This is a genomic window from Psychrobacillus sp. OK032 (assembly GCF_900111345.1).
In the GTDB taxonomy this organism is placed as follows: Bacteria; Bacillota; Bacilli; order Bacillales_A; family Planococcaceae; genus Psychrobacillus.
Genome location: NZ_FOGY01000003.1, coordinates 288,357 through 382,408, shown reverse-complemented (window position 1 = coordinate 382,408; position 94,052 = coordinate 288,357). Strand labels below are relative to the sequence as shown.

General features: G+C 39.1%; 84 protein-coding genes (1 of these 84 only partly in view). 8 read left to right on the top strand and 76 right to left on the bottom strand.

The window, feature by feature from the left end:
- Positions 1-428 precede the first annotated feature (428 nt).
- Entirely contained in the window at positions 429-4,610 is a 4,182-nt protein-coding gene (locus BMZ04_RS08750) for an FIVAR domain-containing protein (protein ID WP_093268038.1), read from the bottom strand.
- Between the two features lie 326 nt (positions 4,611-4,936).
- Here BMZ04_RS08750 and BMZ04_RS08745 point away from each other — a divergent pair, with 326 nt between their 5' ends.
- Complete coding sequence (locus BMZ04_RS08745) at positions 4,937-5,758, top strand: SLAP domain-containing protein (RefSeq protein ID WP_093268035.1); 822 nt, start codon at positions 4,937-4,939, stop codon at positions 5,756-5,758.
- A gap of 70 nt (positions 5,759-5,828) precedes the next feature.
- On the opposite strand, the gene BMZ04_RS08740 is transcribed toward BMZ04_RS08745, so the two are convergent.
- Entirely contained in the window at positions 5,829-6,227 is a 399-nt protein-coding gene (locus BMZ04_RS08740; RefSeq protein WP_093268032.1) for a hypothetical protein, read from the bottom strand.
- A 146-nt stretch (positions 6,228-6,373) separates the two neighbouring features.
- Between BMZ04_RS08740 and BMZ04_RS08735 the strand changes: the two genes are divergently transcribed.
- Complete coding sequence (locus BMZ04_RS08735; RefSeq protein WP_093268029.1) at positions 6,374-8,068, top strand: glucosaminidase domain-containing protein; 1,695 nt, start codon at positions 6,374-6,376, stop codon at positions 8,066-8,068.
- 330 nt (positions 8,069-8,398) lie between these two features.
- Here BMZ04_RS08735 and BMZ04_RS08730 read toward each other — a convergent pair whose 3' ends face one another.
- The 6 genes from BMZ04_RS08730 to BMZ04_RS08705 form a co-directional block, all read right to left on the bottom strand.
- Positions 8,399-10,639, bottom strand: a complete 2,241-nt coding sequence (locus BMZ04_RS08730; RefSeq protein WP_093268025.1) for a hypothetical protein — start codon at positions 10,637-10,639, stop codon at positions 8,399-8,401.
- A 248-nt stretch (positions 10,640-10,887) separates the two neighbouring features.
- Complete coding sequence (locus BMZ04_RS08725) at positions 10,888-13,128, bottom strand: hypothetical protein (RefSeq protein ID WP_093268022.1); 2,241 nt, start codon at positions 13,126-13,128, stop codon at positions 10,888-10,890.
- A gap of 433 nt (positions 13,129-13,561) precedes the next feature.
- Positions 13,562-15,787: a hypothetical protein gene (locus tag BMZ04_RS08720; RefSeq protein ID WP_093268019.1), complete on the bottom strand. Its 2,226-nt coding sequence runs from the start codon at positions 15,785-15,787 to the stop codon at positions 13,562-13,564.
- A gap of 1,165 nt (positions 15,788-16,952) precedes the next feature.
- A complete protein-coding gene (locus tag BMZ04_RS08715) occupies positions 16,953-17,681 on the bottom strand; it encodes an amino acid ABC transporter ATP-binding protein (protein ID WP_093268015.1) in 729 nt (242 codons plus the stop codon).
- A gap of 21 nt (positions 17,682-17,702) precedes the next feature.
- A complete protein-coding gene (locus BMZ04_RS08710; protein ID WP_093268012.1) occupies positions 17,703-18,359 on the bottom strand; it encodes an amino acid ABC transporter permease in 657 nt (218 codons plus the stop codon).
- 31 nt (positions 18,360-18,390) lie between these two features.
- Positions 18,391-19,212, bottom strand: coding sequence for a transporter substrate-binding domain-containing protein (locus BMZ04_RS08705; protein ID WP_093268009.1), 822 nt, complete (start codon positions 19,210-19,212; stop codon positions 18,391-18,393).
- Positions 19,213-19,462: 250 nt separating this feature from the next.
- On the opposite strand from BMZ04_RS08705, the gene BMZ04_RS08700 reads away from it, so the two are divergent.
- Positions 19,463-20,017 (top strand): helix-turn-helix domain-containing protein, encoded by a 555-nt coding sequence (locus tag BMZ04_RS08700; RefSeq protein WP_093268005.1) that lies wholly within the window; start codon positions 19,463-19,465, stop codon positions 20,015-20,017.
- Between the two features lie 339 nt (positions 20,018-20,356).
- On the opposite strand, the gene BMZ04_RS08690 is transcribed toward BMZ04_RS08700, so the two are convergent.
- The 17 genes from BMZ04_RS08690 to BMZ04_RS08610 all read right to left on the bottom strand — a co-directional run bounded on the left by BMZ04_RS08690 (position 20,357) and on the right by BMZ04_RS08610 (position 37,032).
- Positions 20,357-21,202: a nuclease-related domain-containing protein gene (locus tag BMZ04_RS08690; protein WP_177184383.1), complete on the bottom strand. Its 846-nt coding sequence runs from the start codon at positions 21,200-21,202 to the stop codon at positions 20,357-20,359.
- Between the two features lie 179 nt (positions 21,203-21,381).
- Complete coding sequence (locus BMZ04_RS08685; protein ID WP_093267993.1) at positions 21,382-21,762, bottom strand: DUF1761 domain-containing protein; 381 nt, start codon at positions 21,760-21,762, stop codon at positions 21,382-21,384.
- Between the two features lie 2 nt (positions 21,763-21,764).
- On the bottom strand, positions 21,765-22,232 hold the full coding sequence (locus tag BMZ04_RS08680; RefSeq protein WP_093267989.1) for an SRPBCC family protein: 468 nt from the start codon (positions 22,230-22,232) through the stop codon (positions 21,765-21,767).
- Positions 22,233-23,029: 797 nt separating this feature from the next.
- On the bottom strand, positions 23,030-24,154 hold the full coding sequence (locus tag BMZ04_RS08675) for an acetylornithine transaminase (RefSeq protein ID WP_093267985.1): 1,125 nt from the start codon (positions 24,152-24,154) through the stop codon (positions 23,030-23,032).
- Positions 24,151-24,921, bottom strand: a complete 771-nt coding sequence (gene argB / locus BMZ04_RS08670) for an acetylglutamate kinase (RefSeq protein ID WP_369802642.1) — start codon at positions 24,919-24,921, stop codon at positions 24,151-24,153. The genes BMZ04_RS08675 and argB overlap by 4 nt, the downstream gene beginning before the upstream one ends.
- Positions 24,890-26,095, bottom strand: coding sequence for a bifunctional glutamate N-acetyltransferase/amino-acid acetyltransferase ArgJ (gene argJ, locus BMZ04_RS08665; RefSeq protein ID WP_177184388.1), 1,206 nt, complete (start codon positions 26,093-26,095; stop codon positions 24,890-24,892). Before argJ ends, argB begins: the two co-directional genes overlap by 32 nt.
- Positions 26,096-26,130: 35 nt before the next feature.
- Positions 26,131-27,165 (bottom strand): N-acetyl-gamma-glutamyl-phosphate reductase, encoded by a 1,035-nt coding sequence (gene argC, locus BMZ04_RS08660; RefSeq protein ID WP_093267970.1) that lies wholly within the window; start codon positions 27,163-27,165, stop codon positions 26,131-26,133.
- Between the two features lie 255 nt (positions 27,166-27,420).
- Positions 27,421-28,332: an anti-sigma factor domain-containing protein gene (locus tag BMZ04_RS08655; protein WP_177184382.1), complete on the bottom strand. Its 912-nt coding sequence runs from the start codon at positions 28,330-28,332 to the stop codon at positions 27,421-27,423.
- Complete coding sequence (gene sigI, locus BMZ04_RS08650; protein WP_093267963.1) at positions 28,332-29,087, bottom strand: RNA polymerase sigma-I factor; 756 nt, start codon at positions 29,085-29,087, stop codon at positions 28,332-28,334. The genes BMZ04_RS08655 and sigI overlap by 1 nt, the downstream gene beginning before the upstream one ends.
- A gap of 86 nt (positions 29,088-29,173) precedes the next feature.
- Positions 29,174-29,878, bottom strand: coding sequence for a hypothetical protein (locus BMZ04_RS08645; RefSeq protein ID WP_093267960.1), 705 nt, complete (start codon positions 29,876-29,878; stop codon positions 29,174-29,176).
- 329 nt (positions 29,879-30,207) lie between these two features.
- Positions 30,208-30,411, bottom strand: coding sequence for a hypothetical protein (locus BMZ04_RS08640; protein ID WP_093267956.1), 204 nt, complete (start codon positions 30,409-30,411; stop codon positions 30,208-30,210).
- A 41-nt stretch (positions 30,412-30,452) separates the two neighbouring features.
- A complete protein-coding gene (locus BMZ04_RS08635) occupies positions 30,453-31,370 on the bottom strand; it encodes a DMT family transporter (protein WP_093267951.1) in 918 nt (305 codons plus the stop codon).
- 463 nt (positions 31,371-31,833) lie between these two features.
- Complete coding sequence (locus BMZ04_RS08630; RefSeq protein WP_093267948.1) at positions 31,834-33,078, bottom strand: efflux RND transporter periplasmic adaptor subunit; 1,245 nt, start codon at positions 33,076-33,078, stop codon at positions 31,834-31,836.
- Positions 33,075-33,752 (bottom strand): hypothetical protein, encoded by a 678-nt coding sequence (locus BMZ04_RS08625; protein ID WP_093267946.1) that lies wholly within the window; start codon positions 33,750-33,752, stop codon positions 33,075-33,077. The genes BMZ04_RS08630 and BMZ04_RS08625 overlap by 4 nt, the downstream gene beginning before the upstream one ends.
- Before the next feature lie 16 nt (positions 33,753-33,768).
- Complete coding sequence (locus BMZ04_RS08620; RefSeq protein ID WP_093267943.1) at positions 33,769-35,148, bottom strand: S41 family peptidase; 1,380 nt, start codon at positions 35,146-35,148, stop codon at positions 33,769-33,771.
- A 406-nt stretch (positions 35,149-35,554) separates the two neighbouring features.
- Positions 35,555-36,016: a transcriptional regulator gene (locus BMZ04_RS08615; protein ID WP_093267940.1), complete on the bottom strand. Its 462-nt coding sequence runs from the start codon at positions 36,014-36,016 to the stop codon at positions 35,555-35,557.
- 704 nt (positions 36,017-36,720) lie between these two features.
- Entirely contained in the window at positions 36,721-37,032 is a 312-nt protein-coding gene (locus BMZ04_RS08610; RefSeq protein WP_218145519.1) for a hypothetical protein, read from the bottom strand.
- 236 nt (positions 37,033-37,268) lie between these two features.
- Between BMZ04_RS08610 and BMZ04_RS08605 the strand changes: the two genes are divergently transcribed.
- The 3 genes from BMZ04_RS08605 to BMZ04_RS08595 all read left to right on the top strand — a co-directional run bounded on the left by BMZ04_RS08605 (position 37,269) and on the right by BMZ04_RS08595 (position 42,207).
- A complete protein-coding gene (locus BMZ04_RS08605) occupies positions 37,269-37,664 on the top strand; it encodes a helix-turn-helix domain-containing protein (RefSeq protein WP_093267936.1) in 396 nt (131 codons plus the stop codon).
- Between the two features lie 254 nt (positions 37,665-37,918).
- Positions 37,919-39,499 carry a hypothetical protein gene (locus BMZ04_RS08600; RefSeq protein WP_093267934.1) on the top strand — a complete coding sequence of 527 codons (1,581 nt, stop codon included), beginning with the start codon at positions 37,919-37,921 and terminating at the stop codon, positions 39,497-39,499.
- Positions 39,496-42,207: a DEAD/DEAH box helicase gene (locus tag BMZ04_RS08595; protein ID WP_093267932.1), complete on the top strand. Its 2,712-nt coding sequence runs from the start codon at positions 39,496-39,498 to the stop codon at positions 42,205-42,207. The genes BMZ04_RS08600 and BMZ04_RS08595 overlap by 4 nt, the downstream gene beginning before the upstream one ends.
- 396 nt (positions 42,208-42,603) lie before the next feature.
- Here the strand turns inward: BMZ04_RS08595 and BMZ04_RS08590 are convergent, their stop codons facing one another.
- The gene (locus BMZ04_RS08590) at positions 42,604-43,026 is read right to left on the bottom strand and encodes a single-stranded DNA-binding protein (protein ID WP_369802641.1); all 423 of its coding nucleotides are present in this window, start codon (positions 43,024-43,026) and stop codon (positions 42,604-42,606) included.
- Positions 43,027-43,277: 251 nt separating this feature from the next.
- Between BMZ04_RS08590 and BMZ04_RS08585 the strand changes: the two genes are divergently transcribed.
- Entirely contained in the window at positions 43,278-43,706 is a 429-nt protein-coding gene (locus tag BMZ04_RS08585) for a YwpF family protein (protein WP_093267928.1), read from the top strand.
- Positions 43,707-44,009: 303 nt separating this feature from the next.
- Here BMZ04_RS08585 and BMZ04_RS08580 read toward each other — a convergent pair whose 3' ends face one another.
- The 40 genes from BMZ04_RS08580 to BMZ04_RS08385 all read right to left on the bottom strand — a co-directional run bounded on the left by BMZ04_RS08580 (position 44,010) and on the right by BMZ04_RS08385 (position 78,914).
- On the bottom strand, positions 44,010-44,390 hold the full coding sequence (locus BMZ04_RS08580) for a hypothetical protein (protein ID WP_093267926.1): 381 nt from the start codon (positions 44,388-44,390) through the stop codon (positions 44,010-44,012).
- Positions 44,391-44,539: 149 nt separating this feature from the next.
- Positions 44,540-44,980: a 3-hydroxyacyl-ACP dehydratase FabZ gene (gene fabZ, locus BMZ04_RS08575; RefSeq protein WP_093267924.1), complete on the bottom strand. Its 441-nt coding sequence runs from the start codon at positions 44,978-44,980 to the stop codon at positions 44,540-44,542.
- 12 nt (positions 44,981-44,992) lie between these two features.
- Entirely contained in the window at positions 44,993-45,259 is a 267-nt protein-coding gene (locus BMZ04_RS08570) for a DNA-directed RNA polymerase subunit beta (protein ID WP_093267922.1), read from the bottom strand.
- Positions 45,260-45,283: 24 nt separating this feature from the next.
- Positions 45,284-46,123, bottom strand: a complete 840-nt coding sequence (locus BMZ04_RS08565; RefSeq protein WP_093267920.1) for a flagellar hook-basal body protein — start codon at positions 46,121-46,123, stop codon at positions 45,284-45,286.
- Positions 46,124-46,390: 267 nt separating this feature from the next.
- A complete protein-coding gene (locus tag BMZ04_RS08560) occupies positions 46,391-47,230 on the bottom strand; it encodes a flagellar hook-basal body protein (protein ID WP_093267918.1) in 840 nt (279 codons plus the stop codon).
- A 180-nt stretch (positions 47,231-47,410) separates the two neighbouring features.
- Positions 47,411-48,403 (bottom strand): rod shape-determining protein, encoded by a 993-nt coding sequence (locus BMZ04_RS08555; RefSeq protein ID WP_093267916.1) that lies wholly within the window; start codon positions 48,401-48,403, stop codon positions 47,411-47,413.
- Positions 48,404-48,697: 294 nt separating this feature from the next.
- Positions 48,698-48,973 carry a sporulation transcriptional regulator SpoIIID gene (locus tag BMZ04_RS08550; protein WP_093267914.1) on the bottom strand — a complete coding sequence of 92 codons (276 nt, stop codon included), beginning with the start codon at positions 48,971-48,973 and terminating at the stop codon, positions 48,698-48,700.
- 68 nt (positions 48,974-49,041) lie between these two features.
- Positions 49,042-49,707: a M23 family metallopeptidase gene (locus BMZ04_RS08545; RefSeq protein WP_093267912.1), complete on the bottom strand. Its 666-nt coding sequence runs from the start codon at positions 49,705-49,707 to the stop codon at positions 49,042-49,044.
- Between the two features lie 30 nt (positions 49,708-49,737).
- Positions 49,738-50,679: a stage II sporulation protein D gene (gene spoIID, locus BMZ04_RS08540; RefSeq protein WP_093267910.1), complete on the bottom strand. Its 942-nt coding sequence runs from the start codon at positions 50,677-50,679 to the stop codon at positions 49,738-49,740.
- 466 nt (positions 50,680-51,145) lie between these two features.
- Positions 51,146-52,441, bottom strand: a complete 1,296-nt coding sequence (murA, locus tag BMZ04_RS08535) for a UDP-N-acetylglucosamine 1-carboxyvinyltransferase (protein WP_093267908.1) — start codon at positions 52,439-52,441, stop codon at positions 51,146-51,148.
- Between the two features lie 326 nt (positions 52,442-52,767).
- Complete coding sequence (locus BMZ04_RS08530; RefSeq protein ID WP_093267906.1) at positions 52,768-53,004, bottom strand: DUF1146 family protein; 237 nt, start codon at positions 53,002-53,004, stop codon at positions 52,768-52,770.
- Positions 53,005-53,153: 149 nt separating this feature from the next.
- Positions 53,154-53,558: a F0F1 ATP synthase subunit epsilon gene (locus BMZ04_RS08525; protein ID WP_093267901.1), complete on the bottom strand. Its 405-nt coding sequence runs from the start codon at positions 53,556-53,558 to the stop codon at positions 53,154-53,156.
- A gap of 24 nt (positions 53,559-53,582) precedes the next feature.
- Entirely contained in the window at positions 53,583-54,998 is a 1,416-nt protein-coding gene (gene atpD / locus BMZ04_RS08520; RefSeq protein WP_093267898.1) for a F0F1 ATP synthase subunit beta, read from the bottom strand.
- A 35-nt stretch (positions 54,999-55,033) separates the two neighbouring features.
- Positions 55,034-55,894 carry an ATP synthase F1 subunit gamma gene (atpG, locus tag BMZ04_RS08515; RefSeq protein ID WP_093267895.1) on the bottom strand — a complete coding sequence of 287 codons (861 nt, stop codon included), beginning with the start codon at positions 55,892-55,894 and terminating at the stop codon, positions 55,034-55,036.
- Positions 55,895-55,939: 45 nt separating this feature from the next.
- Entirely contained in the window at positions 55,940-57,448 is a 1,509-nt protein-coding gene (gene atpA, locus BMZ04_RS08510; RefSeq protein ID WP_093267892.1) for a F0F1 ATP synthase subunit alpha, read from the bottom strand.
- Between the two features lie 27 nt (positions 57,449-57,475).
- A complete protein-coding gene (locus BMZ04_RS08505) occupies positions 57,476-58,012 on the bottom strand; it encodes a F0F1 ATP synthase subunit delta (RefSeq protein WP_093267890.1) in 537 nt (178 codons plus the stop codon).
- Positions 58,009-58,530, bottom strand: coding sequence for a F0F1 ATP synthase subunit B (atpF, locus tag BMZ04_RS08500; RefSeq protein WP_093267887.1), 522 nt, complete (start codon positions 58,528-58,530; stop codon positions 58,009-58,011). The genes BMZ04_RS08505 and atpF overlap by 4 nt, the downstream gene beginning before the upstream one ends.
- A gap of 129 nt (positions 58,531-58,659) precedes the next feature.
- Entirely contained in the window at positions 58,660-58,884 is a 225-nt protein-coding gene (gene atpE / locus BMZ04_RS08495) for a F0F1 ATP synthase subunit C (RefSeq protein ID WP_053590520.1), read from the bottom strand.
- A gap of 67 nt (positions 58,885-58,951) precedes the next feature.
- Positions 58,952-59,662 carry a F0F1 ATP synthase subunit A gene (gene atpB / locus BMZ04_RS08490; protein ID WP_093267884.1) on the bottom strand — a complete coding sequence of 237 codons (711 nt, stop codon included), beginning with the start codon at positions 59,660-59,662 and terminating at the stop codon, positions 58,952-58,954.
- Positions 59,663-59,691: 29 nt separating this feature from the next.
- A complete protein-coding gene (locus tag BMZ04_RS08485) occupies positions 59,692-60,063 on the bottom strand; it encodes an ATP synthase subunit I (protein WP_093267882.1) in 372 nt (123 codons plus the stop codon).
- A 6-nt stretch (positions 60,064-60,069) separates the two neighbouring features.
- A complete protein-coding gene (locus tag BMZ04_RS08480) occupies positions 60,070-60,288 on the bottom strand; it encodes an AtpZ/AtpI family protein (protein ID WP_093267879.1) in 219 nt (72 codons plus the stop codon).
- A gap of 270 nt (positions 60,289-60,558) precedes the next feature.
- Positions 60,559-61,188, bottom strand: a complete 630-nt coding sequence (upp, locus tag BMZ04_RS08475) for a uracil phosphoribosyltransferase (RefSeq protein WP_093267876.1) — start codon at positions 61,186-61,188, stop codon at positions 60,559-60,561.
- A gap of 484 nt (positions 61,189-61,672) precedes the next feature.
- Positions 61,673-62,911, bottom strand: a complete 1,239-nt coding sequence (glyA, locus tag BMZ04_RS08470) for a serine hydroxymethyltransferase (RefSeq protein ID WP_093267874.1) — start codon at positions 62,909-62,911, stop codon at positions 61,673-61,675.
- A gap of 21 nt (positions 62,912-62,932) precedes the next feature.
- The gene (locus BMZ04_RS08465) at positions 62,933-63,478 is read right to left on the bottom strand and encodes a TIGR01440 family protein (protein ID WP_093267871.1); all 546 of its coding nucleotides are present in this window, start codon (positions 63,476-63,478) and stop codon (positions 62,933-62,935) included.
- Between the two features lie 18 nt (positions 63,479-63,496).
- Positions 63,497-63,934 (bottom strand): ribose 5-phosphate isomerase B, encoded by a 438-nt coding sequence (gene rpiB, locus BMZ04_RS08460; protein ID WP_093267868.1) that lies wholly within the window; start codon positions 63,932-63,934, stop codon positions 63,497-63,499.
- Between the two features lie 97 nt (positions 63,935-64,031).
- A complete protein-coding gene (locus tag BMZ04_RS08455) occupies positions 64,032-65,339 on the bottom strand; it encodes a methyl-accepting chemotaxis protein (protein WP_093267865.1) in 1,308 nt (435 codons plus the stop codon).
- Between the two features lies 1 nt (position 65,340).
- Positions 65,341-65,781 carry a low molecular weight protein arginine phosphatase gene (locus BMZ04_RS08450; RefSeq protein ID WP_093267862.1) on the bottom strand — a complete coding sequence of 147 codons (441 nt, stop codon included), beginning with the start codon at positions 65,779-65,781 and terminating at the stop codon, positions 65,341-65,343.
- 59 nt (positions 65,782-65,840) lie between these two features.
- Positions 65,841-66,344: a manganese efflux pump gene (locus tag BMZ04_RS08445; RefSeq protein WP_093267858.1), complete on the bottom strand. Its 504-nt coding sequence runs from the start codon at positions 66,342-66,344 to the stop codon at positions 65,841-65,843.
- Between the two features lie 183 nt (positions 66,345-66,527).
- Positions 66,528-67,556 (bottom strand): L-threonylcarbamoyladenylate synthase, encoded by a 1,029-nt coding sequence (locus BMZ04_RS08440; RefSeq protein WP_093267855.1) that lies wholly within the window; start codon positions 67,554-67,556, stop codon positions 66,528-66,530.
- Between the two features lie 68 nt (positions 67,557-67,624).
- Positions 67,625-68,158, bottom strand: a complete 534-nt coding sequence (locus BMZ04_RS08435) for a stage II sporulation protein R (RefSeq protein WP_177184381.1) — start codon at positions 68,156-68,158, stop codon at positions 67,625-67,627.
- 45 nt (positions 68,159-68,203) lie between these two features.
- Positions 68,204-69,061: a peptide chain release factor N(5)-glutamine methyltransferase gene (gene prmC / locus BMZ04_RS08430; protein ID WP_255367855.1), complete on the bottom strand. Its 858-nt coding sequence runs from the start codon at positions 69,059-69,061 to the stop codon at positions 68,204-68,206.
- Positions 69,054-70,133: a peptide chain release factor 1 gene (gene prfA / locus BMZ04_RS08425; protein WP_093267847.1), complete on the bottom strand. Its 1,080-nt coding sequence runs from the start codon at positions 70,131-70,133 to the stop codon at positions 69,054-69,056. Before prfA ends, prmC begins: the two co-directional genes overlap by 8 nt.
- 674 nt (positions 70,134-70,807) lie before the next feature.
- Positions 70,808-71,380: a thymidine kinase gene (locus tag BMZ04_RS08420; protein WP_093267844.1), complete on the bottom strand. Its 573-nt coding sequence runs from the start codon at positions 71,378-71,380 to the stop codon at positions 70,808-70,810.
- A gap of 371 nt (positions 71,381-71,751) precedes the next feature.
- Positions 71,752-71,967: a 50S ribosomal protein L31 gene (rpmE, locus tag BMZ04_RS08415; protein WP_093267841.1), complete on the bottom strand. Its 216-nt coding sequence runs from the start codon at positions 71,965-71,967 to the stop codon at positions 71,752-71,754.
- A 264-nt stretch (positions 71,968-72,231) separates the two neighbouring features.
- On the bottom strand, positions 72,232-73,515 hold the full coding sequence (gene rho / locus BMZ04_RS08410; RefSeq protein WP_093267838.1) for a transcription termination factor Rho: 1,284 nt from the start codon (positions 73,513-73,515) through the stop codon (positions 72,232-72,234).
- 276 nt (positions 73,516-73,791) lie between these two features.
- Entirely contained in the window at positions 73,792-74,754 is a 963-nt protein-coding gene (gene glpX / locus BMZ04_RS08405; protein WP_093267835.1) for a class II fructose-bisphosphatase, read from the bottom strand.
- 116 nt (positions 74,755-74,870) lie between these two features.
- Positions 74,871-76,148 (bottom strand): UDP-N-acetylglucosamine 1-carboxyvinyltransferase, encoded by a 1,278-nt coding sequence (locus tag BMZ04_RS08400; protein ID WP_093267832.1) that lies wholly within the window; start codon positions 76,146-76,148, stop codon positions 74,871-74,873.
- Between the two features lie 19 nt (positions 76,149-76,167).
- Positions 76,168-76,815 (bottom strand): fructose-6-phosphate aldolase, encoded by a 648-nt coding sequence (fsa, locus tag BMZ04_RS08395; RefSeq protein WP_093267829.1) that lies wholly within the window; start codon positions 76,813-76,815, stop codon positions 76,168-76,170.
- 652 nt (positions 76,816-77,467) lie between these two features.
- The gene (locus BMZ04_RS08390; RefSeq protein ID WP_093267827.1) at positions 77,468-78,325 is read right to left on the bottom strand and encodes a class II fructose-bisphosphate aldolase; all 858 of its coding nucleotides are present in this window, start codon (positions 78,323-78,325) and stop codon (positions 77,468-77,470) included.
- A gap of 232 nt (positions 78,326-78,557) precedes the next feature.
- Positions 78,558-78,914 carry a response regulator gene (locus BMZ04_RS08385; protein WP_093267824.1) on the bottom strand — a complete coding sequence of 119 codons (357 nt, stop codon included), beginning with the start codon at positions 78,912-78,914 and terminating at the stop codon, positions 78,558-78,560.
- Positions 78,915-79,076: 162 nt separating this feature from the next.
- Between BMZ04_RS08385 and BMZ04_RS08380 the strand changes: the two genes are divergently transcribed.
- On the top strand, positions 79,077-79,592 hold the full coding sequence (locus BMZ04_RS08380) for a DUF2529 family protein (protein WP_093267821.1): 516 nt from the start codon (positions 79,077-79,079) through the stop codon (positions 79,590-79,592).
- Positions 79,593-79,873: 281 nt separating this feature from the next.
- On the opposite strand, the gene BMZ04_RS08375 is transcribed toward BMZ04_RS08380, so the two are convergent.
- The 10 genes from BMZ04_RS08375 to BMZ04_RS08330 form a co-directional block, all read right to left on the bottom strand.
- Positions 79,874-81,469 carry a CTP synthase gene (locus tag BMZ04_RS08375; RefSeq protein ID WP_093267819.1) on the bottom strand — a complete coding sequence of 532 codons (1,596 nt, stop codon included), beginning with the start codon at positions 81,467-81,469 and terminating at the stop codon, positions 79,874-79,876.
- A 153-nt stretch (positions 81,470-81,622) separates the two neighbouring features.
- On the bottom strand, positions 81,623-82,156 hold the full coding sequence (gene rpoE / locus BMZ04_RS08370; protein WP_177184380.1) for a DNA-directed RNA polymerase subunit delta: 534 nt from the start codon (positions 82,154-82,156) through the stop codon (positions 81,623-81,625).
- 529 nt (positions 82,157-82,685) lie between these two features.
- A complete protein-coding gene (gene icmF, locus BMZ04_RS08365) occupies positions 82,686-85,943 on the bottom strand; it encodes a fused isobutyryl-CoA mutase/GTPase IcmF (RefSeq protein WP_177184386.1) in 3,258 nt (1,085 codons plus the stop codon).
- Positions 85,944-85,970: 27 nt separating this feature from the next.
- Positions 85,971-86,591: a TetR/AcrR family transcriptional regulator gene (locus tag BMZ04_RS08360; RefSeq protein ID WP_093267811.1), complete on the bottom strand. Its 621-nt coding sequence runs from the start codon at positions 86,589-86,591 to the stop codon at positions 85,971-85,973.
- 9 nt (positions 86,592-86,600) lie between these two features.
- Positions 86,601-87,740 carry an acyl-CoA dehydrogenase gene (locus tag BMZ04_RS08355; protein WP_093267808.1) on the bottom strand — a complete coding sequence of 380 codons (1,140 nt, stop codon included), beginning with the start codon at positions 87,738-87,740 and terminating at the stop codon, positions 86,601-86,603.
- Between the two features lie 132 nt (positions 87,741-87,872).
- Positions 87,873-89,009 carry an acyl-CoA dehydrogenase gene (locus BMZ04_RS08350; RefSeq protein ID WP_093267805.1) on the bottom strand — a complete coding sequence of 379 codons (1,137 nt, stop codon included), beginning with the start codon at positions 89,007-89,009 and terminating at the stop codon, positions 87,873-87,875.
- A gap of 13 nt (positions 89,010-89,022) precedes the next feature.
- Positions 89,023-89,874, bottom strand: a complete 852-nt coding sequence (locus BMZ04_RS08345) for a 3-hydroxybutyryl-CoA dehydrogenase (RefSeq protein WP_093267802.1) — start codon at positions 89,872-89,874, stop codon at positions 89,023-89,025.
- Entirely contained in the window at positions 89,871-91,079 is a 1,209-nt protein-coding gene (locus BMZ04_RS08340) for an acetyl-CoA C-acetyltransferase (protein WP_093267799.1), read from the bottom strand. Before BMZ04_RS08340 ends, BMZ04_RS08345 begins: the two co-directional genes overlap by 4 nt.
- Positions 91,080-91,249: 170 nt before the next feature.
- The gene (locus BMZ04_RS08335) at positions 91,250-93,403 is read right to left on the bottom strand and encodes a (Fe-S)-binding protein (protein WP_093267796.1); all 2,154 of its coding nucleotides are present in this window, start codon (positions 93,401-93,403) and stop codon (positions 91,250-91,252) included.
- Positions 93,404-93,718: 315 nt separating this feature from the next.
- Positions 93,719-94,052, bottom strand: the 3' portion of a protein-coding gene (locus BMZ04_RS08330; protein WP_093267793.1) for a hypothetical protein. The gene runs 329 nt beyond the window's last position; the window shows 334 of its 663 coding nt (coding positions 330-663); the start codon falls outside the window, past its right edge — the gene reads right to left on this strand; it ends in the stop codon at positions 93,719-93,721.

Below are 94,052 nucleotides of genomic sequence, written 5' to 3'. Positions count from 1 at the left end.
AAACTTTGTTTCCTGAAGTAAGTGCTCAAACTTAATTGTGGAAAATTGATTAAACTTATTTTGTGAAAACTGCTCAATTCTACTTGACGGTTACACTTCCGCCCCCAAAATAAATTATGTCTGCTAACATGTTGAAAGATTAGCGAATCCCTTTAACGTTAAAAAAGGAAATTTAATAGTAGTATTTACAGTACGTTAATATTTATTACTTATATACACAAATACACTAAAAAGCTTCCCTGTAAATCGCTAAACGAGAAAAATTCAAACATGAACTAGCCGTCTTTCGTTATATCTGTTATAACAAGAAATGGCTAGAATTGTTCTTTTTATACTTTCCAATATAAATAAATTCCTCTCAAGTTTAAACCACTCGAGAGGAATTATTAAAGGGTCACAATGTTTGATAAACACTTATATAAACACTATTATTTTAAGCTTAATAGATACTCAGCAAAATTTACATCATTTATTAGCCTGTTTTTCTCTAGAAACTCTTCATCCATAGCCTCAATCGCTACTCTTGCCTCAGCTATTGCCTGTTCAGTTACATTTTCTCCTAGTTGGTTATACCATCTGTATTGATGTCTATCTTCTTTAAATAAGTTATTGACCTTTTCACGGGCTTTTTTATACTTATCTACTCTATCTTTTAAGCTTACATTTACATTATTCACCATTTGCGTTATCGCTTCTGCAGTTTTTAATGATTCTTTATCATTCACAAGCTCTTTTCTATATTGAGCTGCACTAACTGAATCACTTTCAGCAATCGACTCATGAGTGGTATATTTCTCTCCATTGGGAAATACTTTTTCTACTTCTTTATAAGCTACCCAACCAAGAACATAACTAAATTCATTAGTTCTTAGGTTCGGATTAGTGTCATTGACTAGATCGTGTAAAATAAATATATCCATTTCTTTATTCATAATATTTATATTACCTATATGTGAACCCAATATTCCAAACCTTTCTGTCCTAACAAACAATCTCACTGGTTTTTCTAAATCAACCTTATTTTTAAGTTCTAGATTGATTGCAGTTATATCGCCTACTTTATCCCAAGTTACCGATTTGAAGTCTACTATTTTTTCAACACTAGCACCATTATATAGATAAACATATTCCATTAAATCTGATACAGAATAACTATCTGGTTTTAAAGTCATTTTCATAGTGAACGTTTTTTCAGATTTAAAACTTCCCTCAATAGGATATATACTGTCGATTACTTCTATTTTATCTAAAATCTTCCCCGTTGTATCAACTTGGTACACAACAAGAGCATGACCAGCCCAGTATACAAAACTATCACCTTGTTTATAACTGAGAGCATCATTAGGTACTTGTTCCCACACGCCAGGAGTTTCTATATCCCCTTCATGCAAGTCGATTAATTGGTATCTCACTTCATACTCACCTTGGTTAACCAAATCAAGTGTAACGTAACCAAACTTACCTTTAACTTCATTTATGCCTGCTGCAAAATATGTTTCTTCACTTTTATTCAAAAGATCTTCATTAAAACCCTCATTTGTAATACCTGATATTTTTTGAAATTTCTCTTTAACTTCAATGGTATCAAAGCCATCTACTAAATCTTTTACTTCTTTCCCTTCAGGAACAATTATATTCCCAACCATAGAATCACCAGTTATTGCAATTTTAGATGATTTATTTTGCATTTCTAGATTTAAAATCGTTCCTGTTGTATCTAAAGTGACTTTTTTAGTGGAATTTACGAATACATTATCAAAATGACCTTTTCCTGAAATTGTAACCTGATCATTTGATTCAATAACTACATTAGCAATAGTTGCATTTAGCTCAACTAAAGTTGCACCTTTACTAATTTGAACATTTGGTAGAATGGTTCCTTTACTTGCATAAATATTAGCATTTGCTTGAATTCGTAGGGTTGTCACTTCTGTACTTCCTGTCGCTGAGAAGTTAACATCCTCTTTTGCAATTTCAATAACAGCCATTGTTGAATCCTTGAAGATTACGGTAATTTTTGTTTTAGGTTGTTCAGCTAATGGTATAGCAAAAAGCGATGCAACAGTTGCAATTTTTTGAGTCTCATCAATCTTAGCTGTGCCTTTTACAGTTAAGTTATCTGATTTAAAACTATTTTCCACATTGCTAGAAATTGTAAAATCTTTATTTACAATTAAATTATTCACAGAATTATAGTCACCTTCTATTACAACGGATCCATCTATCACAGCACCACCACCATCAAGTATTATATTCGAGGCTGATGAACCATTGTTTGTTAAGGTAAGTGCTACTACGTTTACAATTACATTATTAGTAACTTCAACAGTAATTTCTCCATTGTTTAAAGCCAAATTATTTGGGATTTGGAAGAAAGCCTTTAATTTATTGTCCACAGAATAAGTTTTACCATCAATTGTTACTCCATTACTTGTTAATTCATCAATTTTTCCTTTTACTTCCCCATTTACCATCTCAACTTTTCCAGATTTGAATGCTTTGATTGCTTCATTCAAAGTGGTTTCCGCTATATCCACAGTCGCTTGTGTTGCTTGATTACTGGAAACAACTAGTTCTGCCTCATTAATTGCTTCTTGAAGTGTTTTGATGGATCCTTCTGCATATTGTCCTTCTTCGCTTCCTTCTTCTGCACCCCCAAGAGCAGCTTCTGCTTCCGCAATCTTAGTTTCTAGTGCAGTCTTTACAACCGGCGACTCTTCCGTTTCATCAGCTACTTTTGCTTCTTCGAAAGAGGATATTGCTTCTTCCAATTCTGATATAGCTATATTTACCTCTGCTTGTGTCGCTAGTTCATCTGAAGTTACTACTTTCGCTTTTTTAATCGCTTCTTGTAGTTTTTCAATAGAACCTTTCGCATATTGGCCTGCTTCGCTTCCTTCTACTGCACCCTCAAGAGTAGCTTCTGCTTCCGCAATCATAGTTTCTAATGCCGTTTTTACAACAGGCGACTCTTCCGTTTCGTCAGCTACTTTTGCTTCTTCGAATGAGGATATGGCTTCTTCCAATTCTGATATAGCTATGTTTACCTCTGCTTGTGTCGCTAGTTCATCTGAAGTTACTACTTCCGCTTTTTTAATCGCTTCTTGTAGTTTTTCAATAGAACCTTTCGCATACTGGCCTGCTTCGCTTCCTTCTACTGCAACCTCAAGAGCAGCTTCTGCTTCCGCAATCTTAGTTTCTAATGCCGTCTTTACAACCGGCGACTCTTCCGTTTCGTCGGCTACTTTTGCTTCTTCGAATGTGGATATTGCTTCTTCCAATTCTGATATAGCTATTTCTACCACTGCTTGTTCATCTGAAGTTACTGCTTCCGCTTTTTTAATCGCTTCTTGTAGTTTTTCAATAGAACCTTCCGCGTATTGGCCTGCTTTGCTTCCTTCTACTGCACCCTCAAGAGCTGCTTCTGCTTCCGCAATCTTAGTTTCTAATGCCGTCTTTTCAACCGGCGGCTCTTCCGTTTCGTCGGCTACTTTTGCTTCTTCGAATGTGGATATTGCTTCTTCCAATTCTGATATAGCTTTATCTACCGCTGCTTGTGTCGCTTCTTCATCTGAAGTTACTACTTCTGCTTTTTTAATCGCTTCTTGTAGTTTCTTAATAGAACCTTCCGCATATTGGCCTGCTAAGCTTCCTTCTACTGCACCCTCAAGAGCAGCTTTTGCTTCCGCAATCTTAGTTTCCAGTGCAGTCTTCACTACTGCTGACTCTCCATCACTGCCACTATTATTTCCACTATCATTACCACTTGATGGTGGTGTATAACCGGAATCCGTATCGTTACTATTTGAGTTACTTCCTCCGCTTGTTGACGGTGGAGCTGCTGGTGTTTCAACTGTTCCCTGTACTTTCTCTACCTCTTGTATAAGAGCAGTAATGAAAGAACTCTTTTCAGGGTTTGTAAGTAATTTTATTAAGGAGCTAACACTTTCAAGTACTTTTTGAGCTTCTTCTTTTTTCCCTTCGCTCATTAACTTATCCGCTTCCGTGACTTTCATATAAATAGTAACTGGAACCATGAGTTCATCACGTTTGGTATCCGCTGGTTCTTTATAGTTCTCTAACAATAGGTCACGAGATGCTTTACCGGAAAATCTATACAATATGGATGTTCTTGATTTTAACTGAACAGATAACTTATGGTATGCTTTTTCAACCGCTGCTAAATCATTTTTCTCTTCTGCTTCTTTTATTTCTACTAACAATGGATCTAAGTATTTCGTTGCGTAGTTGTATGCGTCAATATATGGAATAAGACCTTTTATAATATTTTCATTATAAATAGTATCAATTTCTTTTAGTTTTGCTTGTTTCTCTTTTTCAGGGAGTTTAGAGTTAATTATTTCTTTCTTAATACCCTGATAATTATCTTTAACATTATTCAGTATTGAGTATAAAGAACTACTCGGTGTAAGTTTACCTTCTATGGCAGAATTCACATAGGAAGCCCTTGCTTTTTTCATCTCTAATTTAATCGAATCAATCGATTGTTCTATGGAAGTCGTATTTCCATAAGCGGGTGGTGTAAGAGATAAAAATGATGAAGATAATAAAACTGCTGCTGCTGTCTGTTTTAATAATTTCTTTTTCAATAAAATATCCTCCTAGTGGCGAAAGCACCTATTATGTGCATGAAAATATACACATGTCTATTTTACTATTTATAATAGAAATTCTAAATAGTATTAAATGAATAGACATTTTTTTTGATTTAGAGCGAAAACCCATAATTCATAAACGTGGATTATTAATCTACACTTATAATGATAGATAGAATTCAATTGAGTTGTACTAATTTTTGTTACAAAAAACAAACTACTCAACCTAAAACCACACCATCTATTGTGCAAGAAGATGGTTAAACGGTTCATTATGTTATAATGAAATTAAATTATCCAAACTAGAAAGGAACTAACTTATGACAAATACACCTAAAACATATAAAACTGAAATCGACTTTTCGGCAGACTGGGAAATACCAGCACAGGAGAAGTATATTTTTCAATATTTCCATCAACAGCTAGCAGATTTAGAAGCCAACCAGCTTCATGTTCACGGCGTAAAATTATATACAGTAGATGATGGAATAGTTGTAACGGCAATTATAAGACACTCTTTACCGAAAAAACTTCGCCTAGAACAAGTAGTTTTAGTAGTGAAAGATAAAGAAGGAAAAGAGCTTGCGAAAAAGCAATTCGATATGGAGTTGTTTGGAGAACTAGAAGCATGTACAGCTAGACCATGGAATTTCTTATTTGAAATGAACGATTTGCTAGTCCCTTATGAAGAGATTACAAATGAGATGGATTTTGAAATGGCATTTGAGTATTACGAAAAAGTAGTAAAAGATTTCGAACTATATTTAGATGAAAATTGGTCGAATGGTCTTACAGACGATCAAAAAGGATATGTGCAAAACTTAGTTTCTTCACTAGAACCTATTAAAGAAAATGAAATATCGGTTGTAGGATTCCATTTCCATGAAACAGAGGAAGCAGTTCAAATTTATATCATCATTCGTAATGCATTCTCTGAAACATTAACAATCGAGAACCTACCGATTCAATTGTTTGATGCTGCTGGTGATATGGTATGTAAGCTCGGATTCCCAATTGGCGAATTCGAAATTGCTTCCAAACAAGCGCGTCCGCTTAGCTTGTCTTTCTCAAAAGAAGTGTTCATGAAAGAAAACCCTGATTTCAGCTCTTGGAAAATTGAAATGATTCCACAAACTTTGTAATACATGAGTAAAGCCGTTAAAGAGTCCCCCTCTTTAACGGCTTTTATTTTTTTTCGTACAAAGATGCGATCTAGCGTATATCCAATACCTCTAGCGTGGTTGGAGCAGTTGTTCCTGCAACAAGGGCTAATTTCGCTTTCGAAGGTGTTTCATACTTTACTTTAGCAGTATTTTTTTGAACGAAACTACTTCCACCTACACCATATAACCCGTTATTTTGTCCCTTATAACTATATACACGATACTCCTCACCTTTTTTCAACATACGAACAGGTGTCAAAGAACCATTACTTTCGATTTTTACGAGTGGTGTGTCCTGTAAAATCGTTACCTTTCCAATTTGCCCAATCTTTAATTCGGTTTTACCCCACATTACTTTAGTTGCTGCATTTGTATTTATTGGAACCGTTATTAAAAGTCCTAAAAGTAATAGGGTCGGCACAATCATTTTAGCTATTTTCGTTAACATTACTTTCTCCTCCTTTTTTATTATGAATCAAACTAACATTACTACTATTGTAATAGATATTAGATGTTATTAGTAGGTAGTTGAACTTTATAACATAAACTTATAGTATAATAGTGGAAAATGAGGTTTAAAGGAGGAAAAAACAATTGTTTGCAAAACTGTATAAGAAAAGAAATGTAATGCTCTCCTTTTTCGCAGTTATTCTGCTCTTTGCTTTACCATTAATGGCAAGTGCGGAAGAATTCGAGAGCAATCTGGATGATGCATTGAATGTGAAGCCCGATAAGGTCTGGACAATTACATTCAATAAACCAATCGATCCTGCTAGTGCCCATTCTAACTCTATTTTTGTGGTAAATTCCCTTGGTGAAAAAAAGAACGGAGCCATCACTGTTTCTGCAAATCGAAAAAGTGTCATAGTCGCACCTCCACTTGAAGATTATAAGAATGCAGAGACATATACTCTACATATTACGCGAGACATTAAAGATGATAAGGGAGAATCACTATCCTCTTACACTTTTAAGAAATTTACAATCGGGTCGTCAGGTACATATGACATTGTCTCCATACTCGCAAATGGAACTACTAATCTTGTTAAATCCTATGCTAAGTTCGAAGAGGCTGTTACTAATTTGAAAGCGGATCAGGCAATACAATATAATGGGTCACTTATTAAAATGCCTAGTGGTTTGGTAGTTACAAAAGCCACCGCATCGAGTGTGCTAACGAATATTTATTCGGACAAACAGCTTAAGAAAGCTGCGACATATGTACCCTCTAATACAGAATTACTTTATATTGACTCAACCGATACATATGTTGAAGTGAATGTAGCTGGGAAAAACTTATATATAAAACATGAGAATAGTAATCTTATCCCTTGGAATGCGTTAAAAGGAAGATCCTATTATTCTGTTTCAAATGGTCAACTTATACATTCGATTTACTCTCCTAACACTGGCTCATATGCATCCTATCAAGTTGGAAATGCACCTAATTTCATGACCTCAGGCCAAACATATTACAGTGTGGACGGAGCACATTTTACAAATGCCACTGGACATGAAGTCGGGACAAGCTATCCTTACTTTCAATATTTGTCCGCTAGAAGCAAAACGAATTATACAGCTACAGAAATCGATGCCTATATAATGTCCATGCTTCAAAAGTTAGAAAGAGACCATCCAAACATCCCTATGTACCAACAAGCAACACAAAAAAGTAAACTAATTGGACTTGGCTCTTATTTAAAACAAGTGGAAGAAACATATCATATCAATGCTCTACATATCCTTGCCTTAGCGCAACATGAAAGTGCCTATGGATTAAGTGATAGAGCCCAGCAGTACAATAACTTGTTTGGTTTATACGTAACGGACAATAATCCACTTGCCAAACATTTCGACACAGTCGAGCAGAATATTAATGAACTCATAAATGCGTTTTTGAATAAAAACTATCTACCTCCTAATGCAGGTTATGCAAATGGTAGCGTCTTTGGAAATAAAGCAATCGGACTAAATGTAAGATACGCATCCGATCCATACTGGGGTGCAAAAGCAGCTGGACATATGTATCGAATCGATCAAATGATGGGTGGTAAAGATTCCGCAAGCCCATATAAGCTTGGCATTACAACTTCTACTGGTCTAAACGTTCGCACTGGTCCTGGAACTAATTATACTGCTGCGTACAAATATACTAATTCTGGAATGCCGATTACTATTCTAGATGATAACTTACCAGAATCCGATTGGATCAAAGTACTTTCTGACTCTGCTTCATACGAAGAACTTTATATTCATCGTTCTTATGTTCAAGAGCTTCCGGTGAAATAACAGAAATGATCCACTCAAGTATAAATGCTTGAGTGGATTTTTTAATTAATTTGTATACGCATGAATGGGTCAAATAAATGCTTCTACTGCATTCAAAAAGTTCATTTTAGCGCAGCATAAAAGCAACAAGTTAAAAACCAAACTCTTTAAAGGAATATGTAAAGGGACCTCTTCTTGATTTAGGAAGTCAGATATCACTGAGTGAATTGAATTAATGACTTAGGTAGTTGGGATGAATAATGCTCTTAACTTCCTTTTATTTTTACTTAAGCACATAATAAAAAAGTTCTCCAGAGATTTCTCTCTGAAGAATTTTTTTAAATTTCTATTTTATTTAATAGTGCCTATTATAACCGGTCCATTAGAATTTGATTTAGTTGCGTTATATGCAAGTTGGTCTTGGTTTACTATTCCAGAAGTAGCTATAATAATAAGCGTAGACGAATGATGAGTAAATTCAGGTTCTACTGAAACAAACTCAACAACTTCAAGTGTATCACCATCTATATACTCCACTTTAACTACAGCATTTCTACCAAAACCGTCATTTATGGTTACCGTACCTGTTAAGGCTTTCTTAAATTCATTTCCATATGAAGGATTAATGAATGTAAAATCTAAAGTATCGAAAATGGATAAACCATTATCATTGTTATCATTTAGAGTAATCTCAGTTGAAGCGAAAGCACCTTCGTTGATTGTCGCTGTAGCTGGATTAGTTGGATTTTCTGATCCTACCCCATTATTTCCGTCTTTACCAGGGGCATATTGATATGCTTCAAATTTATTCGCTTCGTTTTGCAATATGCTAATCGAACCAACAGTCCATTCTCCATTTTCATCTACCTTAGCTGTACCAATGAATACACCGTTACGGTATACATGTACAGTATAACCTGCTTGAGCAGTACCACTTATAATATAGCTAGAACCATCGTATGTCACAGGTGTATGCGCCGGATTCGTAATCTCCAATTTAGCAGCTTTTGTTACTTCACTTGTTATATTCCAAGTAGAAATGTTTTCTGGTTTTATTTCATAGCCAGCTGTCACAGAGTCACCATTAGATAGTGCTGTTTCGAATACTTCTTGTGATACACGTTGTCCATGAATGAAAAATAGGTCATTGGCATCCCATTTGTATTTGAAACCACCGGTAAATATATAGTTATCCTCAGTGTATATATATGGATCCACGATACTTAACTCATAAAAATCACTACTATTTTGCAACTGGAAAAAATGAGTCATTGGTGCTTTTTTACTCTTTTGATTTCCATCAAGCTTTTGGATAGTCGGTTGTACAAAGGTAGCTGAAGTTGCGTCAGCTGTTGCAATGATAAAAGTTAAGTTTCCGTTTTGATCTGTGTAAACGGTCAATTCTTGCCCTGCATTTCCTATATGACCATTTGCAGAAGTGATCACTGCAGTTGTAGAAGTAGTTTCAGTAGTAGTGTTTGCTTCTGATAAGTTTATCCGTACACGGCCAACATATGGAGATCCATCCAAGTTAGTTAAATTTGCTCGGTATATATGATTATTGGAGGTTTCCAAATAAGAATCATTTGTATCAAATAATATAATACCTGTAGTATCAACAACCGCTTCTGTTGCAAATTTCATCTTATGGTCTTTCCAAGTGACCATGTAATTGGTAGACGAATTAAGATCAGAAGTTGTCAGAATTACTAACTTTTTGTCTTCTGATAATTTAGCGTCTTGTACAGTTTCTCCTGAAATTTTAAACTGTCCAGCTTCTAAACCAGCTAGTGGTATAGAATATTCTTTTGAAAAATGAACAATCACCATGTTTTGTCCGTCAGAAGATACCGCAAGTGGTTGTAATGGTAAAGAAGCTTCTATGTCCGTATAACTTTTCTCTAATTGAGTTCTGAAAGTGAATTTCGCAGCATTAAAAGTTAAGTAATAATTAGCTTTCTCTAATTCAGCGGCTCCTTCTGCTAGATTGTTCTCTTTAATAAATTGAGAAGCTTTCTCTAGATACATTTTCACCGTTACATCATATTTAACTTGCTCTATTAACTTTTCCATAGCAGGTTTTACCGCATTACGAATTCCATTTCTAGTAGATTGTCCATAGACTCGGTCCAGTAGTATTACTTGCTTACGATATTCAGCAGTTGCTGTGTGATAAGTGACTTCCACTTTATCAAGATCCGTAGAATCTATTGCTTCTCGAAGATTGTTTGTTAAATTGATAATTTTTTCACTTGATGTAATGGCATCGATATATGCCTGTGCACGTTTTACATGTGTTTTAGGTTCTACTAGTCTAGCTTGAATACTTAATTTTTCAGAATGTGAAAGCTTTGTAGCTGCCATCTCTGCTACTTTAATAGCTTTCTTCGCAGTATTATATTGATTATATGGGCGAGTTTTATAATCAGCAGATCCTTCTACTGAAATTGCCCATTTTAATATGGTGCCGGCATTTTGTGCATCTGTTACTAATTGATTTGTATTCGTTGCCGCTTTAGCTTGTTGCGCAGGTGATTTAATAAATGCGGCTATGGCAATTGAACATGCTATTTTTAAGACTTTATTTCTCATAATTTGAGTTCTTCCTTTACTAATATGTATCCAGGTTTTAATCCAGTGGAGTCTTTCTATAAATAAGTCTATCATGAATAGCTTTCTTCAATTTTTCCAAGTAATGATTATCTCGCCAAATTCATCCTCTTTCTTCTCTTTCCTAAATTAGCATATCTCCCTCTAATGTAGCATTCGATAAAGATTGCGGAATTCAGAATTAAAGCCGTTAAAGGGTACCCTTTAACGGCTTTGTTAGTTCTGTTTAGTTAGTATCCCTTGATTTGGAATCCTTTGTTCACTTTTAAGATAAAACCATACTCATTAGAAACACCGTCAATTGCAAGGACATCTAGTGGACCATCTAATGTTTTATTATCATCTTTTCCTTTTTTAATAACGGTGCCGGCAAGCTTATTGTCGACAGTCGGTCCAAACTTGATTTTAAAGCCTTTTGTTGTTGTAGTGAAGAGTGTACCGTTTTCATTGTTTGTAAATTGAACTTGGGTTCCATCTGCATCTGCTACTGTAATAGAGGCTTTTTTAGAAAGAATAGCTTGGTCTTGAGCAACTGTTGTTCCATTTGCACGTGTTATTGGAGCGATTGTGAATGTTACTTCTTTATTTGATATATCTTCTTCTTTACCATTTCCCACAGTTACAGAAGCGAGATCAAATGGACCTTCTACTACTCTTAGTGTTGTTCCGTTCCAATCACTAGTTGAAGGAGTAGCTTTTCCAGCTGGTTGTTGGATCATGGTAAAATCCGTTATATCATTTTGCTTAACGGTTGTTTTGTATTTCCATGTACCAGTAGAGCTCATTTTTACTTTTGCAAGATAAGCACCATTTTTGAAAAAGAACACTTCATAGTTCGGTTGACCTGTTCCCACCAATTCTATTTCTTTCCCAATCATGCGATATCCAGCAGTTCCTGATTTACGTGCAAATTTCGAGTCGATAGATAAACCAACAGAATAATGGTTTTGTGTGATATTGAAAGAAGAAGCATTTGTAGGGTGATATGTTCCACTAACGGTATCTTCAATATCTAAAGCGGATTTGAAACTATCATAAGAAACTACAATTCCTTCATTTCGGTATGTGTCACTAGAACCCTTTAGTTTATATTTAAGTCCATCAGATGTAACAAAGTAGTTGTTATTGATATCTACATAATGTATTTTTTTATTTGTCATTGATCCTGCTTTTGCAGGTGCATAAAAATTTATTTTAGCTGAAGTTAGCGTATCTACTACTTTTTTATTTACTATTTCGTTGAAAGAAATTGTCTTATCAATGGCAGTGGTATTCACATCTTTCGCAGTAAATGTAATCGTAACCTTGCCATTTTTATCCGGTACAACATTTACATTTTTTGCCCCAGAGATTATGTTCTCGATGCCATTTATTGTTAATAACTTCACACCAGCGGGAATGTCAACTCGTACTGTATTAGAACCTGCAAAAGTAGCGGAAATTGCAAGAACTTCAGATGTTTCTCTATGTTGAGTCGTAGTGTCTCCTATTTGAATTGGTACAACACTTCCTGGAACAGTAAAGCTAGAGGAGCTACCTTTATATTTCACTGTATATTTAATACCAGGTGTTTGAGCCGAAGTAGTTAACGTCGCCGTTAATCCATCTTTACTTAATGTTGTATTTGTTACAGATAAAGCATTATCAATTGTAAAGTCAGTAGCTCGAATAGATGAAACAGCCCTATTCAATTTAACGGATACAGTCGTATTATCTATTCGCGAAATCGACGCAATTTGAATCGGTAAAGAATTTGCAACAGTATTCACATTTTTTTGGAGAGTACTTTCCCACTTCAACACGTTTGCATTGAGAATTGCTTGTGCTTCGTTAATTTTCCAAGCTGCTTCCGTATGTTTCGATACACGAATATCTTCAATCGCAGCCTTTGTTAACATATGCACTGTCACATCATTTTTTATTTCATTTATTAATTTCTCAGCAGGACCTTTAACTGCATTACGAATTTTATCACGAGTCGATTGGCCATATACACGATCTAACAAAATTGTTTGTTTACGGAATTCCGCGGTCATTTCGTGATATGCTTTTTCCACTTTGTCTAAGTTATTTTCATTTACTGCAGCAGAAAGTGTACTCGTTTTTCCATTAATCTTTGCACTTGCTGTAATTGCATCGAGATACCCTTGGGCTCGTTTCATTTGTGTCTTAGGATCTGTCAATCGAGCCTCATACGTTAATTGATCCGAAAAGCTTAATTTCTTTATCTCCACTTCCGCTTCTGCAATCGCAGTTTTTGCTTTATTGTATTGAGTCCATGGCTGTGTTACTCCATCCGCTGAACCTTCCACAGAAATTGCCCATTTTAATACAGTACTTGCATTTTGAACATTGGTCATTAATTGGTCAATATTTGTTGCTGCATCCACTTGTTGATTTGGTGATGTTACCACAATTGCAGATGCCGCAACTGCTGTAGAAACTACTAATTTAATGGCATTCTTCTTCATATTTATTCTCCCCTTCTACAAAACTCACATTGTTTATTATATGTTTATACAAAACTACTATGTGTAAATTACACTATTTCTCCCATATCTATTTATTCCACATATAATATCGATATTCCTTTTATCAGGATTATTCCTTTAATCTTATGCACGTCCTATCACCAAAAAGCCAGGACACTATACTATGATGAATCATTGAAAATAGAAAAGAAGTAACCAAAGTTTTCACTCTTGCCACTTCTTACTTAATTGAAATGTATATTTCACTCTTCTAATTGAATTGTAGTTAATTGTCAGAATTATATAGAATTGTTTTCAACACATGGACGCTACATTCAGGACACAACGAAAAAAAGATTCCTTAGGTTAAATAAACCAAGGAATCTTTTTCTATTTTTAACTTAGGTCTTGATAATAGTGGTATTAATAGATATTAATATCCAGCGATATTTGATAAACCTTTTGTTTTTAATTTTAGACCGTAATCATTTGTTACACCTTGAATATCAGTAATACTTAATCCACCTTGTAATCCACCTGTTGTACCACCAACAGCTGCTGCATAACCAAATGTAATATCTAGTTTTCCAGTAGAAGAATTGTAAGCGATTTTCGTATTTTCTTGACCATTCACAAGAGTAACTACTGATCCATCTCCATCACGTAATGTGATAGAAGCATTGCTAGCAACTTTAAATTTATCTCCTGCAACAGTAGCTACAGATAATTTAAGTGTGTCGCCATTTAGAGATTGATCTGCTGAACCTCCAGCAGCTGCAAATGAACCTGTATTGTTAGATGCAGTAAATTCACCTGGAGTAACTGCTCTTAATGTAGTTGCAGTTGCTGGCTTTGTAGCAGGAACTGGTTGAGCTGCTTCTGTATGGTGATAGAAAGCAAATGTTGAAGCTGCCGCAACAGGAACTTCAACAGTCCATGTTCCATTTGAACCAACAGTTGTCTCTCCAACTTTAGCGTTTGTTGCATTATTATATACTACAACTTTTTTACCAACTTCACCTTTACCAGTGAATCTAGCATAATCGTTATCAACACGGATAGCTGTTGTATCTGTTAATACTTTTTCGTTTACTTCTAAATCAAAACCTGCTGGTTTATCATAGTATAGGTTTAATACTGAAGAAGCAGTACCTGCTTTATAATCACCAGTTACAATATCACCTTTAGATAATTTAGATTTAAATGCATCTAAATTAGTTGGTGAACCCTCAAGTTGTAAAGTATCAATAGCTTTTAATTTAAATTTATTATTTCCTGCAACAAAGAAATTGTTTGCTGCATCAACATAACTAACTACACCAGTAGTAGTATTTGGTTGAGCATCTGTAACAGTGTAGAAGTTTAATTTTTGAGAAGATTCTTTTTCACCGTTTTGATCAAAATCAATTACTTTTTCAACTACTGCTGTAGCTGAAGCTGCATTAGTTACCACTAAAATAAGTTGACCAGATTCGTTTGGAGTAAAGTTTTGTACTCCTGTAGCTGGTGTAGGTGTTCCTGCTACTTCTAAAAGTTGACCATTTACAGATGTAACAACAACACCAGTTGGAATAGTAACTTTTACTGGTAAACGGTTAGGAGTACCATCATCTTTTTTAAATGTAGCTACAACTACTTCAGTTCTTCCAAGTTCTGAATGGATATCATCAGAAGAGATTGCAATATTACCAGGTGTTGCCGCTGCTGTTGAGAATGAAGCAGAGCTACCTTTGAAAGATACATTATAAGTTTTGCCTTCAGCTTGTTTAGTAGTAGTTACAGTAACAGTTTTGTTATCTGTACCAAGTTTTGCACTAGTTGCTACTAAACCATTATCAAAAGTGAAATCTGAAGCATAAACAGCAGATACTGGTTTACTTAAATAAGCAACAACAGTAGTGTCATTTACACGAGCAACAGAACTTACAGTTAATGGTAATGCTGTAACTACATCATCAACTGATTTTTGTAAAGATGTTTCCCATGTAAGAACATTAGCATCAAGGATTGCTTGAGCTTCTGCAACTTTTTTAGAAGCATCTGCAGTTTTACCTGCTTTAACGTCAGCTGCTGCTGCTTTAGCAAGCATGTTAACAGTTACTTCGTTTTTAACTGAAGCTACTAATTTTTCGATAGCTGGTTTAACTTCGTTACGGATTCCGTCACGAGTTGATTGACCATATACGCGGTCTAAAAGAGCCGCTTGTTTACGATACTCAGCAGTTGCTTTGTGGTAAGCAGCTTCTACTTTTTCGATATCGTTTGTTTTGATAGCTGCATCTAATCCAGAAGTTAAATCTTGGATTTTTTCACTTGAAGTAATAGCATCGATGTAAGCTTGAGCGCGTTTTACTTGTAATTTTGGTTCAACAAGTTTAGCGTCAATGTTTAATTTTTCAGAAGTTGAAAGTTTAGCAGCTGCTGCTTCTGCTGCAGCAATTGCTTTTTTCGCAGCATTGTATTGAGCGTGTGGTGCAGTTTTATAATCAGCAGAACCTTCTACTGAGATAGCCCATTTTAATACTGTACCTGCATTTTGTGCGTCTGTTGCTAATTGGTTTACGTTTGTTGCTGCGTCAGCTTGGTTTGCTGGTGCTGCTGCAACGAATGCTGAAGCTGCTACTGCAGTTGAAGCTGCAATTTTGATAACTTTTTTCATAAACTTGTGATCTCCCTTCGCTTGTGTGTTGCAATTTTGTAGTGTGTAACGCCGGTCGCTTGATAGCGTCCAATATCATCACCCTAACTAATATATGAGTATACAAAACTCTTATGCTAAAATCAACTAGAAACCTCAAAGATTACCAGTTTATTTTTGAGGATGATGTTTTGAAAGCACCAAGGACTCTATTACATGTTCCATATTACAGCAATATTACCAATTGTGCCACCTTTTTTTCTGAACAATTATGACTATTTTTAGAATGATAGGTTTTGCATATTTATTTTTCCGATTAATTAGAATTTCTTTGTTTCTCTTTTCTTTATGATTATAGTAGATTCTAGTTACTCCAATATTTTTTTAAAATTTCTTTGTGTAAATGCGTGCATTTTTTATTATTTGTGTTATGATGTACAGTATAGAAGGTTACTTATAGATGTGTAACGCCGTAAACTTGTTTGTACATTCATTAGTGTGCAGCCTTCTACTTCCTTCGTTTTATCGCTCAAGAAAAGAAGCATCTGAACATCGGATGCTTCTTTTCTTATTTTTACGCCTTTTGCTGATGCAGAGGGCGTTTTTTATTTGTGTCGCAAATACAAGACCTCCGATTAGGCCAGCATTGCCTTCTAGAGTTAGGAAGACATTTGTTTCTTTTAGGTTGGGAAGTGTTGGGTAGCGGGTTTAGCCGTTCAATTAAGCTTTTACGCTTTATTTTTGGTAGTAGTTGGGGCTGTTTCATGACGTCGCCGTCCGATGATGCGACCAAGCTCGTGGGTTGTCGTCATTTCGTAGAATCCTTGTGCACAGTTCATCTTTGTGTCTCCACGCTTCGTTGGATCCTAGGAATTTAAGGTCTCCTTTTATAGAGTAGAAAAGTAGTATACGCTAGTTAATTTGACTTATCGTTTATCTTTTCAAATATTTCTGTCGCATTAAGCTTTGATTACTATAGTAAACAAATTGTAATATCATATGCTTCAATAAGGAAGCTTTCGATGTCGGCGGAGTTGCTTGAGTACGTAGGGTTCTCTTTATATAATTATGGTTTCGTGTGAAGAGTTCCTTCTATTAGAATATATTCGATTAAGAGCGAAAGCGAATTACGTAATGTTATTTATTTGTAAAGAAGTTGATAGAAAGAAAAAACCACTAGAAAAATCTAGTGGTTTAATACTTTAGATAGGAAGTCTTGCGCACGTTGCGTGTCTGGATTGGTGAAGAATTTGTCTGGTGCTGCGCGTTCGACTATTTTGCCTTCTGCCATGAAGACGATTTCGTCGCAGATTTCTTTAGCGAAGCCCATTTCGTGAGTTACTACAACCATGGTCATGCCGTCTTTTGCTAGTTTGCGAATGGCATCGAGCACTTCAGTTACCATTTCTGGGTCAAGTGCGGATGTTGGTTCGTCAAATAGCATGACTTGCGGGTCCATTGCTAGTGCTCTTGCAATAGCTACGCGTTGCTGTTGACCACCTGAAAGTCTGCTTGGGTAGGCGTCGAATTTGTCTCCTAGCCCAAGTGAGATAAGTAGTTCTTTCCCTCTCTTTTCAGCAGCTTCTTTTGATAGTCCTTTTACTTTCATTGGTGAAATTGTTACGTTTTCTAATGCTGTTAAAAACGGAAATAGGTTGAAACTTTGGAATACGAAGCCGATGTTTAGTCGGGCTTTGTTTATATCCGTTTTTTTGTCGTGGATGGATATCCCATCGACGGTGATTTCTCCGTTGTCGATTGGTTCTAGTGCATTGATCGTTCGAATGAGCGTGGATTTCCCTGCTCCACTTGGTCCGATTAGTGCGACTACATTCGATTTTGGTACTTCGAGCGAAACGTCGGTTAGGACGTGGTGGGCACCGAAGCTTTTATTGACATTTTTGATTGAGATCATTTGGGTACACCCTCCTTGCCGTTATGCTTCGCTTTTCAGTAATCGTTTTTCGAAGTATCGAATGATTAATGATAGGCTGAATGTCATGATGAAATAGATTAATGCAACGAACGTCCATACTTCGATCGAGCGGAATGATGTCGCTACTAAGTTTTTTGCGTTTAATGTTAAGTCGGTTGCCGCAATTACGGATACAAGGGACGAATCTTTTATGAGCATAATAAATTGAGATGCAAGCGGTGGCAATACTCTTCTAAATGCTTGCGGCAAAATAATATGAGTCATTGCTTTTGTATGAGACATACCTAGAGATCTGGCAGCCTCCATTTGACCTTTTGGTACTGCTTGAATTCCAGTTCGAACAATTTCTGCGATGAATGCACCCGCAAATATCGCTAGCGCATTGATCGCTCCCCAATAGGAGCCAAGTTTGAAATATTGTCCGAGTACGAAGTAAATCCACATAAGTAAAACAAGTAGCGGAACACCGCGAATAACTTCTACATAAATCGAAGCTATTAATCTAATAATCTTGTTCTTCGAAACACGTCCCAATCCAAATATAACACCTATCGGTATAGCAATAAGAATTGCCAGTAAAGAAATTTCTAGTGTTTTTATGGCACCGTCAATAAAGACGTCCATATTACGCGGTATAACACTCCAGTCGTAAATCATTGTTGTTCCTCCTCTATGTTGCTAGAGTGTCTTATTCTTCTACTACTTCACTTAACCAGTCAGAAGTTTCGAACCATTTTTCACGAGATGCAAGCTCTGCAGGGCTTCCTAGGTAGCTATTTAAGAATGAGTTTACCCATTGGATTGTTTCGAAGTCATTTTTCTTCAGTGCAATTCCAAGGTTTTCAGTAGAGATTAGGCCTTCTAGTTGTCTTACTTTGTCTCCATTTTGTAATTTCCAAACAGCAATTGCCGGCTCGTCATATACGATTCCATCCGCTTTACCTGATGCTAAAGCTGCTGCTGCATCTGGGAAGTTCTCAAAGTCTAGTATTTCTGCATTTTTAAATACATCTTTTGCAAGTAACGCACCAGTCGTTCCGATACCTACTGCAATTTTCTTCCCTTTTACATCAAGATCTTGCCATTTTTGTGTCGTTGTATCTTTTCCAGGTAACATAACTGCTTGACCTGTTTGGAAGTATGGATTGGCAAAGCTTACTGCAAGTGCACGGTCCCCACGAATAGTCATACCAGCGAAAACCATGTCTACTTCCCCTGCTTGTAACGCAGGAATTAGTCCGTCAAAAGTAAACTGTTTATATTCAATTTCCACTCCAAGTGCCTTTGCAAGTGCTTCTGCAGTATCTGCATCATAACCAATGAAGTCGCCCTTTGGATCTTTCATATCAAATGGGAAATATCCTGTTGACATCCCGATAACTAATTTTTTCTCTTTCAGTGCTTTTTGAATGGTTGAGTTTTCTGTGGAAACTCCCCCACCTGAATCATTGCTACACCCCGCAATGATTAACATGGCAATCATTAATACTGCTGCTAACCATTTTTTCATGTTTATGTACCCCCGTTTTTTTATAATTAATTCAGTTCCCCTTATGAAACTAGTGAATTATTAGTAGTATAAATTATTATTATTCACATGTCTACATAAAAAATTAATAGTTATAATATTTTTATTATTGATTCTATTCGAAAAAAGGTGCAAAATAGAATGAATAATAGATTATATGTATACCACTTAAACATTATTATATGTTTTATTATTCTGGTTATTGTATATTTATTCGAAAAGGGGTTTTATTATGGAGTTTCCAAAAGGAGAGATTGGTAAGCGAATACGCTATTTGCGTAGGTTTCAAGGATTGACGTCAGAAGAGCTTGCTAGACTAGCAGGAGTGAGTCAAAGTATGATTTCCCAAATAGAGAGAGGACTGGTATCTCCTTCTCTGGAGACGCTATGGAAGTTGAGTCATAGTTTGAAAGTGCCGATCTTTTCGTTTTTCGAAACGGAAGTAACGACTGCCGTTTCCATTACACGAGCTGGCGAGGCAAAAGTGGTGAAGCGGGTGCGCCCGACTGTGAGTTATGAGTTGTTGTCGCCAACCACCGGTAAGCAGATGAGTTTTTTCAAGATGATCGTTGTGCCTGGGGAGGATTTGGACACGCCTTTTTTGTTTCATGGTGGCGAGGAATGCGGGATGATTCTTTCTGGTTGCTTGCGTGTGGAGCTAGAGGGTGAGTGCCATACGCTTTGTCAGGGTGATAGTATTTACTTTGATAGTTCGCAGCCGCATCGTTTTTTTAATGATGGAGATGAGGATGCGGTGGCGGTTTGGACGATGACTTCTAGTTTTTAGGTGGGGATGGGGCTTTTCGCTGTGGCGAGGGGCTTTTTTTTGTTGGTTTTGTCGTGTTGGGCGGGTGGTTTGTCGTGTTCGGGGGGTGGTTTTGTCGCGTTCACGTTGTGGTTTGTCTCGCTTAGCCACATATTGGAAATAGATCACTCGGAAATTGCTCTTTGCCTCGGCAAAGAGCTTCCTTTTTTGGATCTGTCGTGTTGGGCGGGTGGTTTGTAGTGTTCGGGGGTTGTTTTGTCGCGTTCGAATTGTGGTCTGTCGCGTTCACGGTGTGGCTTGTCTCGCTTAGGCATATTTTGGCTTAAAGAAAGCTCTTTGCTGCGGCAAAGAGCTTTGGTTTTATTTTTGTAGGGTCATTGTGTATTTGGTGCTTCTAGCGATTCCTGTTTTTATTAATTTGGGATTTTTTAAGATTCTAGTGGCTTCATGTTTGTCTTGTAGATGGAAGAAACGGCGGCATTCTTCATTGTTTATTGTATTTTTGTAAATTAGGAAATAATCTTTTAGTGTTTGTTCGTGTGCATATTTACTAAAGTTTCTACATCTTGGGCAAGCCCAGTTGCGTATTACCTTTTTCATTCCTAAGTATCCGCAGAAAGGACATTCTACGCCAGTTACAATGTCTTGTGGATTTATTGCAAAATGGTTACTTAATGGCAATGAATTATATTCATTATTTTTTTGGAGTAGCCAATTTTTTAGTTTGTCCAACTCGTTATCTGCAAGGATTCGTTTATCTGTTTTTATTTCGCGTATGAATTTCCGCACTTCATTTGTTAGAAGAAAGACGGAATTAGACGGAGCTTTTTTCACATAGGAGCTTGCGAAAGCAAATGTGATGGCGCCGTAAATTGGGATATTTAGTTTGTTAGATCTAAAGAGTTGGGATAGTTGATAGATGTATTCTTCCAGTTGGGGGACCGGGCTATTGAAGCTGTTCTTTTCTCCATTGGGTTTTGTACGGACGAGTTCGGCGGGATTTGTGGAAATTTCAATCTCTCCGGATATATTTTTCACTTCTAGGATGAGTGCGTAAAATGGTGTGATTATAAGGATGTCCATTTGAAAGTTGACCTCGGAGTATAAGCTGATATTGTGAAAAACATAAAATTTGTGGGGTAATTTAAGTTTTTCGATTTCACGCATGACTACTTCTTCGCCTAGATCGCCTGCATTTTTCTGCATCATGTCATCTCGAATTTGTGTGTATTTGGGATGAGTTTTACGTAGTCTCTTCGTAAGTGCTGTTAGTGCTTCTGCATGGATTGTTTTTGCAAATGGTTTAGCTATCAATAATGATCACCTCTTTTCTAGGTTAGCATAGTAAGTAGGTTGCAACTATAGAAAAACTGAATTTTTAGTATTCATTGGAAACAGCAGTGCAAAACACCGAGTAACGTGAAAATGATTAAGTGATCGCCAATTGCGATAAGTAATGATTTTTTGGAAATGAGACCAAATAATGCGTTTTTTACGTAAACCATCGTAATGATGATTCCGATGATGAAGCCGATTGCTGCTCCTTGTAGTAAGCTATCCGCTGCCGTTACTTGAATGAGGATTGCTACTAAGAATGAATTGATAAATGCGATTATAACGGAATAAATATATTTGAACGGTCGATTACTTTGAATTTCTTTTTTTCCTGATAGAAGAACTGAATAATAGATTCCTCCGTACACCATGTACAATAGCCCTCCAGCAATAATGGCCATGTAGTTTAGATTACTCCAATCGATGGACATAGTTATACCACCTTAGTTGCGTCTTTTAATGCTTCCGTGCGAACTAGCTCTACAAAGTCATTTACTACTTTTTCGTTTTGTTTTTGGCTACCTAGTTTAGCAAAAATGCGTCCCATTAAACTGACGCCTTCATTTTGACCAGTGTAGATAAATCTAGTTGTATGCTCATCGACTTTGATTAAGGTGAAGCCAGCTTGGATTTTAAATAGTTTTGCTAAAGTAAACTCGATTTTGTTGTGCTTTTTATGCGTTGTGTTTTCGTACTCGATGTCCGTTACGATATACGTTTGGGTTCTTTTTCCTTCTTTGTAGGTTTGCTGATAGGTAGAGCCGACGACGCCTTCTTTTATTTCTAGTGGTTTGTGTTCTACTATGTTGGGCATGATTCTTTGGATGTGGTCGAGGTCAAATAGGTTCCAAATTGTTTCGATTGGTGCTGGGATTGTGATTTCTTTGTGCCAAGTTAGCATGTGTGCGCTCCTTTTCATATACGGAATAGTTGGTGAATTTTTCTAAAGTGTACCATATTATTGGGTGATTGCAATGGTTGTTTTTTTGTGCTTTGCACCGGCGAAGGGCTTCCTTTTTGGGTTTGTCGCTTTGGGCTGGGGGTTTGTCGTGTTCGGAGGGGGTTATGTCACGTTCGATGTCTGGTTTGTCGCGTTCGCGGTGGGTTATGTCTCGCTTAGGCTTATTTTTCCGGATTTGGTTAAATGATTTTGCCCTTTGCACTGGCAAAGGGCTTCCTTTTTGGGTTTGTCGCTTTGGGCTGGGGGCTTGTCGTGTTCGGAGGGGGTTTTGTCGCGTTCGATGTTTGGTATGTCGCGTTCGCGGTGTGTTTTGTCTCGCTTAGGCATATTTTGCTAGATTTGGTTAAATGATTTTGCCCTTTGCACTGGCAAAGGGCTTCCTTTTTGAGTTTGTCGCTTTGGGCTGGGGGCTTGTCGTGTTCGGAGGGGGTTTTGTCGCGTTCGATGTTTGGTATGTCGCGTTCGCGGTGTGTTTTGTCTCGCTTAAGCATATTTTGCTAGATTTGGTTAAATGATTTTGCCCTTTGCACCTGCAAAGGGCTTCCTTTTTGAGTTTGTCGCTTTGGGCTGGGGGTTTGTCGTGTTCGGAGGGGGTTTTGTCGCGTTCGATGTGTAGCTTGTCGCGTTCAGGGTGGGTTATGTCTCGCTTAGGCTTATTTTGGAAATTCAAATAAGACCGGCCTATTTGATAGGGCGGTCCTATTTGTGAATAGCGCTTTAATTCAAGTTGTAGCTTCTTATTTTAATATAGAAGAAAGTATGTTGATTGCTTGGTCGATTTCTTCGGTTGTGACCGTTAGTGGTGGCAGGAGTCGGATGACGTTTGGACCTGCTCCTACTAGTAAGAGACCTGCTTGTTCTGCTTTTTCGATGTATGGTGCTACTTCTTCTTCGCATGCGATACCGAGCAGTAAGCCGGAGCCGACGATTTGATGATTCGGTAGTGCTGTTCTTAATTTATCTAAAAGGTAGGCAGATTTTTCATTGACAGCATCTAAAAATTCAGTAGTGAACACATTGTCGAGCACGGTTTGCGCGACGGCTACTGCTAGTGGGTTACCGCCGAATGTCGTGCCGTGCGTGCCGGGACTGAATGTGTCGTATAGTGCACTTGTGCCGAGCATAGACCCAATAGGGAAGCCGCCGCCGAGACCTTTTGCGAGTGTCATGATGTCCGGTTTTAGGACGGTTTGCTCGTATGCGTAGCGAGTTCCGGTGCGTGCGATGCCTGTTTGCACTTCGTCGATGATCAGTAAAATGCCTTTTGATTCGCAAATGTCTGCAATTGCTTGTGCGAATTCAGACGATACTTTGTTTACTCCTCCTTCTCCTTGAATAACTTCGAGCATGATTGCTGCTACTTCACTGTCGATTGCAGCCTCTAACGCCTGTATGTCATTGAAAGGGATGGTGCGAAATGTTTCGAGTAAAGGACCGAAGCCTTGGCGTATTTTTTCTTGCCCGGTTGCGGACATTGCGCCGAATGTTCGACCATGGAATGATTTTTCGAATGTGATGATGACGTTCTTTCCTGTATGTTTACGCGCCATTTTAATCGCAGCTTCGTTCGCTTCTGCTCCGCTGTTACAGAAAAATGCATGCGAAAGATGAGTATCTTTTACAAGCGTTGCTGCTAGTTTTTCTTGTTCTGGGCTTTCGAATAGATTCGAAGTGTGCCATAGTTTTTCGCTTTGTTGTTGAATGGCTTGCACGATTGCAGGGTGCGCATGGCCGAGACTTAGTACCGCGATGCCGCTTGTGAAATCGAGATATTCTTTTCCTGTGTCATCTGTTACGATTGTGCCCTTCCCTTGCACTATATGAACAGGGCGGCGTGCGTAGTTTTGAAATAATGCACTCATGCATAAACCTCCTGCTGTAAAATGGTTGTTCCTTCTAATGTTTCGCCGACAATTTTGACGGACGGGATGCCTTCAGCGAGACAATCTAGTGCTGCAGTTACTTTTGGAATCATTCCTCCATAAATGTCTGAGGATTCAATCCAGTCGTTTATTGCTTTTGCAGTTACTACTTGTTGCACTTCCCCGTTGATTTTAATACCTGGTGTGTCGGTCACTAGTAGCAGGCTTTCTGCTTTTATTGCCCCTGCGATTTTGCTCGCTACTGTGTCGCCGTTTATGTTGAGCGGCGTGCCGTCATTTGTGCAACCGAAGCAGGAAATGACTGGCATGATGCCATTTGTGAGCAAGGTTTCGAGTAGTTGGCTGTTTACTTCTTTTATTTCTCCGACGAAGCCATATGTTTCTTTGTCTAGAAATGCGCAGGTTAGTAAGTTGTCGTAGCCACTTAATCCGATTGCGGTAATTCCGCCTTTATTGAGTTGGTGAACTAGTGGTGGGTTCACTTGACCGATCAAGGTGGACTGGACGATGCTTACTGCTTCTTCGGATGTTACGCGGATTCCGCCCACTGTTGTGGATGTGACGCCGTTTTTTTCTAGTTGTTTGTTGATGGCAGGACCTCCGCCGTGAACGATGATGAGGTCGATACCTTGTTGTTGCAAGCTTTTGAAGTTTGCGATATGGGTTTCATTTAACCGTTCGAGCATACTTCCGCCGAGCTTGATGACGATGCGTTTAAGAGCGGTAGGTTGCGTTGATTTGGACATAGTCATACGTTAAATCGCACCCCCACGCTATTCCTTGGCCGTTGCCATTGTTTAGTTCGACGGTAATTTTCACTTCATGCTGTTTTAAATAATTAAATAAATCGTCCTCTGAGAACGGAACTGGTTCGCCTTTTTCCACTACATCGGCGTCTCCGATTTTAATTTTAACGTTATTTGGGTCTATTTGTGCACCGCTACGACCTACAGCAGCGATGATTCTTCCCCAGTTTGCGTCACTTCCAAAAATAGCCGTTTTAACAAGTGGTGAGCCTACTACTGTTTTCGCAACTTTGCGTGCTTCCTCATCGGTTGCTGCTCCTTGCACTTCCACTTCGATTAGTTTTGTCGCGCCTTCCCCATCTTTTGCAATCATTTTCGCTAAATCTTGAGAGACCGCATGAAGTGCTTGGATGAAGTTTTCCCAGTCTGGGTGGTCTGGTGTAAGCGTGTTGTTTTCTGCTAGACCATTTGCCATAACAATCACCATGTCGTTTGTGGATGTGTCGCCGTCCACTGTAATGGAGTTGAATGTTACGTCAGTAATAGATTTTAGCGCCGCTTGCAAATGATTCGATTCGATATTCGCATCGGTTGTGATAAATCCAAGCATCGTCGCCATGTTTGGCTCAATCATTCCAGAGCCTTTTGCGGTTCCGGCAAAGATTACTTCTTTCCCGTCGATCGTTGTTTTGTAAGATGTATTTTTCGTTACTGTGTCTGTTGTCATGATTGCTAATGCAAAGTCCATTGCCCCTTCAAGCTCGTCGATCGGATGAAGTTTTTGAATGCCTTCAAGTAATGGCTCCATTTTCATGATTTCGCCGATTACACCTGTGGATGCAACACCTACTAAGTTTGGTTCGATGCCTAGTTTTTCCGCTGCTTTTTGTTGCATCGTGTAAGCATCGATCATACCTTGTTTGCCTGTGCATGAATTGGCGTTTCCTGAATTAACGATGATTGCTTGCATTTTGCCCGTGTTTTGCACGACTTCTTTTGAGACAAGTAGTGGTGCAGCTTGGAATACGTTTGTTGTGAATACACCGGCAACACTTGCCGGAACGTCGCTCACTAGTAGTGCTAAATCTTTTTTCTTGTGTTTAAGCCCGCAATGGATACCCGTTGCTTTAAAGCCTTTTGGTGATGCGATATTTTTATATGAAATTGATTTCATCGTAGTTACTGTTGTCAAATTAATTCCTCCTAGTTTTAAATGAAAAGTGGGACTTGCTGGAGGCCTGTCGTTTGATCCAAACCGAACTGAACGTTCATGTTTTGAATCGCTTGCCCGGCTGCTCCTTTCACCAAGTTATCGATAACCGAAACGATAGTCGCTCGGTTCGTTCTGGGGTCTAGTCTCACATGTATGTCACAGAAGTTCGAGCCATACACTTGGTTTGTGCCGAATTTGTTTGATGCTTTAATGATTCGGACAAACGGGTGGTTGGCATATGTCTCTTCTAGTGCGTTTGTGAGCTGTTCTTCCGTTACCCCTGAGGTTACTGGTGCATAACTAGTTGTAATAATCCCTCTTGTCATCGGCACTAGATGGGTAGTGAATGTGACTGGCGCTGTTTGGCCTGCAAAGTTGCTGATTGCTTGCTCGATTTCTGGTATATGTTGGTGTTCATGAATTTTGTAAATAGCTGTGTTTTCATTCGTTTCACTGAAATGCGTCATTTGGTTCGGCTTGTTGCCCGCTCCGGAAATTCCACTTTTCGCATCAATTACGAGTCCCGATGCGTCAATTAGGTTTTCTTTAATAAGTGGCAGGACAGAAAGTAAGACAGCCGTCGGGTAACAACCTGGGTTTGCGATTAATTGCGCTTGTTTGATATCTTGTTCGTTCCATTCGGTTAGCCCGTATACACTTTGTGCCACCGCTTCAGGTGGTGCTGGTGTTTTTTTATACCATTGTTCGTACTCGGATGCATCTTTTAGACGGAAGTCACCTGACAGATCGATGAGTTTCGGTCCTGCTCCGATTAATGGAGGCAAAAGTTCTGTGGAAACTCCTGATGGCGTGCTCGTGAAGATGACGTCGTAGTTTGCTAGTTTATCATTTTCGATTTTTAGTAATGGTTGATCGTGAATATTCATTAAATGTGTATATTTATGCGAAAATTGTATTCCCTCTTCCGAAGAAGTGAACAAATCAATGTTTTCAACTTCTTGGTGGTTATGAAGAAGCCGAATCAGTTCTAGCCCACCGTATCCTGTTGCCCCAATTATACCTACCTTCATTATCGTTCACCTCTACGTATATATTAGAAATAAGTATAATACTGCATAAATATAAAGTCAATTGTATTATTGTATATTTCGAGATTCGTAGTGTTTGGGTTTGTCGTGTTGGAGGGGTGGTATGTCGCGTTCGAGCAGTAGTTTGTCGCGTTGGAGGGTCTGTTTGTCGCGTTCGGGCTATGGTTTGTCTCGGTAAGCCAGGTATTCCCAGAAAAGAGGACGAATCTCTGGTGAGACGCCTCTTTTTAGGATATTCTATTCATCGTCATTATTTTCTTCTTCTTCCTGTTCATCATCGTTGTCTTTATTCTTTCTTTCATTCTTCTCTAATTGTTTCTTTGCCTTTTCTTCTTCTTTCTCTTGCTTGGCTTGTGCTTTTTCTTCTTCTTTTTCTTTTTTCTTTTCCAACTTTTCTTGCTCTTTTTGTTGTTTTTCATGCTGTTTGTCTAGTTGCTTTTGTTGTTTCTCTTGGTGTTTTATTTCTCGTTGTTTTTCTTTGTTTTGATTTATATTTGGGTCATTGTCGGGTTTCGGTTGTTCTTTATGTGTATTAATAACTGGTTCTTTTTCTTTAGGTTTATGTTCCACAGCTGGCGGTGTTTCTTTTTGGATTGGTTTTGTGTTTTCGGTATTATTTTTCGGTTGTTTTTGGACTTCGTTTACTGCTTGGTCGATGCGTTTTTTTAATTCTTCCTGGTCTTCCTTTTCATACACGGTGGTGATATCGATGTCTTCATTCGTAGATTGCAATTGATTCATCGCTTCTGCTAACACGATATTCAGTGGGAGTCCTTCCCATTCATCCAGTTCAAAGAGAGTCGATTCATCTAAAGAGCGAAGCGAGACAACGTTGCCTTCTTCATCCACTCCTAGTTCTACGGTTGTTTCACCTTCTAGCTGAACGTAAGCGTAGGCGTTACTCGTTTGAGGAATCAAAGATGCTACTACAAATAGCAGAAGCACTGCTGCGACTATAGCCGGTCCTACGAAGAGGGGTTTCATTCGCTTTCGAAGAAGCTTGGGTACCGCTACTAGATGAAATTCCACTTCCTCTCCCACTTCTGGAGTAGGTCCTATTGGAGTCCCGCGCAGAAACTCACCTTCCTTCGTCAGAAAAACCATATATTCATTTTTCTTCTCGCAAACAATGCCCTTGTATGTGCGCATCATATGATTTCTCCTTTTACATACTCTTTTATATAAACGAAGTCACTATTTAATAGTAAGACAACGGCAATCATATATTTACGATGCCGTTCCAATGTTTTTCGGGATACCTCGACGATTGCTTCGATTTCTTTCAATGGTAGTTGTTTGGTTTTCATTAAGTGGTCATAGAACTCTTCGGTTTCGGCAATAATTTGTGCTATTTGAAATGCCGTTTTTCTTGCATCCGCATGCTTTGGTGCTACTTTTGTAAGTTCTTCAAATGATAAATTAAACCTCTCTAATAATTCACGGTAACGGTTTAGTTCTTCTCGTCTTGTAGCGGTTTGCTGTTCTTCTATGTATGTACTGACTGATTGTTTATCCAATAAAAAATGTTGTTCTGATGAAGCCGCTTCTTCTCCAGTTGCTTGCATTAATAGTACTTTTTCATTTCTAACGGTCTCTTTTCGGATAAAATCGATCATTCGTCTTTTTATTATTAAATGCGCAAACGTTTGTAACGAGGCATTTTCTTTGGAATCAAAAGCCATCACCGCTTCGTGAAATCCATTCATCGCCACGCTAAACTCCTCATCATGCTCATCAATCTGTCTTTTACAAATAAAGGATGCCGTTTTTTTCATAAAAGGGGTAAAGGCCAAAAGGAGGTCACTAAGAACCTCCTCATCACCAACTTTCGCCTTTTGAGCAAGTTCGCTCGTTGTTTGTTTTGTTTTTGTTTTGAATAATCCCTGTAATATGGACAAAAGCATACATACCCTCCGTTCTCACTTCATCCGGTCGTCCTTTATTGTAATAGGCTGAACGGAAAATGAAAAGCGGTTATTCTGCAAAATGATTAGTCTTTGTTTTTATCATCTTTTTTGTGCTTTTTATTTGCGTGTTTCTCTGCTTTTTGTTTTTCTTTTAAAGCTTTTTTTGCTTGTTTTTGTTGTTCTTTTATTTCTTTATGATCATGATCATCATTATCATCATCGTCATCTTCTTTTAAAGCCTTACGCTCTTCTTTTTGTTTTTCCTTAAGCGCTTTGTGTTCTGCTTTATGCTTTTCTTGAAGGGCTTTACGTTCTTCTTTGTTAGCAGCTTTTTCTTTTTCAGTAGTCTCTACTATTGGTGCTTTCACTACTGGTAGTTCTGTCGTTTCCACTTTTTGAGAAGCTTCAAACTTTGCAATTGCATGTTCAATGTTGCGTTTGATTTCTGCTTTTGCAGTTGGACTTCCTGCATTTTCATATGCTTTAATAAGTGCTTCTAAGTTTCCTGCCGTGTAGCCTTCAGGAATTTTAGGAAGATCACTTGCTTTTTCAGTGGTTTCAACCCTTTTTACAGCTGATTGATCTGGTGCAGACTTTACCGGATTTTCTGGAATTGTTACAACCGCTCGCACAGAATTTCCTGTTGTTTTTTCAGCATTATTAGAATTCAGTTTGCTTAAGTCCACTGTGTCAAACAAGTTCTCATTGGCCCATGCATAAGTAGCACCTGTTAATGTCATACCAGCTACTAATAATGCGGCTCCAGTTTTCTTCCATTTCATTTGCATTGTGTTATCACCTCAAATATAGTTTCGCCCTTGTTCTTTTACTCGGACATTCTATTATTCGTGGAAGCACTTTGGTTTATGGGGGTCATGCTGCAAAATAATATATTACAGTTATATTACAGGTGACTGGCATAGTGACATGAAGGCTTTATCGTGTTCGCGGAGTGGTTTGTCGCTTTGATTAGTGGTTTTGTCGCGTTCAATAGGTAGTTTGTCGTTTTCGTGAGGTGTTTTGTCTCGCTAAGCCACATCTTTCCAAAAACAAATAATTGTTACGAGTGCCTGGCACCAGTAACAATTATTTTTTACTGCTTTATCCTGATGATCCTTTATGGCGTGTTGAGTACATCATAAAAAGTGCCATTTAAAAGTAAGGTTAGGTCACCTATTACTCCTATACAAAAAAAGACAAAGTAATAAGTTGCTTTTGTAACTTCTTTTTTGAAAAGCTCTTTAATTGCTTGGATAAATAGTTGATCAAACTTAAACCAACTTAAAATCCAAGCAATTATTAGAAAGGATACAATCGTCATTAGTAATATACCTCCACTTCCACTAAACAACGATTTCGCTTCTAGTGAGTAGCACTTTTTTGTTTTTGTTTTTTCCACATGTCTTCTGCTGCTCCGGATCCGAGCATAACTCCTATGACGATTAGGAATAAGCCGATAAAATGGCGTCCTGTTAGTATCTCGCCTAAGAAAATGGCAGAGAGAATGAGCGAGAATAGTGGATTTAAGTTCATGAATATCGCTGATTTGGTTGCCCCAGCTTTACCTACTGCGTAGTTATACATCATGTGACCGACGGCAGTGCAGATGATTGCCGATGTTAGGAATAGTGTCCAAAACGTCGGATTCGTTTCTGTAAACGAGGTGAACGCGCCTGGTTCTTGTATAAAGCTTACAATGACTAATACTACCGCACCGATTAACATCATATATGCAGTGAGCAGTCTTGGGTCAAGTGTTGCCGCCGCTTTACTCACAACCATATAGCTGAGTACTTGCGCTAAAATAGCGAGAAAGACGTAAAAGTCTCCAATATTCGCTCCATTTGATGCGCCTCCTCCAACTAAAATAGAGACGCTCACTCCTGCTAGTCCGAATACTAGACCAAGCCATTGAATTTTCGTTGGAAAGTATTTTAATATAATGGCTGCGGAAATGGCTGTTAGCATTGGTCCAGTCCCTAAAATGAGTCCTCCGTGGGTTCCACTTGTGATGGATAAGCCAATATTGAGGAAATAGTGATGCAAGACGACATTTGTTAAGGAGCCTAGTAATATATATTTCCACTCTTGCTTCGTTGGTTTACGGAGAAGTTTCATTTTCCATAAAATGATAAACACCACTAAACTAGCACTTAATATGCGAAATGCAGTTAAAGTGACAGGTGGTACTACAGTAATTAAGTATTTCAATATAGGAAGGTTGGCTCCCCAAACGAACATGACGAACACGAGCATGGCATAAATTTTCCATTCTTTCACTTGAGGGCCTCCTTTATCAATTACGCCGAGGCATCACTTGCTGATGCAAGTTAGAATTGATATTTAGTTTTTTGATGAATAACTAAATGCGACATAGGCAATTAGCGATAGAATGACAGGCTACGACAGTATGAATGCCGAATAGATAGCCGTACGCTTCGTTATAAAAGTGTAACGCAATATAGGAGATAATTCCAGTTACCATTGATGCAACGGCTCCGTTCTCCAAACAAAGTGAATAACCGTAAATCCCATCCATATCTATCTCTTGCGTGTATGTTATTACACTAGTATAGCGAAGTTTTTTTGAGTTGTTAAGGGTAGATTTTGTTCTGGGCGTGGGGGTTGATCGAATGTCTAGAGAGATTGATCGATTGTCCAAGAGATGTTACTGGTGCCAAGCACAAGCAACATTCCGCCAATAAAGAAACCAGCTGTTGCTTAGTGCAACAGCTGGTTTCTACTATTTATACGTTAAATATCTGAGATAGTCTTTCCATCCGATTGCTTTGATGCTGTTCCAGGATGGGAGTTCACGTGGAAATGGCAGGAAAGCTGGTGCTTCGTCGGTTTTAGGATCTGCGTTTAGTACGATGCTATCGGTTTGTAGGCCTTCTGATAGGATCGCATGTTTATCCAAATCGAATGGTACGGTTACTTGTGTTCGCATGATTTTTCCGTCTTCTGAAAGTGTGTATACTTCGGCTGTTTCTTCTGACCGGTTTAGGAGCCAGTTTGCTTTCACGCGGATGGCGTTTTCGACTTCATTTGTGATGAATACGGAGTTGACGTTGGCTGAAAACGGTAATGTTTCTAGTTGTTCGTCTAGTTGAATTTGTACTTCGTATAGAGGTTCTTCCGTATTCTCACCAAATTGTTCGTATGCTTTTAGCCACTTGGATTCGTTTGCTGGCACTTGCGTTTTAGTAGAAACGATTCCCTCTACTACACCCTCTCGGTGGGCCGAGTAGTTATTCACACGTTGGCCTTCGTTTATTTGATGCCATTCTGCTTCTTTTGCGTAGGTGATGACTGATTTTTCATCCGCATAAATAGTTATAAAATAGGTTCCATTTCGTTCTTCAATTGCAGCAATATTCCCGTTTATTGGGCTTAGTAGTGCCGTTTCTCCCGATTCTTGACTTAGTTGGGTGCTGACAATCTGTAACTTGCGGTCTATTTCGGCAATTTTTTGTTCTGTTTCTGCAATCGCTTGGGCGAAGTTTCCTTCAGGTGAAACGTTCACGTCGACTTGAACATTTACAGTAGTTTCCCCTTCAGCTGATTGGTTGCTAGTTGAATTTGTATCTGCTCCGTAGCGCTCCGATTCTAGATTATCCAAAATTTCATAGAGTCGAGATTGTTCTTCCATATATGCCTGTTGCTCGGATTCCCAGTGCGCTCGCTGTACATCGGCAGACTGTGTATTTAATAGCGCAAGCTCCATTCCCTGTTGTACTATATCTCCTTCTAACACAACAATATCGGAAATAGCTTCCACATCAATGGTGACGATCATTTCATTTGCCGGCACGACGACTGATTCTTTTTCCAGCTCTTTTGTATATGTACTTTCGTGGACACGGTCATATTCATGGACGTAATAAGATCTCGCTATTTCGCTTTTATCCGAGAACAAAAGAATAGCGTTTGTAGCAATGAATGTAGATACTACAATGGCAATACCAACTGTTAATACTTTATTCATGCGGCTTGCCCCCCTTCGAACCACGCTTCTAGTGGAAGCACTTGGATTCCCGCTACGAATAAAGCAAGAATCAGTTGGATCACTAGTAATATGATAAATAGATTACGAGCGGACATTTCGGTGAATGCTCGTAAAAAGTGAAACTGGATGGCAATGATTAGTCCGGTAATTAAAGTTAATTCATTAAAAAAGTAAGTAAAAAATTCACTATCTAAAAATGTTGCAGCAAGCGGACCGAATGATAAAAGTGAAAAGTCCGTTGTGTACCCTACGATTGCATATAAGAAAAAAGTAAATGCTTTTTCCATTAAAAGTAATGCTACGACAAATAACTGTATTATTGCCACTTTCGACAATTCAATTTTCGTTATCTTATGTAAGATAAAGGCGATTCCAAAGAAATGGAAGGCCATATAAAGAAAGGACCAAATAATTGCTCCTATTAAAGAAGTCGCTCTTGCAATGACGAATGTATCTTCAAAGCCACCTACAAATAGTGCTGTAAGTCCTTCTGTTTGCATGCCCCATATATCCCGTAGTGCAAAAAGGAGAACCCCAAGTAGGGCTACTAGCCAGACACGCTTTTCAAAGCCGCGCATCTTTGTATCTTCTAGTGACCCAATTAACTCATTTCGGTTAAAAAGGTATTTCCAAAATCGAAATTCAAAAAACATTCCATTGTTCCCCCTCTTATGGCTGAACAGTTACTTCCACATAAGCACCGGTTTTCATCATTTCTCCCGTTTTCGTTTGGAATGTTGGATGAATGAGTAGTAAGTAGGCTGCTCCTTTTTCAAGTGGTGCTGTTGGTGTTAAAACGAACTGATTATGCGATTTTTGCTTGATGTTTACTTGCACACTGCTCGCTGTACCCAGTTTGACTAACTCCATTTTTTGTTGTTTGTTTGGTGCTATAGTCTTTGTGAATGTAACGGTAAATTCTTTTGTTGTTGGCACATTTTGTAGTGCCTGCATTTTTTTGTAGGTTTTATTTGCTTCAAGAATGGCATCTAGATGTGCTTTTTCTAGTTCTTGCCCAACTGTTGTCGTAATTTGTGGCTTGACTCCAGTTTTGTGTATTACCGTTCCTTTTGGTCCTGTAAAGTTTGCCACCGTCAGTTTTAGATAGGAACCATCAGACAAAGTGTAAAACGATTGCATCGAGCCTTTGCCATAAGTTGTTTGACCGTATAGTGTTGCTGATTTTTGATCAAGTAGTGCTCCAGCAACCATTTCTGATGCACTGGCACTATAACCATTTACAAGTACTTTTGTGTTCGCTGGGAACAGGGAGGTTTGCTGCACGGATTTCACTAATCCATTTTGCTTTTTCATTTGAAGTCCATATGCATAAGGACTATTTGGAAATAAACCAACCAGTTCCTCCGCTGTATGTACAAAGCCACCACCATTATTTCGTAAATCCACGATATATGAAGTTGCTCCTTGTTTTTGAAGTGCCTCTTTTGCTTGCTGTACTAGTGTTGCACCATCATCTGAAAATGTATTAAGTCCGATATACCCGATATTTCCATATAAAAGTTGCTTCGTCGCGGAGGGAACAGTGAATTTGCTACGGGTTATCTTGTACGTTTTTGTTAGATTAGTAGTTTTCAACACTTCTAGTTGCACCGTTGTTCCTTCTTTACCGGTGATAAGAGAAGATGCTTGTTGAATCGACATACCTTTCGTCGTCGCACTGTCAACCGACAAAATAATATCTCCGGGCTCTATCCCAGCTAGTGCGGCAGCCGCTCCTTCAAACGTACTTACTATTTGGATACCTTTTTCATGTTCTTCAATTATGACTCCAATACCAGTCGTCGAATTATTAATAGAGCCTGTATACGCCTCAAATTCTTCTTTTGAAAAATAAGTAGAATATGGATCCAGTTTCAAAATAATGTCATCAATCGAAGACATGCTTTGCAAATTGGAAGGAAGCTCCCCAAAATAATGTTCATTAACTAGTTGCTTCACCTCATCAATTGGCGCTGCCGCCGCTTCAATTGGAGCCAACAACAAACCAATTGTCATCATAATTGCTGCAAACGCGGAAACCCTCTTCATTCCAATTCCCCCTTTCGAACTCTATAAACCTATATTACCTCAAAATTCCTCTATCTGCAGTAATTTCTCCCATCCCTATCAAAACTATCCTTATTACAGAGTGATTACTCGTCTGGGCATTTCTAACGACTTTGTAGTATTGCGCTAGTAGGTTTGTATAATTTGTTAGGTTTTAGGGGATGGTGGTTGTAACTTTACAATAAATCGAGATATTTCCCGGGAAATTTACGTAGAAAGGAGTCGAATGCGTATGAAAATCGACAAATGGACCGGTTTCAGTTGGGGGGATATCTTGTTTGGTGTGCTTGGATCAAGTGGCTTCGTTTTATTCTTATACTTTTTTACTTCGTTTTAGAATCATAAAAACACCTATCAGTTTTTTGTTAGGTGTTTCTATGTGTTCATATTATTCAATTGCGAAACCTCCGTTAGATTCTTTAAATTGTTGTAATTTGTTGAATAGGCTAACGTCCTTATGCAGTAATGCATAGTCAATCATGCGTTCATAGTTTTGTTCTTCTAGTTCCTGTATAACTGTGGCAGCGTTTTCTAAAGATGAAGAACTCAAATTCATATGCACATTTGTTTCAATGATTGCTTGTAAATGTTTATGGATATCTGAAACAACTAATAGTTGATAGAGTGGTAGACGGATATATCGATTTCCTTTTTGGAAAACAAAAATTTCTGCTAGGTTTTCCACTTGCAATGTTTCTGCATGAACAATGATCTCCTTCCCTTCGACCGGTATGAAATGGAACAATTCGTCATCTTTACGGATGGAGAAGTATTGGTACGCAAAAACTAATTTTATTCTATTTCCTTCTTGCTTTGTGTAAAATGGCTTCATCAATTGTACGAGTAGCATGTCATCCTCTCCCTATGTTAGAATTTTCTGATTACTATTAGTTTATCATATTTTTCATTTTTCGTGTAGTGCATCTGGCAGGTTTCGGATGCTTAGGACGATAAAATAAACACTTATTAATTATATTTTGGCAATGTAGAAATAATGCGCATTAAAAAGCTCAATGGGTAACTGCTATGATTTTCGCTGCAATCAATGGAACTTGCTGACGATCAATAGCTAAATTGAATAGAGCTCCAGTTTTATCAACATCCTTCTAGCAGTTACAGTGACTCCAGCGAGAATAGCAGATGTTTTTTGCACCGAAAGCGAAGCGTTAGGTGCATGAGCTGAAGCCCCGGACTGTTATAGGAACAAAGGCTAAGTACGCCACATCGAACGGAAGGCAATCTAAATTCGCCGCGTCCTGCGGCAACGATTGCATGACCCACGTCCTGTGGGCCTCAACGCCTTTGTGACCAACACCCTGTTGGTCGAAGGCATGCCCGCGAAAAGTGTCCGCCCTGGAGCGCTAAATCCATGCGGAAACTTATTAGTGCGCATTATTCCTTGAACTTTCTAGCTGATCAAAGCCTCTGCACTTTCCTATAAAGTGTATATATGCCTTATATTTTTCCGAAAAAGTTATCCACTAGCCTTAAATTTCATAGTTTCCTAAGCTAAAAAAAAAGCAAATGCGAAATGCATTTGCTTTTTTATTGAATTTATCGTTTTACCAATAAGGCAGTTGGTTCGCTTCTTCCTTTAGCGTAATGGAAAAAGCCAACCTTTCTAGGGCCATATCTGATTGCAAACGTTTGAAATACTTTTGGTAAGATTTCCGATTCGGATAATTTGCCATTGCTTTCTAAATAGAACGAAAACGTCTCCGTTTCAAAATCTAACTCCAAATCATACACCGTGAAATCTTCCGCTACAATTTGTTTAATACTCTTTTCTAATTTTGCGGGATTACTTATCAAATACTTTAGATTGCTTGCTTTTGCACCAACCAGTTTTATTTCCTCCGTTTCCATCATCGGTTGGTGATTGAGAATACACAATAAATCAGGTATGTGTAACTGTATCCTTTCTATTTTCCACACTTCCTTCCTATCAATTTAATCCCTTATTTTCACATCATTCTAGTTACATACTATTATCTGTATACTACAAAAGCTAAATTGATACGTTAAAATCTCCATTTTGGCGATTTTTACTGTTATTCCCTCTTATTTCGATATTCTTGTCTCATTGTATAGGAGGGAATTGTATGGCTTTTTTTGAGCGCATTCGTGAATATCGTGAACAACTGGAAATTACACAAATGGAAGCCTCTAGACGCTTAGGCATTGACCATTCTGTCTTGTCGAAATATGAGCGAGGCGATCTTTCCGTACCAATTGAGTTATTAAGTAAATTTCTTGAAGTGTATCGCATACCAGAAAAAGAGTTTTTGGAAATGATAATTGGTACAAGATTAAAAAGTAAAAACCCAGGACTGGAAGCTAGGGAAAGTAGAGAACGATATCTTGAGTCCTTTTTGGAAGAATACGTCTCACCACTTATTCCACTAAAGGAATTTCGAGAGCTAGTGATTGATGTAGCCACTGTTTCTGATGAAAAGGAACGTAGACGTCTCCTCCAAAATAAACGTAAAAATAACTAAGCTTTTGCTTGTACTTTGCTATGACAGATTTCATAGTTCTAGATCAAGTGAAAGCTTTTTTATAATGTGTAAAACTTTTCTACAAGAGCTTCTACATTGTTGCGCAGGCGCACCACGGCGTCCTGAACTTAGACTGGACTCATCTAAGACAGGCGCTTTTTACTTTTGTTCATTAAAATAATAGGTGCGGCTTTTATTCTGGTTCGATTATACGTATAATGGAAGGAAAGCCTTTTTTCTTAGGAGAGATTCCGTTGAACCTTACTTCTTACCAAAAACTTGCCACACATTATAAAAAATATATTGACCAATCGATGGATACAATTGAAAAGAAGCTACATCCTGCTATTTTAGAGGACGAGGAGCTTGTTCGACGTGCCGCTTTTTTTGTGCGTAATGGCGCGGTTTCCATTTCAAATTATTATCCGCAGGAGCACAAAATTGATTTTACGGTTCGTGATGTAAGCAATATTGATGTATCTTATACACCTTTAAATGATCGTTTTATCTGCCCTTGCCCGATGCAGAAACCTTGTCGGCATATTGTGGCAGCTGTTTTTTATTTGTATCAGCAAAACGATTCGTTGTCGACATGGATTTCGGAGTGGAAATCCAATGATGATATGACACAGTTGACTTTGTTAAAAGATGAACGTAGTCCTAGAAGTTGGGAGCTAATTGTAGAAAACTTTTTCCGGAAGTTTATTTCCCAATATCCGCCTACTAGTTTTTATTTGTTAGAGTTTGCCGTACATGATTTGAAAGCGCAAATTAGAAAGTCGCGTCCTTTTGAAAGGGAATGGCAGCCAATCTATGATGTTTATGTAAATCTTTCTATTCTTGTTAAAATCTGGCCTTATTTAGAGCCGTTTGCGGATTCTAATATGCGCAATCGTGTTTTTCATTTTCTACATGAGTATGTAGAGGAAATGGATGACTATTTGGCACAACTAGCTTCAAAGCCGAGGATGTTTGCGGCGGATCCCTTCTACGACGATATGATGAAAACTGTGCGCTCTTTTTATTTTGAAACTGAGTCACTTTTTCGTTTTCGAAAGCATGTATATTTAGCATTTTGGGATGCTCTTGTGACGGACAAAGCGACGCGTATAGAAGAAGTACAGTATTTAGAGCAACTTGATAAAACAGATGAAGATATCCCTTTAAATATCGTGTTACCTTATTTTTATCTTACGTTATCGATGACTAGTGAGTTGCTTGCAGCAGCAGAGATGATGGAAACAGAGCAACTATTGGAATGGTTAGAAGTGTGCGAAAAAGCACTTCACACGACCAACAAAGATATGGTGAACAATCTTGCAAGGAAGTTATTGCCGCATGTTTCCTACTATTTAAACGAAGTGATTACCAACCCATCACGTGTCATGCTCATTCGCCGGTTAGAATTATTATTCGCTTCGATCCAGTTAGAATCAGAAGAACTTGAAAAGCTATATCAATCATTTGGGCTGTATGGTATACAGTCTTATTCGACTTTGTTGTTAAAAGAGAAGCGTTATCGTGATTGGATGGCGCTACATCAGTCAGCAAATTCATCGCTCGAATATGCTGAGGCTTGCGGTCTACCTATAGTAAAAGAAGAAGCTCCAGAAGTATTGCTTCCGCTTTATCATCAATATGCGATGCGTTTTATCCAAGAAAAAAATCGATATAGCTACAAACAGGCAGTTCGAATTTGGAAAAAGATGAAACAAGTAGCCAAGAAATCCAATGAAACCGATTACTGGAATGCATATGTAGAGAACGTCCGTGAAAAATACAAACGACTTCGTGCATTACAACAAGAAATAGAGAAAGGAAACTTGCCATTATGACCCAACCTTTATCTATTACAAAAGGCTTTTCACTCAATATTAATGCAACTGAAAATGGGAACTTCCATTTAACAACGTCAAGTACCCCGGCTGAACAATGGGTTCCCTACTTATATTTAGACCATCGGGAAAGTTATTTTGGACTTACTGCACAATTAGAAGACAATGCATTGATCGCTTCACCAGTTGAATTGGTTGAACTTTTTTCTGGAAAACCACATCCGTTTATCACTTTTTCCGGCATAAATGAGGATTCTAACAAATGGTTGCAAACGTTTAAAGAAGCAGCAAACGTTTGGGCGAGTTCAGATTTATGGGAACTACTACAATTAAAAGACAATACGTTTGAAGTGAATGCGCCAATTGATGATAAAGCGAAAGTGCTTATTTCAAATGCTGTAACACAGAAGCTTTATCAAGCTGGTCTTGCGATGGAAGATATACCTGCACTTATTCCGTTTTTCCAACAAGGCGGATGGCCGATTAAATCGCAAACGATGCACCCAAATGTACTCGTCGCATTACGATTATCCGAACCGGAAGCACTTGATGACACATGGCTACTCGAAACAGTCGTTCGCGGGAAGAAAAGCAGTGTATACTGGACGCCAGCATTTCGTAAAAAGTCACTACCTATTAAAAGCGCATTACCTGACAAATGGAATGAATTTAGCAGTTTTATAGAAGAAGTACAAACGAAAATGTTTTCCCTTATTTCTTCGATTGATAGCCTAAATCCGGAAATATTTTTCTCTTCCACTTTATCTGATGAAGAAGTTCGCATATTCTTGAGAGATGATTTAGTAAAATTACAAGCGCTCGGATTTGAAATCGTGCTTCCAGCATGGCTAAAAGCGGTCAAAGATACGAAAATGCGCGTCAAAACAATTGCAAAAACGGCGAATACGTATAAAACAACTGCCGGTCTCAATGAAATTTTGCAATTTAACTGGAGCTTCTCTTTAAACGGTCAAGAAATTTCAGCGGATGATTTTCAGCAGCTTGTGAATGAAAACCGTTCTTATATTCAAGCAGGAAATGAATGGTTCCGCATAGATGCCGCTTGGATGCACGAGATACGTGAGCTAATGAAGAAGTCTGAGGATGAAAATTGGACCGTGAAAGAGCTATTATTCCGAGAGATTCCGGAAGAAATGGCATTAATGTTAGATGATGACGAAGAATCTAATGAGGATCCATTATTCCAATTTGAATTACAAAAATCACTTCAAACACTGATGGAACAACTTTCAGAGAAAAAAGGGTTTCCCGCAGTCGAAGTTTCTCCTAATTTATTGACAACGCTTCGCCCTTATCAACAGCTTGGTCTGGAATGGCTTGTGTTCATGCGAAACGAACAATTTGGGGCTTGTTTAGCGGATGATATGGGACTTGGGAAAACGGTTCAATTAATTTCTTATTTATTGCATGTGCATGAAAAGGAAGAGCGAGAAACTCCTTCCCTAATCATTTGTCCAACTTCCGTTTTAGGAAACTGGCAAAAAGAGTTGGCAAAGTTTGCGCCTTCTTTGAAAGTTCAAACGCATTATGGTTCCGCTCGTACGAAAGAAATAGATTTGACTGCGGATATCGTGATCACAACATTCGGGACTGCCATGCAAGATGCAGAATCACTTGAAGAAATTGTCTGGTCTAGCATTACGCTAGATGAGGCACAAAATATTAAAAACATGCATACAAAGCAATCTCGTGCGATTCGTAAACTAACTGGTGCACATCATATTGCATTAACTGGTACGCCTGTCGAAAATAGATTATCTGAGTTATGGTCGATTTTCGATTTTATTCATAAAGGTTATTTAGGTTCATTCGGTAAGTTTCAGGAAAACTATATTGTGCCGATTGAACGAGATAATTCAGATGCAACGAAGCATAAGTTACGGATAAAAATTCAGCCTTTCTTATTAAGAAGAACAAAACAGGATCCGGAGTTGCTGCTGAACTTACCGGAAAAACTAGAGCAACGTGAATATTGTGCTCTAACTACCGAGCAGGCTGCTCTATATGAATCGCTTATTCAAGAAACGGTGAGCAAGCTTGACGCGCTTTCTGGTTTTGAGAAAAAGGGACTCATCTTAAAAATGCTAAGTAAATTAAAACAGCTTTGTAACCATCCCGCACTTTATTTAAAAGAGCCGTTCGATGACGCGGCAGACATGCTTGAACGTTCTGAAAAGCTTGCGCAAATCGTTACACTTGCAGGTGAAATTGCCGCTCGCGGCGAGCAATGTCTGATTTTCACTCAATATATTGGCATGGGTCATTTATTGCAACATTGCCTAACCGAAATATATGAGGTGGATGCACCATTTTTAACTGGAAGTATGCCGAAAAACCAGCGTGATCATTTAGTAGAGGCTTTTCAGGCGAAGGAATTTCCTGTTTTCCTTTTATCGTTAAAAGCTGGTGGAACTGGTTTAAATTTAACTGCTGCAAGCCATGTGCTGCATGCAGACCGGTGGTGGAATCCTGCTGTCGAAAATCAGGCAACGGACCGGGCATATCGGATTGGTCAGACGAATTTTGTGCATGTGCATAAATTCATTACGATTGGGACGATTGAAGAAAAAATCGATAAATTACTAGTTGAAAAACAGGCATTATCCGAAGAGTTGATCCATTCGAGTCAGTGGATTACGGAAATGTCTGACGCGGATATAAAAGATTTATTAACACTGTCTATTTGATTTTAATCAAATACGCCTCGGCGTATTTGCTCCTGCGCAAGCTCGTCGCAGAAAACAGTGCGCCCAGATTTTATCGAGCCCGCTCGATAAATTCCTCTAAAAATCTGTGGCATCCGCCGGAGGCTTTGGGCCAACAGGATGTTGGTTACTCAGGCGTTGCTGCAGGAAGCAGCGTTCTTAGCCAGAGTTCCTCGGATTTTCAGCAGGGGTTTGTGGATCCTCACTGAATTGTATGCATCCTTTACATTCTTCTCACTACTTATAGAAGTGGGAGACTACTGCTCCTGCGCAGGCTCGTTGCAAAAAAAAACTTGCTGAATGAAGTTAAAACCTGACCGAGCTTCACCGGTCAGGTTTTCCTCTTTTGTATCAGCAAAGTTTTGCGGTCTTCGCTTTCTATACTGGAAGTTGATTGGATTGTGTTGCTGGAAATTCGAAATCTGTTTCTTCATTTTTTGGTTGCTCGTGTGCAGCACTTGCTTGTGTATTATGTTGCTCTTCTTCGTCTCGTTTTTTAGTCACTAGAAATCGGATGTCCTCCACAACTACTTCTGTCACAAATACTCTCGTACCATCGCCTTTTTCATAAGATCTCGTATTAAGCCTACCTGATATCCCAACAAGTGAGCCTTTCCCACAATACTTGACCGTTGTTTCTGCGAGCTTCCCCCAAATCGTGCATAGCACAAAGTGTGCATCATCGTTTTTATATCCTTTGTTTACGGCAAGGATAAAACTTGTTTGCTTTCTCCCTTCCGTTAAATATTTGAGCTGTGGGGCTTTTGTCATTCGTCCGATTATCGAAACTGTGTTCACCATGTCACCTCCTTCTTTCCCATTGGTATTATCATAATGGCTCTATAAATTGTTAGCAAAAGCCAACAATTTCATTTACCCCCGTTTTTATTTGTGAAAAAGGTGTTTATATTTCCTCATTTTTCTTAGGTTCCAATAAACCCAGTAATTTGAAAAATCAAAAATACAAATTTAGCATTTTCGTAAGTTTTTTTATAGGGGCAGATTGCTATGCTATAATGGGTAATAATTAATCCTGTAAAGGTGGATTGTACATGAAAACATTCAAAATGATTTCCGTTGATATTATTAGAGATAACAATGAAATGCCGATTACGCTGGAAGATGGAATTGTCATCAATCAGGAGAATACAAGCCGGTCATGGATTTTAGAATTATTTATCGATCAAAAGTATGAAGATTTTTTTAACCAATTGAAAACTTCTGGGGAATTATTTAATGCTAAGGTTGTTATTTCTTATCCAGAAAATGAACCTGCACATTTTGAAGTAGTAACTTATTCCGTGAAACAAATTGGTGATTATTTATCGGTGTTACTACGTGGTACATTGAAACGTGCTAGACGAAAATATGCAGAGTCGCTGCTTTCTGATTTAATCGAGGAAGGATTAACTGGCGAAGCGCTTTTAACTAAATTTGAACATGATATGAGAACAAGACCTACTTTGAAAAAGGATCAATAAGAACAAAAGCGCAAGCGCCTATGTTAGAAGGGGGAGGTCTGCAAAGTGTTTTTCACATTTGATCCCGAGGGGCAACGTTCTTTTGCGACAAGCTGTGCGTAGGAGCACATGGTTTTAACTGCGACGAGCTTGCGCAGGAGCACATGGTTTTAACTGCGACGAGCTTGCGCAGGAGCAAGGCGCTGAAGTCTGGACGGGAAATCACTTGTAGACAGTTATCCACATGCCATAGATTTTGTTATTTCCTAAAGTATAGAAAAAGCTGACTCCAAGTTAAACCACTTGGAATCAGCTTTTTGTTTTTTATTTTTTAATTTCTTCTTTAATGATAACTTCTTCGTTGTTGTTCAGATTTGGTGCGTTTTTTGCATTTGGTGTAGTCAAATTATCATTGCCATTTGGTACAGTATTATCATGCACTTCTGGTACATTATTTATACCGTTGTTAGCACCGTTTACCCCGCCGTTAACACCATTGTTATCATTGTTGTTGACACCATTTTCATTTTTGTGTGTTGGTGACGGTGTATTAACATTAGGCTCCGGAACTACTCTGTCTACACCCTCTCGAACATCCTGCATGGGTGTTTCGTTATTATTTGGGGCGTTACCGTTACCGTTCATATTACATCCAACTAACAAAACAGAACAAAGAGCCACTACTGGCACAGCTTTTTTTAGCATTAAAAAATTCCTCCTTCCTGGATTTTGTTCATCACATCATTGTGACTTACGATAGGTTGTCCAAGGAAAGGAGGAACTATGCCTGGCAAACTTGCCTGTTTTTACATGTTCACCAACTGTATTTTTTAGCGAATAAAGGAATACTATTATTATGCGTTATCTACAACTGGACCTAATGCAAATAGGATGTCCGCTTCACAAACAAGCTCACCGTCTACTGTAGCGATAGCATGTCCTTTGCCCATTGCACCACGTAATTTTGTCAGTTCTACTTCTAATCTTAATTGATCGCCCGGCTTCACTTGTCTTTTGAAACGGCAATTATCAATGCCAGTAAAGAAAGCGAGTCTTCCTTTGTTTTCAGGAATTTGTAACACGGCAACCGCTCCTACTTGTGCAAGAGCTTCTACGATTAATACACCGGGCATTACTGGATATCCAGGAAAATGACCATTAAAAAATTCCTCGTTAATTGTTACATTTTTCAAACCTACTGCTCGTTTTCCTTCTTCTAATTCCAAAATACGGTCTATCATTAAAAATGGATAACGATGAGGTAAAAGTGCTTGTACTTGCTCTGTTGTTAACATAGAAACGTCCTCCTATTTCCCATCTTTTATATCTAAAATATGTTGGTATGTTTCCCATTTCAGTGCATCTTTTGGTGTACCGTCTCCTAAAACGCCATATCCGACCATTAGTCCAGCTGCTGCTGCTCCAGCAAAAAGTACGATACATAGTAGTATACGCAGCCAAATAGGGAACATACGAATTTGTACCCAAGATGTTTTTCTTGGTTCCGCTTTCTGCTCTTGTTCTTTTTCTAATCGTCGCTGTCGTCTGCCAGAGATATTTACTTCTTCTGTCATAAGCCTAACTCCTTACGGAAATGATTATCTTATTCCATTGATGAGACCCATCATTTGATCTGCTATTGTAATGGAACGTGCATTGAATTGATAAGATCGTTGCGCCGTCATTAAATCGGTCATTTCCTTTGATATATCCACATTTGACATTTCAAGTACTTGGTTTGCTACTGCAATTTCGCCTCGATTTGCACCTTGGAGATCCGTCATCACGTCGTCAGCATTTACGCCTAGTTCATCTAAATTAGTAGGCATACTAATATATGTCGAAGATATGTGTTCCATTAACTGCGGTTTTTGTAATACAGATACTGCAAGTTCTCGCTGAACAGTGGTGCCATCTGGATATGTTGCAGTAAGAATACCCGTCTCATTGATCGAAAAGCGTGATACATCTGCAGGAATCGTAATCCCCTGTCCGGCACTATCTGCCACTGGATAACCATCGCCATTTACAAGCATTAACTGACCATCTTCAAGTGGTGATACATAAAACGCTCCTTGGCGAGTGTATGCAGTTTGTTGTCCATTTTCGCCATCTGGCATAAGGACATTAAAGTATTGTTTCGGTTCCTGAAAAGCAAAATCTAAGTCTCTTCCAGTAGATTGCAAGCTTCCTTGTTTCCAATTCATTTGCGTTTGGGCAAGCGAAGCACCAACTCCGTAACGAATTCCTGCAGGAGATTGTCTTTCGGCAGTATCTAATTTGTCGTTATTGTACTGCTGGTAAAGTAATTCTTGAAATTTTACCTCTTTTGCTTTGTAGCCATGTGTGCCCGTGTTGGAAAGGTTATTTCCGATAATATCTAGTTGGTTTTGTAGCTGTGACATCGTGTTTGTTGCAGTAATCATTGTACGTAACATGCAGTGGACCTCCTTTCTAAATACTTTCTAGCTGCAGCGCTCTTGCCTGTCGGAGGCCTGCAGGATGCAGGTCATACAGTCGTTGCGACACGATGTCGCGAACTTAGACTGTATTCCTCTGAAATAGGCGCTTCCGCTTTTCTTTTTGTCCAGCTCCAGCGCCTAGCCCCTCGGGGTCAAATGTGAAAAAGCTGTGGTGGCTGAGGAACTGCCTCCTCGCTTTTCCCCATTTGCCTGTCGGGGCAGACATAGGCGCTTCCGCTTTTCTTAGTTCACTCGTCCAACTTCGTTTACTGCTTTTTGCATGCTTTGATCGTAAGCTTGCAATACTTTTTGATTTGCTTCAAATGCGCGGTATGCGGTTAATAGATCCGTCATTGTTCTTTGCGGATCAACGTTTGAACGTTCAATATACCCTTGTTGCATCGAGAAGCTAACGTTTGCTGTATCGTAAGCGGATGGTAAGTTTGTACCGTCAGCTGTTTGAAATAGGCCATTATCTTGTTTTCTCAACGTATCTGGCTGCGCTGCAAATGAAACTCCGATTTGTGCAACGGAAGTGTCATTTACAAAGATTTGCCCATCATCTGCCAATCGAAAGTCATCGTTTTGCAGTTGAATCGGCTCTCCGTTATTATCAAGCACATATAACCCTTGTGCATTCGTTAAAAAACCTGCTGGATCTAGTGTAAAATTACCGTTTCGAGTGTATGCTTCCCCTGCTTCAGGATGTTGCAAACGATAAAAAACGGCGCCTGTTTGACCAGTTCCCTCGTCCACTGGAAGTGATCCATCGATTAAGGCAATGTCCGTATTTAACTCAGTTTGTTGCAATTGACCTTGTGTTAACAGTGCAATTGTTTCTTGCATATATACGCCTGTACTAAGCCCGCCAATTTCAGCTGCATACTTTCCGTGTATAGCATTTTCCGTTGGTATTTTAGTGGGTCCTAATCTAGACAAAAGCATGTCCGGAAAAGAACGAATCGTCGATTGATCGGCTTTATATCCCGGCGTATTGGCATTTGCCATATTATTTGTCAGCAACTCTGTTCTACGTTGTTGCGCAATCATTCCAGATGCAACTGTATGAAATCCACGAAACATGAGAAAGCCTCCACTCTAATTTGATGTCTAGCTGCTACGCGAAGCTCCTCGCAGAAGTACGTTGCTCCCCGAAAAAAGCTACCTCCTAGGTCCGCATGAAGCGGATCATACAGTCTTTACAATTGCGATATAGCTAACTTAAACTGTACTCAACTATAAGAGGTGCTTCCGCTTTTCTAGCTAGCGTCTAGTTATTTTGTCTATGTTGTCTAACATAATTCCGGTTCCAATAGCGACACAATCCATTGGGGATTCTGCAACAAGTACTGGGACTTTCAATTCTTCCATTAGTAGATGATCCATCCCATGAAGAAGTGCTCCTCCACCAGTTATGATGACACCACGGTCAATAATATCGGCGGATAATTCAGGTGGTGTTTTTTCAAGCACATTTTTGGCAGCTTGTACAATAACAGAAACTGATTCTCTTAAAGCTTTTTCTATTTCATCTGATTGAATCGTTATCGTTCTCGGAAGTCCTGTTACCATGTCGCGCCCGCGGATATCCATTTCTTCATGGCGGCTATCCGGGAAAACCGTTCCAATCGTTATTTTAATATTTTCTGCTGTGCGTTCCCCGATTAGCAGTTTATATTCTTTTTTAATGTATTGAAGAATATCGTTGTCAAATATGTCCCCAGCAATCTTAATGGATTCACTCGTTACAATATCTCCCATTGATAGCACTGCAACATCTGTTGTACCGCCACCGATATCCACAACCATATTACCGCTTGGTTGGAATATATCCATGCCAGCACCAATTGCCGCCACTTTTGGTTCTTCTTCTAAGTATATTTTTTTACCGCCAGATTTCTCTGCAGCTTCACGGATTGCTTTTTGTTCTACACTTGTAATGTTTGTTGGACAACAAATTAAAATACGTGGTTTAGACAAAAATCCTTTTACGTTCAAACTATTGATAAAATACTTGAGCATAGCTTCTGTTATATCAAAATCAGCAATTACACCGTCTTTAAGGGGTCTAATCGCTACGATGTTACCCGGAGTTCTCCCAACCATTTGGCGGGCTTCCTCGCCTACTGCAAGCACTCTTTTTGTATTTCTATCTATAGCTACAACGGAAGGTTCGTTTAACACAATCCCTTTTCCTTTTACATGTATAAGTACGTTCGCAGTACCTAAATCTATTCCAATATCCTTTGCAAACATTAACAGTGTTTCTCCTTCCCTGTTAGAACCTTTTATATGTATATTTCGATACGTCTCTAACTTATAATTTTATCATAGTTTTGTCAGAATTACACTTTTTTAAGAAACATATAATGTAGAATTTGCGTGAAATGACTTAGGGAAACCAATTTGCAACCAATTGAGTATTGGCGGCAATCAAATCCTATGCATAAGCATTTAGTTTGTGGGAGAGAGCAACCAAATTAGGAAATTTCCTTTCTTTTTGTGGCAAAACTTATGCTGCATCTCGATGAACAAGAAAAAGCCGTGATTTTACAAATCACGACCTTTCCTATCTTCCTTTTTCGTTTTCCATTTTCTTTTCGTAGCCTCTCCACCTCGCAAATGCCTGACCGATTTATGATACGCAAGAATTTCTTTCACTTCTTTTGCTAGCTGCGGATCTACTAAATGAAGTCTTTCCGTTAAGTCCTTATGAACGGTACTTTTGGAATGACCGGTAGTGCTCGCGATGGCACGGACAGTTTTTTTCGTTTCAATGACCATTTCACCTAAACGTATACATCTATGACGAATCGTTTCGTGCACCAACTCTTCCTTTCGTTAGTAAAGGAACACTTTTCATCACTTTATGCATACGTATAAGTTATTATGAATTAAAAAGCTAGTAATGATTCCGGATTAACGAGTACGCCGTTGTCGAGTACTTCAAATTGCAAATGGTTGCCTGCAGTTGGATTCCATTCATTTTCCGATGTAGATGCAAGTGGTTGACCTTGTTCTACTTCGTCTCCAACTTTTACTAGAATGCCAGTGACTGAGCGATATTTTGTTTGCATACCATTTGCATGCGATAAGACAATTTCATCTCCTACAAATGGATCTAGATTTACTTCTTCTACTTTCCCACTCATTGCAGCTACTACTTCGAAAGGTTCGCTATTCATAGAAAGGGATACACCTGTGCTTGTTCTGTAAGTTTGATTGAATACGAGCAATGATTTTTCACGAGTCGTTTCATCCGCTTCCATGTCGTAATAATGTTGTACAACCTCCACGTTATCTAGCAGAGCTTCTTCGAAAGGATATTTCATGTTTTCTGCTTGAGCGTTCGTTTCGATTGCTACCTTTTCAGGTTTACTACCTGCATCGGACCATTCTGCATCCTCCGCTGAATCTGTGCTAACATACACATTGTACCCCCAAATCATCCCTACAAATGCTACCGCAAAACCTGTGTAGACTAGTGGCCAAAACCATGGTTTTTTCGGATTGGTCTTCGTCTTCTTCTGAGAAGGCTTGTTTGATTGTTCTTCTCTCATTTTCATCACCTCAATTGCATTGTTGGCAAATCAAGGAGATTTTAAACATGCTGAAAAACTTTTTATTTCTGTTTCTTTATAATAGTGCAATAAAATGTCGTGAGCCTTTACGGAATCGTTCGCTAGCACCTCTGCCCCGTACTGGCTCATCCCTACCCCATGCCCGTATCCAACAGTGTTTACTACCACTTTATCATTCTGGAAAGTTACCGTGAAATCGGTGGATGGTAGTCCAAGTAATGTACGAACTTCTCTGCCAGTCCATGTCTTGCCACTCATTTGAATCGACTCTACACGGTTTGTATCTGTCTTTGTAACTTGAAAACTAGTTGCTATGTTAGAAGACCACTTTATACCAAAAGCATTTGCCCATTCCTTATGGGTGAATTCAAATTGCTTTTTTATATTCGGAGCATATTGTTCTTCTGCTGCACTTTGCACTGAAACTAAATAGGGAATCGCATACCCGCTGTAATTTTCCGCACTTTCTGTTTGGCCGTTGCTCGAAGAAAAGAACATCGCGGTGATCAGTTGATCTTTGTAAACAATTATTTCGCCTTCTGTTGCGGCAACAACCTTTTGAAGCTTGTCCTCATATGCTTCAAAGGAGGCCCCCCATTTTTTCTTGCGCTCTTCTTTTGTTGCGTATACTTGTTTTTGCACTGTTTTGTCGATTGACTTTTCCCCATAGTTTGTTTCCCTTAGCACATACGTCCTTGCTGCAATGGATTGCGCCTTTAACGCTTCTTCATGGAAGATAACAGGCATTTCTGCAGCTACAACCCCTAGTACGTATGTTTCAAGAGGAATTTTCTCCTTTACCCCTTCCACTTCTATTAGTATTGGGCAGTCTATTTCGAGTACTTTTTCGACTACTGGTGCAGGTTTTGCGTCATGCTTTACTTTGATTAATAAAAAGGGTAATAACAAGAGGCAGATGCAAAGTATTAGTAGTAGGATATTTTGTTTCATAGGACAACTATATGCTAGTTTGGGATTTTTCATGAATGAATAATTTTAATTGGTTTTGTCGTGTTCGGCTGGTCGTTTGTCGTGTTCGACCGGTGTTTTGTCGCGTTCGATATATGGTTTGTCGCGTTCACGGGGTGTTTTGTCTCGCTTAGGCTTATATTGGAAACTTAGTTACTTACAAACTGATTTTTGGCTAGGCAAGAGCTGCCCGAGCTGCCCTTTTGGTTTTGTAGTGCTGGGCTAGTCGTTTGTCGTGTTCGACGGGCGTTTTGTCGCGTTCGATATATGGTTTGTCGCGTTCATGGGGTGTTTTGTCTCGCTTAGGATTATATTGGAAATTTGAGTGCTAATTTTTGCGTAGGCAAGAGCTTTTGAACTCATGCTTCACTTATTCTCTAGCAAAGTGCAGCATTAAACGCAAAAAAGCACTATCCACGAATAGATGAATAGCGCTTTACATATATTATTATACGAGTGACACTGCCTTTTCAGGACTTTCGGTTCCGATACGTTCGATGTCTGCACCAAGTGCTGCAAGCTTCTTGTCGAAGTCAACATAACCACGGTCTAAATGATATAGTTCAGTTACGCGTGTGATACCTTCAGCAACTAAACCTGCGATGATTAATGCTGCTGCTGCACGTAAGTCTGTAGCACCAACTTCTGCACCTTGTAGATTAGATGGAGACTCCATTATAACTGAGCGTCCTTCGATTTTCATATTGCCATTCATGCGTCGGAATTCTTCTACGTGCATGAAACGATTTTCAAAAACAGTTTCTGTAATGATGCCAGTACCGTGTGCCGTCATCATTAATGCCATCATTTGTGATTGCATATCAGTTGGGAAACCAGGATGTGGCATTGTTTTAATATCTACTGATTTTAAATCGCCACTAGCTCTCACACGAAGGCCCTGTTCCTCTTCTGTAATTTCAACACCCATTTCTTGCATTTTCGAAATTAGGGCTGTCATATGTTCAGGTACGGCATTTTCGATGATCACATCACCTTTTGTAATTGCAGCTGCAACCATAAATGTTCCTGCTTCAATACGATCCGGGATGATGTGGTGTTCTGTACCGTGAAGCTCTGATACACCTTCGATACGGATTGTATCTGTACCAGCACCTTTCACTCGACCGCCCATTTCGTTGATGAAGTTAGCTAAATCGACAATTTCAGGTTCTTTTGCTGCATTTTCAATAACAGTAGTACCTTGTGCAAGAGCTGCAGCTGTCATAATGTTTTCGGTTGCACCAACACTTGGTACATCCAGATAAATTTTGGCACCTTGTAAACGACCATTTGTTTTCGCCTCGACAAAACCATTACCGAAAGAAATTTCAGCACCCATTGCTTCGAATCCTTTTAGATGCTGATCAATTGGACGTGAGCCAATCGCACAACCTCCAGGTAATGCAACACGAGCAAAACCATTGCGCGCTAAAATAGGGCCCATTACAAGAATAGAGGCACGCATTTTACGCACATACTCAAATTGAGCCTCACTCGAAAGTCTTTTTTGTGAATCAATAATTACTTCATTCTTTTCAGGACTATATATTACTTCTGTATTTAAACTTTTTAAAACCTCGTTTATTGTCAAAACATCTGCAAGCGTTGGCACATCTTTAATAACGTTTTTTCCGTTTGTTGCGAGCAATGCTGCCGCGAGTACTGGTAGAACAGCATTTTTGGCACCTTCTACTCGAACTTTCCCGTTTAACGTTTGGCCACCTTTAACAATGATTTTATCCACTTCGTTCCCTCCGCGTTCTTATCCTCATTTGCTTTATATAAAAGAAATATGTATGATGTCATATTTAGGTATTCAAAACAATATTCATCATACAACGTAATTCGACTATATACAAGCATCAAAAACACTATTTTCAATGTCTAATTCAGTATATTTTCTTGTTCTATTATACGTAATACCCAGGCTTTTCGTGTAGATAATTTTCAATACCCCATAAAACTTTGCACCAAACCTATTCGACAAAATATTTCCCAGGAAATACGAGCAGATTCTACATGCTCATACAAACTTGTCCATTATTTGCATGAGCATATAGGATCTGTTTATTAATTAAATAAAAATTGTAGTTGGTCCGACCAGGCAGTGAGGTTCAAGAAAAAGTTTGCGACAGTTGAGCCTATTGTAATGCTAGCCAAAATGAATAAAAGTTGCGCTTGAAACACATGATTCTTTTTAATTATTCTGTCCAGCATAAGTGCCTGTAATGCATAAAAAGAAATTCCGATAAAAAAAATATTTGCTAAAATCGCAAGTACTGCTTGTTCGCTATTTAAGAAACCCATTTTTCATCGTCCTCCAATTTGTTTTTTCGTCCCTAACTAGTTATTTACGATTTAAAAACGCTAATTTAGTATTTTGAACGTTACAAAATTATGTATTCAAGAAAAAACGGGCAGAACTTTTTCTGCCCGTTCCAAAATACTAAATAAAGTTAAATGTTACCCTCATAAACGTTGATACGATTCATAGCACGTTTCAAAGAAAGTTCAGCACGACTAGAGTCTAATGCATCTGTTTTACCTTGAAGACGTTGTTCTGCACGTTTCATCGATTCTTTAGCACGAGCTACATCGATATCGGAAGCAACTTCAGCGGATTGTGTTAGAATGGAAACCTTTTCAGGTCGAACTTCTACAAAACCACCGTTGACTGCCACGTACTCGGATTTCCCAGCTTTTTTCAGTTTAACAGCACCTATAACAAGTGGTGCAACTGTTGGAATATGCCCAGGTAAAATACCGATTTCACCGGATGCTGTTTTAGCGATGATCATGTCGACTTCAGAATCGTATACCGGGCCGTCGGGAGTGACAATATTGACTGTAAGTGTCTTCATATTTTTACCTCCTGGTCCGATTTATTATACTTCTACGCCCATGCTTTTCGCTTTTTCAACTACTTCTTCAATGCGTCCAACTAAACGGAAAGCATCTTCTGGAAGGTGGTCATATTTTCCTTCAAGAATTTGTTTAAATCCTTGAACTGTTTCTTTAACTGGAACATATGAACCTTTTTGACCAGTAAATTGTTCCGCAACATGGAAGTTTTGAGATAGATAGAACTGAATACGACGTGCACGGTTAACCGTTAATTTGTCATCGTCCCCTAATTCATCCATACCTAAGATTGCAATGATATCTTGAAGCTCTCTGTAGCGTTGTAAAGTATATTGCACTTGACGTGCTACTTCATAATGCTCTTGTCCTACGATTTCTGGTGAAAGCGCACGAGAAGAAGAAGCTAGAGGATCCACCGCTGGGTAAATACCCATCTCAGATAATTTACGCTCTAGGTTTGTTGTTGCATCTAAGTGAGCAAAAGTTGTTGCTGGAGCTGGATCCGTATAGTCATCGGCTGGTACATAAATCGCTTGGATAGATGTAACTGAACCAGTATTAGTAGACGTGATACGCTCTTGTAATTGACCCATTTCCGTTGCAAGTGTTGGTTGGTAACCAGCAGCAGAAGGCATACGACCTAATAGTGCTGAAACTTCCGAACCAGCTTGTGTGAAACGGAAAATGTTGTCGATGAATAATAGTACGTCTGCACCTTGTTCATCACGGAAATATTCAGCCATTGTAAGACCAGTTAAGGCAACACGCATACGTGCTCCAGGTGGCTCATTCATTTGACCGAATACCATTGCTGTTTTCTTAATAACGCCAGAATCGCTCATCTCATGGAATAAGTCGTTTCCTTCACGTGTACGCTCACCAACACCAGCGAATACCGAAATACCACCGTGTTCTTGTGCGATATTGTTAATCAATTCTTGGATAAGAACTGTTTTCCCTACACCGGCACCACCGAATAGACCGATTTTACCACCTTTAATATATGGAGCTAATAGGTCTACTACTTTAATACCTGTTTCAAGAATTTCAACTTCAGTTGAAAGATTTTCGAATGTTGGAGCTGAGCGATGAATTGGATCACGACGATCATTCACTGAAATTTCTTCTCCTAGGTCGATAACTTCACCTAACACGTTGAATACACGTCCTAGAGTAACGTCACCAACTGGAACAGAAATCGCTGCACCAGCATCAATTACTTCCGTACCGCGCTTAAGACCATCTGTCGATGCCATAGCAATAGTACGAACTGCGTCATCTCCTAAGTGTAAAGCAACTTCTAACGTTAACGTAGTAGGAGCTTCGTTTGGACGTTCAATCGCTACAGTTAAAGCGTTATAAATAGCTGGTAAGTGGCCATTGTCAAACTTAACGTCAACAACTGGACCCATTACTTGTAGTACTTGTCCTTTGTTCACTACTGTTCCCTCCTGTCTTACTTTTCTTTCATTGACTAATCAAGAGCCGCTGCACCGCCGACGATTTCCGTAATTTCTTGCGTAATTGCCGCTTGTCGTGCTCGGTTATAAACTAATGTTAAATTACCAATTAAGTCAGTTGCGTTGTCTGTTGCAGATTTCATAGCAGACATACGCATAGCATGTTCACTTGCTTTACCATCGAGTAATGCACCAAAAATTAGGCTTTCCGCATATTGTGGAAGTAACACTTCTAGAATCGCTTCAGCAGAAGGATCGAATTCATAAGAAGCAGTTGTGCCCGTTTCTACTGCAAGATCCGTAAGTGGCAGTACCTTTTTCTCTGTAACTTCACTAGAGATGGCACTGACAAAGTGGTTATAGTACATATATAGTTCATCATATGTACCATCCGTGAACATACCAACAGCTCTGCGCGCTATTTCTTTTATATCAGAAAAGGCAGGTTGATCTGGTAAACCTATTACTTCTCCGATTACATTCGAACCACGTTTAGAGAAGAAGTCACGTCCCATACGACCAATTGCTAAAATAACATATTCATCTTTGGAAGAATGTCGCTCCGCTATTGCATTAGATGCTGCACGAATAATATTACTATTATACGCACCTGCTAAGCCGCGATCTGCCGTAATAACAAGATATGCAGTCTTTTTCACAGGACGAGAAGTTAGCATTGGATGCGCTCCATCACTTGTTCCTGTTGCAATTGCACCTACCACTTCCTGAATTTTCGTCATGTAAGGAACATATGCTTTCGCATTTTCCTCTGCACGGTTCAATTTAGAAGCTGAAACCATTTGCATAGCTTTCGTAATCTGACTTGTTTTCTTTGTTGACGTAATTTTACCTTTAATATCGCGTAATGATGCCACTGGTATTTCACCACCTTATCGTTTTTTTTCACTTAGACTTTAGAATTACTCAGATTTAGCGAAAGTCTTTTTAAATGCATTGATTGCATTTGACATATCTTCATCTGAAGGAAGGTCTTTAGTCGTACGAATATGATCTAAAACGTTTGTGTGGTTTGAATCTAACCAGCTACCAAGTTCAGCTTCAAAACGAGTAATGTCTTTTACTGGAATATCATCTAAATGGCCACGAGTTAGTGCGTATAAAATCATAACTTGTTTTTCTACTTTAATAGGGCTATTCAAGTCTTGTTTTAATACTTCAACTGTACGTACACCACGGTTAAGTTTTGCTTGAGTTGCAGCGTCAAGATCCGATCCAAATTGAGAGAATGCTTCTAGTTCACGGAATGCCGCTAAGTCAAGACGTAGAGTACCCGCAACTTTTTTCATTGCCTTAATTTGAGCTGAACCACCTACACGAGATACGGATAATCCGGCATTGATCGCTGGACGAACACCCGAGAAGAATAGGTCAGATTGTAAGAAGATTTGACCGTCAGTAATTGAAATAACGTTTGTTGGAATATAAGCAGAGATATCTCCCGCTTGTGTTTCAACGAACGGTAATGCAGTGATTGAACCTGCACCAAGTGTTTCATTTAACTTCGCAGCGCGCTCAAGTAGACGGCTGTGTAAGTAAAATACATCCCCTGGATATGCTTCACGACCTGGAGGACGACGAAGAAGTAATGAAAGTTCACGGTAAGCAGCAGCTTGTTTAGATAAATCATCATAAACGATTAACACGTGCTTGCCTTCGAACATAAACTCTTCTGCCATAGTTACACCAGCATAAGGAGCTAAGTATAATAATGGAGCTGGTTGAGATGCTGATGCAGTAACGACGATTGTGTAATCTAGAGCACCTTTTTTACGAAGTGTTTCAACTACGTTACGTACAGTCGATTCTTTTTGTCCGATTGCTACATAAACACAGATCATATCTTGGTCTGCTTGGTTAAGAATTGCATCGATTGCTACAGTCGTTTTACCCGTTTGACGGTCACCGATGATTAACTCACGTTGACCACGTCCGATTGGAACAAGTGCGTCAATCGCTTTAATACCTGTTTGTAGTGGTTCATGTACAGATTTACGTGCCATAACCCCTTGTGCAGGACTTTCGATTGGACGAGATTTTGTAGTTGCGATAGGACCTAGTCCATCAACAGGTTGGCCAAGTGGATTGACAACGCGGCCAATCAATTCTTTACCAACAGGAACTTCCATAATACGGCCAGTTCGACGTACTTCATCGCCTTCTTTGATGTCAGTGTATGGTCCAAGGATAACGATACCAACGTTGTTCGCTTCCAAGTTTTGTGCCATACCTAATACACCAGTTGAGAATTCTAAAAGTTCTCCAGCCATGACGTTGTCGAGGCCATGAGCAAGGGCGATACCGTCACCAATTTTGATAACTGTACCAACATCACTAACTTTCATCTCAGATTCATAGTTCTCAATCTGCTGTTTAATCAAGACACTGATTTCTTCAGCTTTGATGCTCATGTATGTCACCTCTCAAAATTCATAATATTAACCGATCAAATTACGTTTTAAACGATCTAGCTTTGTGCTAAGACTGCTGTCGTAAATGCGGTTTCCGATTTGTACACGCATTCCACCAATGATAGATGGATCTACAATGTTTTGAATACGTAAAGATTGTTTTCCAACATTTTTTGCGAATGCGGACGAAACCTTCCCACGCTCTTCTTCTGATAACTCACGAGTAGTATATACTTTCGCGTCCGCAATACCTTTTGCTTCGTTCGAAAGTGCCATAAATTCAGTAATAATGTCTGATACTTCGCCTAATCTTTTCTTATCAATCAGCACTAAAAGTGTATGAATGACAATTGGATTAGCATCCTTGAAAATGTCACGAATTAACGCCTTTTTCTTATCTAGTGACAGCTTCGGGGAAGTAAATAATGTCTTCACTTCTTTGTTGCCGTTCCAAACAAGTTTCAGTTCACGTAAATCATTTTCTACGGATGGAAGTTCGTTCTTTTGTTGTGCTAGTTCGAATAAAGCGATTGCGTATCTTTTGGCTGCAGTTAAATTACTCAATTAACTTCGCCTGCCTTCGCAATCGTTGCCTCGATTAGCGTACGATTATCTTCTTCCGAAACTTCTTTTTCAAGAACTTTCGACGCTGCAAGTACAGAAAGTGAAACTACTTCTTGTCGTACTGCTGCAATCGCTCTTTCTTTTTCTGTATCGATTTCACGGATAGCAGATTCTTTCAAACGCGCTGCTTCAGTACGAGCTGTCGTAATAATATCTTCACGAGATGCTTCGCCTTGTTTCTTCGCATTTTCGACAATCGCTAATGCTTCCGTACGTGCTTCTTTCAGTAAGTCACGTTGTTCTTCAAGTAAACGCTGTGATTCTTGGCGGCTATTTTCAGCTGCTTCGATTTCACTTGCGATCAACTCTTCACGTTGAGTCATAATCCCCATAAGTGGACCCCATGCTACTTTCTTCAATAGAGCCATAAGTAATAAGAAGAAGAATAGTGTAGCGATGATATCCCAAATGTTTAACCCGGCACCACCAGCACCAAGGATAAGGTAATCAAAAGACACGATTGTTTCACTCCTTTCAAACGCTATTAAGAGATATTGCTTCTATAATGTAAACATTTGATCATTGTTTTCTAATTCATAAAGAGAATGGCGGATAAGTTTCCGCCATTATAGACTTGTCTATGTTTATTATTTGTTTAATACGATGAACGCGATAACTGCAGCGATGATTGGAATCGCCTCAACTAATGCTACCCCGATGAACATAACTGTTTGTAAAGCTCCACGTGCTTCTGGTTGACGAGCGATACCTTCTACTGTTTTTGAAACGATTAATCCGTTACCAATACCTGCACCAAGTGCACCTAAACCGATTGCTATAGCTGCTGCTAAAAGACCAACTGAACCTACCATTGTTTAATTTCCTCCTTGGAATGTTGTTTATTTTTATTTATTTCTGCTTAAGATTTAAGCAGTTATATTAATGGTCTGTCGACACTTTGTGCGACATATAAACCATCGTTAACATAACGAAAATGAACGCTTGGATTCCACCTATAAATAGGGAGAAACCTTGCCATGCCATTGCTGGTATAATTGCTCCAACAAAGCCGAAAGCACTAGATGTTGCTAAGCCTGCAAGTAGTCCGAGTAGAACTTCCCCTGCATAGATGTTACCGTAAAGACGTAGACCGAGTGTCAACGTGTTTGCGAATTCTTCAATAATTTTTAAAGGTAATAGGAATGGAAGCGGCTTTAAGAAGTCTTTCCCATATTCTTTCAAACCCTTCATTTTAATACCATAATAGTGCGTTAATAGAAGAATCATTACTGCTAGTGTCATTGTTACTGTTGGATCTGCTGTTGGGGATTTCCACCAAAGTACTCCGTCATATGAAATAGAAAACGGAAGTCCTAATACGTTCGCTACTGCGATAAACATGATTAATGTAATTCCAAGAATATGGAATCGTCCACCAGTTTGCCAGTCGAAGTTACTTTTAATAATGCCTTTCACAAAGTCCATTATCCACTCCATGAAGTTTTGCATACCAGTTGGCTTCAGTTTCATGTTTCTTGTCGCTATGTAGGCGATCAAAAATACAATGAGTGTAGTAACAGCAAGCATTAAAATGTTGGACCAGTTACCATGCATCCCTAGAAACACAAATTCTGGATTTTTATGTTCCACGATTCATTCACCTCTCTTTCACATACTCATTACTGATTTCTTGTATGAAACATAATACGTTCTACAACAAGCAGAACATAGGGAATCATTAAACCGATAACTGTGCTAATAAGATGAATATATTCTGGAAGGGCAAGTGCAATTGCTACGGCTGCAACACCTGATGCAAATCGAAATGCTGTACCTAAACCTGCTCGTCCTTTTTCACCAGATAACACACGATCAAATTTCTCCATTCTACGCGTTAGAATCCAGAAATTATACAGACCAAATAACGAACCTAGTGCTAAGCCTGCAAAAATTGTCGAATACGGGGTGAATCCCCAACCTAGCGCACATACTGCTAGCAAAAAAAATATGTATATTTTCTGCTTCGTAAAAATACGTTGCATTTCTAGCATTGTTCTTTAGTCTCCTGAATCATATTTTCGAATGGTAGTAATAAGCGCCAATACGCCGGCCAAAAGACCTAGTAGTAAACATATTACTAAAAAAACTGGAGTGGTTCCATATGTTTTATCTATCCACATTCCTGTGAATGTTCCTATTAATATAGAACCTACAAGCTGTGAGAGAATCGCTGAATACAATGCTATCCCTTGTAACGGACGTCTTGTCTGACGCATAAATGAATCCTCACGTTTTTCCTTATTAAGTAAAAACTGCGAATCTAGTAGAAAGTTGATACGACAAGTATTTCGAGCATGAAACCCCTATCATTGATATCCTTTGTAAGCATACAATAGGGGCAATTTGATGTCAATTACTAAGAGTGAAAAACTTCACAAATGGATCCACTTTGACATCGTATCGACAAATTTAAGAAAATTATGTTTACTCATTGCTTGTCAAACGATAATTTTTGTGTCTCCAGTTATAAAAAAAAAAGAAATTTATTACTTCGTTCCGAATAAACGGTCACCAGCGTCACCCAAACCTGGTACGATATAACCATGTTCATTTAATTTTTCATCGAGTGCAGCTATATAAATATCTACATCCGGATGCGCCTTTTGTAATGCTTCTACACCTTCAGGAGCTGCGATTAAGCACATAAACTTAATACTCGTTGCTCCGCGTGTTTTAAGTGAATTTACTGCCTCAATTGCGGAGCCACCTGTTGCAAGCATAGGATCTACTAAAATAAAATCACGTTCAGCCACATCAGCTGGAAGCTTCACATAATATTCTACAGGTTGTAATGTTTCGGGATCTCTGTATAGCCCAATATGTCCAACCTTTGCAGCGGGGATTAATTTTAAAATACCATCAACCATCCCTATTCCTGCACGTAATATTGGAACGATTCCAATTTTCTTCCCGGCTAATACTTTTGATTGAGTTGTTTGGACCGGTGTTTTCACTTCTGTTTCCTCTAATGGCAGATCACGAGTAATTTCAAAAGCCATTAGTGTAGCCACTTCATCAACAAGTTCACGGAATTCTTTTGTTCCCGTTTCAATATTGCGGATATATGTGAGTTTGTGTTGAATAAGTGGGTGGTCAAATACGAAAACTTTAGGCATATTTTTATCTCCTTCGTGGTTTTATTTGAAATTCTATTAATTATAACAAAAAACGCAGTGAACATACCACTAATCCTACGTTTTAATATTGCGTCTATTTGCGCTATTGTCATTGGTTTGTAATAATTAATTTTCTGACTGCTTTAAGAGCAAGAAAAAGTATTAAAAATCTCATAGTTAGTTTGTCGTGTTCGATGGGTTGTTTGTTGTGTTCACCTGGGGCTTTGTCGCGTTCGATGGTCGTTTGTCGTGTTCACTGCTCGTTTTGTCTCGGTTGGGATTTTATTGGAAACTATTTTCTTAAAGATTGCTCTTTGCGTAGCTAATACCTTATTTTCAATTTTGTCGTGTTCAGCTATCTTTTGTCGTTTAGGGCTTTTTCATTCATTTCTATTACTATTTTATCGATAACTACATACAGGTCGTTTCTAAAATCTAAATAAGCTACCTCGCTTTGGCAAGGTAGCTTAATTCAAATATGTGATTAATTATTATACAGCGGATATTTATCCGTTAAAGCTGCAACGCGTTCTTTTGCTTCTTGGATTACTTCTGCGTCCTCGTGATTTTTCAATAGTTTCGCAATGATCGAAGCAATTTCTTTCATTTCTTCTTCTTTAAATCCACGAGAAGTTACTGCTGGTGTTCCTAATCGAACGCCAGAAGTGATAAATGGACTTTGTGTTTCATATGGGATTGTATTTTTGTTAACAGTAATCCCAACTTCGTCAAGAACGTGTTCAGCAATTTTACCTGTTAGTTCAAGTGCAGAAACGTCTACTAGCATCAAGTGGTTGTCTGTACCACCAGATACGATACGAAGTCCTTCTGCTACTAAACTATCTGCTAGTGTTTTAGCATTCGCAATCACTTGTGCTTGGTATTCCTTGAATTCAGGTTGTTGTGCTTCTCCAAATGCAACTGCTTTTGCAGCGATAACATGCATTAATGGACCACCTTGAATTCCTGGGAAGATAGTTTTATCAATTTTCTTTGCAAACTCTTCTGTTGTTAAGATCAATCCACCACGTGGTCCACGCAAAGTTTTATGTGTTGTTGACGTAACGAAATGCGCATGTGGAACTGGATTTGGATGAAGGCCTGCAGCAACTAAACCTGCAATATGTGCCATATCTACAAATAGGTATGCTCCGATTTCATCTGCAATTTCACGGAATTTAGCGAAGTCAATTGTACGTGAATAAGCACTTGCTCCAGCAACGATCATTTTTGGTTTGTGTTCTAATGCAATTGCTCGAACTTCTTCGTAATCAATTAGTTCCGTTTCTTTACTAACACCGTACTCGATGAAGTTATATTGAATTCCACTAAAGTTTACAGGGGAACCATGCGTTAAATGTCCACCATGTGATAAATTCATACCTAAAATCGTGTCACCTGGTTGTAAAGCAGTCATGTAAACAGCCATATTCGCTTGTGAACCCGAATGAGGTTGTACGTTTGCATGCTCTGCTCCGAAAATTTCTTTCAAACGATCACGAGCAATATTCTCTACTACGTCTACATGCTCACAACCACCATAATAGCGTTTAGCTGGGTAGCCTTCTGCATATTTATTTGTCAGTACTGAACCTTGTGCTTCCATAACTGCTTCGGATACAAAGTTTTCAGATGCGATTAACTCGATATTTGATTGCTGACGTTTTTTCTCCGCTAGCATCGCTTCGTATACTGCTGGATCTTGTGTTAAAATTTTCTCCATTTCTCATTTCCTCCTCTAATATCATCCGTAAAATGCACGTTCTCCACCAATTAGTTTCGGACGTGTGTTTGCAATCGTCACGACTGCTCCCCCAATTTGTTTTGTGGACACGCGAATTGGAACAGCTACAGGCTGTAACTGCATACCAATAAGGGTTTGTCCTATATCAATGCCGGCACGTGCTTGTACATGCTCGACTACGACTGGGTCTTGGAATTGCGTGTACGCATAAGCAGACATGGAGCCACCTGCACGAACAACTGGAATAACAGAAACTTCCGGTAATCTATAAAGCTTTTGCGTCTTTCTTTCCATAGTAATTGCACGATTTATATGCTCGCAGCCCTGAAAAGCTAAATGCACGTTATTGCGCACTGCAAATGCTTGGAATGGTCCATATAAAACCTCTGCTACTTCTAAACCACCAGCGGTTCCAATTTTCTCACCTATAATTTCTGAGGTTGAACAGCCGATTACAAAAAGATCGTCTTCGTGAAAGTCAATTTGCTGCTCCACTTCCAGAAGAAGCTGTTCTATTTGCTCTTTCCACAAATCTTTTGCTTCCATCTGAAAATCCCTTCTTCCTCAGTTTTCTAGCGCTGTAATTTTTTCTACACGGCGCGCGTGGCGTCCGCCTTCGAAATCTTGTGCAAGCCAAGTTGCAACTATTTCTCTTGCAAGTCCTGGACCAATTACTCGTTCTCCCATTGCAAGTACATTCGAGTCGTTATGGCATCTTGTTGCTTTTGCGGAAAATACATCATGTACTAATGCGCATCTAATACCTTTTACTTTGTTTGCTGCAATAGACATGCCAATACCTGTACCACATATTAGAATGCCACGATCAAACTTCCCACTTACTACACCTTCTGTAACCGGCATTGCATAGTCGGGATAGTCAACAGAATCGTCACTTGTTGGACCAAAATCTTCATAAGAAAGTCCGAGCTCTTCTAGTTGTTGCATAATTTCTTTACGAAGAATATTACCACCATGATCAGAAGAAATTGCAATTTTCAATTTGTTCCCTCTTTTCTGTTTTAGTACTCCAATTTATCATACCATTTATCTGCAAAAAAAAATACAATTCACGCAAAGTGAATTGTATTTAAAAGTACTATCTTGACGAATTTCTGTCAAATTTCGAAATTACCTTGAATAATGCTTCCGATTGTTGTTTTAATCCGAACGATAGGCGATCAATTTGCTCGATTGATCGTGCTTGTTCGTCTGTTGCACTTCTCACTTCTTCTGCTCCAGCAGACGTTTCTTCTGCAATGGCAGCTACCTCTTGAGATTGACGGGCAGTATTTTCGATATTCGATAATTGTTTTTCTACCAATGAAGAAATTTCGACAACGGATTCTGCCATATGATGGATTTTATGAGACATTTCTTCTACCGCCTCATTCGTTTCAGAAACACGTTTTGCTTCCCCTACTGCGAAGTTTACTTGCTCTGTCATTTGACGGACAACCGTTTGGACATCTGTTTGAATAGCAATGATTAATGCTGAAATACCTTGTACAGCTTTCCCACTCTCATCAGCTAGTTTACGCACTTCTTCCGCGACGACCGCAAAACCTTTTCCATGTTCCCCAGCACGAGCAGCTTCGATCGATGCATTTAATGCAAGTAAATTCGTTTGTGCCGCTATATCACCCACTAGTTGAATAATATTTTCCACTTTCCCAGCGTTTACTTCTAGTTGCTTTACATTAATTAAAGCCGCTTCGCTTCCTGAAGCAACTTGTTGTATACCATTTACAAGCGATTGAATGACTTCCGTTGTTTGCGCCAAACCTCGAATCATTTCCCCAGACTGTACGTTTGATTTTTCTGCACGCATATTTACTTCTGAAGCTAGTACTCGAACATCTTCCACTGACTCCACCGTTTCTTGGACAGCGACTGCGGAATGCTCAGCCCCTTCGGAAATTTGTGCAATCGTTTGTGCAATTGCTTCAGCCTGTTCGGAAGCTACGGAAGATTGTTGTGATAATTGTTGCACCGAATTATTCGTTTTCTCAAAATTATCTTCAATACTTTGAACCATTTCTCTTAAATTGACAAGCATCGATTGAAATGCGATAGAAACAGACTGGATTTCATCTTTCGATTTTGGTACTTCCACATCGACACCAATTTTACCTTCTGAGACATGCGTCGCTACCTTTTCCAAATTAAATAAAGGCTTAATGATTAGTCCGCTAAAAAAGTAGGCAAGTAATCCCGACCAAATAATACCTAACGCATACATAGCAATTTCAAAAGCAAGTGAATTTGTCCCATCTCCAAAAAGTAAAGGCTGTATAAAGTTGATGAACACTGCACTTGTTGTGTATGTAACCAATGCTAGAACCATAACAAATAAAACAATCTTTTTTTGAATTCCGAATGAGTACCGCTTTTTTTCTGTTGCCATCCTAATCCCCCTGGAGTTTTTTGACTAGTTTGTCAGTAAGTGTATGTAGTTCTTGATACGTGTGCTCATATGTACTTAAATCGCCTCCATAAGGATCTGACACATCTTGTGTATTTTCAGGTGTCACAAATTCTGTGTACATATACACTTTGGAAATAGCTTCTGGAAATGAATAAATCATCGCTTGCTTATGTGATGCCGTCATCGTGAGAACGAGATCTGCCCAATCGATTAACGCTTCCTTCATTGCAGACGACTCATGAGTAAAAGGTACGTCATTGTTATCTAGTACTATTTGACTATTCTGAGACATTGCTCCTCCATCCATTGCATAAATACCTGCGGAACGGACGTTAATATTTTCTATATCTCGAGCCTTTAGTATCGCCTCTGCCATTGGACTTCGACACGTATTTCCTGTACAAACAAACAAAATATTCATCGTTACATTTCCCCATCTCTAGTATATATTAAATAGTCTAATTATAATGTGTTCATTTCTTAAATATTTCGTAAAACTATAATTCCTAATAATAAAATGCCGACTCCTGCCAACCTCATTATAAGCCCTCGATTCAGAAAAGCATGTTTAAAAATCACTTTTTGCGCAATAAAAACGGCCAAATAAGAAAATATACCCGAACTTAAAATGAATAGAAACTTTTCTACTTTAAGCATACCAAATGAAATACTTACTGAAAAGGTATCAATGCTCGCAACAACCGCTAGTAAATAAGGTGATAGTAGCGGAACTTGTTTAGGAGACCTCGCTAAAACCATTTGTAATCCAACAAGTATCAACAAAAACCCGGATAGGTATGGACTTGCATATTGCAAATAGTTTTGCACTATTGCTCCTGCATAATATCCGATTAACGGAAAAAGCATATGTAAGGATGCTACCCAAGCTGCTAAAGTGAAAATTTGCTTCCGATATAATACGAGTGAAAATAAAATGAGTACATCTACTGACATTAATGCACCCGCTAAAACTTCACGCCACAAAAAAATCTCCCCCGTCCTTTCGCATAATTAAATGTATGCAAAAGAATGGAAGAGAATACGCTCCGATTAGAAAAGCACGGGATGGCCCGTTGAAAATATAGAGGCTTTCGCAGTGACCATCGTACAGACCTCCAAAGATCCAATCTCGGTGCTCTATACAATAGAATGAAACATGTTCATAAATTAGATTTCATACCAATTCCCATTAGCTGCTTTTTCCAGTCTATTCATAATAGCCGTTCCAACACCTGTTTTCGAGAATATTGGAACTAATATAATATCTGCATCTGTTTCATCACAACTTCTAAGTGCGTCGTAAAGTAAGTGAGCAGCACTTTCTAGTTGATGTTCTTGTCCTAAGGAAAAATAATAGTCCGCTTTCGTTAGGTAAAAACTTTCTGTTGCGATTAACGCTACTTTTTTATCATCATTATGTATTTGTTCTATTGCCTTTTGTACTTTTTGGGTTGATGCTTCGATTAAATAGACAGGAGCATCAGGTGAATAATGTGCATATTTCATCCCTGGTGCACGAGGAGCTTCTGCTTCGTCTGAAAGTTTGGACTCATTAACCTGGCCAATTACTTTTTCCAGCATTTCTTTTGTCACTCCACCGGGGCGTAATATCGTTGGTACTTCTGTCGTAAAATCTAAAACTGTTGACTCTAATCCGATTCCAGTTGCTCCACCATCTAAAATAAGCGGAATTTTCCCGTTTAAGTCATGATACACATGCGCAGCTTTTGTTGGACTAGGTTTCCCACTTTTATTTGCACTTGGAGCAGCGACTGGTTGTTTTAAACGTCTAAGTAATTCAAGTGCTACAGGATGATCTGGCATTCGAACGCCGACTGTATTTAATCCAGCTGTTACATTTTTAGCAAGTGAATTATGTTGAATAGGTAATACGAGCGTAAGTGCTCCCGGCCAAAATTTGTCCATACAAGTTTTAGCTAGATTCGGAACATTTTGTGTAAACGCCGATAATTCTTCTTTTGAACCAATATGCACAATCAGCGGATTATCTTGCGGTCTGCCTTTTGCTGCGAAAATTTTAGCTACTGCAGATTCACTCGTCGCAATAGCACCTAACCCATAAACAGTTTCAGTCGGAAAAGCAACAGTATCTCCTGCACTTAACAAATCCACAGCTTGTGTATAACTAAACTCTTTTTCTAATAAGTTATCCACACTCATAATTTCGGTTTTCATGTCGTATTTTCTCCTTTCTTTCTTAGTTGTCCACAATTTGTTGATAACTTTCTGAATTTTGTGGATAGTTATGTGGAAAACTTCTTTTTTAACCATTCCCACACCCAAAATTTTGGTTTTTCTTCTTTCTCTACTTCTTCTTTGTAACAAACCTTCGGAAATAAAGAGCACCACCAGTTATCTCCACGTCCTTGCCCAATAGAAATGACGATTGATTCTACATTTGTTTGTGAAGTAATTCCTTCATTCCATACTTTAGGCGGAAATAGAGCCATGCCCGTGGATATATGAATCTCTTCATTTAACTTTTCTGACAACTTATCCACAGCTTGTTCTAATTCGCTATATGTTTGTTGCTGATTTTGATTATACTTCAGTAAAATAGGTTCAATTGTACTTTTGACTTCTTCTTTTATTTGTTGATCTTGGATTGTATTGCTATTGGCAATTAATCGAAAGCGCATTCCTTCCGTTTCTTCCCCTTGTTGAAAAAGAAAAAATAAACAAAACTGAATGAGTAGTAACATCCATATGAAGAAAATAACTGCATCTATTTGCCCGCCAAGTCGAGGCGCTTTTTTTATCTCGTAATCTGGTAACATGTAACATTCCTCCCTTAGGAACATTGTTACCAATAGATTCATAACTTATACTTCGATTGTACAAAAAACAAATCTATTTTTTTGATTTATATCTTTTACAATTTCCACTTGTGCTTCTGGAAATGCAGTTTGAAGCATTTTTTGTACAGCAGGGCCTTGGGCGTAACCTATTTCAAAACCTATGAAACTAGGAGTATTCATCAATTGAGGAAGATGTTCCGCCATTTTTCGGTATAATTGCAATCCATTTTCTTCTGCAAATAAAGCAAGATGTGGTTCATAGTCTAACACTGTATCAGACATGTCTGTCGCTTCTTCATTTCCTATATAAGGCGGATTCGATAAGACGATATCCCATTTCTCATTTGCAATGGGGGCAAGTAAATCCCCTTGTTTGAATACAATTTCCGCTTCTAATCGTTGTGCATTTTTTGTAGCCATTTCCAGCGCTTCGGGTGAAATATCTGTTGCAGTAACAATTGCATCGGGCATTTCTTTTTTTATCGTAATTGCAATTGCTCCGCTACCTGTCCCAATATCCGCAACTTTCGGTGCAAATTGTGCATGGAATAGTTTTTTCGTCCGTTTTTTTACTTCTTCTATTAACTCTTCCGTTTCAGGTCGAGGGATTAAAACATGTTCGTTTACTAAAAAGCTTCGGTCATAAAATGTTTCTTGCCCGATAATATATTGAAATGGTCGTCCTGTTTCATGCTCTTCCACGTATGACCAAAAAGTTTGAAAGTCTTCTGCGGATATGTCTTCATATAAATCTTGCATTAGTTGTGAATAACTTTTTCCTAGGACATGTTGCAGTAGAAAACGAGCTACTCCTTTTTCCCGATTATTCGCCTCTAAAAAAGAAGAAGCCCGGGTTAGGGCCTCATAATTTGTATTACACATTCGTATCATTCATTCTTTCTAATTTTTCCGCTTGATCTTCTACGATTAACGCATTGACGATCTCATCCATTTTACCTTCTAAAATTTGGTCAAGTTTTTGAATCGTTAACCCAATACGATGATCAGTTACGCGGTTTTGTGGATAGTTATATGTGCGAATTCGTTCGGAGCGGTCACCAGTACCAACTGCTGATTTTCGAACCGCATCATATTCCGCTTGCGCTTCTTGCAAGAATTTATCTGCAACACGGGCACGTAGTATTTTCATCGCTTTTTCTCTATTTTTGATCTGTGATTTTTCATCTTGCATAGATACGGTAATACCAGTTGGTAAATGGGTCATACGCACAGCGGACATCGTTGTATTAACAGATTGCCCACCAGCACCTGAAGATGCAAATGTATCGACGCGGATGTCTTTTTCATGGATATCCACATCTACCTCCTCTACTTCCGGAAGTACTGCAACTGTTGCCGTTGATGTATGAATACGACCACCAGATTCCGTTTCCGGGACACGTTGTACTCGATGTGCGCCATTTTCGTATTTCATTTTCGAATAGGCATTGTTTCCATTAATCATGAAAATAATTTCTTTGAATCCACCAAGACCAGTTGGAGAAGAATCCATTACATCGATTTTCCAATTTTGAGTTTCCGCATAGCGACTATACATACGGAATAGATTCCCTGCAAATAGAGCTGCTTCGTCTCCACCTGCTGCTCCTCGAATTTCCATTATCACGTTTTTATCATCGTTTGGATCTTTCGGGATCAGTAAAACACGTAGCCGCTCTTCTAATTCCTCGATTTGCGACTCGAGCTCATTTACTTCTTCTTTTACCATTTCTTTCATATCCGCATCTAGCTTATCTTCTAGCATAAGCTTCGCATCTTTAAGTTGGCTTTTTACTTCTTTGTATTCGCGATATACATCTACTGTATCTTGCAAATCGGATTGTTCTTTCGAATATTGTCTCAACTTATTGGTATCATTTACGACATCCGGGTCGCTGAGTAGTTCATTTAATTTATCATAGCGATCTTCCACCGATTGTAATCGATCAAACATCGACCTCACCTCGTTCGTTTAAGTCTATTTCATTATTATAAAGAAAAAGTGCAGTCCTTGCTACTTTTTCTTCACTATTGTTGGATGAAGGGAATTAAGGCTTGAAAGTAAATGGCTTATCAGCACCATTATGGGATTAAAGCAATCAATTCTCAAAATATGCCCTTTCATATAGTATTAGATTAAATATAGCCGCTTATGCTGTAATTATTCTATTATGTGTAATAGGAGATCCAATTGTTACAGGAGAGCAACCAGTTCAGGGAGTTAACTATATAAAGATGTTCCGGAAATGGCAATAAAAACGCACTTACCCCAAACAGGTAAGTGCATAAAGTTGTTAAATTCGGCAAGGACCACCACTTCGCTTTCCACAGGCTTGGCTTCAGCCTCCTTAGGCCAACACTATGTTGGTCACGAAGGCGTTGCCACACGAGGTGGCGTTCTTAGCCTTTGTTCCTCATGCGTTCCTACGGGTTCTTTAGCTCAAGCTATTCCCACAGGAGTCTTCGTGGTGGTCCTTGCTTTATAAATACTTCCTTAAAGATATCGACTTTCATTACTTTGAATTGAATAAAGCAACTTCTTTAGGAAAATTTATTGCTCATAATCGTTTTTTAAATACTTTTTTCATCAACCTGCGCACTTACCCAAACATGGCAAGGACATTTTTCTTATAATGGTGGGTTTGCGTGGCATTTGCGGCATACGGGATAGTAGGAATCGTTGCCACCTATTTGAATTTGCTCACCGGTATATATCGGTTTTCCATTTCCGTCCACTCGTAAGTTCATAATGGCTTTTTTATGGCAGAACCAGCAGATTGTTTTCATTTCTTCAATTTTGTCCGCGTAGATGAGCATGTAGCGACTACCTTCAAACATTTCGTTTTGAAAGTCATTTTTTAATCCGAATCCCATAACCGGGATATTTAGTTCGTCGACTATTTGGGTTAACTGTAACACATGCTCTTTTTTCAAAAATTGTACTTCGTCGATTAGGACACAATAAGGTTTTGGTGTTTGTTCTTTTACTAGTTCATATAAATTTGTATCGTCGTATATAGCGGTTGCTTTTCTTTTTAAGCCGATTCTACTGGAGATATATCCAACTTCATCCCGAGTATCGATGCCTGGCGAGAAGATAAGTACAGGTTTGTTTTGTTCTTCATAATTGTGTGCTACTTTTAATATTTCTATTGATTTTCCACTATTCATTGCACCGTGCTTATAAAATAATTGAGCCATTTGTATTCTCCTTATGTAACATATATTCGTGTATTTTTCCTCTATCTATTTATATCATAAGGTCGTATTCATCGAAACATAAATAAATATTTTCGAATTTCCCTTCAAAACTCTAGTTGATTTTCACTCCAGGCGGATACTTTCCGCCGGTATGGCTTCAGCCACTTCGCTTCCGGCGCAGAAAACATCTGCTATTTCTGCCGGAGTCGCCGCCTGAAATGAAAATCAAAATGGAACCTACAAACTAATATCTTAGCTTAGAATAGCCCTAAAACGCGTCTCTAGACAACTCAAATATATTATTCGCATTTCATATTTCCTACAAACAAAAATACCTGTAAAGCACTGTGTGCTTTACAGGTATTTGGTACTTAGTTATTAATTTCTTCTTTAATACCGTATTTTTTGTTGAAGCGATCAACACGGCCATCCGCAGCTGCGAATTTTTGACGTCCAGTATAGAATGGGTGACATTCGTTACAGAACTCGACTTTAATGTCTGATTTTACAGAACCTGTTGTGAATGTGTTACCACATGAACATGATACTGTTGCTTCTTTGTAATCTGGATGAATTCCTGCTTTCATCTCTATCTCTCCTCTCGCCCTGAACCATCTGGAACAGAGTTGGTTATGAAACTGATACCTTACACGATCCGATTGATGTCAATCGCATATGTAGCAGAAATGTATGATGTTACGTTAAACATAATATCATCTTTCTCATTCACTTGCAACTATTTTATTTTAGACTCAGTAAACTATACTGTTGATTTCCTTTGCAGGCGGACGCTTTCCACTACATTCAAAAATTAGCACAAAATCACAAATAAAACATAAAGAAAAAATATATTAAAGCGTTACTTTCCCACTTCGGTGTGCTTTCATTTCTTCTGCTAGTTGTTCAAAAAATGCTTCGTTTGTATTGGATTGGCGAAGTTTTTTCAAGAAACGTTCTGCAAAATCGGATGAGTCGGAGAATGTTTTTCGGATTGCCCATAGTTTGTCTAACTGATCTTTTGGAATAAGCAGCTCTTCTTTTCTTGTTCCGGATCTGCGAATATCGATGGCTGGGAAAATTCGGCGTTCTGCGAGGTTTCTATCTAAGTGAAGTTCTAAGTTACCTGTTCCTTTAAATTCCTCATAAATCACTTCATCCATGCGCGAACCTGTATCAACTAATGCTGTAGCAAGAATCGTTAAGCTACCGCCTTCTTCAATATTACGTGCTGCTCCGAAAAATCGCTTTGGACGGTGGAATGCAGCAGGGTCAATACCACCTGATAATGTACGACCACTTGGTGGAATCACTAAGTTGTACGCACGAGCAAGTCGTGTAATAGAATCCATTAAAATGATGACATCACGCTTATGTTCTACCATGCGCATTGCTCTTTCTAAAACTAATTCCGCCACTTTCACATGATTTTCCGGTACTTCATCAAATGTGGAGCTCACGACATCAGCTTTTACAGAACGTTCGATATCGGTTACTTCCTCAGGACGTTCATCTATTAATAGAACAATTAGTTCTGCATTTGGGTGATTGGTTGTGATAGCATTTGCAATTTCTTTTATTAATAATGTTTTCCCTGCTTTTGGAGGAGCAACAATCAACCCACGTTGACCATATCCAACCGGCGCTACTAGGTCCATTATGCGAGTTGATAGCTTTTCAGGAACGGTTTCTAATTTAATATGACGATCTGGGTATAGTGGTGTAAGTCCTGGAAAATGTACACGTTCTTTAGCAATTTCCGGATCTTCTCCGTTTACTAGTTCTACATGTAGAAGACCATAGTAACGCTCACTTTCCTTTGGAGGTCGTACTTTCCCTGTAACTTTATCTCCGTTACGTAGATCAAATCTTCTAATTTGAGAAGCAGAAATATAAATATCCTCGGAACTAGGAGAATAGTTAATCGGACGTAAGAATCCGAAGCCTTCTTGCTGAATAATTTCTAAAACGCCTTCCATAAAGAAGAAACCTTCTTGTTCGGCACGTGATTTTAATATAGCAAAAATAAGTTCTTTTTTTGTTAGTTTACTATAAGCAGCTATTTTGTATTTCCGTGCAAGTGCATACAGCTCTTTTAGTGTCATGCTTTCTAATTCATTTATTGTAGTTTGTGTCATCGGTAATGCACCACTCTTTACTATATTTTGTTGTGAATTCTTTTTTCGGATTTAATAGGAATGAAGTTTACCCCGGTTTAACACGCTGTAATTCCCCTTCCTCAACTTTTGTGAGAGAGAATAGAGGAAAATAGAGGGGGAAACAGCCTGTAAATCCCCGATTGGTTTAACTAACCATCAAGTAGGGGGTGAAGAAAACCCCCACTAATGGAAGTTTCACTTTATTATGAGGATACCCGGTGCATTTAGACCGGGTATACTTAAGAGAAGTTTCACTTATAGAACTAAATTCGGTTTTTTGTTTAAGCTATGGCGTCCTTCTACAAAACGAATCGTACCTGATTTTGCACGCATTACGATTGAATGTGTTGAACCAAAAGCTCCTTTAAATTGCACACCACGAAGAAGTTCTCCATCTGTTACTCCTGTTGCTGCAAAAATTGCATCGTCGCCTTTTACTAAGTCTTCCATACGTAAAATTTTGTTTACGTCCAGACCCATTTTAATACAACGAGCTAGCTCTGCTTCATTTTGTGGTACAAGTTTCCCTTGAATTTCCCCGCCTAAACATTTTAATCCAACTGCAGAGATTACTCCTTCTGGAGCTCCACCCATGCCGAATAAAATATCTACACCTGTGTTATCAAATGCCGTATTAATAGCTCCAGCTACATCACCATCTGTGATTAACTTGATACGAGCTCCAGCAGCTCTAATTTCATCGATAATTTTTTGGTGGCGTGGACGACCTAAAATCGTTGCCACAACATCTTGGATATCTTTGTTTTTTGCACGTGCTACTGCTCTTAAGTTATCAATTACAGGTGCGTTGATATCCACTAGTCCCACAGCTTCAGGACCCACAGCAAGTTTGTCCATATACATATCTGGAGCGTGAAGTAGATTACCACGATCGGCAATTGCAAGTACTGCTAATGCATTCCAACCACCGGAAGCTACAATATTCGTACCTTCTAAAGGATCTACTGCTACGTCTACTTGAGGTCCTCCAGTTCCAAGACCAAGCTTTTCTCCGATATATAACATCGGTGCTTCGTCCATTTCCCCTTCCCCAATTACAACGACACCTTCCATTGGGATTGTGTCAAAAACTGTACGCATTGCAGTAGTTGCTGCGTCGTCTGCTTCATTTTTTAATCCGCGCCCCATCCAACGTGCTGATGCGATTGCTGCTGCTTCTGTTACTCGGACTAGTTCCATTGATAAACTACGTTCCATCTATTATATGCCTCCCGTTTTACGGTAAATAAAATCCGGTCTATGTTTCTTCCTGTTTTATTGTAGCATATTCTATAAGAAAAACGGAAGCACCTATGTGTCGCTATGGAAGCGGGTTAATCGTTGTTTACTTCTACTTCTTTTACGGTTACACGGCGAATGTCTGCTCCGAGTCCTTGAAGTTTTTCAATGATGGAGCTGTACCCGCGCTCAATATGAAAAATATCTTGAATCTCTGTTTCTCCTTCTGCAAGTAAACCGGCAATAACGAGTGCCGCCCCAGCTCGTAAATCACTAGCACGAACCGTTGCAGCTTCTAACTTCATTGGTCCTGTAATGATGGCAGTTCTTCCATCGACACGACCATTCGCATTCATGCGTCGAAGTTCATCGATTTGTTTAAATCTAGCGGAATAGATACTATCCGTAATAACGGATGTCCCAGTTGCTTGTGTCATTAATACCGAGAATGGTTGTTGTAAATCGGTCGGAAAACCTGGATAAACAAGCGTTTTTACATCTACTGCCTGTAAGTGGGTTGTTTTCGGTATGAATATCTTTTCTTCATATTCTTCAACTTTAACTCCCATCTCGCGTAGCTTAGCGGTTAATGCTTCAACGTGGAATGGGATAACATTATCGATGGTGACACCATCTCCTGCAACCGCTGCCATAATCATAAATGTACCAGCCTCGATGCGATCTGGAATAATTGTATGCTTTGTACCATGTAACTCTTTTACACCATCAATACGAATGACATTCGTGCCGGCACCTTTTATGTTTGCTCCCATATTAGATAGGAGTGTTGCCACATCGATGATCTCTGGTTCTTTCGCAGCGTTTTCAATGATAGTTCTTCCATTTGCAAGTACTGCAGCAAGCATAATATTAATCGTCGCTCCAACACTTACGACGTCTAAATAAATTTTTGAGCCAACTAATCCTTCTGTACGTAAATAAATCGCACCGTGTTCATTGGAAACAGTTGCTCCTAAGGCTTCAAAACCTTTAATATGCTGATCAATTGGACGTGGGCCGAGATGGCATCCACCCGGCAGTCCAATTGCAGCTTTTTTAAATTTCCCAAGCAGTACACCCATTAAATAATAGGAAGCACGTAATTTTTTAATATTACCATTTGGGAGCGGTATATCTACCGCATTTGTTGGATCAATGGTCATTGTTCCGTTTTCAAACGTCACAACCGCTCCCAACTCTTCTAAAATTTCTTTTAACGTAAAAACGTCTAATATTTCTGGTAAGCCTTCTATCGTAACAGGTGAATTTGCTAGTAGCGAAGCAGGAATTAATGCAACTGCACTATTTTTTGCTCCATTTACTTTGATCGTACCTTTTAGGCGTTTTGCCCCTATTATTTTATAAACTTCCATACGTTTCTCCTTCGACTTGTTACTCGCTTTTACGATTGTTCCAATCCGCTAGAAACCCTTCAATCCCTTTGTCTGTCAATGGATGATTAAATAGTTGCTTTAATACTTTAATCGGTGTTGTAGAAATGTGCGCGCCATTTAAAGCAGCATCTGTAATATGCTGTGGATGTCTAATGGAAGCAGCAATAATTTCTGTATCGATTTGATGGATGTCAAAAATTTGTGCAATTTTCGCGATTAGCTCCATTCCATCATGTCCAATATCGTCTAAACGTCCTAAAAACGGAGATACATATGTTGCACCTGCACGAGCAGCAAGTAAAGCTTGGTTTGCACTGAAAATAAGCGTTACGTTTGTTTTAATATCTTCTTTTGCAAATACTGCACAAGCTTTTAACCCTTCCGGCGTCATCGGTAGTTTTACTGTAATATTCGGTGCAATTGCAGCAAGTTCTCTACCCTCTTTAATCATGCCTTCAGCATCTAGTGCAATTACTTCTGCACTAACCGAACCGTCAACAAGTGCGGTAATTTCACGAAGTCGATCATGAAAAGAAATGTTTTCTTTTGCAACAAGTGATGGGTTCGTTGTTACACCAGATAAAATACCCCATGCGTGTGCTTCTTTAATTTCCTCAAAATTAGCTGTATCAATAAAAAATTTCATAGTTAGAATTTCCTCCTCATGATGGGTTAAAAGCGCAAGCGCCTAATAAAGGAATACAGTCTAAGTTCGCGACATCGTGTCGCAACGACTGTATGACCTTCATCCTGAAGGCCTCCGACAAGCAAATGTTCTGAGACAAGAAAAGTCCGATCTTGACTTTTATTGGCTCAGGTTATTTGACCTCGAGGGGCTAGGCGCTGGAGCTGGATAGTTAAAAGTGCAAGCGCCTAATAAAGGAATACAGTCTAAGTTCGCAACATCGTGTCGCAACGACTGTATGACCTTCATCCTGAAGGCCTCCGACAAGCAAATGTTCTGAGACAAGAAAAGTCCGATCTTGACTTTTATTGGCTCAGGTTATTTGACCTCTAGGGGCTAGGCGCTGGAGCTGGATAGTTAAAAGTGCAAGCGCCTAATAAAGGAATACAGTCTAAGTTCGCAACATCGTGTCGCAACGACTGTATGACCTTCATCCTGAAGGCCTCCGACAAGCAAATGTTCTGAGACAAGAAAAGTCCGATCTTGACTTTTATTGGCTCAGGTTATTTGACCTCTAGGGGCTAGGCGCTGGATTGAAAGCTTTCTTGTCTTATAAAATAGGAGAAGGTCCTTTGATGAACACTTCTCCATTATAGTTGTTTATGTTGCTACGTTACGCTTTGTTTGAGCTTCCGAATTCGCGCATTTTGCCCATTACAGTTGTTTTAATAGCATCGCGTGCTGGAGCCAAATATTTACGTGGGTCATATTGTGCTTCATTTTCCGCTAAATACGCACGGATTGCTTTTGAAGCAGCGATTTGGTTTTCTGTATTTACATTAATCTTCGCAGTTCCAAGTGAGATAGCACGAGTAATATCATGCGTCGGAATTCCTGTTCCACCATGCAATACTAATGGCAGGTCTGCAAGTTGCGAGATTTCTTCCATTTCTTTGAACCCTAGATTTGGTTCTCCTTTGTATGGTCCGTGAACAGAGCCTAATGCCGGTGCTAAGCAGTCAATTGCTGTACGTTTTACAAGCTCTGCACACTCTGCTGGATCTGCATAAATAACGCCATCTGCTATTACGTCATCTTCTTGACCACCAACTGTACCAAGTTCTGCTTCAACAGAAACATTATGTGCATGTGCGTAATCTACCACTTTCGATGTAATTTCTACGTTTTCTTCAAAAGGGTGATGAGAAGCATCTATCATAACGGATGTGAATCCCGCATCAATTGCCGCTTTACATTTTTCAAAACTAGAACCATGATCTAAGTGAATTGCTACTGGTACTGTTGTTTGGTAGTCTTCCATCAATCCTTTTACCATATGCACTACAGTAGTAAAGCCACCCATATATTTTGCTGCACCTTCGGAAACGCCTAAAATAACTGGAGACTTTTCTTCTTCAGCAGCTTGTAATATAGCTTGTGTAAATTCTAAATTGTTAATATTGAATTGTCCTACTGCATAGCCTTCTTTTTTCCCTTTTTCAAGCATTTCTTTCATCGAAACTAAAGCCATTTAAATGGGCCTCCTCTATTCACTTTTTCATGATGTTTTTTTTACCCTATATCCTTTTGTCTAGCTGCAGACGACGATTGCTCGAGGTCAAATGGCAGTTTACTGTGGTGGCTGAAATGCTACCTCCTCGCAAACCGTCATTTGTTTTTCGCAGCTATACGTCGTCTTTCACTTTTCTGATTTCATCATATCAAAAAAAGGCGATGTTTTCCACTGCGTGCTTGGGAGGCTCTTATTTCAATAATTTAGTTACAGCGTCACGTACTTCAAATATATCAAATGGCTTTGTGAAGTAGAGAGATGCACCTAGATCCATTGCTTCTTGAATTAAGTTTAATTCCCCATATGCGGTCATCATCATAACAGGTAATTCGGGCCACTTTTCCTTCAGTTTTTTTAAGATTTGAGTACCATCCATCCCCGGTATCTTCATATCTAATAATACGCCGTCAATTGCCTGCGCATTTGCAATTTCTAATGCTTCAAATCCATTTGCTGCTAAACTTACTTCGTATTCTACTTGTGAAAAAACTTCTTTTAAGAGCATTCGTATGCCAAGTTGATCGTCTACAATTAAAATATGTTTCATGATGAACAAACCCCTTTTTGAATTTCCCACTTTTATACTACTATTCGATACTTTCTGTCCTATTCCTTCTTTATTCCTAATATTTTTTTAATTTTCAATTTATAATGATAAAGGCGACTCATTTTTGCTTTTCCTATATAATGAGAACGAGGTGAATAGAGGATGAAAATGTTAACAACACAACTCACTGGGCTTCTTCAACGCATCGCAACTTCTGAGGAAGAGAATATAGAAGAAACAGCTCGACTACTAGCGCAAGCCGCTGCGAGGGAAGGAAGTATTTATTTTGCTACGTTTGGAGAAATGACAAGTATTTCTCTGAATGCACAATTTGCTACTGAGCCTTTTCCAAGTATGAAAAGTTGGACACCGACCGTTCAGCTTACAAGTGCGGATCGTGTTTGGATTATCGCTCGATCTGCTGAAAATAAAGAAGCAATCACACTTGCCGAACGTTTAAGTGAGGAATTTATCCCATTTAGCGTGCTTGCTGCAGAACCTGCAAGTGAAGAAAATAAGTTAGCGGATCTTGCCTATACATATATTTCATTGAAATTATTGAAAGGTTTGCTACCTGCCGAAGATGGTTCCCGCATTGTGTTGCCATATGCAATGGCTGCAATGTTCGTGTACGAAGCGGTGAAGATGAAGCTTGATGAAATGCTTTTAGGTGAATAATTATAGGGAATGCCCAAAGAAATTACTTTGGGTGTTTTTTTGTTTTTGTCGTTTTCGGAGGTGAGTTTGTCGCGTTCGGGGTTTGTTTTGTCGCGTTCACGAGTGGTTTTGTCGCGTTCACCAGCGGTTTTGTCGCTCTTACCCATTTATTTCCTAATTAAACGATAAGAAAAGCATAAGCACTCTTTTTAAAATAGCTGAAACACTGGATTTATGGAACGGAAAATTTTTATACTTTCTTATTAAAAAAAGCAGCTCGACGATGTCGAACTGCTTTTTTATTATTCACCTACAGATGCTTTGATGAATTCACGGAATAGTGGTTGTGGACGTCGTGGACGAGACACAAATTCCGGATGGAACTGAGAAGCTACGAAGAATGGGTGATCTGGAAGCTCGATGATTTCGATTAGACGACCATCTGGGCTTGTACCAGAGAACACAAATCCTGCTGCTTCGAACTGTTCACGATATTCATTGTTGAATTCGTAACGGTGACGATGACGTTCGTATACAAGCTCTTCTCCGTAAGCTTGGTGTGCTTTTGAACCCGGCGTAAGCTTACATGGGAATAGTCCTAGTCGAAGTGTTCCACCTAAGTCTTCCACATCTTTTTGTTCTGGCAATAAATCGATAATTGGATGCGCTGTATTTGGGTCTAACTCTGAAGAATGCGCCCCTTGTAGTTCTAAAATAGAACGTGCAAATTCCACCGTGGCAAGTTGCATTCCTAAACAAATACCTAGGAAAGGCACGTTATTTTCACGAGCAAATTTAGTTGCAGAGATTTTCCCCTCTACACCGCGGTCTCCGAATCCACCTGGAACTAGGATGCCGTCCACATCAGAGAGAATTTCTGCTACATTTGCATCATTCACTTCTTCTGCGTTCACCCATTTTACTTCTACGTCTGCATCGAATTTATATCCCGCATGTTTCATTGCTTCTACAACGGAAATGTATGCATCTTGAAGTTCAACGTATTTACCAACTAAACCGATACGCACTTTTTTCGATAAAGATTTCACTTGATCGACTAATACTTTCCAGTCTGTCATATCTGCTTCTTTTGTATTCAGTTGGAAGTGATCTACAACGATTTGGTCTAAATTTTGCGCTTGAAGATTTAATGGGATTTCATATAATGAATCGGCATCGATACATTCAATTACTTCTTCTGGTTTAATATCACAGAAAAGCCCGATTTTGTCTTTCATATCTTGAGGAACAGGCATTTCCGAACGAAGTACAATTACGTTCGGTTGAATACCAAGGCTACGTAATTCTTTTACACTATGTTGTGTTGGTTTTGTTTTCATCTCACCAGCAGCTTTTATAAATGGAACTAATGTACAGTGAATATACATCACATTATTGCTACCTACGTCACGTTTCATTTGACGAATGGTTTCTAAGAATGGAAGAGATTCGATGTCTCCCACCGTTCCACCGATTTCTGTGATGACGATATCTGCATGCGTTTCTTTTGCAGCTAAGAATAGACGTTGTTTAATCTCATTTGTAATATGTGGGATTACTTGCACAGTCGCACCGTTATAATCACCACGACGTTCTTTTCTTAACACGGAAGAGTACACTTTCCCTGTTGTAATATTGGAATATTTATTTAAATTAATATCCATAAAACGTTCGTAATGACCTAAGTCTAAATCTGTTTCTGCGCCATCGTCTGTTACGAAAACTTCCCCGTGCTGATATGGACTCATTGTACCTGGGTCTAAATTGATATATGGATCGAATTTTTGAACCGTTACATTCAATCCTCTATTTTTCAATAAACGGCCAAGTGATGCTGCCGTGATGCCTTTACCTAATGAAGATACAACCCCACCAGTAACAAAAATAAATTTAGTCAAAATTTGTTCCTCCTCGAGTATTAATTAGTTCTACAATAACAAAAAAGCGCCCCGCCTGCTATTTTTGGCAGGGGAGCGCGTATGCACATGAGTAATGTCTCTTCAAAAAGAGCCCAATAGAATCTTATAGCGATTAGCAGAAGATGTCAAGAATTATTCTTCGTCTTCCTCTTCTTCATCCAACTCTTCGTCATCGATAATGTCGAAGTCTTCTTCGTCCTCATCGATTAGATCCTCTTCAATCTCTTCATCGATTACTTCTTCGAAATCAACTACCACTTCATCTTCTTCTTCGTCTTCCTCTTCAATGAACTCGTCGAATTCTTCTTCGAATATGATTTCGTCTTCATCTAGATCATCCAAATCATCATCTGCTGCTTTCGTTTTCTTTTTACGTACTTTTACAGTAGGAGCAGTTTCTTCTTCAATTTGTTCTACTGGGTACCATTCTCTTAGTCCCCATTGGTTTTCGGCAATTGCTAAAAAGCGGCCGTCAATATTCATATCTGTGTAGAATTGTGGTTTACGAGCAGCCATTTCTTCATCCGTGAATCCATTTAATTGTTGAATCTCATCAAATAGATCTGTTAATGTTAATGCGTTTTTCTTATCTTCTAAAATCGCATATCCTATATCTATTAGCGACTCTTCTGTTAGTTGTGCTGTTGTCATTTCACGAAAATTCAAATCGTGCACGTCCTTTCTATGTCCGTTTGCATACTTCCCATTATATACAAACCATTATGTTATATGCTACCGTCATTTATTCTTTTTGAAAAGGGAAAACTTCACACCTGCCAATAAAAACAAATAAATAGAGAGCAGGAGTAATGGAATAGATGCCAGTCTTCTATTATACAGATAAATAGTAAGTAGTAGGAGTATTATAGTTATCATTATATGAATCGGTTTTTTCACGCCTATTCTCCTCTACTGCATAGTCAACTTTACTACATTATACAAAAAAGTGTCCCGATAATACATCGAGACACTAAATTTTCTTTCTACATTGTTACCACTAGGATTTTCGCTGCAGGCGGACGCTTTCCGCGGGGTGAGCGATGAGCCATCACCGTAGCTTCGCGTCCGTTGTGATGTCTCATCTGTCTCACTCATCCCGCAGGAGTCGCCGCCTTACGCTCCAATCAATTAAGAATTGCTAATTGATTAAATTATAAGCAAAATGCTATCAAAAAATATTTAACACATATATTGCTTACATATTTCTTCGGTATTGTCCTCCAACTTCGTAAAGAGCGTTGGTGATTTGTCCTAGGCTTGCTTTTTGGACTGTGGTCATAAGCTCTTCGAAGATGTTGCCACCTGTTACGGCTACTTGTTTCAGCTGTGCAAGTGCAATGCTTGCTTCTGTTGCATGTTTTCCTTGGAAGCTTCGAAGATTTGTTATTTGTGATTCTTTTTCTTCTGTTGTTGCACGGGCAATTTCCATATTATCGATGTCCTCGGCGGTTGCAGGGTTTGGATTTAAGTATGTGTTTACCCCGATAATCGGTAGTTCTCCGGTATGTTTTTTCATTTCATAGTACATGGACTCTTCTTGGATTTTGCCACGTTGGTATTGTGTTTCCATTGCACCAAGTACACCGCCGCGGTCGTTAATACGGTCAAACTCTGAAAGTACTGCTTCTTCTACTAAGTCTGTCAGTTCTTCGATAATGAAAGCACCTTGCAGTGGATTTTCGTTTTTCGATAGTCCATGTTCTTTAGTAATAATCATTTGAATGGCCATTGCACGTCGAACGGATTCCTCTGTTGGTGTAGTAATGGCTTCATCATACGCATTTGTATGAAGTGAATTACAGTTATCTTGCAATGCCATTAATGCTTGAAGTGTCGTGCGAATATCATTGAAATCTATTTCCTGCGCATGTAAGCTTCTACCAGACGTTTGTACATGGTACTTCAGTTTTTGACTGCGTTCATTGGCACCGTATTTGTCCCGCATCACCACTGCCCAAATACGACGAGCAACCCGTCCAATCACCGTATATTCAGGATCTAAGCCATTCGAGAAAAAGAACGATAAGTTTGGTGCAAAATCATCTATATGCATACCACGACTTAAATAGTACTCTACATATGTGAAGCCATTGGAAAGTGTGAATGCGAGTTGCGAAATTGGATTGGCACCAGCTTCTGCAATATGATATCCAGAAATCGATACCGAATAATAATTACGAACCTTTTGGTCGATAAAATATTGTTGAATATCCCCCATCATACGAAGGGCAAATTCTGTAGAGAAAATACATGTGTTTTGTCCTTGGTCCTCTTTTAAAATATCTGCTTGGACCGTTCCACGAACTACTTGCAATGTATTCGTTTTTACTTCCGTGAATTCTTCCAAAGTCAATGTGCGCCCTAGTTCTTCTTCTCGAATTCGCACTTGCTGATCAATTGCTGTGTTCATAAACATCGCTAAAATAATTGGTGCTGGTCCATTAATCGTCATCGATACAGATGTTGACGGTGCGCATAAATCAAAGCCATCATATAGCTTTTTCATGTCGTCTAGCGTACAAACGCTTACGCCTGATTCTCCTACTTTCCCAAAAATATCTGGACGGCGATCCGGATCTTCACCGTATAAAGTTACTGAGTCAAATGCTGTAGATAGACGTTTGGCATCATCATCTTTAGATAAATAGTGGAAACGACGATTTGTACGTTCCGGCGTACCTTCTCCTGCAAATTGACGTTTCGGATCTTCCCCTTCTCGTTTGAATGGGAAAACTCCAGCTGTATATGGGAATGATCCTGGTACATTCTCTTTATACACCCATCTTAAAATCTCCCCATAATCGGCGAATTTAGGAAGAACTACTTTTGGTATTTTAAGACCGGATAAACTTTCTGTACGAAGTATTGTCCGAATTTCTTTATCGCGAACTTTTGTGACGAATTCATCCCCAGCATACGCTGCTTTTAAAGTGGACCAGTTTTCTAATATTCTTTTAGATTCTGCTGTTAATTCATCTCGAACGCCTGCAGCAAGCGATTCCAGTGATTGGATAAGCACGTCGTCTGCTGCTTTTTCTTTCACCACTTCAATGGCACCTTCTAATTGGAACAGTCTTCGTGCAAAGGCTACTTGCTCTTCCGACTTTTTATGGTAGCCACGAACTGCATCCGTAATTTCACGAAGATAGTAGCGACGCTCATTTGGAATAATAACGTTTTGTTTTTGTGTTTTCACAAATTGTTCGTATGATGTTTCCCAGTCAGAACCTGTTTTATCATTTAATACACCGATTAATGCTGCGAATAAAGAATTCGTTCCTTTATCATTAAATTGGCTAGCAATTGTGCCGTAAACTGGCATCGTGTCTAAATCATCATGCCATAATTCACGGCTTCGTTGATATTGCTTTTGCACTTGGCGAAGGGCATCTTCTGAGCCTTTTCGTTCGAATTTATTGATGACGATTAAATCTGCGTAGTCAATCATGTCAATTTTTTCAAGTTGAGACGGTGCGCCGAACTCGCTTGTCATTACATACATCGAAACATCCGATACGTTTGCAATTTCCGCGTCCCCTTGTCCGATACCACTCGTTTCCACAATGATTAAATCGAAACCTGCTACTTTTACGACATCTAGCACATCTGATAGTGCGCCGGATAGTTCTGTACGAGACCCGCGCGTTGCTAGGCTTCGCATAAATACTCGTTTATTGAAAATTGCATTCATGCGAATACGGTCACCAAGTAATGCGCCACCTGTTTTTTGCTTCGTTGGATCGATGGAAAGAACCGCAATCTTCTTGTTTGGTAGATCATGCAAGAATCGGCGAATTAATTCATCAGTTAACGAACTTTTCCCTGCTCCACCAGTTCCTGTAATACCAAGCACCGGTGTGTCTTTTGTAATACTTTTCGCATGTTCAATCATTGCTTTCGCTTCGGCATCTCCCGTTTGATGGGCTTCTTCAGCAATAGTAATTAAATGCGCAAGCAATTCTGGCTTTTCCGTGGAAACTGCTTCGATTTCCTTGATTGCGCCCTTCGATTTCGTAGGTATATCACATGCTTCCAGTATTTTATTGATCATTCCTTGTAGACCGAGTTTTCGACCATCTTCTGGTGAGAAAATACCGGATATTCCGTATTCCTGCAGTTCTTTTATTTCTTTTGGAATGATTACTCCGCCGCCGCCGCCAAATATTTGAATATGAGGTGCACCACGTTCTACGAGTAAATCCTTCATATATTTAAAATACTCAACATGTCCTCCTTGATAAGAAGAAATAGCAATCCCTTGAACGTCTTCTTGTATCGCAGCATTCACAACTTCTTCTACGGAACGATTATGACCTAAGTGAATGACTTCTGCCCCGCTCGCTTGTAAAATACGACGCATAATATTAATCGATGCGTCATGACCGTCAAAAAGACTAGATGCTGTGACAAAACGAACATGATTTTTAGGACGATATACTTCCACGGTTGATATGTTGTTCCCCTTTTGTTTAGTAACCATTTACTGTCCCATCCCCTTCAGTACAAACTGTATTTGCAATTCAGTAAATTGTTCGAGCGTATATTCTTTGCCGAGCGCCCATCTTCTAAATGCCCACATTTGCCCTTGTACGACAAGTGTATGGGCATACAGGTTAATTTGTGTATCTGTTAACTCAAGTTCCCCTGCTTGTTTACAGCCAACGAGTATACTTTGGAAAATATCAACCATTTCTAACTCTTTTGTGAGTACGTATTGCAGTGCGCTTTTCGGTAATGATTTTGTTTCTTGATACATAACGACGAACTCATCCTGCATATCGTCAATAACCCCATAATAGTGACGGATCGCAGTTTTTAAGCCATGTGTCGTACCGTTTTGTAATGGAATCTGCGATAGTTTGTTATGCACTTCATGGTAAATACTATCGCAAACTAAGTAGAGCAAATCTTCCTTTGTCCGAATGTATTCGTACAGTGTTCCGATACTAAAGCCGGCTTCTTTTGCAATTTCTCTTGTTGTCGTTCGGTGAAAGCCTTTTTGTTTGAATAACGTAACGCCTGCGCGAATCATTTGGTGACGTCTTTTTTCGATGAGACTTTCATCTTTAATAGATGTTAGTACTTCATGCTTTTTTTCCATAGGCGTCCATTACTTAGTCAACATACGAGAAATAACAAGTCGTTGAATTTCTTGTGTTCCCTCGTATATTTGAGTAATTTTCGCGTCGCGCATATAGCGTTCAACAGGATAATCCTTTGTATAGCCATATCCACCGAAAACTTGCACTGCCTCTGTTGTTACTTTCATCGCCGTATCTCCAGCCATTAACTTTGCCATTGCGGACTCTTTTCCATAAGGAAGTCCATTTGACTCTAGCCACGCTGCTTGATACGTAAGTAGTCGTGATGCTTCTGTACTAGTCGCCATATCCGCTAATTTGAATGATATCCCTTGGTTCGCAACGATTGGCTTACCGAATTGCACGCGCTCTTTTGCATATCCTACTGCTGCATCTAATGCGCCTTGTGCGATTCCTACTGCTTGTGCAGCAATTCCATTACGGCCACCATCCAATGTTTTCATCGCAATGATAAAGCCTTCTCCTTCTTCCCCAAGAAGGTTTTCTTTTGGTACTCGACAATTATCGAAAATAATTTCCGTTGTAGGCGAAGAACGAATGCCTAGTTTCTTTTCTTTTTTACCTACAGAGAATCCTGGGAAATCAGCTTCTACGATAAATGCACTTGTTCCTTTATGCTTCGATTCTGGATCTGTTACTGCAAATACTACATAAGTATCCGCAATTCCACCATTTGTAATGAAAATTTTAGAACCGTTGAGTACGTAATGATCGCCATCTAATTTAGCAGTCGTTTTCATGCCACCAGCATCTGAACCAGAGCCGGCTTCAGTTAAACCATAACCACCAATTTTTGTACCTTCTGCCATTGGACGTAGGTATTTTTGTTTTTGCTCTTCATTGCCATATTTGAAGATTGGCCATCCAGCGAGTGAAGTATGTGCAGAAATTGCTACACCAACGGATGCATCGACACGGGATAATTCTTCTACTGCGATGCAGTATGCAAGGTAATCAGAACCGATTCCACCGTACTCTTCTGGCCACGGAATACCTGTTAGTCCAAGCTCCGCCATTTTGTCAAAGATTTCTCGGTCAAAGCGTTCTTCTTCGTCTCGTTCTGCTGCTGTTGGTGCTACTTCGTTTTCTGCAAAATCACGTACCATTTTACGAATCATTTCATGTTCTTCTGTAAGTTGAAAGTTCATTGTGTATTCCCGTCCTTTTTTGGTAGTTTTGTTGGGTTTGTCGCGTTCAGCAATGCGTTTGTCGCATTGGTACCCTGTTTTGTCGCGTTCGCCGTTGATTTTGTCACGCTTAGCCATTTATTAGTATTTATTTCAATTTATTAAATGCTTACTAATAACAATTCTTTGGATCTCGCTTGTGCCTTCGTAGATTTCCGTTATTTTTGCGTCTCGGAAATAGCGTTCTACTGGATAGTCTTCTGTATAGCCGTATCCGCCGAATACTTGGACTGCTTCTATTGCTACATCCACAGCTGCTTTGGAAGCAAATAGTTTCGCCATCGATGCTTCTTTTCCGCAAGGAATTCCTTGTTCACGAAGGCTTGCTGCTCGGTAAACAAGAAGTCTTGCGGCTTCTACCGCCGTCCCCATATCAGCTAGCTTAAAGCCTATCCCTTGGTTCGCTGCAATTGGTTTGCCGAATTGTACACGTTCTTTTGCATAGGATACTGCTGCTTCAAATGCGGCTTCTGCAATGCCAAGTGCTTGTGTTGCGATTCCAATTCGACCGGTATTTAAGTTCGCCATAGCGATTTTAAATCCGTCACCTTCTTCACCAAGTCTATTAGCTATAGGTATTTTCATATCTTCAAACGTAAGCTGCACTGTTCTGGAACCGTGCAAGCCCATTTTCTCTTCATCTTTACCGACGATAAAACCTGGCGTATCCTTTTCTACGATAAATGCTGTGATCCCTTTTGAACCTAGCGAAGGATCGGTCGAAGCAAAAACGATGTTCACTTCTGCTTCTCCACCATTGGTAATAAATACTTTGGAACCATTTAGCACATAATGATCCTCTTTCTTTACAGCCTTTGTTTTAAGTGCTCCTGCGTCGGATCCAGCAGATGGTTCCGTTAGGCAAAATGCTCCTAAGTATTCACCAGTTGCTAGTTTTGGAATGTATTTATTTTTTTGTTCTTCAGTGCCAAAATAGAGTATTGGGTTTGTTCCAACAGAAGTGTGCACAGAAAGGATAGCCCCTACAACTGCGCTTACTTTTGAAAGTTCATTAATTGCAATTACGTAACTTGTAAAATCCATTTCGGAGCCGCCGTACTTCTCTGGGACCGTAATGCCCATTAGCCCAAGCTCCCCCATTTTTCGAATGATTTCACGAGGAAATTCTCCTTGCTCCATGCGGTAGATAAAAGGTTCAATTTCTGCTTTAGCAAAATCTCTGACCATGTTGCGCATCATTAGTTGTTCTTCAGTAAACTTTAGCTCCATCCCATTTGCCCCTTTATTCGTAAATGTAGAAACCTCTACCAGATTTTTTCCCTAGCCAACCAGCTTTTACGTATTTTCTAAGAAGTGGACATGGGCGATATTTACTGTCTCCAAATCCTTCATGTAAAATTTCCATAATGTATAAACAAGTATCTAAACCGATAAAGTCCGCAAGTTGAAGTGGGCCCATTGGGTGATTCATCCCTAGTTTCATCACATCGTCTATTGCTTCTTTTGATGCGACGCCTTCATACAGCGTATAAATTGCTTCGTTGATCATCGGCATTAAAATGCGGTTAGAGACGAAGCCTGGAAAGTCATTTACTTCGACTGGTACTTTGCTTAACTTGTTCGTCATGTCTTCGATTGCTGTATATACTTCGTCCGATGTTGCAAGCCCTCGGATGATTTCTACTAGCTTCATCACTGGAACAGGATTCATAAAATGCATGCCGATTACTTGTTCTGGACGATTGGTTACAGCAGCAATTTCGGTAATTGGAAGTGATGAAGTGTTCGATGCTAAAATTGTGTGCTTTGGTGTAATTTCATCTAGTTGTTTGAAGATAGATTGCTTGATTTCCATATTTTCAACCGCTGCCTCGATAACGAGATCTACGTCGCTTGCGTCTTCGATGGACAGTGATTTTGTAATATTATTTAGTACTGCTTGTTTTTCATCTTCTGTCATGCGACCTTTTTCCACATTGCGTGAAAGATTTTTAGTAATTGTTTGAAGCCCACGTTCGTAGAATTGTTCTTCCCTGTCATTTAGCTTCACTTCAAATCCTGCCTGTGCACACACTTGAGCAATCCCAGAACCCATTTGACCTGCACCGATTACCATTACTTTTTGAATCGTCATGCGTTACTTCCCCCTATTTTTGGAACTTCGATCATTATTGCGTCACCTTGCCCGCCGCCTGAACAAATTGCTGCAATTCCAATACCACCACCGCGGCGTTTTAATTCATACGCAAGTGTTAGAATGATTCGTGCGCCGGATGCTCCAATTGGATGACCAAGTGCTACTGCTCCGCCATTTACATTCACTTTATCTTCATCCAAACCTGCAATTTGACTACTAACTAGTGCTACCGCTGCAAATGCTTCATTGATTTCAAATAAGTCAATATCCGAGACGTTCTTTCCAGTTTTATCAAGTAACTTATTAATGACGATACCTGGTGTTTGTGGAAAGTTTTCTGGTTCAATCGAGATTTCCGCGTGGCCAATCACGTATGCAAGTGGCTCTTTACCAAGTTCTTTTGCCTTTTCTTCATTAGTTAAAACGATTGCACAAGCCCCGTCATTGACCCCTGGAGCGTTTCCTGCTGTGATCGTTCCATCACTTCCAAACGCTGGTTTTAATTTGGCAAGTGAATCGATTGATGTATCACGTCGTGGTGCTTCGTCTTCTTTTACGACAACTGGATCTCCTTTTCGCTGAGGTACTTCAACCGCAACAATTTCCTCCGCCAAAACCCCATTGTCGATTGCTTTTAAAGCAAGGTTATGACTTCTATACGACCATTCATCTTGTTTCTCACGTGATAACTCAAAGGCTTGAGCAGTGGAGTTACCATACGTTCCCATATGCACTTTTTTCGGATGGAATGCACAAGAAAGCCCGTCATAGATCATGCCATCCACCATTTGAGCGTCACCCATGCGAAGCCCAAATCTACCTTTTGGTAAGTAATAAGGAGCATTTGACATCGATTCCATTCCACCTGCGACGATTATTTCCTCATCGCCAAGTCGGATTAATTGATCTGCTAGTGTCACACTTCTCATACCAGAAGCACATACCTTATTAATCGTTTCCGTTTTGACTGACCAAGGGATTCCAGCTTTTGTCGCCGCTTGTCTAGAAGGAATTTGCCCTTGCCCTGCTTGTAAGACGGATCCCATAATTACTTCGTCCACATCTACTGAGTCGACTCCTGCGCGAGCCAATGCTTCTTTTATCGCAATTCCCCCGAGATCTGAAGCCGTTAAACTACTTAGTGCTCCACCGAACTTACCAAAAGCTGTACGTGCCCCATCCAAAATTACTGTTTTTGTCAACATAGCCACCCCTTTTTGTATGCGCTTTCATCACCTGTAAAATAAAAAATTAAGTTGACTGAACGCTCGCTCAATTTGACTTGTTAGAAAAAGGGAGTATCGAATACTCCCTTTACTGTTACCTCTAGTTTACGAAACTATTAAACTATTTGCAATATTAAAATCACTATTTATTGAATAACTTGTTCCAATTCTTTTTCTTCTGCCGTCGGTATGAATTCCCCGAAAATAGATTTCTCCAGTAATTCAGCAATATCGTATGTCCCAACGTTTTCTTCTACTTCTTTCGCTTTGGTACCATCAGATAACATCGTTAAGCAGTATGGGCAACCAGATGAAATAATCGTTGGATTTACTTCTAATGCTTGTTCAGTTCGAGCAACGTTAATGCGGTTTCCTACATGCTCTTCCATCCACATTAGTCCTCCACCTGCTCCACAGCACATTCCTGTTTCACGGTTACGATCCATTTCCACTAATTTCACACCAGGAATTGCTTTTAATACTTCTCGTGGTGCGTCATATACATCGTTGTATCGACCTAAATAACAAGAATCATGGAATGTTATCGTTTCTTCCACTGCGTATTGTGGTTTTAAGCGACCCGCTTGTACCAAGTCGTACAGCATTTCTGTATGATGAAGCACTTCCCCGTTCCAACCGAAATCACTATATTCATTTTTAAAGATATTATATGCATGTGGATCAATTGTGACAATTTTAGTGACACCAGCTTTTTCAAATTCGGAAATATTAGATGTTGCCAACTCTTGGAATAAAAACTCATTCCCTAGACGACGTGGTGTGTCACCAGAGTTCTTTTCTTTATTGCCTAGAATCGCAAACTTCACTCCAGCTTCGTTCATCAAATGTGCGAATGCTAACGCGATTTTTTGGGAGCGGTTATCGAATGATCCCATTGAGCCTACCCAGAATAAATATTCAAATTCTTCGCCAGCTTTAGATACTTCTTTCACCGTTGGAATATGAACATCTGGACGAGCATCTCTCCAGTTTTCTTTTTCTTTACGGTTTAAGCCCCATGGATTTCCTTGACGCTCAATATTCGTCATTGCGCGTTGTGCATCTGGATCCATTTTCCCTTCTGTCATTACTAAGTAACGGCGAAGGTCAATAATTTTATCGACATGCTCATTCATAACAGGACATTGATCTTCACAGTTACGGCAAGTCGTACATGCCCATATTTCTTCTTCGGTAATCACATCACCAATTAAGGACGGACTATAAATGTCTTCAATGATTGCCCCTTCTGCTCCAGCAGCCATCGCAAGTTGGTTACCTCTTGTCCCTTGGAAAGCAAGTGCTGGTACCCAAGGTTTTGCCTTCGTTTCAACTGCTCCAGTAAATGTTAAGTGATCACGAAGCTTTGTGATTAAGTCCATAGGAGACAGCATTTTACCTGTTCCCGTTGCAGGACACATATTTGTACAACGACCGCATTCTACACATGCGTAGAAGTCGATCATTTGTGCTTGTGTAAATTCATGTATATTCCCAACACCAAATGATGGCATTGCTTCTTCGTCCGCCTCTTCATCTTCTTCCTCTTCAAAATTGATCGGACGTAATTTCCCAACATTATCTAAACGATGGAAGTAAACGTTTGCAGGACCAGTTATTAAATGGAAATGCTTCGATTGTGGTACGTAAACTAAGAATGTTAACAAGATTACTAAATGTATCCACCACATGATAAAGAAAACAGCGGCAGCAGCAGTTGGTGGTAAAAATCCGAAAATAGTTGCAATTGCTGAAGCAACTGGTTCTGACCAAGTAGCAGCGTGTTCGTGCCAAATCATTCCCATACCATTACCGATTAAAACAGAGAGCATTAATCCACTGAGGAAAATTAGCACTAGTCCACTTTTCCATCCACGTTTTAAACGAACTAATTTCTCTACGTATCTGCGATAAAACGCCCATACAACTGCTACTAAAATAAGTAATGTGACAATTTCTTGGAAGAAAGTAAACGCTGGATATAGCGGTCCAAGTGGTAAATGAGAACCTGGCGCTAAACCTTTCCAAATAAAATCAATTGCCCCTGCTTGAACAAGTAAAAAACCATAGAAGAACATAACATGCATTATTCCACTTTTCTTATCCTTTAAAAGTTTCTTCTGTCCAAACACATACACCCAAATTTTGTGGAGCCTTTCTTTCACATTATCTTCAAACTCAACTTTCTTTCCTAGTTTGATATACGCATATCTAGTTTTTAATAAATATGCGAACAAACCAATTGCATACAAAGTAACTGCTAGAAACAGTAACCAGTTTGCGATCAACAATGGATTCATCCTATTCTCCCCCTTAAAGACGTAAAATGATATTATGCATAGAATACCATTAGGTTGATAGATTAATAAAGAATTAATTTAATATTAAAACTGAATGAGCATTCAGTCAATGGTTATTTATTTAAATTGTTAGAAAATTTTATTGTTATGATTTTTATTGGAATTATTTTCTTTTATATGTCGGAAAATAGCTAAGCGAGACTAACTTAGCTCTGAAAGCGACAAAACTATATGTGAACGCGACATAACCACCCGCGAACACGACAAAAAGATCTCATAAAAAGGGCTATCTCCATGTGAGATAGCCCTCTTCAATCAATTTATTTCTTCAAAATACGTTCCAAAATGCAATTTTGCTTCCTTGATTCGGTTATTCGCTATTCCTAGTAGCACAGAAGTTGCTGGGCCTGCTGATTTCACTACGTCCCAGCTGTTCAATTCATAATGCAAACCGAGTCGCTTGCATTCTTCTGCTATTCCAGTGGAACCGACTGGCCAGATACGTCCTACTAGGCCACTATTTATGCCGTCCCAAATCTTTTTCATGTCCGCAATTTTCTCGGACTCTGTCATAACGTCTTCACCGACGCATGGCATACCATACACATACCAGGTATAATTTTCAACGCTCGCAGTTTGCTGTTCGCCA

Bases quoted from the DNA above. Each gene is read 5' to 3' on its own strand.
- BMZ04_RS08685 (WP_093267993.1), bottom strand. From the start codon at position 21,762: ATGTCCATCGATTGGAGTAATCTAAACTACATGGCCATTATTGCTGGA.
- prmC (WP_255367855.1), bottom strand. From the start codon at position 69,061: ATGTGTAATACAAATTATGAGGCCCTAACCCGGGCTTCTTCTTTTTTA.
- BMZ04_RS08480 (WP_093267879.1), bottom strand. From the start codon at position 60,288: ATGCGTCAGACAAGACGTCCGTTACAAGGGATAGCATTGTATTCAGCG.
- BMZ04_RS08345 (WP_093267802.1), bottom strand. From the start codon at position 89,874: ATGACGATTCAAAAAGTAATGGTAATCGGTGCAGGTCAAATGGGTTCT.
- argC (WP_093267970.1), bottom strand. From the start codon at position 27,165: ATGAAGGTAGGTATAATTGGGGCAACAGGATACGGTGGGCTAGAACTG.
- BMZ04_RS08615 (WP_093267940.1), bottom strand. From the start codon at position 36,016: ATGCTACTCGTACAATTGATGAAGCCATTTTACACAAAGCAAGAAGGA.
- argB (WP_369802642.1), bottom strand. From the start codon at position 24,921: ATGTCCAAATCAACGCAACCTACCGCTCTTAAACGCATCGTCATCAAG.
- atpA (WP_093267892.1), bottom strand. From the start codon at position 57,448: ATGAGCATCAAAGCTGAAGAAATCAGTGTCTTGATTAAACAGCAGATT.
- BMZ04_RS08585 (WP_093267928.1), top strand. From the start codon at position 43,278: ATGAAAACATTCAAAATGATTTCCGTTGATATTATTAGAGATAACAAT.
- BMZ04_RS08400 (WP_093267832.1), bottom strand. From the start codon at position 76,148: ATGGAAGTTTATAAAATAATAGGGGCAAAACGCCTAAAAGGTACGATC.
- BMZ04_RS08565 (WP_093267920.1), bottom strand. From the start codon at position 46,123: ATGTTACGTACAATGATTACTGCAACAAACACGATGTCACAGCTACAA.
- BMZ04_RS08440 (WP_093267855.1), bottom strand. From the start codon at position 67,556: ATGAAAACCGAAATTATGAGTGTGGATAACTTATTAGAAAAAGAGTTT.
- BMZ04_RS08530 (WP_093267906.1), bottom strand. From the start codon at position 53,004: ATGGGTTTCTTAAATAGCGAACAAGCAGTACTTGCGATTTTAGCAAAT.
- BMZ04_RS08640 (WP_093267956.1), bottom strand. From the start codon at position 30,411: ATGACGATTGTATCCTTTCTAATAATTGCTTGGATTTTAAGTTGGTTT.
- BMZ04_RS08705 (WP_093268009.1), bottom strand. From the start codon at position 19,212: ATGAAAAAATGGTTAGCAGCAGTATTAATGATTGCCATGTTAATCATT.
- BMZ04_RS08620 (WP_093267943.1), bottom strand. From the start codon at position 35,148: ATGAAGAGGGTTTCCGCGTTTGCAGCAATTATGATGACAATTGGTTTG.
- BMZ04_RS08525 (WP_093267901.1), bottom strand. From the start codon at position 53,558: ATGAAGACACTTACAGTCAATATTGTCACTCCCGACGGCCCGGTATAC.
- BMZ04_RS08700 (WP_093268005.1), top strand. From the start codon at position 19,463: ATGGAGTTTCCAAAAGGAGAGATTGGTAAGCGAATACGCTATTTGCGT.
- BMZ04_RS08645 (WP_093267960.1), bottom strand. From the start codon at position 29,878: ATGCAAATGAAATGGAAGAAAACTGGAGCCGCATTATTAGTAGCTGGT.
- sigI (WP_093267963.1), bottom strand. From the start codon at position 29,087: ATGCTTTTGTCCATATTACAGGGATTATTCAAAACAAAAACAAAACAA.
- BMZ04_RS08720 (WP_093268019.1), bottom strand. From the start codon at position 15,787: ATGAAAAAAGTTATCAAAATTGCAGCTTCAACTGCAGTAGCAGCTTCA.
- BMZ04_RS08360 (WP_093267811.1), bottom strand. From the start codon at position 86,591: ATGGAAAAAAAGCATGAAGTACTAACATCTATTAAAGATGAAAGTCTC.
- BMZ04_RS08710 (WP_093268012.1), bottom strand. From the start codon at position 18,359: ATGATTTACGACTGGAGTGTTATACCGCGTAATATGGACGTCTTTATT.
- BMZ04_RS08560 (WP_093267918.1), bottom strand. From the start codon at position 47,230: ATGTTTCGTGGATTTCATACAGTTGCATCTGGAATGATTGCGCAACAA.
- BMZ04_RS08390 (WP_093267827.1), bottom strand. From the start codon at position 78,325: ATGGCTTTAGTTTCGATGAAAGAAATGCTTGAAAAAGGGAAAAAAGAA.
- BMZ04_RS08725 (WP_093268022.1), bottom strand. From the start codon at position 13,128: ATGAAGAAGAATGCCATTAAATTAGTAGTTTCTACAGCAGTTGCGGCA.
- glpX (WP_093267835.1), bottom strand. From the start codon at position 74,754: ATGGAACGTAGTTTATCAATGGAACTAGTCCGAGTAACAGAAGCAGCA.
- BMZ04_RS08435 (WP_177184381.1), bottom strand. From the start codon at position 68,158: ATGTTACCAGATTACGAGATAAAAAAAGCGCCTCGACTTGGCGGGCAA.
- upp (WP_093267876.1), bottom strand. From the start codon at position 61,188: ATGCCTAAAGTTTTCGTATTTGACCACCCACTTATTCAACACAAACTC.
- BMZ04_RS08625 (WP_093267946.1), bottom strand. From the start codon at position 33,752: ATGTTTTTTGAATTTCGATTTTGGAAATACCTTTTTAACCGAAATGAG.
- BMZ04_RS08455 (WP_093267865.1), bottom strand. From the start codon at position 65,339: ATGGCAACAGAAAAAAAGCGGTACTCATTCGGAATTCAAAAAAAGATT.
- BMZ04_RS08605 (WP_093267936.1), top strand. From the start codon at position 37,269: ATGGCTTTTTTTGAGCGCATTCGTGAATATCGTGAACAACTGGAAATT.
- BMZ04_RS08380 (WP_093267821.1), top strand. From the start codon at position 79,077: ATGAAAATGTTAACAACACAACTCACTGGGCTTCTTCAACGCATCGCA.
- BMZ04_RS08715 (WP_093268015.1), bottom strand. From the start codon at position 17,681: ATGATCTCAATCAAAAATGTCAATAAAAGCTTCGGTGCCCACCACGTC.
- BMZ04_RS08595 (WP_093267932.1), top strand. From the start codon at position 39,496: ATGACCCAACCTTTATCTATTACAAAAGGCTTTTCACTCAATATTAAT.
- BMZ04_RS08745 (WP_093268035.1), top strand. From the start codon at position 4,937: ATGACAAATACACCTAAAACATATAAAACTGAAATCGACTTTTCGGCA.
- BMZ04_RS08450 (WP_093267862.1), bottom strand. From the start codon at position 65,781: ATGAATATTTTGTTTGTTTGTACAGGAAATACGTGTCGAAGTCCAATG.
- BMZ04_RS08420 (WP_093267844.1), bottom strand. From the start codon at position 71,380: ATGGCTCAATTATTTTATAAGCACGGTGCAATGAATAGTGGAAAATCA.
- BMZ04_RS08350 (WP_093267805.1), bottom strand. From the start codon at position 89,009: ATGGAGCTAAAGTTTACTGAAGAACAACTAATGATGCGCAACATGGTC.
- rpmE (WP_093267841.1), bottom strand. From the start codon at position 71,967: ATGAAAGCAGGAATTCATCCAGATTACAAAGAAGCAACAGTATCATGT.
- fsa (WP_093267829.1), bottom strand. From the start codon at position 76,815: ATGAAATTTTTTATTGATACAGCTAATTTTGAGGAAATTAAAGAAGCA.
- rho (WP_093267838.1), bottom strand. From the start codon at position 73,515: ATGACACAAACTACAATAAATGAATTAGAAAGCATGACACTAAAAGAG.
- BMZ04_RS08465 (WP_093267871.1), bottom strand. From the start codon at position 63,478: ATGGAAGCAAAAGATTTGTGGAAAGAGCAAATAGAACAGCTTCTTCTG.
- spoIID (WP_093267910.1), bottom strand. From the start codon at position 50,679: ATGAAACAAAATATCCTACTACTAATACTTTGCATCTGCCTCTTGTTA.
- BMZ04_RS08355 (WP_093267808.1), bottom strand. From the start codon at position 87,740: ATGAACTTTCAACTTACAGAAGAACATGAAATGATTCGTAAAATGGTA.
- BMZ04_RS08680 (WP_093267989.1), bottom strand. From the start codon at position 22,232: ATGCTAACTTGGCACAAAGAAATCACAATCCCAGCACCAATCGAAACA.
- glyA (WP_093267874.1), bottom strand. From the start codon at position 62,911: ATGGAGAAAATTTTAACACAAGATCCAGCAGTATACGAAGCGATGCTA.
- fabZ (WP_093267924.1), bottom strand. From the start codon at position 44,980: ATGTTAACAACAGAGCAAGTACAAGCACTTTTACCTCATCGTTATCCA.
- BMZ04_RS08590 (WP_369802641.1), bottom strand. From the start codon at position 43,026: ATGGTGAACACAGTTTCGATAATCGGACGAATGACAAAAGCCCCACAG.
- BMZ04_RS08580 (WP_093267926.1), bottom strand. From the start codon at position 44,390: ATGCTAAAAAAAGCTGTGCCAGTAGTGGCTCTTTGTTCTGTTTTGTTA.
- BMZ04_RS08545 (WP_093267912.1), bottom strand. From the start codon at position 49,707: ATGAGAGAAGAACAATCAAACAAGCCTTCTCAGAAGAAGACGAAGACC.
- BMZ04_RS08335 (WP_093267796.1), bottom strand. From the start codon at position 93,403: ATGAATCCATTGTTGATCGCAAACTGGTTACTGTTTCTAGCAGTTACT.
- atpE (WP_053590520.1), bottom strand. From the start codon at position 58,884: ATGGTAGGTTCAGTTGGTCTTTTAGCAGCAGCTATAGCAATCGGTTTA.
- argJ (WP_177184388.1), bottom strand. From the start codon at position 26,095: ATGAAATCAATTTCATATAAAAATATCGCATCACCAAAAGGCTTTAAA.
- BMZ04_RS08555 (WP_093267916.1), bottom strand. From the start codon at position 48,403: ATGTTTGCAAAGGATATTGGAATAGATTTAGGTACTGCGAACGTACTT.
- BMZ04_RS08570 (WP_093267922.1), bottom strand. From the start codon at position 45,259: ATGACAGAAGAAGTAAATATCTCTGGCAGACGACAGCGACGATTAGAA.
- prfA (WP_093267847.1), bottom strand. From the start codon at position 70,133: ATGTTTGATCGATTACAATCGGTGGAAGATCGCTATGATAAATTAAAT.
- BMZ04_RS08730 (WP_093268025.1), bottom strand. From the start codon at position 10,639: ATGAGAAATAAAGTCTTAAAAATAGCATGTTCAATTGCCATAGCCGCA.
- BMZ04_RS08740 (WP_093268032.1), bottom strand. From the start codon at position 6,227: ATGTTAACGAAAATAGCTAAAATGATTGTGCCGACCCTATTACTTTTA.
- BMZ04_RS08690 (WP_177184383.1), bottom strand. From the start codon at position 21,202: ATGCAGAAAAATGCAGGCGATCTAGGCGAAGAAGTAGTCATGCGTGAA.
- BMZ04_RS08610 (WP_218145519.1), bottom strand. From the start codon at position 37,032: ATGGAAACGGAGGAAATAAAACTGGTTGGTGCAAAAGCAAGCAATCTA.
- BMZ04_RS08675 (WP_093267985.1), bottom strand. From the start codon at position 24,154: ATGAGTGCATTATTTCAAAACTACGCACGCCGCCCTGTTCATATAGTG.
- BMZ04_RS08485 (WP_093267882.1), bottom strand. From the start codon at position 60,063: ATGCTAGAAATGCAACGTATTTTTACGAAGCAGAAAATATACATATTT.
- BMZ04_RS08655 (WP_177184382.1), bottom strand. From the start codon at position 28,332: ATGCGCACATACAAGGGCATTGTTTGCGAGAAGAAAAATGAATATATG.
- BMZ04_RS08385 (WP_093267824.1), bottom strand. From the start codon at position 78,914: ATGAAACATATTTTAATTGTAGACGATCAACTTGGCATACGAATGCTC.
- BMZ04_RS08630 (WP_093267948.1), bottom strand. From the start codon at position 33,078: ATGAATAAAGTATTAACAGTTGGTATTGCCATTGTAGTATCTACATTC.